The organism is Pigmentiphaga sp. NML080357, assembly GCF_002188465.1.
Lineage (GTDB): Bacteria > Pseudomonadota > Gammaproteobacteria > Burkholderiales > Burkholderiaceae_B > Pigmentiphaga.
This window is the reverse complement of sequence record NZ_NINW01000032.1, coordinates 1-111,949: the sequence shown is the minus strand read 5'-3', so window position 1 is coordinate 111,949 and position 111,949 is coordinate 1. Positions and strand designations below refer to the sequence as shown.

109 protein-coding genes, 3 tRNA genes and 1 pseudogene (1 of these 113 cut by a window edge) are annotated in these 111,949 nt (G+C 67.3%); 50 read left to right on the top strand and 63 right to left on the bottom strand.

Features of this window, described 5'->3' with window-relative positions; genetic code table 11:
• Positions 1-26, top strand: the 3' portion of a protein-coding gene (locus tag CDO44_RS14310) for a histidine phosphatase family protein (protein ID WP_087780882.1). 427 nt of this gene lie to the left of the window's left edge; 26 of the gene's 453 nt are visible here — the last part of the coding sequence; its start codon lies beyond the left edge, outside the window; it ends in the stop codon at positions 24-26.
• A 128-nt stretch (positions 27-154) separates the two neighbouring features.
• Positions 155-958: a GNAT family N-acetyltransferase gene (locus CDO44_RS14305; RefSeq protein ID WP_087780881.1), complete on the top strand. Its 804-nt coding sequence runs from the start codon at positions 155-157 to the stop codon at positions 956-958.
• A 124-nt stretch (positions 959-1,082) separates the two neighbouring features.
• On the opposite strand, the gene ppx is transcribed toward CDO44_RS14305, so the two are convergent.
• Positions 1,083-2,573 (bottom strand): exopolyphosphatase, encoded by a 1,491-nt coding sequence (gene ppx / locus CDO44_RS14300; RefSeq protein ID WP_087780880.1) that lies wholly within the window; start codon positions 2,571-2,573, stop codon positions 1,083-1,085.
• Between the two features lie 139 nt (positions 2,574-2,712).
• On the opposite strand from ppx, the gene ppk1 reads away from it, so the two are divergent.
• On the top strand, positions 2,713-4,806 hold the full coding sequence (ppk1, locus tag CDO44_RS14295) for a polyphosphate kinase 1 (RefSeq protein ID WP_087780879.1): 2,094 nt from the start codon (positions 2,713-2,715) through the stop codon (positions 4,804-4,806).
• A 7-nt stretch (positions 4,807-4,813) separates the two neighbouring features.
• Here the strand turns inward: ppk1 and CDO44_RS14290 are convergent, their stop codons facing one another.
• The 5 genes from CDO44_RS14290 to CDO44_RS14270 all read right to left on the bottom strand — a co-directional run bounded on the left by CDO44_RS14290 (position 4,814) and on the right by CDO44_RS14270 (position 11,351).
• A complete protein-coding gene (locus CDO44_RS14290; RefSeq protein ID WP_369824666.1) occupies positions 4,814-6,016 on the bottom strand; it encodes a RhtX/FptX family siderophore transporter in 1,203 nt (400 codons plus the stop codon).
• 61 nt (positions 6,017-6,077) lie between these two features.
• A complete protein-coding gene (locus CDO44_RS27625) occupies positions 6,078-6,521 on the bottom strand; it encodes a cupin domain-containing protein (protein ID WP_087780877.1) in 444 nt (147 codons plus the stop codon).
• Entirely contained in the window at positions 6,518-8,194 is a 1,677-nt protein-coding gene (locus tag CDO44_RS14280) for a PepSY domain-containing protein (protein ID WP_087780876.1), read from the bottom strand. The genes CDO44_RS27625 and CDO44_RS14280 overlap by 4 nt, the downstream gene beginning before the upstream one ends.
• 1 nt (position 8,195) lies before the next feature.
• Positions 8,196-10,352: a TonB-dependent siderophore receptor gene (locus CDO44_RS14275; RefSeq protein WP_369824663.1), complete on the bottom strand. Its 2,157-nt coding sequence runs from the start codon at positions 10,350-10,352 to the stop codon at positions 8,196-8,198.
• 126 nt (positions 10,353-10,478) lie between these two features.
• Entirely contained in the window at positions 10,479-11,351 is an 873-nt protein-coding gene (locus CDO44_RS14270) for an AraC family transcriptional regulator (RefSeq protein WP_087780875.1), read from the bottom strand.
• Between the two features lie 153 nt (positions 11,352-11,504).
• Here CDO44_RS14270 and pstS point away from each other — a divergent pair, with 153 nt between their 5' ends.
• The 6 genes from pstS (at position 11,505) to pgaD (ending at position 16,413) form a co-directional block, all read left to right on the top strand.
• Complete coding sequence (gene pstS / locus CDO44_RS14265; RefSeq protein WP_087780874.1) at positions 11,505-12,545, top strand: phosphate ABC transporter substrate-binding protein PstS; 1,041 nt, start codon at positions 11,505-11,507, stop codon at positions 12,543-12,545.
• A 106-nt stretch (positions 12,546-12,651) separates the two neighbouring features.
• Complete coding sequence (pstC, locus tag CDO44_RS14260) at positions 12,652-13,677, top strand: phosphate ABC transporter permease subunit PstC (protein WP_087780873.1); 1,026 nt, start codon at positions 12,652-12,654, stop codon at positions 13,675-13,677.
• 9 nt (positions 13,678-13,686) lie between these two features.
• Entirely contained in the window at positions 13,687-14,544 is an 858-nt protein-coding gene (gene pstA / locus CDO44_RS14255) for a phosphate ABC transporter permease PstA (protein WP_233146182.1), read from the top strand.
• 34 nt (positions 14,545-14,578) lie between these two features.
• Complete coding sequence (gene pstB, locus CDO44_RS14250) at positions 14,579-15,355, top strand: phosphate ABC transporter ATP-binding protein PstB (RefSeq protein ID WP_087780872.1); 777 nt, start codon at positions 14,579-14,581, stop codon at positions 15,353-15,355.
• Between the two features lie 132 nt (positions 15,356-15,487).
• Positions 15,488-15,904: a hypothetical protein gene (locus tag CDO44_RS14245; protein WP_198951364.1), complete on the top strand. Its 417-nt coding sequence runs from the start codon at positions 15,488-15,490 to the stop codon at positions 15,902-15,904.
• Entirely contained in the window at positions 15,901-16,413 is a 513-nt protein-coding gene (gene pgaD, locus CDO44_RS14240) for a poly-beta-1,6-N-acetyl-D-glucosamine biosynthesis protein PgaD (RefSeq protein ID WP_087780871.1), read from the top strand. The genes CDO44_RS14245 and pgaD overlap by 4 nt, the downstream gene beginning before the upstream one ends.
• On the opposite strand, the gene CDO44_RS14235 is transcribed toward pgaD, so the two are convergent.
• The 4 genes from CDO44_RS14235 to CDO44_RS14220 all read right to left on the bottom strand — a co-directional run bounded on the left by CDO44_RS14235 (position 16,343) and on the right by CDO44_RS14220 (position 21,064).
• Positions 16,343-17,905, bottom strand: a complete 1,563-nt coding sequence (locus CDO44_RS14235; RefSeq protein ID WP_087780870.1) for a PepSY domain-containing protein — start codon at positions 17,903-17,905, stop codon at positions 16,343-16,345. The genes pgaD and CDO44_RS14235 overlap by 71 nt on opposite strands.
• 8 nt (positions 17,906-17,913) lie before the next feature.
• Positions 17,914-20,064, bottom strand: coding sequence for a TonB-dependent siderophore receptor (locus CDO44_RS14230; RefSeq protein ID WP_087780869.1), 2,151 nt, complete (start codon positions 20,062-20,064; stop codon positions 17,914-17,916).
• Between the two features lie 62 nt (positions 20,065-20,126).
• On the bottom strand, positions 20,127-20,552 hold the full coding sequence (locus CDO44_RS14225) for a DUF2946 domain-containing protein (RefSeq protein ID WP_144389525.1): 426 nt from the start codon (positions 20,550-20,552) through the stop codon (positions 20,127-20,129).
• 107 nt (positions 20,553-20,659) lie between these two features.
• The gene (locus tag CDO44_RS14220; RefSeq protein WP_158213290.1) at positions 20,660-21,064 is read right to left on the bottom strand and encodes a DUF2946 domain-containing protein; all 405 of its coding nucleotides are present in this window, start codon (positions 21,062-21,064) and stop codon (positions 20,660-20,662) included.
• Between the two features lie 192 nt (positions 21,065-21,256).
• Between CDO44_RS14220 and CDO44_RS14215 the strand changes: the two genes are divergently transcribed.
• A tRNA-Pro gene (locus tag CDO44_RS14215) sits at positions 21,257-21,333 on the top strand.
• Between the two features lie 101 nt (positions 21,334-21,434).
• Here the strand turns inward: CDO44_RS14215 and CDO44_RS14210 are convergent.
• The 7 genes from CDO44_RS14210 to CDO44_RS14180 form a co-directional block, all read right to left on the bottom strand.
• Entirely contained in the window at positions 21,435-22,388 is a 954-nt protein-coding gene (locus CDO44_RS14210) for an AraC family transcriptional regulator (protein ID WP_087780866.1), read from the bottom strand.
• A 62-nt stretch (positions 22,389-22,450) separates the two neighbouring features.
• Complete coding sequence (locus tag CDO44_RS14205) at positions 22,451-23,143, bottom strand: glutathione S-transferase N-terminal domain-containing protein (protein WP_087780865.1); 693 nt, start codon at positions 23,141-23,143, stop codon at positions 22,451-22,453.
• 55 nt (positions 23,144-23,198) lie between these two features.
• Entirely contained in the window at positions 23,199-23,744 is a 546-nt protein-coding gene (locus tag CDO44_RS14200; RefSeq protein WP_087780864.1) for a carboxymuconolactone decarboxylase family protein, read from the bottom strand.
• Positions 23,745-23,786: 42 nt separating this feature from the next.
• Positions 23,787-24,404, bottom strand: a complete 618-nt coding sequence (locus CDO44_RS14195) for a nitroreductase family protein (RefSeq protein ID WP_087780863.1) — start codon at positions 24,402-24,404, stop codon at positions 23,787-23,789.
• 172 nt (positions 24,405-24,576) lie between these two features.
• Complete coding sequence (locus tag CDO44_RS14190) at positions 24,577-25,992, bottom strand: FAD-dependent oxidoreductase (protein ID WP_087780862.1); 1,416 nt, start codon at positions 25,990-25,992, stop codon at positions 24,577-24,579.
• Between the two features lies 1 nt (position 25,993).
• A complete protein-coding gene (locus tag CDO44_RS14185; protein WP_087780861.1) occupies positions 25,994-27,136 on the bottom strand; it encodes a polysaccharide pyruvyl transferase family protein in 1,143 nt (380 codons plus the stop codon).
• Between the two features lie 329 nt (positions 27,137-27,465).
• Positions 27,466-27,648 carry a hypothetical protein gene (locus CDO44_RS14180; protein ID WP_087780860.1) on the bottom strand — a complete coding sequence of 61 codons (183 nt, stop codon included), beginning with the start codon at positions 27,646-27,648 and terminating at the stop codon, positions 27,466-27,468.
• 214 nt (positions 27,649-27,862) lie between these two features.
• Between CDO44_RS14180 and CDO44_RS14175 the strand changes: the two genes are divergently transcribed.
• The gene (locus CDO44_RS14175) at positions 27,863-29,368 is read left to right on the top strand and encodes an aldehyde dehydrogenase family protein (RefSeq protein WP_087780859.1); all 1,506 of its coding nucleotides are present in this window, start codon (positions 27,863-27,865) and stop codon (positions 29,366-29,368) included.
• A 27-nt stretch (positions 29,369-29,395) separates the two neighbouring features.
• Here CDO44_RS14175 and CDO44_RS14170 read toward each other — a convergent pair whose 3' ends face one another.
• Positions 29,396-29,602, bottom strand: a complete 207-nt coding sequence (locus tag CDO44_RS14170; protein ID WP_087780858.1) for a hypothetical protein — start codon at positions 29,600-29,602, stop codon at positions 29,396-29,398.
• Between the two features lie 123 nt (positions 29,603-29,725).
• Between CDO44_RS14170 and CDO44_RS14165 the strand changes: the two genes are divergently transcribed.
• Positions 29,726-30,610 (top strand): DMT family transporter, encoded by an 885-nt coding sequence (locus CDO44_RS14165; protein WP_198951363.1) that lies wholly within the window; start codon positions 29,726-29,728, stop codon positions 30,608-30,610.
• An 8-nt stretch (positions 30,611-30,618) separates the two neighbouring features.
• Here CDO44_RS14165 and CDO44_RS14160 read toward each other — a convergent pair whose 3' ends face one another.
• Positions 30,619-31,557 (bottom strand): SMP-30/gluconolactonase/LRE family protein, encoded by a 939-nt coding sequence (locus CDO44_RS14160; protein ID WP_087780856.1) that lies wholly within the window; start codon positions 31,555-31,557, stop codon positions 30,619-30,621.
• 207 nt (positions 31,558-31,764) lie between these two features.
• On the opposite strand from CDO44_RS14160, the gene CDO44_RS14155 reads away from it, so the two are divergent.
• Positions 31,765-32,838 carry a DNA topoisomerase IB gene (locus CDO44_RS14155; protein WP_087780905.1) on the top strand — a complete coding sequence of 358 codons (1,074 nt, stop codon included), beginning with the start codon at positions 31,765-31,767 and terminating at the stop codon, positions 32,836-32,838.
• 9 nt (positions 32,839-32,847) lie between these two features.
• On the opposite strand, the pseudogene CDO44_RS14150 reads toward CDO44_RS14155, so the two are convergent.
• Positions 32,848-33,275, bottom strand: a pseudogene (locus tag CDO44_RS14150) (branched-chain amino acid ABC transporter permease); the annotation flags it as partial.
• A gap of 38 nt (positions 33,276-33,313) precedes the next feature.
• Here CDO44_RS14150 and CDO44_RS14145 point away from each other — a divergent pair.
• Together CDO44_RS14145 and CDO44_RS14140 are read left to right on the top strand one after the other, a co-directional pair.
• Positions 33,314-33,390: transfer RNA gene (locus tag CDO44_RS14145), tRNA-Arg, on the top strand.
• Positions 33,391-33,563: 173 nt separating this feature from the next.
• On the top strand, positions 33,564-34,058 hold the full coding sequence (locus CDO44_RS14140) for a DUF421 domain-containing protein (RefSeq protein WP_087780855.1): 495 nt from the start codon (positions 33,564-33,566) through the stop codon (positions 34,056-34,058).
• A 16-nt stretch (positions 34,059-34,074) separates the two neighbouring features.
• Here the strand turns inward: CDO44_RS14140 and CDO44_RS14135 are convergent, their stop codons facing one another.
• The 3 genes from CDO44_RS14135 to CDO44_RS14125 are packed head-to-tail and all read right to left on the bottom strand — an operon-like array spanning position 34,075 to position 37,637.
• Positions 34,075-34,449 carry a sensory rhodopsin transducer gene (locus CDO44_RS14135; protein ID WP_087780854.1) on the bottom strand — a complete coding sequence of 125 codons (375 nt, stop codon included), beginning with the start codon at positions 34,447-34,449 and terminating at the stop codon, positions 34,075-34,077.
• 24 nt (positions 34,450-34,473) lie between these two features.
• Positions 34,474-36,096, bottom strand: a complete 1,623-nt coding sequence (locus CDO44_RS14130; protein WP_087780853.1) for an alpha-amylase family protein — start codon at positions 36,094-36,096, stop codon at positions 34,474-34,476.
• A 2-nt stretch (positions 36,097-36,098) separates the two neighbouring features.
• Positions 36,099-37,637 (bottom strand): alpha-amylase family glycosyl hydrolase, encoded by a 1,539-nt coding sequence (locus tag CDO44_RS14125; RefSeq protein ID WP_087780852.1) that lies wholly within the window; start codon positions 37,635-37,637, stop codon positions 36,099-36,101.
• Positions 37,638-37,803: 166 nt separating this feature from the next.
• Between CDO44_RS14125 and CDO44_RS14120 the strand changes: the two genes are divergently transcribed.
• Positions 37,804-38,064, top strand: a complete 261-nt coding sequence (locus CDO44_RS14120; RefSeq protein WP_087780851.1) for a hypothetical protein — start codon at positions 37,804-37,806, stop codon at positions 38,062-38,064.
• A gap of 150 nt (positions 38,065-38,214) precedes the next feature.
• Here the strand turns inward: CDO44_RS14120 and CDO44_RS14115 are convergent, their stop codons facing one another.
• A complete protein-coding gene (locus tag CDO44_RS14115; RefSeq protein ID WP_087780850.1) occupies positions 38,215-38,424 on the bottom strand; it encodes a hypothetical protein in 210 nt (69 codons plus the stop codon).
• A 613-nt stretch (positions 38,425-39,037) separates the two neighbouring features.
• Here CDO44_RS14115 and CDO44_RS14110 point away from each other — a divergent pair.
• Complete coding sequence (locus CDO44_RS14110) at positions 39,038-39,241, top strand: cold-shock protein (RefSeq protein WP_087780849.1); 204 nt, start codon at positions 39,038-39,040, stop codon at positions 39,239-39,241.
• A 63-nt stretch (positions 39,242-39,304) separates the two neighbouring features.
• Here CDO44_RS14110 and CDO44_RS14105 read toward each other — a convergent pair whose 3' ends face one another.
• From CDO44_RS14105 to CDO44_RS14095, 3 genes are all read right to left on the bottom strand, one after another.
• Positions 39,305-40,345, bottom strand: a complete 1,041-nt coding sequence (locus CDO44_RS14105) for an endonuclease/exonuclease/phosphatase family protein (RefSeq protein ID WP_087780848.1) — start codon at positions 40,343-40,345, stop codon at positions 39,305-39,307.
• A gap of 142 nt (positions 40,346-40,487) precedes the next feature.
• Positions 40,488-40,563, bottom strand: a tRNA-His gene (locus CDO44_RS14100).
• Between the two features lie 118 nt (positions 40,564-40,681).
• Positions 40,682-40,969: a hypothetical protein gene (locus CDO44_RS14095; protein WP_087780847.1), complete on the bottom strand. Its 288-nt coding sequence runs from the start codon at positions 40,967-40,969 to the stop codon at positions 40,682-40,684.
• A 181-nt stretch (positions 40,970-41,150) separates the two neighbouring features.
• Here CDO44_RS14095 and CDO44_RS14090 point away from each other — a divergent pair, with 181 nt between their 5' ends.
• On the top strand, positions 41,151-41,582 hold the full coding sequence (locus CDO44_RS14090) for a CBS domain-containing protein (RefSeq protein ID WP_087780846.1): 432 nt from the start codon (positions 41,151-41,153) through the stop codon (positions 41,580-41,582).
• Between the two features lie 56 nt (positions 41,583-41,638).
• On the opposite strand, the gene CDO44_RS28385 is transcribed toward CDO44_RS14090, so the two are convergent.
• Positions 41,639-41,896, bottom strand: a complete 258-nt coding sequence (locus tag CDO44_RS28385; protein WP_369824660.1) for a KGG domain-containing protein — start codon at positions 41,894-41,896, stop codon at positions 41,639-41,641.
• Between the two features lie 236 nt (positions 41,897-42,132).
• Here CDO44_RS28385 and CDO44_RS14080 point away from each other — a divergent pair, with 236 nt between their 5' ends.
• The gene (locus CDO44_RS14080; RefSeq protein ID WP_087780844.1) at positions 42,133-42,621 is read left to right on the top strand and encodes a CinA family protein; all 489 of its coding nucleotides are present in this window, start codon (positions 42,133-42,135) and stop codon (positions 42,619-42,621) included.
• A gap of 22 nt (positions 42,622-42,643) precedes the next feature.
• Here the strand turns inward: CDO44_RS14080 and CDO44_RS14075 are convergent, their stop codons facing one another.
• On the bottom strand, positions 42,644-42,907 hold the full coding sequence (locus CDO44_RS14075; protein WP_087780843.1) for a hypothetical protein: 264 nt from the start codon (positions 42,905-42,907) through the stop codon (positions 42,644-42,646).
• A gap of 169 nt (positions 42,908-43,076) precedes the next feature.
• Here CDO44_RS14075 and CDO44_RS14070 point away from each other — a divergent pair, with 169 nt between their 5' ends.
• On the top strand, positions 43,077-43,388 hold the full coding sequence (locus CDO44_RS14070) for a hypothetical protein (RefSeq protein WP_144389524.1): 312 nt from the start codon (positions 43,077-43,079) through the stop codon (positions 43,386-43,388).
• Positions 43,389-43,395: 7 nt separating this feature from the next.
• On the opposite strand, the gene CDO44_RS14065 is transcribed toward CDO44_RS14070, so the two are convergent.
• From CDO44_RS14065 to CDO44_RS14055, 3 genes are all read right to left on the bottom strand, one after another.
• Positions 43,396-43,899, bottom strand: a complete 504-nt coding sequence (locus tag CDO44_RS14065) for a DUF6496 domain-containing protein (RefSeq protein ID WP_087780841.1) — start codon at positions 43,897-43,899, stop codon at positions 43,396-43,398.
• Between the two features lie 59 nt (positions 43,900-43,958).
• The gene (locus CDO44_RS14060) at positions 43,959-44,435 is read right to left on the bottom strand and encodes a hypothetical protein (protein WP_087780840.1); all 477 of its coding nucleotides are present in this window, start codon (positions 44,433-44,435) and stop codon (positions 43,959-43,961) included.
• Positions 44,436-44,529: 94 nt separating this feature from the next.
• Positions 44,530-44,982 carry a hypothetical protein gene (locus tag CDO44_RS14055; protein WP_087780839.1) on the bottom strand — a complete coding sequence of 151 codons (453 nt, stop codon included), beginning with the start codon at positions 44,980-44,982 and terminating at the stop codon, positions 44,530-44,532.
• A 77-nt stretch (positions 44,983-45,059) separates the two neighbouring features.
• On the opposite strand from CDO44_RS14055, the gene CDO44_RS14050 reads away from it, so the two are divergent.
• The 4 genes from CDO44_RS14050 to CDO44_RS14035 all read left to right on the top strand — a co-directional run bounded on the left by CDO44_RS14050 (position 45,060) and on the right by CDO44_RS14035 (position 48,571).
• Positions 45,060-46,052 carry a GGDEF domain-containing protein gene (locus CDO44_RS14050; RefSeq protein WP_087780838.1) on the top strand — a complete coding sequence of 331 codons (993 nt, stop codon included), beginning with the start codon at positions 45,060-45,062 and terminating at the stop codon, positions 46,050-46,052.
• A 116-nt stretch (positions 46,053-46,168) separates the two neighbouring features.
• The gene (locus tag CDO44_RS14045; protein ID WP_087780837.1) at positions 46,169-47,044 is read left to right on the top strand and encodes a dienelactone hydrolase family protein; all 876 of its coding nucleotides are present in this window, start codon (positions 46,169-46,171) and stop codon (positions 47,042-47,044) included.
• A gap of 11 nt (positions 47,045-47,055) precedes the next feature.
• Positions 47,056-47,670, top strand: a complete 615-nt coding sequence (locus CDO44_RS14040; protein ID WP_255407802.1) for a PIN domain-containing protein — start codon at positions 47,056-47,058, stop codon at positions 47,668-47,670.
• 55 nt (positions 47,671-47,725) lie between these two features.
• On the top strand, positions 47,726-48,571 hold the full coding sequence (locus tag CDO44_RS14035; protein ID WP_087780836.1) for a ZIP family metal transporter: 846 nt from the start codon (positions 47,726-47,728) through the stop codon (positions 48,569-48,571).
• Positions 48,572-48,582: 11 nt separating this feature from the next.
• Here the strand turns inward: CDO44_RS14035 and CDO44_RS14030 are convergent, their stop codons facing one another.
• The 5 genes from CDO44_RS14030 to CDO44_RS14010 all read right to left on the bottom strand — a co-directional run bounded on the left by CDO44_RS14030 (position 48,583) and on the right by CDO44_RS14010 (position 54,248).
• On the bottom strand, positions 48,583-50,268 hold the full coding sequence (locus tag CDO44_RS14030) for a Na/Pi cotransporter family protein (protein WP_087780835.1): 1,686 nt from the start codon (positions 50,266-50,268) through the stop codon (positions 48,583-48,585).
• Positions 50,265-51,443: a DUF3734 domain-containing protein gene (locus CDO44_RS14025; protein ID WP_087780834.1), complete on the bottom strand. Its 1,179-nt coding sequence runs from the start codon at positions 51,441-51,443 to the stop codon at positions 50,265-50,267. The genes CDO44_RS14030 and CDO44_RS14025 overlap by 4 nt, the downstream gene beginning before the upstream one ends.
• 5 nt (positions 51,444-51,448) lie before the next feature.
• On the bottom strand, positions 51,449-52,231 hold the full coding sequence (locus tag CDO44_RS14020; RefSeq protein ID WP_087780833.1) for a 3-hydroxybutyrate dehydrogenase: 783 nt from the start codon (positions 52,229-52,231) through the stop codon (positions 51,449-51,451).
• Positions 52,232-52,262: 31 nt separating this feature from the next.
• Complete coding sequence (locus tag CDO44_RS14015) at positions 52,263-53,264, bottom strand: LLM class flavin-dependent oxidoreductase (RefSeq protein ID WP_087780832.1); 1,002 nt, start codon at positions 53,262-53,264, stop codon at positions 52,263-52,265.
• A 129-nt stretch (positions 53,265-53,393) separates the two neighbouring features.
• Positions 53,394-54,248, bottom strand: coding sequence for a DMT family transporter (locus tag CDO44_RS14010; RefSeq protein WP_087780831.1), 855 nt, complete (start codon positions 54,246-54,248; stop codon positions 53,394-53,396).
• A gap of 264 nt (positions 54,249-54,512) precedes the next feature.
• On the opposite strand from CDO44_RS14010, the gene htpX reads away from it, so the two are divergent.
• Positions 54,513-55,397, top strand: a complete 885-nt coding sequence (htpX, locus tag CDO44_RS14005; RefSeq protein ID WP_087780830.1) for a protease HtpX — start codon at positions 54,513-54,515, stop codon at positions 55,395-55,397.
• A 169-nt stretch (positions 55,398-55,566) separates the two neighbouring features.
• Here htpX and CDO44_RS14000 read toward each other — a convergent pair whose 3' ends face one another.
• The 3 genes from CDO44_RS14000 to CDO44_RS13990 all read right to left on the bottom strand — a co-directional run bounded on the left by CDO44_RS14000 (position 55,567) and on the right by CDO44_RS13990 (position 57,457).
• Positions 55,567-55,881, bottom strand: coding sequence for a BON domain-containing protein (locus tag CDO44_RS14000; RefSeq protein WP_087780829.1), 315 nt, complete (start codon positions 55,879-55,881; stop codon positions 55,567-55,569).
• A 22-nt stretch (positions 55,882-55,903) separates the two neighbouring features.
• Complete coding sequence (locus CDO44_RS13995; protein ID WP_087780828.1) at positions 55,904-56,065, bottom strand: DUF1328 domain-containing protein; 162 nt, start codon at positions 56,063-56,065, stop codon at positions 55,904-55,906.
• Positions 56,066-56,290: 225 nt separating this feature from the next.
• Complete coding sequence (locus CDO44_RS13990) at positions 56,291-57,457, bottom strand: aromatic ring-hydroxylating dioxygenase subunit alpha (RefSeq protein ID WP_087780827.1); 1,167 nt, start codon at positions 57,455-57,457, stop codon at positions 56,291-56,293.
• Between the two features lie 263 nt (positions 57,458-57,720).
• On the opposite strand from CDO44_RS13990, the gene CDO44_RS13985 reads away from it, so the two are divergent.
• The 4 genes from CDO44_RS13985 (at position 57,721) to CDO44_RS13970 (ending at position 61,219) form a co-directional block, all read left to right on the top strand.
• Positions 57,721-57,978 (top strand): exodeoxyribonuclease VII small subunit, encoded by a 258-nt coding sequence (locus tag CDO44_RS13985; protein ID WP_087780903.1) that lies wholly within the window; start codon positions 57,721-57,723, stop codon positions 57,976-57,978.
• Between the two features lie 4 nt (positions 57,979-57,982).
• Positions 57,983-58,888 carry a polyprenyl synthetase family protein gene (locus tag CDO44_RS13980; RefSeq protein ID WP_087780826.1) on the top strand — a complete coding sequence of 302 codons (906 nt, stop codon included), beginning with the start codon at positions 57,983-57,985 and terminating at the stop codon, positions 58,886-58,888.
• A gap of 16 nt (positions 58,889-58,904) precedes the next feature.
• On the top strand, positions 58,905-60,791 hold the full coding sequence (dxs, locus tag CDO44_RS13975) for a 1-deoxy-D-xylulose-5-phosphate synthase (RefSeq protein ID WP_087780825.1): 1,887 nt from the start codon (positions 58,905-58,907) through the stop codon (positions 60,789-60,791).
• A gap of 209 nt (positions 60,792-61,000) precedes the next feature.
• Positions 61,001-61,219, top strand: coding sequence for a helix-turn-helix domain-containing protein (locus tag CDO44_RS13970; RefSeq protein WP_233146180.1), 219 nt, complete (start codon positions 61,001-61,003; stop codon positions 61,217-61,219).
• A gap of 119 nt (positions 61,220-61,338) precedes the next feature.
• Here the strand turns inward: CDO44_RS13970 and CDO44_RS13965 are convergent, their stop codons facing one another.
• Positions 61,339-61,824: a YajQ family cyclic di-GMP-binding protein gene (locus CDO44_RS13965; protein WP_087780823.1), complete on the bottom strand. Its 486-nt coding sequence runs from the start codon at positions 61,822-61,824 to the stop codon at positions 61,339-61,341.
• Positions 61,825-61,947: 123 nt separating this feature from the next.
• Here CDO44_RS13965 and murB point away from each other — a divergent pair, with 123 nt between their 5' ends.
• A complete protein-coding gene (gene murB, locus CDO44_RS13960) occupies positions 61,948-63,003 on the top strand; it encodes a UDP-N-acetylmuramate dehydrogenase (protein WP_087780902.1) in 1,056 nt (351 codons plus the stop codon).
• 34 nt (positions 63,004-63,037) lie between these two features.
• Here the strand turns inward: murB and CDO44_RS13955 are convergent, their stop codons facing one another.
• The 3 genes from CDO44_RS13955 to argF form a co-directional block, all read right to left on the bottom strand.
• Positions 63,038-63,781 carry a glutamine amidotransferase gene (locus CDO44_RS13955; RefSeq protein WP_087780822.1) on the bottom strand — a complete coding sequence of 248 codons (744 nt, stop codon included), beginning with the start codon at positions 63,779-63,781 and terminating at the stop codon, positions 63,038-63,040.
• 113 nt (positions 63,782-63,894) lie between these two features.
• Positions 63,895-65,121, bottom strand: coding sequence for an argininosuccinate synthase (locus tag CDO44_RS13950; protein WP_087780821.1), 1,227 nt, complete (start codon positions 65,119-65,121; stop codon positions 63,895-63,897).
• Between the two features lie 424 nt (positions 65,122-65,545).
• Positions 65,546-66,499, bottom strand: a complete 954-nt coding sequence (gene argF / locus CDO44_RS13945) for an ornithine carbamoyltransferase (protein ID WP_087780820.1) — start codon at positions 66,497-66,499, stop codon at positions 65,546-65,548.
• Between the two features lie 382 nt (positions 66,500-66,881).
• Here argF and CDO44_RS13940 point away from each other — a divergent pair, with 382 nt between their 5' ends.
• Positions 66,882-67,214: a DUF3579 domain-containing protein gene (locus tag CDO44_RS13940; RefSeq protein WP_087780819.1), complete on the top strand. Its 333-nt coding sequence runs from the start codon at positions 66,882-66,884 to the stop codon at positions 67,212-67,214.
• A gap of 139 nt (positions 67,215-67,353) precedes the next feature.
• Here the strand turns inward: CDO44_RS13940 and rpsT are convergent, their stop codons facing one another.
• Entirely contained in the window at positions 67,354-67,617 is a 264-nt protein-coding gene (gene rpsT, locus CDO44_RS13935) for a 30S ribosomal protein S20 (RefSeq protein ID WP_087780818.1), read from the bottom strand.
• Positions 67,618-67,815: 198 nt separating this feature from the next.
• On the opposite strand from rpsT, the gene murJ reads away from it, so the two are divergent.
• The 5 genes from murJ (at position 67,816) to CDO44_RS13910 (ending at position 73,564) form a co-directional block, all read left to right on the top strand.
• Positions 67,816-69,384, top strand: a complete 1,569-nt coding sequence (gene murJ, locus CDO44_RS13930; RefSeq protein ID WP_087780817.1) for a murein biosynthesis integral membrane protein MurJ — start codon at positions 67,816-67,818, stop codon at positions 69,382-69,384.
• Between the two features lie 14 nt (positions 69,385-69,398).
• Positions 69,399-70,331 carry an AraC family transcriptional regulator gene (locus CDO44_RS13925; RefSeq protein ID WP_087780816.1) on the top strand — a complete coding sequence of 311 codons (933 nt, stop codon included), beginning with the start codon at positions 69,399-69,401 and terminating at the stop codon, positions 70,329-70,331.
• A 113-nt stretch (positions 70,332-70,444) separates the two neighbouring features.
• Positions 70,445-71,425 carry a tripartite tricarboxylate transporter substrate binding protein gene (locus CDO44_RS13920; RefSeq protein WP_087780815.1) on the top strand — a complete coding sequence of 327 codons (981 nt, stop codon included), beginning with the start codon at positions 70,445-70,447 and terminating at the stop codon, positions 71,423-71,425.
• A gap of 2 nt (positions 71,426-71,427) precedes the next feature.
• The gene (locus tag CDO44_RS13915; RefSeq protein ID WP_087780814.1) at positions 71,428-72,597 is read left to right on the top strand and encodes an enolase C-terminal domain-like protein; all 1,170 of its coding nucleotides are present in this window, start codon (positions 71,428-71,430) and stop codon (positions 72,595-72,597) included.
• A 64-nt stretch (positions 72,598-72,661) separates the two neighbouring features.
• Positions 72,662-73,564 (top strand): fumarylacetoacetate hydrolase family protein, encoded by a 903-nt coding sequence (locus CDO44_RS13910; protein WP_144389523.1) that lies wholly within the window; start codon positions 72,662-72,664, stop codon positions 73,562-73,564.
• A 52-nt stretch (positions 73,565-73,616) separates the two neighbouring features.
• On the opposite strand, the gene CDO44_RS13905 is transcribed toward CDO44_RS13910, so the two are convergent.
• The 7 genes from CDO44_RS13905 to CDO44_RS13875 form a co-directional block, all read right to left on the bottom strand.
• The gene (locus CDO44_RS13905; protein WP_087780812.1) at positions 73,617-75,692 is read right to left on the bottom strand and encodes a sodium-translocating pyrophosphatase; all 2,076 of its coding nucleotides are present in this window, start codon (positions 75,690-75,692) and stop codon (positions 73,617-73,619) included.
• Between the two features lie 123 nt (positions 75,693-75,815).
• Complete coding sequence (adk, locus tag CDO44_RS13900; protein ID WP_087780811.1) at positions 75,816-76,469, bottom strand: adenylate kinase; 654 nt, start codon at positions 76,467-76,469, stop codon at positions 75,816-75,818.
• Between the two features lie 222 nt (positions 76,470-76,691).
• Entirely contained in the window at positions 76,692-77,456 is a 765-nt protein-coding gene (gene kdsB, locus CDO44_RS13895; RefSeq protein ID WP_087780901.1) for a 3-deoxy-manno-octulosonate cytidylyltransferase, read from the bottom strand.
• Between the two features lie 4 nt (positions 77,457-77,460).
• The gene (locus tag CDO44_RS13890) at positions 77,461-77,664 is read right to left on the bottom strand and encodes a Trm112 family protein (protein ID WP_087780810.1); all 204 of its coding nucleotides are present in this window, start codon (positions 77,662-77,664) and stop codon (positions 77,461-77,463) included.
• Positions 77,645-78,688 (bottom strand): tetraacyldisaccharide 4'-kinase, encoded by a 1,044-nt coding sequence (lpxK, locus tag CDO44_RS13885; protein ID WP_087780809.1) that lies wholly within the window; start codon positions 78,686-78,688, stop codon positions 77,645-77,647. Before lpxK ends, CDO44_RS13890 begins: the two co-directional genes overlap by 20 nt.
• Positions 78,685-79,110, bottom strand: a complete 426-nt coding sequence (locus CDO44_RS13880) for a biopolymer transporter ExbD (protein WP_087780808.1) — start codon at positions 79,108-79,110, stop codon at positions 78,685-78,687. Before CDO44_RS13880 ends, lpxK begins: the two co-directional genes overlap by 4 nt.
• Before the next feature lie 241 nt (positions 79,111-79,351).
• Entirely contained in the window at positions 79,352-79,954 is a 603-nt protein-coding gene (locus CDO44_RS13875; RefSeq protein ID WP_087780807.1) for a MotA/TolQ/ExbB proton channel family protein, read from the bottom strand.
• 291 nt (positions 79,955-80,245) lie between these two features.
• Between CDO44_RS13875 and xseA the strand changes: the two genes are divergently transcribed.
• From xseA to pcaF, 9 genes are all read left to right on the top strand, one after another.
• Positions 80,246-81,613 (top strand): exodeoxyribonuclease VII large subunit, encoded by a 1,368-nt coding sequence (gene xseA, locus CDO44_RS13870; RefSeq protein ID WP_087780806.1) that lies wholly within the window; start codon positions 80,246-80,248, stop codon positions 81,611-81,613.
• 111 nt (positions 81,614-81,724) lie between these two features.
• Positions 81,725-82,300, top strand: a complete 576-nt coding sequence (locus CDO44_RS13865) for a superoxide dismutase (RefSeq protein ID WP_087780805.1) — start codon at positions 81,725-81,727, stop codon at positions 82,298-82,300.
• A gap of 116 nt (positions 82,301-82,416) precedes the next feature.
• On the top strand, positions 82,417-83,784 hold the full coding sequence (locus CDO44_RS13860; RefSeq protein ID WP_087780804.1) for a chloride channel protein: 1,368 nt from the start codon (positions 82,417-82,419) through the stop codon (positions 83,782-83,784).
• Positions 83,785-83,872: 88 nt separating this feature from the next.
• Positions 83,873-88,999 (top strand): alpha-2-macroglobulin, encoded by a 5,127-nt coding sequence (locus CDO44_RS13855; protein ID WP_087780803.1) that lies wholly within the window; start codon positions 83,873-83,875, stop codon positions 88,997-88,999.
• A gap of 66 nt (positions 89,000-89,065) precedes the next feature.
• Positions 89,066-91,408, top strand: a complete 2,343-nt coding sequence (gene pbpC, locus CDO44_RS13850; protein WP_087780802.1) for a penicillin-binding protein 1C — start codon at positions 89,066-89,068, stop codon at positions 91,406-91,408.
• A gap of 173 nt (positions 91,409-91,581) precedes the next feature.
• Positions 91,582-92,286 carry a 3-oxoacid CoA-transferase subunit A gene (locus tag CDO44_RS13845; RefSeq protein WP_087780801.1) on the top strand — a complete coding sequence of 235 codons (705 nt, stop codon included), beginning with the start codon at positions 91,582-91,584 and terminating at the stop codon, positions 92,284-92,286.
• A 10-nt stretch (positions 92,287-92,296) separates the two neighbouring features.
• Positions 92,297-92,935, top strand: coding sequence for a 3-oxoacid CoA-transferase subunit B (locus CDO44_RS13840; RefSeq protein ID WP_087780800.1), 639 nt, complete (start codon positions 92,297-92,299; stop codon positions 92,933-92,935).
• A gap of 4 nt (positions 92,936-92,939) precedes the next feature.
• Positions 92,940-94,064, top strand: a complete 1,125-nt coding sequence (locus CDO44_RS13835) for a maleylacetate reductase (protein WP_087780799.1) — start codon at positions 92,940-92,942, stop codon at positions 94,062-94,064.
• Between the two features lie 46 nt (positions 94,065-94,110).
• Positions 94,111-95,316 (top strand): 3-oxoadipyl-CoA thiolase, encoded by a 1,206-nt coding sequence (gene pcaF / locus CDO44_RS13830; protein ID WP_087780798.1) that lies wholly within the window; start codon positions 94,111-94,113, stop codon positions 95,314-95,316.
• 126 nt (positions 95,317-95,442) lie between these two features.
• On the opposite strand, the gene CDO44_RS13825 is transcribed toward pcaF, so the two are convergent.
• From CDO44_RS13825 to coxB, 3 genes are all read right to left on the bottom strand, one after another.
• Positions 95,443-96,039, bottom strand: coding sequence for a DUF4893 domain-containing protein (locus tag CDO44_RS13825; RefSeq protein ID WP_087780797.1), 597 nt, complete (start codon positions 96,037-96,039; stop codon positions 95,443-95,445).
• A 64-nt stretch (positions 96,040-96,103) separates the two neighbouring features.
• Positions 96,104-98,626, bottom strand: coding sequence for a cytochrome c oxidase subunit I (ctaD, locus tag CDO44_RS13820; RefSeq protein WP_087780796.1), 2,523 nt, complete (start codon positions 98,624-98,626; stop codon positions 96,104-96,106).
• Positions 98,623-99,351 (bottom strand): cytochrome c oxidase subunit II, encoded by a 729-nt coding sequence (gene coxB, locus CDO44_RS13815; protein WP_158213289.1) that lies wholly within the window; start codon positions 99,349-99,351, stop codon positions 98,623-98,625. The genes ctaD and coxB overlap by 4 nt, the downstream gene beginning before the upstream one ends.
• On the opposite strand from coxB, the gene CDO44_RS13810 reads away from it, so the two are divergent.
• Positions 99,350-99,916: a DUF2231 domain-containing protein gene (locus CDO44_RS13810; RefSeq protein WP_233146179.1), complete on the top strand. Its 567-nt coding sequence runs from the start codon at positions 99,350-99,352 to the stop codon at positions 99,914-99,916. The genes coxB and CDO44_RS13810 overlap by 2 nt on opposite strands.
• Position 99,917: 1 nt before the next feature.
• Here the strand turns inward: CDO44_RS13810 and CDO44_RS13805 are convergent, their stop codons facing one another.
• The 3 genes from CDO44_RS13805 to CDO44_RS13795 form a co-directional block, all read right to left on the bottom strand.
• Complete coding sequence (locus CDO44_RS13805) at positions 99,918-100,349, bottom strand: CopD family protein (RefSeq protein ID WP_158213288.1); 432 nt, start codon at positions 100,347-100,349, stop codon at positions 99,918-99,920.
• Positions 100,350-100,445: 96 nt separating this feature from the next.
• Entirely contained in the window at positions 100,446-101,264 is an 819-nt protein-coding gene (locus CDO44_RS13800) for an intradiol ring-cleavage dioxygenase (RefSeq protein WP_198951362.1), read from the bottom strand.
• Between the two features lie 131 nt (positions 101,265-101,395).
• A complete protein-coding gene (locus CDO44_RS13795) occupies positions 101,396-102,310 on the bottom strand; it encodes a LysR family transcriptional regulator (protein ID WP_087780794.1) in 915 nt (304 codons plus the stop codon).
• Positions 102,311-102,442: 132 nt separating this feature from the next.
• Between CDO44_RS13795 and CDO44_RS13790 the strand changes: the two genes are divergently transcribed.
• The gene (locus tag CDO44_RS13790; protein WP_087780793.1) at positions 102,443-103,030 is read left to right on the top strand and encodes a malonic semialdehyde reductase; all 588 of its coding nucleotides are present in this window, start codon (positions 102,443-102,445) and stop codon (positions 103,028-103,030) included.
• 9 nt (positions 103,031-103,039) lie between these two features.
• Here CDO44_RS13790 and CDO44_RS13785 read toward each other — a convergent pair whose 3' ends face one another.
• The 5 genes from CDO44_RS13785 to CDO44_RS13765 all read right to left on the bottom strand — a co-directional run bounded on the left by CDO44_RS13785 (position 103,040) and on the right by CDO44_RS13765 (position 106,641).
• Positions 103,040-104,017, bottom strand: a complete 978-nt coding sequence (locus CDO44_RS13785; protein ID WP_087780792.1) for a tripartite tricarboxylate transporter substrate binding protein — start codon at positions 104,015-104,017, stop codon at positions 103,040-103,042.
• A 54-nt stretch (positions 104,018-104,071) separates the two neighbouring features.
• A complete protein-coding gene (locus CDO44_RS13780; RefSeq protein WP_087780791.1) occupies positions 104,072-104,668 on the bottom strand; it encodes a nuclear transport factor 2 family protein in 597 nt (198 codons plus the stop codon).
• 40 nt (positions 104,669-104,708) lie between these two features.
• Positions 104,709-105,572 carry an intradiol ring-cleavage dioxygenase gene (locus tag CDO44_RS13775; protein ID WP_087780790.1) on the bottom strand — a complete coding sequence of 288 codons (864 nt, stop codon included), beginning with the start codon at positions 105,570-105,572 and terminating at the stop codon, positions 104,709-104,711.
• A gap of 192 nt (positions 105,573-105,764) precedes the next feature.
• Complete coding sequence (locus CDO44_RS13770) at positions 105,765-106,229, bottom strand: DUF192 domain-containing protein (protein ID WP_087780789.1); 465 nt, start codon at positions 106,227-106,229, stop codon at positions 105,765-105,767.
• Between the two features lie 178 nt (positions 106,230-106,407).
• Entirely contained in the window at positions 106,408-106,641 is a 234-nt protein-coding gene (locus CDO44_RS13765) for a cold-shock protein (protein ID WP_087780788.1), read from the bottom strand.
• A 316-nt stretch (positions 106,642-106,957) separates the two neighbouring features.
• Between CDO44_RS13765 and clpS the strand changes: the two genes are divergently transcribed.
• The 3 genes from clpS to CDO44_RS13750 all read left to right on the top strand — a co-directional run bounded on the left by clpS (position 106,958) and on the right by CDO44_RS13750 (position 111,671).
• The gene (gene clpS / locus CDO44_RS13760) at positions 106,958-107,200 is read left to right on the top strand and encodes an ATP-dependent Clp protease adapter ClpS (protein ID WP_369824665.1); all 243 of its coding nucleotides are present in this window, start codon (positions 106,958-106,960) and stop codon (positions 107,198-107,200) included.
• Complete coding sequence (gene clpA / locus CDO44_RS13755) at positions 107,197-109,488, top strand: ATP-dependent Clp protease ATP-binding subunit ClpA (protein WP_087780786.1); 2,292 nt, start codon at positions 107,197-107,199, stop codon at positions 109,486-109,488. The genes clpS and clpA overlap by 4 nt, the downstream gene beginning before the upstream one ends.
• Before the next feature lie 584 nt (positions 109,489-110,072).
• On the top strand, positions 110,073-111,671 hold the full coding sequence (locus CDO44_RS13750) for a DEAD/DEAH box helicase (RefSeq protein ID WP_087780785.1): 1,599 nt from the start codon (positions 110,073-110,075) through the stop codon (positions 111,669-111,671).
• Positions 111,672-111,949: the final 278 nt, after the last annotated feature.

The window sequence follows — 111,949 nt, the reverse complement described above, 5'->3', positions numbered from 1 at the left end:
CCGTGGTCAATCCGGAGTTCGTGTAGCCTTTTCGTAAGCAGGCGTTTCCGGCTGGGCGGTGGTATTGTGTTGGAGTCATGGTACCGTCATTATTCTGTCAATGACGTGAAACGCACAGCACCGACACTCGACTCACCTGTCAAGGAGTGTGCATATGCTCGAATTCACCCGCATCGAAGCGCGTCGAGGCCTTGCCGACGAGCTTCATGACGGTGTCCAGATCCCCGCCCTGGCCGTAGGATTGGCGCGTTCCTGGGAAGAAGTCCGACAAGCCCAGCGGTTGCGCTACGAAGTCTTCACCGAAGACATGGGCGCCGTGTTCCCGACGGCCGTCGACGGCATCGACGAGGACCGGTTCGATCCCTGGTGCGAGCACTTGATCGTGCGCGAACTGGAGACCGACCGCGTGGTCGGCACCTATCGCATCCTGGGACCCGAGCAGGCTCGCCACGCCGGAGGGTACTACTCCGAGTCCGAATTCGATCTTTCGGGCCTGAACGCCATACGCAGCGAGCTGGTCGAGTTCGGCCGCTCGTGCACGCACCGCGACTACCGCAGCGGCGCGGTCATCATGCTGCTGTGGTCCGGGCTGGCCGAGTTCCTGCGCCGCTCGGGCCATCGCTACGTGTTCGGCTGCGCCAGCGTCAGCCTGCGCGACGACGGCGCAACCGCCGCGGGCGTCTATCGCTCGGTGGCTTCGCATATCGAAGAGGCGCGCGAGCTGCGCGTGCAGCCGCTGCACCGGCTGCCCGTCGAGCGCCTGGACTGCAACCTTCCCACGCGCGTGCCGCCGCTGATCAAGGGCTACCTGAAGGTCGGCGCCCGCGTCTGCGGCGAACCCGCCTGGGACGCCGATTTCAACACGGCCGATTTTCCGATGCTGTTGTCCATCGACGCGCTGGATGACCGCTATCGGCGGCACTTCGGGCTCGAGTCGCAGGCATCGAGGCGGTCGTGAACGCCGGCGAGCCGTCTGGCCGGCCGCGCCTGCGCGACCGGCCCGTCGCCGGCGCTTGCGGTCCGCACGGCGGCTCAGGCGGATAGGCGTGAGGCTATTGCGGCGGCTTACCCGCCGCATCCGTTCAGAGCTCAAGCAGCTCGAACGTGAATCCCACCTTGCGCCATTCTGATTCTTCGGCGCGCAGCGTGAAATCGGTCAGGGGGTGGGCTCCCATCCAACCGGCGTCGGTCTTGACGATGATGGACGATCCCTTGACGGACACCGAGATCGGCGGGCTGTCGATATCCTCGCGGCGCCGATAGAGGATGGCCGCCAGGCGCAGGCACAGGATTGCGATCCATTGCTCTTCGTGATTCACGAGTTCCTGGAGCTTGGCGAGCTTGCCTTGGTGACCCAGCGCCAGCAGCGCCAGCAGGGTCTGGTCCTGGCGGGAAAAGCCCGGCATGTCCGCATGCTGCAGGATGTAGGCCGAATGCTTGTGATACGTGTTGTGGGCGATGGACAGGCCGATTTCATGCAGATCGGCGGCCCAGCCCAGGATCCGGGTCAATTCCTCGTGTTCCGCCGCGGGCGTCGGCACCAGCTGCTGGAACAGCCCCAGCGCCATCTGCCGGACCCGGGCGGCCTGGGCCTTGTCCACCTTGTAGCGGTTCATGAACTGCCGCACGGTATCGTCGCGCTTGTCGAGCGCGGCGTCGCGGCCGGCCAGGTCGTACAGGACGCCCACACGCAAGGCGCCGTCGGCCGGGCGCATGAGGTCGATGCCGAGCTCGTCGAAGATCGCGCTCATGATGGCCAGCCCCCCGGGCAGGACGGATACGCGATCGGGCTTGATGCCGGCCAGTTGCGCCCGTTCGACCGTGCCTGCCTTGATCAGCCTGTCCTTGAGCTTGTCCATGCCGCGCCGGGTGATGCCGTACTCCGAGAAGCCCGACTCCGTCAGGATGGCGCCCAGCGCCTTGCTCGTGCCGGAGGAGCCGTAGGCCTCCTGCCAGCCGGCCTTGCGGTATTGGCGCGCGATGACTTCGATCTCGCGCCGGGCCGCCATTTCGGCCTGCTTCATCGCATGCGCGTCGACGATGCCGTCCGGGAAGTAGGCGCGGCTGAAGCTGACGCAGCCCATGTACAGCGATTCCATCAACTCCGGCTCGAACCGCCGGCCGACGATGAACTCGGTCGAACCGCCACCGATGTCGACCACCAGGCGCTTGGCGGAAGAGGGGGGCAGCGAGTGCGAGACGCCGGAGAAGATCAGGCGGGCCTCTTCGCGGCCGGCGATGACTTCGATCGGAAAGCCCAGGGCTTCCTCGGCCTGGGGCAGGAACTCCGTGACGTTGCGCGCGACCCGGAACGTATTGGTCGCGACGGCCCGCACCCGCTCCGGGTGAAAGCTGCGCAGGCGCTCGCCGAAACGGCGCAGCACCTCCAGCGCGAATTCCTTGGTGGGGGCGTCGAGCGTCTTGTCGGACCGCAGGCCCGCGGCCAGCCGGACGGTTTCCTTGAGCCGGTCCACGGGGTAGATCTGGATCGTTCCCCCTTCGTCGACGACCCGGCCGATCACCAGCCGGAAACTATTGGAGCCGAGGTCTACGGCGGCGAGCAACTGGGTCATGAGGGGCGGCGGAAAAAGAATGCGAGCTGGAAGAATAAGGCGCTTGGATGACAGAATGGTTGCACTGTCATAATTTAGTCATCATTTTGACGCAAAAATAGCATCCCACCAGATATGCATTGATCGCTGCGGATACCCCATGGTTGCCAGATTGCCTGCCCGAGAACTGTTCCTGAATCGAGAGCTCGCCTTGCTCAAATTCAACGAACGGGTCCTGGCGCTGGCCGAAGACGAGCATACTCCCTTGCTCGAACGGCTGCGTTTCCTGTGCATCGTCGCCTCCAACCTGGATGAGTTCTTCGAGATCCGCGTCGCCAGCCTGCACGAGCAGGTGCGCCAGAATCCACGCGCCAAGGGCCTGGACGGATTGACTCCCGAGGAGGTCGTGCAGCGGGTCTCGGCCGCCGCCCGCGCGCTGGTGCAGCGCCAGTACGATTTGCTGAATCGCGAGATCCTGCCGCGTCTGCAGGCCGAAGGCATCGTCCTGCACATGGCGCAGAGCTGGACGCCCGCCCAACGGGCCTGGGCGCACGAGGTCTTCCGGATGGACGTCATGCCGCTCCTGACGCCTATCGGCCTGGATCCCGCCCATCCCTTTCCCCGCGTGTTCAACAAGAGCCTGAACTTCGCCGTCGAGTTGTCGGGCCGCGACGCGTTCGGCCGCAACGTCGCCATCGCCATCGTGCAGGCGCCGCGCGCCTTGCCCCGGTTGACCCAGATGCCGCCGGAGCTCTCGGGGCATCCGCATGGCTACGTCATGCTGACCTCGTTCATGCAGGCGTTCGTCGGCGACCTGTTCCCGGGCATGACCGTGGACGGCTGCTATCAGTGGCGGCTGACCCGCAACAGCGACCTGTTCGTCGACGACGAAGAAATCACCAATCTGCGCCAGGCATTGCAGGGCGAGCTGACCCAGCGGCACTTCGGCGACGGCGTACGGCTGGAGCTGGCCGATTCCAGTCCCCGGGAACTGGAGAACTTCCTGCTCAAGGAGTTTTCGCTGACGCCGGCCGACGCCTATCGCGTGGACGGCCCGGTCAACCTGGCGCGGCTGATGCAATTGGTGAACGGCATCAATCGGCCCGATCTCAAATTCCCGCCGTTCCGGGCGCCGATCCCGGCGCCCTTCGAGCAACGCAACCTGACCCCCGACGCGCTCTTCAAGGCCATCGCCGAGCAGGACCGGCTGCTGCACCATCCCTACCAGTCATTCCAGCCGGTCATCGATTTCCTGACCGCGGCGGCTGCCGATCCCAACGTGGTTGCCATCAAGCAGACCATCTATCGCACCGGCGAGGATTCCGAACTGATGCAGCTGCTGCTGGCGGCGGCACGTTCGGGCAAGGAAGTGACGGTGGTGGTCGAACTCATGGCGCGTTTCGACGAGCAGACCAACATCAATTGGGCCGCCCGGCTGGAAGAGGTGGGCGCGCACGTGGTCTATGGCGTGGTGGGACACAAGACGCACGCGAAGATGGCGCTCGTGCTGCGCCACGAGCGTGGCCGGATACGCCGCTATGGACATCTGGGCACCGGCAACTACCATCCCAGCACGGCGCGCCTTTATACCGACTTCGGCCTGTTCACCGCCGATCCGCGGCTGTGCGAGGACATGGACCAGATCTTCTCGCAGCTGACCGGACTGGGAGCGAGGCGCCATCTCAAGTGCCTGCTGCAGGCCCCGTTCTCGCTGCACGAAACCATGGTCGCCCTGATCCGCCGCGAGGCGCGCCACGCCCGCGCGGGCAAGCCTGCGCGGATCATGGCCAAGATGAACTCGCTGCTGGAGCCCTCCATCATCGAAGAGCTCTACAAGGCGAGCCGGGCCGGCGTGCGCATCGACCTGATCGTGCGCGGCGTGTGCACCCTGCGCGCTGGCGTGCCGGGCCTGTCCGAGCACATCACCGTGCGATCCATCGTCGGCCGCTTCCTTGAACATTCGCGTGTGTTCTATTTCCTCAACGACGGCCAGGAGGTCGTCTACCTGGCTTCGGCCGACTGGATGGACCGGAATTTCTTCCGCCGCATCGAGGTGGCCTTCCCCGTCCTGGACAAGGCCCTGAAGAAGCGGGTCATCGACGAGGCGTTCACCTTCGCCTTGCGCGACAACCAGCTGGCGTGGCAGCAGCAGCCTTCGGGCGATTATGTACGGGTGCGCTCGCGGCGCCGGCCGTTCAACCTCCATGCGCACCTGATGAAGACGCTGGGGGGCTTCGACGAAGCCTCGGAGTAGCACCCGCCTATCGCGAGCCGTTTCGGGGCGCGGCCGGACGCTGCCGCAGCAAGGCCGGCGTGAAGAGGAGCGTGGCCAGGGCCAGGCCCAGGCCGACCATGAAGCCGCCGCTGTAGCCCACCATGGCGGCCAGCGCCATCAGCGAGGAGGAGGCCGCCATTTCGCCCAGGTCGCGCATGCTTTGCACGGCGGTCATGTCGGTGCCGGCCTGATCGCGGCTATGGGCGAAGCGCATGGCCGCGGTCATCATCGCAACCGATGCGCTGCCGGCGCCGAAGCTGGCCAGCAGGGTCGCCAGCCACACTGCGTAGACGGGCAGTGCGGGCGAGACCCAGGCCAAGGCGGTCCACAGCGCGGCCGCGATGCCGGCGGCGGCGATGCCGGCGAAGAACACCGGCCAGGTTCCCAGGCGCGACACCAGCCAGGCGCCGCCTCCGCAGCCCAGCGTAATGGTGATCGCGCCGCCCGCCATGCCGACCTGGCCGATTTTTTCCAGCGGCCATCCCGCATCGACCAGCAGCAGCCGGGAGAGTCCATGGCACGCGACCACCGTCACGGCGGACAGGAAGGCCGCGGCGATGAGTGCCCACGCATGCCGGCCCGATTCCAGGAAACGCCACAGGCTGGCCTGGCGGGGAAGCGCCAGCGGGGTGGGCGATGGCGCCGGTTCGCGCCACCAGGCGGCCAGTGCCAGGCTGACCGCGATGGGCAGCGCCAAGAGCAGCAGGGCGGCCGGCGCGCCGGACCGGGCATAGGCCATGAGGAATACCGGGCCGCCATAGAAAAAGCCGACCATGGTGCCGGCCACCTGCACCGCATTGGCTGTACCCAGCGTCCGGCTGTCGAATTGTTCGGCGACCAGGCCGTCGGTGGCGATGTCCTGCGTGGCGCTGGCGAGCGAGGCCGCGACCGAGAGCGCCAGCAGATAGGGCAGCGTCGCCTGGGTGAAGCCCACCGCCATGACCGCGAGCAAGATGGCGAGAACCAGCGCCTGCATGGGCAGTATCCAGCTGCGCCGGCGTCCCAGGCGCGGCGACCAGCGGTTGTCCACGAGCGGTGCCCAGCCGCATTTCAGGACCCAGGGCAGGCTCACGAGGGGAAGATAGGCGAGGGCGGACAGGCTGGCTCCCTGGCCTCGCAGGATGGCGGGCAGCGCTTCCATCGCGAGCCCGAAGGGAATGCCCTGCGAGGCGTACAGGCAGGCGATCATCGGCCATTGCAGGCGCGAAGGACCGCGCCGCGCCGGCGTTGAGGAGTAGAAGGCAGTCATGTCAGTCCGCAGCTCCATCGAGAGGCCTGTGCAAGCGGTGCTCGCTGTCGGTGGCGGGCGTCACGAACATCAACCTGCCCGGCTGCCGCACTTCGAGCCGGTGCCACCATCCCTGGGGAACGACGAGGGATTCGCCCGCGGCGACCTGCAGTTCGTGTTCGCCCCGCGAATCGGCGCTCAGCACGACGCGCAGCGATCCCTCCAGTAGCGTGAGGATCTCGTCGCCGCGGGGGTGCCGTTCCCAATGATTGCCATGGACCGAAGCGGTATCGGAAATGGACTTGATGCCGATGAGCCAGCCGCCCGTGGGCAGGCTGCGTTGATGGAAAGGCATGAGCGCGACGGCGGCGTCGGGCTGCAGGACCGCAAGGGAGTCCGACAGGGAGAACAACCGGGGCAGGCGCGCGGGATTGCCGGACCGGGAGGGAAGTATGGGCTGGGTCATGATGGGTGATGCCGGGTGAGTCGAGCAAGGCGCCAGAGCATGGCGCCCGCCAGGATGAGAACGAGGTCGAAGGCCAGCACCGGCAATCCGGCGCCAAGCGGGTGATCGAGCGGATGGCGCAGGCTGGCGATCGCCGCTACGCACAGCAGCGCGCCGGCCAGCCGCAGGACAGGCATGGCGCGTCCTTTCCCGCGCCCGGGCCAGAGGAAGTACGCGGCCGCGCCGAGCCAGGATGACCAGAAGGTCCAGGCTTGCAGCTCGGGCCGGGCGGGCAGCGTGTCGGGCGTCAGGCCGGTAACCGCCATCAGCGCGCTGCATGACAGCCCCAGCCCCAGGCACACGGCCTGTGCCAGCCGGGCGGGCCAGGAGGCGTGCTGCGGGCCCGTGCGCCGCTGCAGCCAGAGCCATGCGCCGGAAGCCGCCAGCAGTGCCGCGGCGAGTCCGGCAACGGCATGCAGCCAGCGGCTGGCGTAGCCGCCATACTGGGCGAAGTGCAGGGGCTGGATGGCGATGAAGCCCTGGGTCCAGGCGCCGCGCCGGGCCGCGCTGTCGTGGCGCAGCAAGCTGCCGTCGCGCAGGCTGTAATGGAAACGCTCGAATACCGCGGTGCTCAATTGCCAGGCGCCGTGGCCACGCAGCGTGGCATAAGCCTGCGCGTCGCCCCAGTGATGGACGGTGACGCTTTGCACGCGGAAGCCGGGATGCGTCCGCTCGTGGCGTTCCACCAGCGCGTCGAGACTCTGCATGGGTGCGGGGTGTCCGGCTGCCGGGATGTCCTCGTTGGCCATCAACGCCTGCATGGCCTGGCGTGGATCGGCGGGAAACGCATGGGGCGCCAGGGAAACGGTGGCCAGCGCGCCCAGGCCCGAAAAAATACCGGTCACCGCAATGAGCAACAGCAGGGGCGAGAGCCAGAGCCCAAGCAGTCTGTGACCGTCATGGGCCAGCGCGCGCAAGCCCGCGCGGCTGCGCAGGCGCAGCAGCCCTGGCGTGCGGCGCGGGTGATTCACCACTCCGCCGACGACCAGGAACGCCAGCGCGAAGCCGAACAGGCTCACGACGATCCGGCCGGGAAACCCCGCGTGCAAGGTGTTGTGCAATGTCGTCAGCAGCTCCGCCGCGCCTCCGTAGGCGGCCGGCATGGGGTTGGGGTCGCCGGCGCGCAGGGCCAGCGCGTCGGCGACAGGGGCCGGCCTCGCGCCGGCGGGAGCCACCGTCGCATGGCGGCGCAGGCCTTCCGGCACCTGGATCAGCAGCCGGTCGGCATCGCCGAACCGTGTCATGCCCGCCTGCAGCAGCGCGTCCAGGTCCTGCCGCTCGGCCGGCGCCAGCCTTTCGGATGGCATTTCCCAGTAACGGACCTCCTGCTTGAGCGCAGCGAAGGCGCCGGTCAGGCAGATGACGAACAGCATCAGGCCCACGCCCATTCCCGCCCATGCATGAGTGACGGCGACGGCCCGGCGGGTGGGTACGATCCGGCCGATGCCGAGGAACAGGCTGGCGCCGAGCATCAGCAACTGCGCCAGCACGCCGATGAACATGCCGGCGTAGAGGCGGTCCAGTCCGTCCTCCCACGGCCCCCAGCGGGCGATGGCTATCGCCAGCGCCGCACCGGCCGCCGGAGCGGCCAGCACGGCCGAGCCCGTACGCAGAAGCCACCGCGGCCCGGGCACGCTAATACTCCATGCGCAGCGTCAGCGCCACGCTGCGAGGTTCGCCGTAGCGATTGTTCCAGCTGGGGCCGGCCAGGCTCTGGTAATAGCGCCGGTCGAACAGATTGTTGACGTGCAGCGCCGCGCTCAGGCGCTTGTCGATGCGGTATCCCACCCGCAGGCTGGCGAGCGCATAGCCGCCCTGGCGCAGCGTGACACCGCCCGACTGCACCGTGTAAGCGCTTTGGGCCTGGATGCCGAATCCCGCGCTGAGCCGGCCGTCGTTACCGGGAAGAACGTAATTGGCCCAGAGCCTGAAAATGTGCCTGGGCGTGAAGCGCGCGAAGGGCTGGCCCTGGGATTGGGCGTCCTTCAGGTATTCCGAGGCGTTGTAGGTGTAGCCCAGCGACAGGTCCAGTCCTTGCACGATCCGTCCGCGCATTTCGGCCTCGACCCCTCGGCTTTCGACTTCGCCGCCCGCGATGTAGTAGCAGACCGCTCCCACGCAAGGGTGCGCAGGATCCGCCTGGGCGCGGTTGCGCTGACGGATGTCGAAGAACGCCAGGCTGGTGTCCAGCCGCCCGTCCAGCAGCTCGCCCTTGATGCCGGCCTCCCGGTTGCTGCCCTGCACCGGATCCAGCATGCCGCCTTCCCAGGTGGTCTGCGTCTGCGGCTGGAACACCTGCGCGTAGCTGGCGTAGACGGACCACTGTGGAGCGACGTCCACCACCAGTCCGCCATAAGGGGTGAATTCGCTGCTGATGCGCGAACTGGCGGTGGAGGTGGTCTGCTTCCACCGGCTCAGGCGGCCGCCGACGATGAGCTTGACCGGATCGGCCAGCGAGAACCGGCCCATTGCATATATGCCGGATTGCGCCATGCGGGTGGGGCCGCGCGACGCGAAGGGGCCGACCGCAGGCTCGGGCACGCTGTGCGGATCCCAGTTCCAGACGTCCACGGGCACGTTGATCGGGCTCAGGAAATTGGCCGAGAATTGCTCGATGCTGGTCCTCTGGTAGTTGGCCCCGATCAGCGCCTCGTGCCGGCGGCCGAACAGCATGAAGGGGCCGTCGAGATAGCCGTCGGCGCTGGTCTGGCGGTTCTCGAATTCATAGGCGCCGCCGGTCAGGCGCGGGCCGGTTCCCGCGGCGGGGTCGACCGCCCCGTTGGCGCCGGCATACTTCATATTGGATTCCCCGCTCAGGTGGTTGACGTTGAGCTTGGCCGTCCAGCCGCTGTCGAACGCATGCTCCAGCCCCGCGAACACCCGCGTGTTGTCCCAGTTGAAGCGATCCCAGCCGACGTCCAGGTAAGTGGAGCGGGGCAGGCCGACGTCGCGGCCGTCGCTGTAAAAAGGCACCCCGGCCATGTTGGTGATCGAGCGGATGCGCTGGTGCTGCAAGCCAACGGAAAGAACGGTGCCGGGGCTCAGATCCAGCTCGGCCGTGCCATACAAATTCATGGATTTCTGGTCGGCTACGTCGTAGAAGAAGCCGCGGTCTTCGTGGCTGGCGACCATCCGTGCCCGCAGGCTGCCGCTTTCATCAAGGGGGCCGCCCACGTCTGCTTCGGCCCGGTAGCGGTTCCAGCTGCCGGCGGTCAAGGCGCCCGCGGCGCCGAACCGCCTCGGTGCCCGCTTGGGCACGAGGTTGACGGTGGCCGCCGGATTCCCCGTGCCCTGGAGCAGGCCGTTGGCGCCGCGCAGGATCTCCACCCGTTCGTACATGCCCATGTCTTCGGGGGCGCCGGCCATCTGGCCCATGAGGACGGGGACGCCGTCCTGCTGGAAGGAATCGATCTTGAAACCCCGGGAGTAATAGCCCGTGGTCAGCTGCTGGTAGGGCTGGACGGTGATGCCGGGCGCCTGCTGCAGCACTTCCTCCAGCGTCTGGAGGTTTTGCTGTGTCATGCGTTCGCGGTCGATGATGGTGACCGACTGCGGCGTCTCCCGCAGGGACTGGGAGGTCTTGAGCAGCGTCGGCGAGTTGTCGGCGCTTTCCGTTACCGTTACCGTCGGCAAGGTGCTGACTGTGGGTTCCGACGCGGTCTGCGCATAGGCACCGGCGCTCGCGAGCATGACCGCGGAGGCGAGGGCGGTGCGCGGCAGGCTGGGGGAAGGCGCTTCCTTGTGCGACCTTGCCGCCCGGCGGCTGAAACGAAATGGCTTGCTGGCGTCCACGAGAGCCCTCTTTCATCGAATTGAGAATCAGTCTCATCGATTCTAGGGAGGGACTCGATCGCGAATTGGCGATTGCCGGTATCAGTCTGGCGATCGCCGGTATGCCCGGTCTGGCGCCAACAGGCCCTAGCGGCGCAGCGTGCGCGGCGCGATGCCGAAGCGCTTCTGGAATGCCTTGGAAAAGTGCGAATCGCTATAGCCGCTGGCGGACGCGGCCTGGGCCACGGTGCAGGCGCCCGCCGCCAGCATGCGGTAGGCGAGTTCCAGGCGCTGGTCGCGTACGAAGTGGTAGACGCTGCAGCCGAACAATTCCCGGAAGCCGCGCGTGAGCGTCGTGACGTTCAGGCCGACCTGGCGCGCGAGCGCCGCGAGCCCGGGCGGGGAGGAGAGCTGGTCGAGTAGCAGCGCGCGGGCCTGGTGCAGGGATTCGAGCTGGCGTGGCGACAGCGCCAGCACGCCGGCCCGGGCGCCGCCGCCGGGGGCGAGCTCGAGTCCCGCCAGCACGGTCGAGGTCAGCTCAAGCGCCTTGCCGGCCACGTAGAGCTTGCGCAGACTTCCCTGCAGGGGGCAGAGCAGCAGTTGCCGGCCCAGGGTCTGCAGGATCTTGTTCGCTTGCCGGTCGAGAAAGAAGGGGGTATCGGCGGAGACTCCCGCGCGCCTGCCGAGCAGGCCGAGGTCGATGTCCAGTTCGTCGTGGAGCGCCGCCTCGGGCATGCGGACGGCGACATATCGCAAGGGCGAGGCGGCGTGGAAACAGTGGCTGACCATGAATGGGCTGCGGCTCAGGCTCAGGTGCACCGCGGGGCCGGCTATGCCTACCTGGCGGTGTCTTTGCATCGAATATCGCAGCGCCCCGCCAAGGAGCAGGACCAGCTTGAGCCCGGCCTCGTTCTGCTCCATGACGGCCTCGTCCCGCGTGGTGTGCAGCACGCCGCCGCTGATGGACAGCGAAGCGGTCACGGTGGAAAGGTGCCATTGCTCGGACGGCGGAACGGTCATGGCCGAGGTTTTTTAAATGAGAATCGTTCCCAATTCTACATCCATGGCGAGGGCAAAGCCATCAGGCCGGATAACTGTCATGGTCATGTCATATTTGCTACGTAATCTGTCGGCGTTGTGAGTTTCCCTCCCACAAAAGCAGAGGATCTGCAAATGTTCAAACTCGTATTCAAGCAAGTTTCGGTAGGCGTCGTGCTGGGCGTTGCTGCGTTGTCCGCGCACGCCGCCGACATTACCGGAGCGGGCGCTTCTTTCCCGTATCCCATCTACGCCAAGTGGGCCTCCGACTACAAGGCGGCTACCGGCAACACCGTGAACTACCAATCCATCGGTTCGGGCGGCGGGCAGAAGCAGATTATCGCCAAGACCGTGGACTTCGGCGCCTCGGACGATCCCATGAGCGGCGACGACCTGGCCAAGAACGGCCTGGTGCAGTTCCCGGCCGTGATCGGCGGCATCGTGCCCGTGGTGAACCTGCAGGGCATCCAGCCGGGTCAGCTCAAGTTTACCGGCCCGTTGCTGGCCGACATCTACCTGGGCAAGGTCAAGAAGTGGAACGACGAGGCCATCGCCAAGCTCAACCCCGGCGTGACGCTGCCTTCGGCCGACATCATCGTGGTCCATCGCTCGGACGGTTCGGGCACGACCTTCGGCTGGACCAACTACCTGTCCAAGGTTTCCCCCGAGTGGAAGTCGTCCGTGGGTGAAGGCAAGGCCGTGAAGTGGCCCACCGGCCAGGGCGGCAAGGGCAACGAAGGCGTGGCCAACTACGTCAAGCAGTTCTCGGGCGCCATTGGCTACGTCGAGTACGCCTACGCCAAGCAGAACAAGCTCTCGCACGGCCAGGTCCAGAACAAGGACGGCAAGTTCGTCCAGCCCGAAGAAGCCGCCTTCGCCGCGGCCGCCGCGAACGCCGACTGGAAGAGCGCGCCGGGCATGGGCGTGATCCTGAACAACGAGCCGGGCGACAAGAGCTGGCCCATCACCAGCGCGACCTTCATCCTGATGCACAAGGTGCAGGACAAGCCGACCCAAGGCGCCGAAGTTCTGAAGTTCTTCGACTGGGCGTTCAAGAACGGCAAGAAGTCGGCCTCCGAGCTGGACTACGTCGCGCTGCCCGACGCGGTGACGACGCAGATCCGTGCGCTGTGGAAGTCTGACATCAAGGACGCCAGCGGCAAGGCGCTCTACTAAGCACCGAGGCGCCATCGGCGGAAACGGGGCCGGGCCGAGTCGTCCGCCCCGTTTTTCGCGTCTCCAGGCCTCCGGTCCGACCAGTCCTTCTCATCCGGAAATACCCATGAGCGCGGTACTTGATAACATTTCGGGCGTGATCCGAGGAAATTCGTCCTCCGAACCAGACATTACCGGGAATACGCCCCCGATGAAGAAAAACCGTAACGCGGCCATGGACGCGTTGTTCAAGAACCTGACCCGGTTCTTTGCCTTTGCCGTGCTGAGCCTGCTGGCGGCGATCCTGGTCTCGCTCGTGGTGGGCAGCCAGATCACCCTCGAGAAATACGGCATTTCCTTCCTCTGGTCCTCGGAATGGGACCCCGTCAACAACGAATACGGCGCGTTGGTGCCCATCGTCGGCACGTTGGTCACGTCTGCGATCGCGCTGTTGATCGCCGTGCCGGTGTCGTTCGGCATCGCGCTGTTCCTGACGGAGCTCGCGCCGGCGTGGCTGCGCCGGCCCCTGGGCACCGCCATCGAAATGCTGGCGGCGATTCCCTCCATCATCTACGGCATGTGGGGCCTGTTCATCTTCGCCCCGCTGTTCAAGCAGTACGTGCAGCCCTTCCTGATCGCCACGCTGGGCAACATTCCCGGCGCCGGCATCCTGTTCCAGGGTCCGGCCTTCGGCATAGGCGTGTTCACCGCCGGCATCATCCTGGCGGTGATGATCATTCCCTTCATCACCGCCGTGATGCGCGATGTGTTCGAGCTCGTTCCCGCCATGCTGAAGGAGTCGGCCTACGGACTGGGCGCGACCACCTGGGAAGTCGTCTCGCGCGTGGTGCTGCCGTTCACCAAGGTCGGCGTGGTGGGCGGCATCATGCTGGGTCTGGGCCGCGCGCTGGGCGAGACCATGGCGGTCACCTTCGTAATTGGCAACGCCTACCGGCTCTCCAGCTCGCTGTTCGCTCCCGGCAACTCGATCGCCTCGTCGCTGGCCAACGAATTCGCCGAGGCCTCGGACGACGTGCACTTGTCGGCGCTGATCGAACTGGGCCTGATCCTCTTCCTCATTACCACCATCGTGCTCGCCTGCTCGAAGCTGTTGCTGCTGCGCCTGGCGAAGAGCGAAGGCGCCCGGACCTAAGGAGCCGCGATGTCCGTCATCACCATGCAGAACACCGTCTACCGCCGGCGCCGGCTGACCAACAAGGTCATGCTGACCTTGTCCGCGATCGCCCTGGTGTTCGGCCTCTTCTGGCTGTTCTGGATCATCCTGACGCTGCTGTCCAAGGGCGCCGCGGCCATGTCGCCCACGCTCTTCACGCAGATCACGCCGCCGCCCGGCCAGGACGGCGGTTTGCTCAACGCGCTGCTGGGCAGCGTCATGATGGCCGGCATGGGCACGCTCATCGGCACGCCCGTCGGCATCCTGGCCGGCACCTACCTGGCCGAGTACGGCCAGCGCGGCTGGCTCGCGCCCGCCACCCGCTTCATCAACGACGTGCTGCTGTCGGCGCCGTCGATCGTGATCGGCCTGTTCATCTACACCGTGTTCGTCGCCCGCATCCAGCATTTCTCGGGCTGGGCGGGCACGCTTGCGCTGGCGGTGATCGTGATACCAGTCGTGGTGCGCACGACCGACGACATGCTCAAGCTCGTGCCCAACAGCCTGCGCGAGGCTTGCATCGCGCTGGGGTGCCCGCACTGGAAGATGATCACCATGGTGTGCTATCGCGCCGCGCGCTCGGGCATCATCACGGGCATCCTCCTGGCCATCGCCCGCATCGCCGGCGAAACGGCTCCGCTGCTGTTCACCGCGCTGAACAACCAGTTCCTGTCGTTCAACATGAACGCGCCCATGGCCAACCTGCCCGTCACGATCTTCCAGTTCGCGATGAGCCCGTTCGGCGACTGGCAGCGCCTGGCGTGGGCCGGCGCGACGCTGATCACGCTGCTCGTACTGGCCATCAACATCATCGCCCGCATCATGTTCCGCAAGCAGGCCGTCTGACGCCCGGACACGACGCGACATTACCGGACACGCCATGGAAAACACCGTCAACATCTCGAACCCCAAGCTGGAAGTCAAGGACCTGAACTTCTACTACGGCAAGTTCCACGCCCTGCGCAACGTCAACATGCGGATCCCGGAGAAGCAGGTCACTGCCTTCATCGGACCCTCGGGCTGCGGCAAGTCGACGCTGCTGCGCACCTTCAACCGCATGTTCGAGCTCTATCCCGAACAGCGGGCCGAAGGGCAGATCAACATGGACGGCGAGAACCTGCTCACGTCCAAGATGGACATCTCGCTCATACGCGCCAAGGTGGGCATGGTATTCCAGAAGCCCACGCCGTTCCCGATGAGCATCTACGACAACATTGCGTTCGGCGTGCGCCTGTTCGAGAATCTGAGCAAGGGCGAGATGGACGAGCGCGTGGAATGGGCGCTGACCAAGGCCGCGCTGTGGGAAGAGGTCAAGACCAAGCTGCACCAGAGCGGCCACAGCCTCTCGGGCGGGCAGCAGCAGCGCCTGTGCATCGCGCGCGGCATTGCGATCAAGCCCGAGGTGCTGCTGCTGGACGAGCCCTGCTCGGCCCTGGACCCGATCTCGACCGCGAAGATCGAAGAGCTGATCGCCGAATTGAAGAATGACTACACCGTGGTCATCGTCACGCACAACATGCAGCAGGCGGCGCGCTGTTCGGACTACACCGCCTACATGTACCTGGGCGAACTGGTCGAGTTCGGCGTGACCGACCAGATCTTCATCAAGCCGACCAAGAAGGCGACGGAAGACTACATTACCGGCCGCTTCGGCTGAACCGCGAGCCGCGCCCGCGGCATCGCATCGTTTGCGCCCCTCCTCGCCGGGGGGCGCTTCCTTCCCTTGCCGGGGCCTCGTTCCCGCCGCCGAGTCATCTCCCCGGATCGGCGCCAGTCCCGACACACCTGCATGCACGCTTTGCGTGCACAACCATCAACAAGCCTATGGCCCCTGGTCGCCGAGTTCTGCCTGTCGACGTTCTGGGCCTTCGCCTTCGCGATGTCGATCCTGTTGTGGGCGCTGGGCAAGTTCGTGGAGCTGCCGCCGCATATCCACATCGAGACGCTGGTGCCGCCGGCGTTCACGGGCCTGGTGCTGGCCATGGCCTGCCTGCTGCAGTTCGCCCTCAGCATCTTCATCGACCGGCGCTATGAGTCGAAACTGGCCGGGGCGCTGTACTGGGTGGTGTGGTATCCGCTGGCCTACTGGATGCTGAGCCTGTTCACGTCGCTCGTCAGCTTCCCGAAGGTGATGCTCAAGCTCAGGCGGCGGCGCGCCCGCTGGGTCAGCCCCGACCGGGGCATCAAAGCACTGGAGAAATCATGAGTTCCGCCCGCGTCGCGGCGCGAGCGATGCCGCAAGAGGCTGGCATCGCGCCGCCCGCAAGAATCGATTCGTCCACCATGGTCATTGCCACCGAGCGTTCGCGGCTGCGCTATCTGCTCGACGTCGCGCTCACGGCGCTTGCGTGGCTGCTGTTCGCCTACCTGTTTGCCCGGGGAATGGTCGCCGTCGTGGAAGGGCGCATGGCCGGACTGGACGCGCCTTTCTGGCACGACGCCCTGCCCACGATGCAGACGCTGGCGACCTACGCCGTGCTGGCGGTTGTCAATGCGTTGGTCCTGTTTGCCTGGGCCTGGTTCAACTGGCGGCGGTTCCGTGGGCTGGACCGGCGCCAGCCGCCGCCTCCGCTCGAGCGGGAGCGGCTGGCGCGCAGCTTCGAGGTGCCCTCCGACCTGCTCGATCGGATGGAGCGTGCGCAGGTCATGATCGTGCATCATACGGAGGACGGCCGCATTGCCGCCGTGGACACCCGGTTCGCCGGCGCAGCGTGACCCGCAGCCGCGCATAGCCGATGACCACGCCGGTGCCGCAGAGCAGCAGGCCGCCGAGGCTGAGCAGTACCAGCAGCGCTTCGCGCAGACTGCCACTGTCCAGCATGGGCGGCAGATCCCAGCTGTGCAGGAAATTGAACAGCCAGCGGCCCAGGCGTTGCGAGCGGTCCTGGCTCAGCGCCAGGTCCCCCGTGCGCAGGTCCAGGTATGCCCAAGTCCGGCCTTTGTCCGCGTAGCGCACGCGCAGCACGGGCAGCCTGCGTTCCTGGGCGCCCATCATGGCTTCCGGTTCCCGGCCGTAGTAGTAGGCGTCGTAGCGGTCCAGCCGCCGGTAGTCGGCCACGGGTGCGGCCAGCAGGCGCGCGGCGGCCTCGCGCAGCCGGTCTTCCGGCCACTGCGCCAGGATCTCGGGCGTATCCGCGCCCACTACGACGAGCCGGACGCGATCGGCCCCGTCGCGGGCGACGAGGTAGGGCTCCCCGGCCAACACCCGCCATTCGATCTCGCTCGGTTCGAAGCCCTGCGCCCGCAGTTGCCGGATCGCCGCGGACGCGGGCAGGGGCAGCCGCGTCGTCCCCGGCGTGCCTCCGCGGTAGGCGGCCAAGTCGGGGCGGCTGCCTGAAGGATCGAACAGGCCGGCAGGATTCATCGACATCAGGCCGCTGAAGATCCAGGTGAAGGTTATCGCAGCGAACGCCAGGCCGACGACGTGATGCCAGCGTAGATAAGCGTCCCGGTACGGCGTGCGCGCTCCCGACTTGTACCGTCCCCGGAAGCGCCACCGCCAGATGCCGACCAGCGTGCCGGTCAGCGAGACCGCCACCCCGATCAGGGACAAGCCGATGACGATGCCATCCCATCCCGGATCGACGGGGCGATCGCGGAACATGTAGAGCCAGTGGAGCCACGCGCCGGCGTAGTTCCACAGGCGCTGGGCGCGGGGCGCGTCCATGACGACCTCGCCCGTGGACGAGGAGACGTAGAGCAGGGTGCGATCGGCATCCTCCATCTGGATCCGGTGCAGCGGGCGATGGGCGTTCAGGGCGCGCGAGTGCGTCCAGCGGTCCTCGGCCACCGTGCCCAGGTAGATGGCAGCGGTGCCCGGGACGTAGGAATGCGCGGCGTCCAGGGCCCGCCGCCGGTCCGCGGGCGGGTAGGGCAGGCCCGTCCCGGCATCGACGACGAGGTAGCCGCCATGCTTCTCCCGCAACCGGTAGACGGCATGACCTCCAATGGTGGTCAGCACGATCTCGCTCACGGCCTGCGGATCGGCGCTGGCCGCCAGCGCCGTTTCCACCGCCACGCAGCACTGCTCCGCGGGAAGGGCCGGCAGGCGGCCGAGCCGTTCCCATGGCGTCAGCTTCGGATAGCCGACGAACAGCATGACGATGCCGCTGACGAACCACAGGACCATCAGCAGGCAGGCGGCGATCCCGGTCCAGCGGTGGACCTGGTACACCAGGCGCTTGAGGCGCAGCCGGCGTTCTGTCATGGCGCCTCCTAGAACCGGTGAAGCACGGTCAGTTCCACGCGGCGATCGCTGCCGTACAGCCATTGCGTCGCGTTGTAGTAGGCCGTCGTCACATAGTGGCGGTCGAAGACGTTGAAGCCCCTCAGCGTTATGGTGGTGTCGCGCCGTGGCTGCCACTGCAGCGCCAGGTCCGTGATGGTGTATGAAGGCAGTTCGAGCGTGTTGGCGCGATCGGCAAATCGGCTGCCCACATATCGCACGCCGGCGCTGGCCGTCCAGTCCGGCAGGAATCGCCAGCTCAGCCAGACATTGGCTTGGCGCCTGGGAACGTTGGCAGGCACGTTCCCATCGCGCGAGACGGCCGTGTCCCCCACCGAATCGGTGAAGTCGTCGTACCGGGCGCGCAGCAGCGAGGCATTGGCATCCAGGCGCCAGCCCGGCGCGAAGGCGAGCCCCAGCGTTGCCTCGATGCCGCGGGAGGATTGCCGGCCCACCTGGACGCTGGCCGACGGGTTCGTCACGTCGGCCGTCACCAGGTTCTTCTTGACGATGTGATACCCCGCCAGCGTGAAGTCGCCCTTGCCGCCCCAGAACGTCTGCTTGACGCCAAGCTCGGCCTGCCTGCCCGTGGCCAGGTCGAACCGGCTGTTGGCGGGCGTGAGCATCAGAAGCGCGCCGACCGGGTCCGCCGCTCCGGCATACTGGCCATAGAGGGAAAGCCCGGGCGTGAGCGCGTAGACCGTACCCAGGCGCCAGCCCAGGTGGGAGAACGTCTTGTCGAAGGCGGGCTGGCCCTGGACGAGATCCCGCCGCGAGACCTCGGCATGGGTATAGCGCAGTCCCCCGACGAGGGACCACTTATCCGTCAACGACAACTGGTTCTCGGCGAAGACGGCGTACTGCGACGCCTTGTTCCGATAGCGCGGCACCGTGCCGGCGGCGTTGATGAACTGGCCGCGGTCGAAGTCGTAGGGATCGACCAGCGAGGTGCCGGAGTAGGGGGAATTGTTGGTGTGCTTGAAGGTGCTGCGGCTCAGGTTGAAACCCGCCGACACCTGGTTGCGCAGGCCCAGCAGGCGGCCCTTGAACGTGGCGTCGGTGGTGTTGCCGACCTCCGACTGGTCGTGCAGGATTTCCGTGTAGGAGGACCTCCGGACCCGCCCGCTGGCGGGCAGGTAGTCGTAGTACTCGGCATCGCGCCAATGGCGGTCACTGTCGATGTGGTAGAACCTGCTGCGCACTGCCGTCTCGGCGTTCGGTGTCCATTGCGCCGACAGCTCGGTCCACCTGTCGTTGTACCTGATCGCGGCATCGTCGACGTTGTAGTTCTTCTTGCGAAGAGCGTCGTCGAGCCTGCCGTCGACCAGGGGGCTGCCGAAGTAGCGCATCGGGCGCTGCCACCCCTGGGCATAGCTGAGCCTGGCGCGGAAATCGGGCGAGGCTTCCCATTGCAGCGCGCCGGACACCGCCAGGTTGCGCGAGTCGCCCATGTCCACCCAGTTGCCGGAGCGGCTGCCGCTGAGGTCGAAGCGATAGGACAGCCTGTCGTCGATGGATCCGCCGCTGCCGAATGCCAGGCGGCCCGTGTCCTGGGTGCCCACCGTCGCCTGGATCTCGTTTTCGACCGGACCGCGCATGGGTTTCTTGGGAATGACGTTGACCACGCCGCCTATCGCCCCTTCGCCATAGATCACGGACGCCGGGCCGCGCAGTACTTCGATGCGCTCCACGGACCAGGTGTCGAACGGAAAGGTCACGCCCAGGTTGCCGTATTGCCGGACGCCGTCGTAGAGCTGCATGACGGATGCCGCATCGGTGAAACCGCGCACCGACAGCGCCGAGCCGCCGTTGCCGGGATGCGCGATGTTGCTGAACCCGGGCGCGCGGGTAATGGCATCGATCAACCGGGCATCGCCGCGCTCATCCAGCTGATCGCGGGTGATGGTGTCCACGCTGGCGGGAGTCTCCCGCCGCGTCAGCCCGAGGTTGGAACCGGTGGACGGGACGTCCTCGAGAGGCGATGCGGCGCCGGGGCTGACCGTGATCGGCGCCAGCGTCGTGATGGGATCGGCGGCGCCGACGGGCTGCGCCAGCAAAAGCGCGGGCGGCAGGCATATCAATGGCAAGACGGCGGACAGCGGCCGCGCCCCGCGCGGCGTGCCGGTGGAAAGAGGGTACATGAGCGTTCCGATAGAAGATCGATGGGAAGCCGGGCGCTTGCAGCTCGGCCGCGTATGCGTCTTCAGGCGGAACGGGGAGGAGCCCGCGCGCCGACCGGCGCGCCGGCAGGAATGGCCGCCCGCTGCGAGACAGGCGGACGCGAGGGCAGCAGGTAGGCCAGACGGCTGTGGCCGGCCAGCGCGAGCGGGGGGCCGGGCGGCAGGCCCGGCGCGAAGGCCAGCGCGAAGGGACAGGCCACGTGCATGGCCTGTCCGTGTTTCGGCGCATCGCCGGCGCCGGGCTTGGAGGCCGGTATCTCGACGTGCCAGAACAGCGGGCCGTTCGCCGAGCACAGCACCACCAGCGCATCGCGGTTGGCCGCGTCCCCAGGCATGAAGCCCTGAGGGACGGCCGCCTTGAGGACGAACAGCGCCAGCGCCAGCCACCAGGCGGCGCCATGGCGATGCCGATGCGCGAATCGGCGCATCAACCCCAGGATACGATGCACTTTCCTCTCCCAAGCGAGCGGTGCCGGCCCGGCGGCGCCGTGGGCGCGCGGGACGGCTCATCAAGGCGGCGGCAGCAATGGCCGCGCCGCGGTCGGACCAGGACCGGTCAGGCGTGCGGGGGAGGAGCGCGAGGGACGTGCGCCCGCCATTGCGGGCGCGTGGAAGGCGGGGGAGCGGCGACGTCGGCGTATGCGAGGACGACGGGCGGCGCGCGCGGCACGCTCGCCGCGGAGGCCGCGGGGATGACGGGGACGTGGTGGGTCAGCGTGCAATAGGGACAGCTGGTGTCCCCTGCAGCAGGCGCCTGGGATTTCTCGCGCGCGGTCGAGATGGCGACCTGTTCGGATCCGGTTTCGCTGCACACCTGGACCCAGGCAACGCCCTGCGTGGCGGCCAGCCACTTCGACATCGCCGGCGCGACGGCGCCCAGGCACATGGCGCAAAGCGCCAGCCAGGCGATGTGTCTGCGTAGCCGCCGGAAAGTCTCCATGGCCTCGAGGTGTCGGTTCATGCCGGCGCTGCACGCACCGGGTTTGTGTGTCGTTGTCAGTGGCGACGGCAAGATGCGCCCCGGGCCACATGGGCCGATTATAGACACGCGGCTTCGCGGGAAGCCGTTTTCCGGGCGGAAGGATGCGTCAGGGGTACGCTCGAGCATAGGCCGCGCGGGGTAGGGCCGAACTCGGGTACAATCCTCGGCCATCGGGGCGTAGCGCAGCCTGGTAGCGCATCTGCTTTGGGAGCAGAGGGTCGCGAGTTCGAATCCCGCCGCCCCGACCAGTCAATTCGAGGCCTTTCGAGGGATCGCCCCCGAAAGGCCTTTTTCTCGTTCGGATATTCACCCGACCGAATGAAGCGACACCCTCCACCTGAACGAGCGGCTACCCTTCGCCCGGCAGCCGGCGCCACTGCCCCGGCGTCATCCCCATCTTGTCGGCGAATACCCGGCGGAATGCCGCCACGGATTGATACCCCACGGACTCGGCCACGGCCTCGGTGGTCCGACCCGGCTGCTTCAGCGCGTTGGCGGCCAGGCTCATCCGGATATCGGTCAGCAGTTCGATGGCTGAACGCCCCAGCTTGTCCTGAAAGTGCCGCATGAAGGTGGCGCGTGACATGCTGCACAAGCCGGCCAGTTCGGGCAGGGTCCAGGACCGCGCCGGGTCGGCGAACATGGCTGAAATGGCCGGAGCAAGGCGCGAATGGCCAGCCAGCGCCAGCAGGCCCGCCGGCGCTTGCTCGGATTCGCTCGCGGCACGCAGCACCAGTGTGAACAATGCCGAAGTCAGCGTATTGAGCATGGCGTATCCGCCGAGCCTGCCGCTGGCCGATTCCACACGCATCAGTCCCACGAGGCTGGCCAGGTGATTCGAGGCGGACTCGACGTCGTGTTCACCGCGGCCGCCCATCGTCTTCACCACCAGATTGGCGGGCAGGTAGTCGCGAATGAGCCGGTCATGCGGCGGCTCGATGGAAAATCGCCCGCACAGCATGTCCAGGCGCTCGCCCTGGCCATCATTTTCCTTGAGCATCCATCCCGCGGCGCCTTGGCGATCGCGGATACGCCCCGGTGGAAGTCCGCTGCCATCATGCAGCACGTGCGCCGAGCCGCTGGGCAATAGCACGATGTCGCCGTCCGTCAGCTCCCGGATCGTCTTTGTTCCCGGGTCCTCGATGATGGCCCGGCCCTTGAGCACGATGTGGTACGGGATCTCGTGCGCCTCGGACCGGGGCCAGGCCACGCGCCATGGCGCACCGTAGACGCAGCGGACCTCGAGCCGCCCCGTGACGGTGATGATTTTCAGAAGATGGCTCAGCCAGTCGACTTGGGACATAGGAACGCGCGCGCTTGAATGCTCCCGCATCGTATCGCAGTTGCGCATCGACCGGACGAGCCCTACGCCGCCACCTTCAGCCCGCGCTGGACACCCGGACGCGCGAGGCCTTGCTCAAGCCAACGCTGGACATGCTCGTACCGGTCGAAGCCGACAAGCTCCCGCGCTTCATAGAAGCCGATCAGGTTGCGCACCCAGCCGAGCAGCGAGATATCGGCGATGCTGTAGCCGTCGTCCACCACCCAGTCCCTGCCTGCCAGCCGGGAGTCGAGCACACCGAGCAGACGCGCCGACTCTCTCGCATATCGCTCCAGGGGCCGTTTGTCGGCATAGTCCTTGCCGGCGAATTTATTGAAGAACCCGACCTGGCCGAACATCGGCCCGACACCGCCCATCTGCCACATCAGCCACTGCATCGTCTCGTAGCGCACGGCGGGATCGGCCGAGAGGAACTGCCCTGTCTTGTCGGCGAGGTAGATCAGGATCGCTCCCGACTCGAACAAGGCCAGCGGCCGGCCGTCCGGCCCGTCGGGATCGTAGATGGCCGGAATCTTGCCGTTCGGATTGAGCGCGAGAAACGCCGGGTCGTGGCTCTCGTCCGCCGTGATATCGATGCGGTGCGGCTCATAGGCCAGACCGGTTTCTTCCAGCATGATGCCAATCTTCACGCCATTGGGCGTCGGCAGGGAAAAAAGCTGGAGCCGGTCGGGATGCCGCGCCGGCCAGCGCGAGAAAATCGGATGATCGAGCGACACTTGCCTGCTCCTGGATAAGCGACCGCGTCGCGCCGGCGACGCGGCCAGACAATCTTCAGATCGAGCCAGCCGGCGCGACGGCGGGAAAGTCCTTTTCGGGATCGAATACGTTATTGAAAAAGTTCGTCAGGGAATAAAGGGCCACCAGCGCGACAATCTCCATGACGTTTGCATCCGTGTAGCCAGCATCGCGGACGGCATCCAGATCGGCGTCGCTGACCTTGCCGCGGGTCTCGATGACTCTGCGGGCGAACTGGATGGCGGCATTCCGCTTTGGATCGTTGGCACGGCCCTTGCGCGCAAGCAGGACCTCGTCGGCCGGCAGCCTGGCCATGTTCTCGGCCGTATAGCTGTGGACTGCCAGGCAGTAATCGCAGCCGTTCACTTCGGAAACGGCCAGGCCGATGCTGTCGCGCGTCTTCACGTCGAGCGCCTTGCTCAAGGCGCCCAGCAGCGCGGCCCACGCATTGAACGCAATCGGGCTTTGCGCGAAGGCCGCCATCATGTTGGGGGTGAATCCCAGGTTCTTCGTGAATGCATCGAGAGTCTGCTTCGATTCGGCTGGCGCCTGTTCCGGCGTGAAAGCGGTCGTTCTGGTCATCGTATTTCTCCCTAGGGTTGTCGAGTCGGGGTGTGGGTGGGGTCAGACAAGGTCCAGCACTTCTGCCACGGGACGGCGCGGCTTCTGCGCCCAGTTGCCGGGGCGTTCCGCCCCGATGGACAACAGCATGACCGGTACTTCGTTCTCGGCCAGGCCGAACTCGCTGACCACCGCTTCGGCATCGAAACCGATCATCGGCGTCGATCCGAGGCCCAGCGAGCGGGCGGCATAGATCATTGCCGCCGCACCGAAGGTGCCCGTGCGCACGGCCTCGTCGCGTTGAAGCTGCGGGTTATCGGCATACAGGCCTCGCGCGGGGTTTTCCCATTCCGGCACCATCGCCGCCGGCATGACGCCCGCTTGCACCAGCGGTGCCAGGCGCTCGGGTATCACGCGGGAGTCGGCCAGCACGCCGCAGATGATGAAAGTCACTGCGGCATCGGTGATGGCGGGCTGATTCCAGGCGATCGGCAGCAGTCGGGCTTTGGCCTCGGGCGTGCGGACGGCGATGAACCGCCAGTTCTGCATGTGAAAAGAAGTCGGCGCGGTGGTGCCGATGCGTACCAGTTCGCGAATCTGGTCATCGCCTAAGACGGCGGCGGGGTCGTAGTACTTGGCCGCGCTGCGGCTCAGGATGCATTCAATGACGGCATTGGTCACGGTGGGTCCTATGGGCGGAGGTGATTAGGAGCCTCCACTGTAGGACAGCCGTTTGCGCATTTCGAGGCTTAATTTGCTCAATAAGATGCCAAAAAGGATCACTTTCGGCGTGCGAGCGCCCGAGCGACTCAAGCGTGCCGTGGTTCACGATGAACGTCCGCCTAGTGTCTCGTCAACCCCGCTCGAGATTCGCACCCTGACGCACCAGCTCCCGCTGCACCTCGTCCGCGAGCACCTTCCGCGGCACCATGCCGCCTTGCGCGGCAAGCGCGGCGCAGACGCCCGCCGCCTGGCCGGTCGCCATCGCGATCGGCATGACGCGATAGGACGAGTGCGCCTCGTGCGTGCCGGAAATGCAGCGGCCGGCGACCATGACCCGCTCGATGTCGCGGGGGACCAGCGCCCGCAGCGGAATGTCATAGGCGTCGTCGGCGGGAATGCGCCTGAGGACCGTGCCTTTGCCGGTGGGGTTGTGGATGTCGACCGGATACGACCCGCGGGCGACGGCGTCAGGGAATTTGCGGGCGCTCAGCAGGTCTTCGGCGGTGAGCTGGTAGTCGCCCAGGATGCGCCGCGTTTCCCGCACGCCGGTGTGGACGCCGCTCTGCACCGCATAGCTGCGCTCGAAGCCGGGGACGTATTTGCGCAGGAAACGCACCAGTTGTTCCAGCTGCCGCCGGCTTTCCCATTCCGCGCAGCTCCAGTCCCAGACGTCGGTGCCCAGCACTCGCGTGACCCGGGTGGAATTGACGCTCACCTCGCGCGCGTGGGGCGTGGCAAAGAACAGGATGTCTTCCCGAGCCAGGTCGAGTTCGCCCTTGGCGGTGGCCTGTTGCACCAGGTCCCACAGTCCGTGCACGCCGCGCCACTGGTCCGGGTGTTGCCGGGCATAGGCCTGGAAGGCGGCCTGCTCGAAGTCGGCCATCCGGAACATCAGTGTCATCGGCTGAACCAGTCCGTCCGATTCGCGCCCGATTTCGTAGGGCGCGCCGGCCAGGGCGGCAATGTCGCCGTCGCCGGTGCCGTCCACGATCGCCTTGGCCTTGATGGCGAGGGGGCCGCTCTTGGTCTCGAATACGACGCCTTCGATCTCGCCTTCCCCGAGCACGCCGCTGGCGAACGCGTGAAACAGGAAATGCACGCCCGCCTTGTCCAGCAGATCGAGCGTCGACCACTTGAACACTTCGGGATCGAAGGGAACCACGTACCCGGTTTCCAGCGACGGCGCGACCGCGCCGCCGCTACGCACCAGGTGCTCCAGCAGTTCCTTCAGCGCACCAGCGATGACCGGGTGTCCCGGACCGTGATCGTTGGGCAGCAGATTGCTCACGCCCAGCCGTTCGAAAGTGGGGCGCTGGGTATGGAAGGACATGAGCGGCATGACCAGGGCCGCAGTGGCGTTGCCGCCCAGGAAGCCGTAGCGTTCGACCAGGATCACGCTGGCGCCGGCGCGGGCGGCGCCCAGCGCGGCGCCGATGCCGGCGGGGCCGCCCCCCACGACCAGCACGTCGGTGTCGGCGGCGAGCCGGGCTCGCCGGGGAGGAAGCGTGAGTTCTTCGATGTGCTTGGGTTTCTCCAATACAGGCATGTCATTTCCCTTCGTCTTTGGCGCGGGGGCCCAACTGGGCGAGCAAGGACACGAGCAGTCGATTGTTCTCGCGGGCCCGCTCCTGCAAGGCGGGCAGGCGCTCCTGGATGCGGGCCTGGATATGGGCGCGGAAGTCCCAGGCGTGGTCGATCGTCGCCAGCAGCCGGCCGGGGTTGACGTCGTCCAGCGGCGGGGTATCCATCTCCAGGTCCTGCAGGAGGCCGGTCACCTTGGAGGCATAGGGCAGGGCGACGAACGGGATGCCTTGCAGCGCCGAAAAAATGAGGAAGTGCAGGCGCATGCCCACGCAGAACTCGAAGCCCGCGATGATGCTCATCATCTGGCCGGGGCTGTATTCCCCCTTGAGTACGGTCGCCCGCTGCGCGCATTGCATCTGCGCCACCACGGCATGGCTGTGCTGCAAGTCCTTGTGGCCGCGTTCCAGGGGGATGAATACCACGTCGGCGTCGAGCCGCCTCACCATGAAGTCCGCCGCATTGGCGAGCAGGTCGTGATAGTGATCGACGCTCATGCCCGGAGCAGCGGGCCCGGGCTCGCGCACCGAAAAGCCGATACGGCGCCGTGGCAGGTCCAGGCCCTCGCGCGTCAGCGCATCCTCGGGCAGAGGCTGGGCCTGCATCAGCAGCGCCGGGTCGGCCGTCACGTGGATGGCCCGCTGCAAGCCGACTTCCTCCAGCAGCCGGGCACCCTGGCGGTCCCGCACGGTGATCAGCGCGGCAGGCATCAGCGCCTGGCGGGTCAGTTCCCGGCTGGAGCGTTGCGCGAGCGGGCCGGCGCTAATGGCATAGATCATGACCGGAACGCCGAGCTCATTGGCGAGCAGGACTTCCCGCAGATAGATGTCGATTTCGCCGTCGTAGAGGAGGCCGCCGCCGCCCAGCACCAGCAGGTCGAACCGGGCCACCTCCTGCCTGGCCTCGTTGCGGGAGAGTTCCCGCACCGGCACCGCCCGGTCGACCTGGTGCCGTTGCTCGGTGTCCGCCGGGTTGCGGGAGAAAACCGTGATTTCGGCGGGCGTGCCGGCCCGAAGCTGCGTCACGATGCTTTCCAGGATCGCTTCGTCGCCGAGGTTCAGGCCGCCGTAGGAGCCGGAGATGCCGATACGGAAGGGACGTTTTTCCATGGTTGCCTTGTTGTCGCTATCTGCCCGGGAACCGCGCACATTCCCCGCGAACATGCCGGCCAGGCGTAAACGCGCCGGGCCGCAGGGGAGCGGGCGTGCGTGGTTCGTCGTACGTATCAATTTCCGCGCCAGCCAGCGGACGCGGGGAGGCCGGTGCGGGCATGGCCGGTATTCCACGGCCGGAGCAGGCAGCGGCGGGACGGCAGAATGCCGCCCCGCCGCGAGCGGCCGGTCCGTCACATCGGTTTACAGGCGGTGCGATGCGAAGGTGTAGGAACTACTGATCCATGGGCCGGCCCGCCACCGCGCAGGGTGTAAAGAATCCGTTCCTACTGCCCGCTAGGCCATTTCTTGAAGGCGAAGATCCAATAGGCCACCAGGTTCACCACAGGCAGGAGCAGCAGCAGTGCCCACCACCCGGAATGGCCCGTGCGCTTGAGGACTTGTCCTGCCGGTACGCAGATGATGACGGCATAGAGCAGGGCCACCACCACTTTCCAGATATCGTCCATGGGACTCCTTGCTGCCGGCTCGGCGCCGGGCGGATTCGGATGAGAGGCCGCGCGCCTTGGCCCGCGGTGCCGTGGGGACAATGATACGTCCTCGCGCGCCGCCGAGGGGCGGCGGACCGGAGGCCCGACGGGGGTAATATGATCCCGTACGGCCGCGCGTCCGGGCGCTTTGCGTCGCCCGCACCGGATGACACGCGCGGCCAAGGAGAGCTTCATGAATGAACAGGGCACCCTGGACCGCCTGGAACCGGGGATGATGATTCCGTACGGTGGAAATCGATACACACGCGTGGGGCAGGACCTCGCGCGCGACTTCCGGCCGGGCGACCGGTTGCTGGTGGTGCAGGAGACGGGCGCGCTGCTGCGCATTCCCGCCCAGGTGGACGATGTCGTCCGGGCCCGGGTGGGCGAGGCACGCCAGGCGTTCGACGCGCTGGCGCAAGCGCAGCCCGGTTCGGTGGACCGCTTCTACGAGCTGTTTGCCGACGCGCTGGCGCGCGACGAGGTATGGCAGCGGATCGCCGACGCGAACGACGAGGACGTGCGGCGCGCCGTTGCGCGCGGCCGTTCGACGACGCGGCTCAAGGTATCGGACAAGATGCGGGCCGACATGATAGAAGGCCTGCGCGTCTGGCCGGGCCACGCGGCGCAGGACCGGCGGGTGGCGGATCGCGTGGACCACGGCGATTGGCAGGTCGAGGTGGTGCGCGTGCCGCTGGGCGTGGTGGGGTTCGTGTTCGAGGGGCGCCCCAATGTGCTGGTCGATGCCTGCGGCGTGCTGTCCAGCGGCAATACGGCGGTGCTGCGCATAGGCAGCGACGCCTTGGGGACCGCCGCGGCGCTGCTGCAGTACGCGTTGCGGCCGGCGCTGGAGGCCTCCGGCCTGCCGGCCGGGGCGGTCAGCCTGGTAGAGGTCGAGGACCGCGCTGCCGGCTGGGCCATGTTCAGCGACAGCCGGCTGGCGTTGGCCGTCGCCCGTGGCTCGGGAACGGCGGTCATGCAACTGAGCAGCGTCGCCCGCCAGGCCGGCGTGCCGGTCAGCGCGCACGGCACGGGCGGCGCCTGGCTGATCGCCGACCCGAGCGCCGACGGCGAACGGTTCGAGCTTGCCGTGCGCCATTCGCTGGACCGCAAGGTCTGCAATACGTTGAATGTCTGCTGCATCGTGCGCAGCCGGGTCGAGGACCTGATGCCGCGTTTCCTGCGAGCCATCGACGAGGCCGGCGCCGCGTTGAGCGGGACGCCGCGCCTGCATGTCACGCCGTCGGCCCAGCCTTTCGTTCCGGCGGGGCTGTTCCAGCGCCGGACGACCGTGCGGCGCGCCACGGGCGACGTGGAAGAGCCCTATGCCAGCCTGCTGGCTGAAGAGCGCCTGGGCCAGGAATGGGAGTGGGAGGAGACGCCGGAGCTTACGCTGGCCGTGGTCGATTCGGTGGACCAGGCCATCGGCCTGTTCAATTGCTACAGCCCGCGTTTCGTCGCCAGTCTCATCGCGCAGGAGCCGCAAGCCCACGTCCATTTCCGGACGCGCATCGATGCGCCGTTCGTCGGCGACGGCTTCACGCGCTGGGTGGACGGCCAGTACGCGCTGGGCAAGCCCGAACTGGGGCTGTCCAACTGGGAGCATGGTCGCCTGCTCGGCCGAGGCGGGGTGCTCACCGGCGCCGATCTTGCCGCGGTCCGGCTGGTGGCCGCTACCGCTGCCGCGCAGCACCGCTAGCCTTGCGCCGGCCCCGCGGCGTGCGCGTCAGCCGCGGCGCGCCCCGGTCTTGTTCGGATCGCGCGCCTCGTCTTTCAGACGGTCGGCCCCCGGCGGCGGCGCGGGCGATTCGCCGGCGCCGGCCAGGCCAGGATTGCTGCGCTTTCCGGCCTCGTCCGGCGGGGGGCCGGGCGGCTCCCTGCCTTCCTCGGGATTGAGCATTTCGTCTGCGGGCGGAACGGTGCGAGGGCTCATGGACATCTCCTGCATGATGCGCGGGTTCGCCGCAAGTGCCGTGCCGCGGCGAGGCTGGCTCGCCACGGTCGAGGTATGCGACACTTTCCCGTTCCGATAACAACAACGATTCCGGATCCCGCCGTGTCCAAACGTTCCCTGGATGTTTCCGCCGTCGCGATGCTCGTGCTGCTTTGCGCGAGCTGGGGTGCGCAGCAAGTCTCCGTCAAGATCGCGCTGCCCGCGTTTCCTCCGTTCCTGCAAATGGGCATACGGTCGGCCGGTGCCAGCCTGCTGGTGCTGCTCTATTGCCTGGCGGCCAGGCGCGGCAAGCTCTTCGTTCGCGATGGCTCGCTCTGGCTGGGAATCTTTTCCGGCCTGCTGTTCTCCGGCGAATTCGTATTGATCTATCTCGGATTGCAGTGGACCGATGCCAGCAGGACGTCGCTGTTTCTTTATACGGCGCCGTTTTTCGTGGCCCTGGGCGCGACCTGGCTGCTCCCTTCCGAGCGCCTGCGCTGGCCGCAGTGGGCGGGCCTGGCCTTGTCGTTCTGCGGGACCGCCATCGTGATGGGCGTGCCGCACGCCGCGACTTCGCCGCACGCGCTGCTGGGCGACCTGATGATCATCGCCGCCGCGGTATTCTGGGCCGCGACGACGCTGGCGATCAAGGCGACCCGGCTGGCGGCGGTACCGCCCGAGAAGGTGCTGCTCTATCAGCTCGCGGTGTCGGCTGCGATCGGCCTGGGCGCCGCGGCCGCCACCGGCGAGTCGATGGGTACTCTCGGATTCGCGCCGGTGATGGCATTGACCTACCAGACCGTGTGGATCGCGGCGATCACCTTCCTGCTGTGGCTGCGCCTGCTCACGCTGTATCCGGCCAGCACGCTGCAGGCCGGGACGTCGATGTCGCCGCTGTTCGGCGTCGCCTTTGCCGCGCTGATCCTGCACGAGCCCCTTGGTCCGCTGTTCCTGCTGGCCGTGGCCTTGGTCGTGTCGGGGCTGATCCTGGTGAACCGGCGTGGATAGGCCTGCCGCTACCCGCCCGCCACGCCCTGCGTGTTGACGTAGAGCGCGTAGATGGACGTGCTGGCCGCCATGAACAGGCGGTTGCGGTGCCTCCCGCCGAAGCACAGGTTGGCGCAGCGCTCGGGCAAGGCGATGTGGCCGATGGCTTCGCCTTCGGGCGAGAAGACCCGGACGCCATCGAGGTCGTCGCTGCCCATGCCCCAGCCGCACCACAGATTGCCATCCACGTCCACCCGCAATCCGTCCGGCGTGCCCGGACCCGCGTCGATCGCGACGCGCCGGTTCGACAGGCGCGTCCCGCCCTCGGCAAGGTCGAACGCGAGGATGCGGCGCGGCTTGGACCGCGATTCCACCACGTAGAGTATCGATTCGTCCGGCGAGAAAGCCAGGCCGTTGGGGCTGGCGATATCGCCGGCGACGACGTCGGCCGTGCCCGTGGCCGGGTCCAGCCGGTACAGGTTGGCCGGCAGTTCCTGCTTGCCCGGCACCCCCTGGTAGTAGCCGGCGAGTCCGAAGGGCGGGTCGGAAAACCAGACCGTGCCATCGGACTTGACCACCACGTCATTGGGAGAGTTGAGCGGCTTGCCGTCGAAACGGTCCATCAGCACGGTCGTGCCCCCGTCGTATTCGGTGCGTACGACGCGGCGACCGCTGTGCTCGCAGGTGACGAGGCGGCCCTGGCGGTCCCGGGTCATGCCGTTGGCGTGCCCTGTCGGCGCCCGGAATACGCTGACCTGGCCCGTGATTTCATCCCATCGCATGACCCGGTCGTTGGGGATGTCGCTCCAGAGCAGGAAGCGGCCGTCACCGAACCAGACCGGGCCTTCGTTCCAGCGGCAGCCGGTCGCCAGGCGCTCGACCGCCGCGGAGGGCAGGCGGTACGCTTCGAACCGATGATGGAAAACGCGGACCGCGGGATCGGGATAGCGCTGCGATGCTTGCCACATGGCTCCTCCTGAATGCGTGGCGCCGACTGTCGAATGCGCCCCCACCGCGCATTGTCCGCGATCCCGGCGGCGCCTGCCAGCGCCGGACCGTAGCAGGTTCTTCGCAGGGCACAGGTAGATTTTGCATTTTCGGCGCATGGGCGGGGCGGACCCGGCGGGAGCGGCGGCAGGGGACGGCCCTTGGCACGAAGCATGCTCGGCTCGGGCATGGACTTCACGCCCGTTTCCGTTCCCGGCCTCGTTCGCGGATCCGCCGCGCCGGCTTTACGCACGCGCGGCGGCGACGGCGATGACGTGGCGCTGGTCTATGTCGACGATACGTCGCCAGGCTACAGCCGACGCTTGTGGCGGGGGCGGTTCGCCTATTTCGACGAGCGCGGCGAACGCATCCGCGATGCCGCCGAGATCGCCCGCATCAATGCGCTGGCCATTCCGCCCGCATATACCGACGTCTGGATCTGCCCCCACCCCGCGGGCCATATCCAGGCCACGGGGCGCGATGCCCGCGGCCGCAAGCAATACCGCTACCACCCGCACTGGCAGGTCGTGCGCGACGCGGACAAGTACGGCCAGCTCGCCGAGTTCGGCCGGGCGCTGCCTCGCATCCGGCGCCGTGTGGACCGCGCGCTCGCGCAGCCGGGGCTGGGCGAGGAGAAAGTCCTGGGGGCGGTGGTCCGCCTGCTCGAGACCACGCTGGTGCGCGTGGGCAACCGCGCCTACGCGAGGCAGAACCGGTCGTTCGGGTTGACGACGCTGCGGCGCCGCCATGCATCGATGTCGGGCACGCGCATCCGCCTGCGCTTTCGCGGCAAGAGCGGCGTCGAGCATGACGTCGCGATCGCCGACCGGCGCGTCGCGAGCGTGGTGCGCCGTTGCATGGAGATCCCCGGGCAGACCCTGTTCCACTACCTGGACGAGGCGGGCCAGCCGCACGGCATCGATTCCTCGGCCGTCAACGCGTACCTGCGCGAGGCCGGCCGGGGTGACTTTACCGCGAAGCACTACCGGACCTGGGCCGGATCGGTGATGGCCCTGGAATGGTTTCGGGCCATGCCGCGCGCCGGCGGGCAGGAAGCCCGGGCGGCGGTGGTCGAAGTGACCCGCGCGGTGGCGCAGCGGCTGGGCAATACGCCGGCGGTGTGCCGGGCCTGCTACATCCATCCGGCCATCATCGAGGCTTACCTGGAAGGAACGCTGCCGTCGACGTGGCCGGCCGGCGGACCGCGGGGGTTGAGCGCGGCCGAGCGGCGGCTGCTAGCGTTCCTCGCCGGCGGCGCCTGACGCACCGAGTCACGGCCGCGCCAAGGCCGGGCGGCGGCGGGCCAGCCATGCCGTCCACTCGCCCACGATTCCGCGCCGGAAGGCCAGCACGCAGACGACGAAAATCAGCCCGGTCACGATGGTGACCGATTCCCCCAGTCCTCCAAACCAGCCTATCCCGGTGGCATCGGCGAGCGCGGCGCCGACTTCGCCGATCTTGTTCTCCACCACCACGATGATGGGTGGCCCGGCATGGGGCCGGTCAGTGTGCCCATCCCCCCGACCAGCGTCATCAGTATGACCAGGCCCGACATCTGCCATACCACATCGCTCAGGATGGCCGACACGAACACCAGCGCCATCGTGGCTCCGGCCAGCCCCGTCAGCGCCGCCGACAGCACGAACGCCAGCAGCTTGTAGCGGTTGACGTCATAGCCCAGCGACGTGGCGCGCGCCTCCACGCCGGCAAGGGGCTGGTGGTAAACTTGCGCCCGCGGCGGCGGTAGCTCAACTGGATAGAGCACAGGCCTTCTAAGCCTGGGGTTACGGGTTCGATTCCTGTCCGCCGCGCCACATGCTGCCCGGGTCGCCACACCCGCTCGCGGCCTTCGGGCGAGTTCCGCCATCGCGCGCGTCCTGCCCCGCATGCCTCCCCCAGCCACCCGCCACCCCCCCTGGAACGACGTTCCGTACGGTCGGGCCTGCTTCTTGCGTCACTCCCGCCATCCTGACTCCGGGGGATCGCCTTGGATTGGCTGAACGTGGAATGGTCCGAGATTTTCGTTTTCTCCATACCGCCGGTCGAGACGCTGGTACGCGGCACCGCCATGTACTGGCTGTTGTTCCTGTTGTTCCGCTTCGTGGTCCGGCGCGACGTGGGATCGATGGGCATCGCCGACATCCTGCTGATCGTGATCGTGGCCGACGCCGCCCAGAACGGGATGGCGGGCGAGGGCAAGAGCGTGGCGGACGCGGCATTGCTCGTCTGTACATTGGTGGCCTGGAACATGTTCCTGGACCGGCTGGCGTTTCACTTCCCGCTCTTTCGCCGCTTCGTCGATCCGAAGAAGGTCATGCTTATACGAGACGGGAAGAAACTGCGCGAGAACATGCGCCGCCAGTCGATCACCGACGAGGAGCTGGAAGCCAAGTACCGCCAGCAAGGCGTGGAATCGATCGATCAGGTCAAGGCGCTTTACCTCGAGGCCGACGGCAACGTCAGCGTCATCAAGCGCGAGTAGCGCGAGGCACGGCGTCTCAATCGATGCCGTGGGCGATGGTGGTCATCAGCGCCAGCGCGGCCTGGCGGGAGTCGAGCCGGGTATGTTGCACCACGATGGGTACGTCCGACTCGATGACGCTGGCGTAGTCCGTGTCCGGCGGAATCGGCTCGGGGTCCCGCAGGTCGTTGAAGCGCAGGTGCAGCGTGCGGCGGGGCGCGACGGTGAATCGGTAGGGGCCGGCGGGTTCCCGGTCGGCGAAGAAGACCGTGAGGCTCACATGGGCCGGCGCATCGCCGGTATTGAGCATGCAGGCCGTCTCGTGGCTGACGGTCTGGCGGGCGTCGCCGGTGCTTGAAGGCGGCAGGTAGCCTTCGGCGATGACCCAGCGGCGTTTTCCCAGCGCTTGCATGGCGCGTCTCCAGAAGTGGCTTGATCAAAGGGTGGCCCGCGGACGCAGCCAGCGATAGCCGTAGCCGCGCAGGCGCATGCGCGCCGGATGACCGGCGGGCGGATCGTAGGGGCTGTCGGCCATGATGTCCGTCAGTTCCTGGCAGTCCTCGTCGTGGATCACGAATTCCACGTCCTTCGGACCCAGGTTGGCCAGTGTCAGCACTGCCACGCCGTCGAGTTCGTGGCGCAGCGCGAGGACCTGCGGGCAGTCGATGCGGGCGGCCCGGCAGCGCCCGCTGCCGACTTCCTGCAATCCCAGCCGCGCGCGGATCATCTTGCCGGTCTTGGCGAGCAGCGAATCGTCGCGCAGCGATTGCGCATAGACATTGACCTTCCGGTAGCCATAGGGGCCATCCCGGATCAGCGGCACCGCGAGCCGGTCCGGCCCGGCCGTCGAGAAACCGGCATTGGGTTCGTCCGACCATTGCATTGCCGTACGCACGGACAGCCGTTCGGGCAGTGAGAGATCGTCTCCCATGCCGATTTCCTCGCCATAGCGCAGGATGGGCGTGCCAGGCAGCGAGAAGAGCAGGGCGTGCACCAGGGCAAGCTTGCGCAGGTCGCCTCCCAGCATGGGTGGCAGGCGGCGGCGGATGCCGCGATGGTAGATGCGCATTTCCGGGTCGGGCGCGAAGCGCGCCATGACCTCTTCGCGCTCCGATTCGGAGAGGCGCTCCAGGTCGAGCTCGTCATGATTGCGCAGCCAGAGCGCGTACTGGGCGGTCATGGGCGGCACGGGCTGCTTGGCCAGCGCGCGTTCCAGCGGTTCGGCGACGCCGCGGGCCAGGGCCAGATAAAGATAGTTGTTGAGCCAGAAATTCAGCACCAGCGTGAGCCTGTCCCCGTTGCCGAAGTAATGGGCGTATTCGGCCGGCGGGACGTCCACTTCCCCGAGCAGGACGGCATCCGCGCGCCGTTGGGAGATGAAGCTGCGCATCTCGTTGAGCAGCCAGAATCCGCCGTCGCGCGGATCGCTCGCCTTGGCGCTTTCTATCATGTGCGAGGCCGCGTCGACGCGGAAGCCCGAGACGCCCAGCCGCAGCCAGAAGTCCATGATGCGTTCGATCTCGCGCCGCACGGCGGGATTGCCGAGATTCAGATCCGGTTCGTGTGAATAAAAGACGTGCCGGTAGTATTGGCCGGCCTTCTCGTCCCAGGACCACACGCTGTCTTCGACGGTCGGGAAGATAGGCTTGGCGTCGGTGGGCTCCGGAGAATCGGCCCAGATGAAATAGTCCCGGTAGGGCGAATGCCGGTCGTTGCGCGCCTCCAGGAACCAGGGATGGCGATCCGAGGTGTGCTGCACGACGAGGTCGATGATGACGCGCAGGCCCAGTTCCTCCGCCTTCTCCAGCAGGGCGACGATGTCGGGCAGGCCGCCGAAGCGGGGATCCACCGAGAGGTGATCCGTCACGTCGTAGCCGCCGTCGCGGAAGGGTGAGGCATAGAAGGGCATCAGCCACAGGCAGGTCACCCCCAGGCCCCGCAGGTATTCGAGGCGATCGGCGATCCCCTGCAGGTCGCCCCGTCCATCGCCGTTGGCGTCGCGGAACAGGCTGGGGTCGACCTGGTAGATGATGGCGTTTCGGTACCAGAGCGGCAGCATGGTCAGGCTTCCTCCGGTTCCAGTATCACGGCCTGCTCGCCTTCGACCCGGTCAGGGAAGAGCGTGCCGGCAGCCTGGCCTTCGCTGCACAGCGCGATGCGCCATCGGCCCGGCGGCTTGAATTGCAGCGTACGCTCGGCGAAGTTCACGCAGACCAGGCGCACGTCGTCGCCGCACCGGCGCCGGAACGCGAGGATTTCGGGCGGCGAGTCGAGTTCCTCCCAATCGCCCAGCCGCAGCGCGAGGCTGGCCTTGCGCACTTGCAGCGCGCGCCGGTAGAGATGCAGGATGGAACCGGGATCGGCCCACAGGCGTTCGGCCGAACGCTCCGCGGGTTGGGGCGGGAAGGGCAGCCAGGGACGGGCACCGTTCCATCCGTGCGGCGGCGCTTCGGTCCATGGCAACGGCGCCCGGCAGCCGTCGCGACCGCCCGGATCCACCTGGGTCTCGGGGTCGATGCGGGCGTCTTCCAGCCCCAGTTCCTCGCCTTGGAACAGGAAAGGCGTGCCACGCAGCGAGAGCAGCATGACCGCCGCCGCTCGCGCGCGGCGCAGCGAGCCGTCGTAGCGGGTGCGATGGCGTACGTTGTCGTGGTTCGACAGCACCCATGTCGGCCAGGCGTCGGCCGGCCGCAGGAGGGCATCGACTTCGCGTATGCAGGTGCGGAACACGATCGGATCCCACGGCGCGTCGAGCGGCGGAAAGTTGAACGACATGTGCAACTCGTCGCCGGCGCCGTAGTACTGGACTACGCTGGCTGTCGAACGGATGTTGACTTCGCCCACGAGGACGCGCTGCCCTGGGTAACTTTCCACCAGGCGCCGGATGCCGCGCAGCACTTCGTGGCTATAGGGCTGGTCATTGAAATCCGCCAGCGGCTCGCCGGCCAGGCACCGGGGATGATCGGCGAACGCCGGATCCTTGCCCGTGCAATGGGCGACGTCTATGCGAAAGCCGTCGATGCCGCGATCCAGCCAGAACCGCAGCACGCCGTGCATCGCCTCCACGACTTCGGGGTTGCGCCAGTTGAGGTCGGGCTGCTGGGGCAGGAAGAAGTGCAGGTAGTATTGCCCTGTCTTTTCGTCCCAGGTCCAGGCGCTTCCAGCCCCCAGCGCCGCCCGCCAGTCGTTGGGCTCGTCGCGCCAGATGTACCAGTCGCGCTTGGGGCTCGCCCGCGACGAGCGCGATTCGATGAACCAGGGGTGCCGGTCCGAGGTGTGATTGGGCACGAAGTCGAACAGCAGCCGCAGCCCCCGCGCATGGGCTTCGTCGATCAGCCGCTGCGCGTCGTCCAGGGTGCCGAAGATTGGATCGATGTCGCAGTAATCGCTGATGTCGTAGCCGGCATCGGCCATGGGCGAGCGAAAGACCGGCGATACCCAGATCGTGTCGATGCCCAGCCTGCAAAGATGGTCCAGGTGCGCCAGGATGCCGGGAATATCCCCGATGCCGTCGCCATTGGAGTCGGCGAACGAGCGGGGATAGATTTGGTACACCACCGCGCTTTTCCACCAGATTTCATCGGAGTACGTCGCATTCATGCAGATTGCCGGTTGTTTTTATCGGGCCGTCCGGTTCAGCAAGTGGTATTCCCAAGGGAAATTCCCAGGCCGGACAGGTACGCTGAGCGGCCGGAGAAACGAGAGCGGGTTGAACTTTCGGACCCGTCTTCTTGCCTCAAGAAGGTACTGTCTGCAGGAGATTCCTATGTCCGAAGGCGCAGGAGACCACTACAAGGGCTATTACATCCGCACGGTGGCGCGGCCCGTCAATCACCCCCGCGATGGCATGACGGTATTGTTCGAGGGAAGCGCCACCGTGTCGCTGGATCCGGCGTCACGCTTCCATCCGGTGCCCGCCGAACAGCACCTGGGCGACGACCAGGTCTTCGGCACGGAGTTCGAGGCTCACCGGTATGCCGAGAAAGTCGCCAAGCGCTATATCGACAAGCTCGAAAAGGGCAAGTGACGCCCGCCCCGGGCGGGACGAACGAGCCTGTCGCCAATCACCCCCGGGCGACGCACGTGCCCGGCGAGACTGCTTTCCACCGGCCTTCATAGGCCTTGCCCGGCGGCGTTGCCCAGGCGGCCGGGAAGGCCGCCGTGGACGACTGCGCTTTTATTGATCGGACTTCTGCGGCTGGCCCGTCTGGTGGCCGCGTTGTTGCTGCTGCTCCTGCTGGCGTTGGCCGGTGTTCGGCTGGTTGGGCTGGACTTGCGGACGCTGCGAGGGCGATCCTCGCTGGCCCTGCTGCTGCTGCGTACCGGGTTGCTGCTGTTGCTGCTCCTGGCTTTGCGAGCCCGGGGATTGGCGCTTCTGCTGATTCATAAACCTTCTCCTCGATTATGAATTCGCTCCGGCTTCACGACCCTCGGATCGGCCGGGCGCGGCCCGTTAACCGCTTTGTATTTCCCCGCAAACCCCGTGCCCCGCGCCGGCCATACTGGCGCGCGATTATGCGTGGCTGCGCATGTAATTATGGGATGGCGTGCTTGTAAATTTTTCTAGACCATTCCATTCGCGTCGGGAAATTTTTATAGGTATTTCCCTTATAAGGGAAAACGATAGGTTTTCGGAAAACACCCTGGCAAAACTACGTGTAAACCCTGGAAAAAATCGTTGATTCCGTCCACATTGTTGCCGATAGGCCGCGTTATTTCTTGCAACTTGCTGCCATGACGCCAGCCGGCACGTATTTAGATCCCGATATATGAGGATCGTGGATTCAAATACCGGTCGCTTCTCGGCAATATGGATGTATCCGTCGGAAACGGAAATGGGTTGACTAAGCGATCAATGCGCCGCATAGTCATTTTCAAGGTTTCAGGTCAGGGTTCTGTTCGGTTTGGTTGGCGTCGGCTCTCCATTTGGTCTCGGCCCGTTCTTGATTCCGGTTGGCGGTATTCGCGGCAAGTACATATATCAAAGAAGGAAATGCATCATGGCCACAGGCATTGTCAAATGGTTCAACGACGACAAGGGATACGGATTCATAATGCCGGATGACGGAGGAAAGGATTTGTTCGCCCATTTCTCGGAAATCCAGGCCGAAGGACGCAAGACGCTGTACGAGAACCAGAAGGTGAGCTTCGAAGCCGTCCAGGGCCCGAAGGGACCGCAGGCTTCCAAGATCCGCGTCTTGTAAAGAAGCTCGAAGGCCGAGAAAAAGCCCCTGTTCGCAGGGGCTTTTTGCTTTCCGGCGGCCCGCTCAGGCCGGCGAAGACGCGCTCGCCGGCCGGTACTTGAACGTGGCGCGGATGATGCCGTGGTCGTTGGTGCCCAAGCCCTTGTGGTCGGGGAAGTTCAAATGGTCGTTGTTGATCACGAGGCCGTCGAACATCCATAGCCGCTTGCGGCTGTTGTCGTAGAACTCCTGGCTTACCAGGATGTGGTCCAGCGATTCGCGGATATCCTGGTGCACGTGGGTGTAGTACACGTCCCGGGTATCGCGGTACTCCTGCAGCGTCTGCGCCGTGTAGAGCGCCACGTCGCCGCCGCCCTCCGAGTCGCCCACGAGGTAGCGCGGCTGGTCGGTCAGGATGTTGGCGGTGTTGCTGTGCTGGCCGTCGTTGATGTCGCCCAGCACGATTACGGGCGTGTCGTTGCCTTTCATCGATTCGGTAAGCAGGAAGCGCAGCGCCGCCGCTTCGGCCGTGCGGCGAATGGTGGAGATGGCCGCGCCCAGGTTCTTCGCGTGCCTGGCATAGGCACGCTTGTCGCCGAGGTACCAGTCCTCCCTGTACACCTGGGTCGGCGCCTTGGACTTGAAGTGGCATACATAGACGTGGACCAGCGGCCCATCCTCGCGCGGCTGTATCGTGAAATGCAGCACGGGCCGGGAAAAGCCCTGGATGTTCACGTCGATCTGCGGCGTTTGCGGATCGTCGCCCTCCGAGCGCAGTACGAAGGCTTCGGGAAAATCGCTGATCCACTCGGCCTCGCCGGCCAGCAGTCCCTGGCGGACGATGGCCGCGCAGACGATTTTCGTACCGTCGGCGTCCTCCGGGACCAGCATGTCGTAGCGCGCGCCCAGGCCGGATGCCTGCACGGCGCGTGCGAGCGAGTCGGCGTGCCACAGCTCCTGGAAGCCGAAGACGTCCGCCTCGAGCAGCTTGAGCTGGCTGGCGGTCCAATCGATCTTGAGCGCGTATTGTTCCTCGCTCCAACCTTCGCCCGTGTAGATCCGGCGGCCAGGTTCGTTGAGGTTGTACAGGTTGAAGGTAGCAATGCTGAGGCGGGTCAGTTTCATCGGCGACTCCCGGGGATGCCGAAGAAGCTAGCAATGCCGTGTGACCGCGGTATGGACGCTCGACGCGTGGACTCCGTACCGCGGAAAAGCGAAAAGGCCCCGAAGGGCCTTTCAATCAAGCATGGGGCTTGCGCGGAATCACTGGGGTGGCTGATGGGACTCGAACCCACGACAACCGGAATCACAATCCGGGACTCTACCAACTGAGCTACAGCCACCGCTGGAACACCACGGAACCGGCAGGGCCGATTCACGCGAGACCGCTATTCTAGCGAAATTCTGGCGAATGCGCGAATCGGCGAGATTTCCGGGCGCGAGCGGAGCCGAAGCCGGGCATTAGCGTTCGAGCCGCACTTCGAAATAGGCGGAATCGGTTTCGCCGAGCGAGGCGAATCCTTCCTGCGCCGCCCTCATGGCTGCGCGCTGCCAGCGCAAGGCCAGCGATCGTTCTTCTTCGGAGAGCTCGCCGAAGGATTCCTCGGCCCAGTTCCAGGCCTTGTAGGCGGCCGCGATGCCTTCGATGCCACCCAGGGTCTTTTCCAGGGTGCGCGCATAGCGGCGTTCGGCCTGGCGCCGGAGGTCGTCGGGAAGTTGAGGGTAGTCTTGCAGGGTGACGGTGTACATGGCTGCTCCATGCTTGATACTGTATGTATATACAGTATCCGACGGAACCAGGAAGAAAATCAAGCGGGGAACGCCTTCGCGCGTTGCCTGCCCGCTGCGCGGCGCCAAAACGCCATGGGCATACCGGTTGCTGCAACCGGCCCGCCGCCGCCGCGGCTTTTTTCTTTTCAAGGAGAGTCCCATGCAGATCGCAGAAATCATGACCCGCGATGTTGCCTACCTATCCGCCGACGAGTCGGTCCAGCGCGCCGCGCAACTGATGGCCGATCTGGACATCGGCGCCGTACCCGTCTGCGACGGCCGCCGCCTGGTGGGCGTGGTCACCGACCGCGACATCGCCGTGCGGTGCACGGCCGCGGGGGCGCCGGCCACCACCAGCGTGAGGGAGGCCATGACGCCGCACGTGAGCTGGTGCTACGAAGACGAGGAAGCGGATACGGTCAAGGCCAAGATGCGGGACGAGCAGATTCGCCGCCTTCCCATCTTGGGGAAGAATAATGAGCTGGTCGGGATGGTGTCGCTCGGTGACCTGGCCACCAAGACCGGCGGGACGGACGAAACCCTGGCGGGAATTTCGGAGCCGGCCCGCGCGTCGGGAGAGTTGTTCCGCTAGGACTGGGATGAACGGGAACGGATCCGGCCCGCCATGCGGGACGGATCCGCGCGGATTCACGAGCTTCCCGGGCTCGCCTGTACCGGTTCTTCCCGGGTGGAGTTCTGGGCCTGGGCTTGTTGCGCTTCGGCCGCGCGGCGCCGCCGGTGCGCGTGGCTGAGGGCGCCGGCGGCCCGGGCTTCTTCCGAGTTGAATTCGTGCGCATTGCCGGATTGGTGGGCGGCTCGGCCCCCCTCGGCGGAAATGGCGCGCTGTTTTTGCGGGTCCATGGCGGCAAAGCCTCGGGGGCGCTTCTGGCTCGTAGGCGTAGGCATGAGGGTCCTCCAAAAAGGATCGTTCGACAGGGGCCGGCCCATTCGCAAGCCTTGTGCCTCCCTGCGGCGCCCTCGTCCCGGGCGTGCCCCCTGCCATGGCGCCCGGTATCTCGTAGAAAGCGGCGCAGGATTTACATGGCGCCCTGGATATTTGCTCATCCTTGCGCAATCGAGCCTGTGCGCGGCACGGGTACGGTGCGTGCTGAAGCGGGCCATCCACACTACCGGAGCCTCGCGTGCAGACTGTCGAACACATTGCCCGCTACATGCATGAACGGGGGTTGCTGCTCACCACGGCCGAATCCTGCACAGCGGGCCTGATCGCCGCGATGCTGGCCGACGTCGCCGGCGCGGGGGCATTGCTCGATTGCGCCTTCGTGGCGTATTCCCCCGAGTCCAAGCTGCGCGGACTGGGGGTGCCGGGGCGGATACTGCGCGCCTACAATCTCACGAGCGAACCGGTGGCGTGCGCGATGGCGCGCGGCGCGCTTGCCCGCAGCCGCGCCAACGTGGCCATTGCCAATACCGGGGTCGCCGATGGCGGAGGGGAGGGCGTGGCCGCCGGCACGCAGTGCTTTGCGTGGGCCTTTCGCGACGGAAACGCCATCGACGTATACAGCGAAACCCGCCGATTCATGGGCGGGCGCAACCATATCCGGGAGCAAGCGGCGCGCTACGCATTGGCCCGCCTGCCGCACTATGCGGATCGCGCCGCAACGGCATGAGGCCCGCGTGCGGCGGCCTGGCTCAATGCTGCTCGTTCTTGTCGGGCGCCGCCTCGTCGTCGGTCTGGCACAGCGTGGCGATCACGTTCTGCCAGCCTTTCTTGAACGAGGGATGAGCCTCGTTGAGCGTCGGCTCCACCTGTTGCGCGATGGCTTGCATCACTTGACGCAACTGCTGCGCATTCGGGTGGGCCGAAATCAGCATGCTCACGACGTTCTGCAAGGCGGTGATTTGTCCCTTGAGGAATTCAGGGTCGGTCACGATGGCTCCTTCTATGGCTTTCATGGAATTGTCCGGGTCGGAACGAGTCTAACCAGCATCTTAACGGTTCCCCGGAAACGGCGTTTCTGCAAGGGTTTCCGCCAATCTCGGCATAGGTAGATTTCCCAGTGTGGCGGCGCTGACATCACGGCCCGATTGGTCTACGATGGGCGCACGCTGGAGGGCCGTATGTATGGTTATGGTGATTGATCGCAAGAAGCTGGTGTGTTTTGTCGTTGCCGCCAAAGACGCGGCCGGCGAACAGCGTTGGTGCGCACTCAACGAAGATCGCGAGTGGCTGGCCAACCTGGGGGCCGAGCCCGCCGCCGCGGCGGAGAAGGCCGGCGTCTACTGCTGCAACCCCAGCCCCGAAGTCCGGCGCGCCGCCGCCGAAGCCCTGGGTGTCGACCCCGGCACCGAATTCGTCGTCCACCGCCTTTTCCAGGCTTCGGACAGCGACGAATGCGCCGAGGTCATTGCCCGTAAAGTCGCGCTGGTCCACTGACCGCGCGTCACGCATGCCGGTTGGCCGCCCGGGTCCGGGCTGCCTTCTTGGCTGCGGCCGATCGCCCGGCGGCTCCCTTGGTCCGGGCAGCTTTCTTGGCGGCCGCGGAGCGGTCCGCTGCCGTGCGCCGCTTGGCCGCGGTCTTGGCGTGAGCCGCCAGCGCTTCCTTGGATGCGCCCTTCTTGCTTTCCCGCTTCAAGGCGGTCTTGGTGGCGCGAGAACGCGTGGCCGACTTCTTGTGCGACGCTTCATCGCCCTTGCTCAGATCCTGCTTGGCCTTGTCACGGGTCTTCTTGCTGCTGCGCCCTGCCTTGGGCGGCGGCAAATCCACGCCGCTACGGCGCGCCTCGGACAGGCCGATGGCAATCGCCTGCTTGCTGGATCGCACCCCGTGCTTGCCTTCGCGCACGTGGTGAATCTGTTCCTTGACGAATTCGCCCGCCTGGGTCGAAGCGGATTTGCCCTGGCGCTTGTCCTGCTTGGCTTTCTCGATGGTCTTGCGTTCAGGCATGATGGGTCTCCTTGCGGAAAACCCCGAGGCAGCAATCGCCATGCCCACGGGCGCCGTCTTCAGTGGAGTCGCCCGGGGCCGCCCGTCAGTACGCATCCGGCCACCGTGGGCGTGCCGCCCTCCATGTCGGCGCGGCTGCATTCGAGGTAGACCTTGAAGCCCCGCGGCAGCATGTCGAGCGCGACCTGCTCGGGGCAGCGGTGCCCGCCGTCGCAGGCGAGGTCGGACTTGAGCCAGGCGCGAACCGGATGCGCCGGATCGGAGGCCTTGAGGTCCAGCTGCAGCTCGCGCGTTCCCGTGGCATGGATCTTCTGCAGCCGTCCCGTAACGACGAAGGGCGCGCGCCGGTATTTCTCGATGGCCTCCGCATCTTGCGCGGCGAAATCCGCGTAGATGAGTTCGGCATCGTAGCGCGGCAATCCATGCAGCTGCGATCCCGGCGAGGGCGCGGCAGCGGTGGAGGGAGGCGCCGGCGGGTCGATGCAGGCGTAGAGGGCGGCCAGGACGAGGACGACGAGCGGCAGGCGACGGAACATGATAGGCTCCAGGCATCAAAGGGCGCGCGTTCCGGGCGGAGAGGGCGCGCCGCCGTGGTCGGAGGGGCGAGGCGGGCGGCTGCGGCGCCCGGCGTTACGGTGCGGCGTAAAGCGTGGTGCGTGCCGGCGGCTTGGCGGGCTGGCCCGCCGCCGACATGTCCGTCGGCGCCGAGCGCGGCGCGCCCTCGACGCGGGCCCTTCCGGCGGGCAGTACCGGCGCCACCTCGGGGCGGACTTCGGTCAGGTTGTTCTGCAGCATGTAGTCGTTCATCTCTTTCCAGCCGTTGAAGATGGCGGCCTTGGACATGTGCGGATTGAAGGTGTAGCAGTCTTCGAGCGCGCGCCCGGCTTGCCGGCAGGCGCTGCCGATCGCACGCCCCTCGGACTCTTTCCGGGCCTCGATCTGGGAGATGGGCTGCAGGCCGAGGTAATCGCAGCCGGCGGCCGCCAGCAGCGCGCCCGCGGCCAGGAGCCGGCACCCGGCGCGCAGCAGGCGGCGGGCCGGGTGGATTGCGGAAGGAGGTCGGGAGGCGATCTGGGTGCTCATGATCCGCTTATCGGACGCCTTGGGGCATAACTGTAGGGCGAACTCAATTTGCGCGGTGGCGTGCCGATAATCGGGGAATGACCGGCCACATTCCTTCCCACCTTCCCGTCGACGGGGCCCCCGGCGAGCTGACGGCTGACGACCTGGACGTCCTTGCCCGTTCCCTGCTGTTCGCCGGCTGCACGGACGAACAGCGCGACCAGGTGCGGGGGTTCGCGTTCGTCACCCACCTGCCGCACGGCGCGATCCTGCTCCAGCCCGGCGAACCGAACCACCACGTCTACGTGCTGGTCGAGGGCCAGTTGGCCGCATTCGTCGACCCCGATCTCCAGAAACGGGTGGCGCGCTTCGTCCCCGGCGACGGCCTGGGCGAGCACGCCCTGATCGGGCCCGAGGGGGGCACCGCCTACGTGGCGGCCCAATGGCCGTCCCGGCTGGTGGCGCTCGACGCCCGCCGGCTGCGCACCGTCATGGAAAACGTGCCGCGCATCGCGCTCAATGTCCTGGATATGCTCAGCGCCAGGCTGCGCGCCGCCAACCTGAGGCACGATCCCCGCGAATCGGCGGCGAGCATCGAATTCATGGCCAGCCACGATGCCGTGACGGGGCTGTACAACCGGCGCTGGATGGCATCGGCATATGCCGCCGAGATCGCCCGCTGCGCGCGCGACGGCGAACCCCTGTGCCTGGCGCTGATCGATATCGACCGCTTCGAGCGGCTGAACCAGGCATTGGGGCGCACCGCCGGCGATGCTATCCTGCGCCAGTTGGCCGATCTGACAAGAAATCTGCTGCCGTCCCTGGACATGCTGGCGCGCGTGACCGCAGACCGTTTCGCCCTGCTGATCCCCGCGCCGCTGGCCGATGCGCTCGCCATGTGCGAGCGCCTGCGGCTGCAGGTCTGCGGGCGCCAGTTCGCATTGCGCGGGCACATAGGCACGCAGATCACCCTGTCGATCGGGGTTGCTCAGGCCCAGGCAGACCTCGAGGCGACGCTCGCCAAGGCGCAGGCAGCGCTGGAGCGCGCCAAGGAACGAGGGCGGAATACCGTCGAGCCCCTGCCGGACTGAGCGTTTTTCATCGCCGGGCCGCCCCAAGATGAAAAGCGCCCCCTCGGGGGGCAGCGCCGCCGCGAAGTGGCAAGCGTGGGGGCGTTTTTCAAACGTCGTGCCGCTAGGAGTGCTTCATGGATAGCCCGGGTACCGAGTTCGACAGTCTCCTGCCGCCCCTCAGCCTGAACCGGCGCGGTTTTCTCACCACCTCGCTGGCCGGGGGCTTCGCCCTTGCCGCCGGCCCCGTCATGGCCCAGACCGCCATTCATACCGATACCAGCGGGCTGGTGGCGGGCGAGGTCAGGATTCCGGTGCGGGACGGCGAAATCCCCGCCTACCGGGCGGCGCCGGCCGGCAAGAAGAATGCGCCCGTGATCCTGGTGGTGCAGGAGATCTTCGGCGTGCACGAATATATCAAGGACATCTGCCGCCGCTGGGCCAAGGCCGGCTACATGGCGGTCGCCCCGGAACTGTACGCGCGCCAGGGCGATGCCTCGAAATACACCGAGATTGCCAAGCTGCAGGCCGAGGTGGTCGGCAAGGTGCCCGACGAGCAGGTCGTGGCCGACCTCGACGCCACCGCCCGCTGGGCCGGAACCAACGGCGGCAGCCGCACGCGCCTGGGCATCACGGGCTTTTGCTGGGGCGGGCGTATCGTGTGGCTCTACGCCGCTCACAATCCGGCGGTCAAGGCCGGCGTCGCCTGGTACGGGCGCCTGGTAGGCAATCCCACGCCGCTGCAGCCGCTCAATCCCGTCGACGTGGCGGCGGAGTTGAAGGCGCCGGTGCTCGGCCTGTACGGCGGCCAGGATGCCGGCATACCGCTGACTTCGGTCAACGCCATGAAGGACGCCCTGGCCAAGGGCGGCCGCGCGGCGCGCGAGTCCACCTTCGTGGTGTTCCGCGATGCGCCGCATGCCTTCCACGCCGACTACCGCCCGAGCTACCGCGAGGCCGATGCCAAGGAGGGCTGGCGACTGGCCCGGGACTGGTTCGCCCGGCATCTGTGAGCCCGGTGTCGGTGCCGGCAACCCCCGAGGCGGCCGCCCGGCCGCCTCTCTGGCTGGTCCTCGACGCCTGCGTGCTGATGTCGAGCATCCTGCGGCCCTTGCTGCTGGAAATGGCCCAGGCGGGGTGGTTCCGCCCGGTGTGGAGCGAACGCATAGGACTGGAATGGCGGCGCAATGCCGCGCGCATCTGGGGCGTGGCGCCGGAGGTCCTCGAGGCAGAATGGCAGGCCATGTGCCGGCGGTTTCCGCAGGCCGATGCCGGCGAAGTGTCGGCCTACGAGACCGGGCTCCACTACAGCGATCCCAAGGACCGGCACGTCATCGCGGCGGGCTTGGCCAGCCGTGCCCGGGCGGGATTGCAGATCGCGCCCCAAGTGCGGGTGCTGACCTGGAACCTCAAGGATTTCAATCGTTCGGAATTGCGGCGGCAGGACTTGACCGTCTGGGATCCGGACCGGCAACTGGCGGCCTGGGCGGCTCAGGACCGCCTGCGGATGCTCGCGTCTCTGGCAACGGTGCCGGCCCATGCCCGGGCCTTGGGGCGGGATGAACCCCTGAGCACCACCCTGCGGCGGGAACGCCTGTTCCGCACAGGCAGGCTGCTCGCCAGCGATCTCGATTCGTAAAACGCGGGAAGTTACGTATACTTCCGTTTCTGCAACTGAGTTTCACGAGCGTCCCGTGACCCTAACTTACATTCTGCTCGCCACGCTGGCGAGCGGAGTCCTGTCGGTAATCGTCGCCGGCTGGCTGGCTTTCCGTTATTTCGCGCGCTTCCTCCACCAGATGATCAGCTTTTCGGTGGGGATCATGCTGTCGGTGGCCTTGCTCCACACGCTGCCCGAGGCATTCGATTCGGAAGCCGATACGCGCGTCCTGTTCGCTTTGCTGCTGGTCGGCCTGCTCGGCTTTTTCGTGCTCGAGAAGCTGGCCGTGTTGCGTCACAACCACCATCACGAGCACGACGGGCACGGCCACCCGCCCGGGCATGACGCCCACGAGGCCGGGCGGGGCGGGCTGGCCGTGCTGCTGGGCGACGGATTGCACAACTTCTGCGACGGCATCGTCATCGCCGCGGCCTTCCTGGCCGACCCCATGCTGGGGCTGCTGACGACGCTGACCATCGCGGTGCACGAGATCCCGCAGGAACTGGGCGATTTCATCGTCCTGGTCAACGCCGGTTTCACGCGCAAGCGGGCCTTGTTGTTCAACGCGCTGTCCAGCCTGATGGCGATCGCGGGGGGGTTGGTGGGCTACTACCTGCTGGCCGGTTCGACGCAGTGGCTGCCCTATGTGCTGACATTGGCGGCCAGCAGTTTCCTCTACATCGCGGTGGCCGACCTGATGCCGCAGATGCAGCGGCGGACGACGCTGCGCGACAGCCTGCCGCAGTTCGCGCTGATCGCCGCGGGGGTGGTGACCATCTATGCGGTCAATTCCGCCTTTCACCATCACGCCCACGACGACGGGCACGCGCATGGCGCGCCCGCCGCGCTGGAAGAGGCGTCGCAGCATCCGGCCCGCTGAGCGGGCGTGAGCTACTCCGAGGTGGCGGCCGGCTCCGCCACGCCGGACGGTTCAAGCGAGCCGGGGGGCGATCCGTCGCGATTCTCCAGTGCGCCGTACGCCGCGGAGGCCACCAAGTGGCTGTTGATGCGGCGCAGGTCGCGCAGCACGTCCAGGTGCAGCGCGCTGGTCTCCGTGGTGTCGATGCGGCCGCTGCGCAGGCGTTCGAAATGCGCCTGGGTCGCCCGGGTCTCCAGGCCGCGGAAAGCCTCCTTCTCGGCCGCCAGCAGGCGCGCGGCGCGGGTATCCTCGGTCACGAACAGCGAAGCGGCCAGGCGCAGGTTGACCTCCAGCCGGCCGTGCATCTCGTCCAGTTCGCGCCGCCCTTCGGGCGAGAAGGTCAGCCCGCGCTTGTTGAGCTTGCTGATGTCGTTCAGGAGGTTCTTGTCGATGACGTCGCCCGCGTGCTCCAGATTGGTGATGAAGGTCAGGATCTCGTCGGCTCGGCGTCGGTCTTCGGCGGTCAACTCGTCCTGGTCCAGGCCGGCGACGTAGGTCTTGATGGCGCCGTTCAGGCGGTCCAGTACGTCGTCCAGCCGCCGGGCCTCGGCAATGCGCTTGCGGTCGGCGCCGGCCAGCGCCTCGCGCGAATGATGCAGCATGGTTTGCAGCGTGTCGGCCATGCGCAGGGCCTCCCGCGCGGCATTGCCCAGCGCCACCACCGGCATGCTTCGCGCCGCGCTGTCCAGGTACATGGGACGGCCCGGGTCGGCCTTGGCCGGGTTCGAGGGCAGCCAGCGGCGAAGCAGCGCGGCGTACGGCGTCAACAGCGGCAGGAACACGGCCGCAAGGGCGAGGTTGAAGACGGTGTGGAAGTTCGCCACGGCGCGGGCGTTGTCGCCGGCCAGGCCGGTCATCCACGGATGGATGTGGTGCAGCAGCGCCAAGCCGATGAGCACGCCGATGACGCGGTTGATGAAATTGCCGAGCGGCAGCCGGCGCGCCTGGGGGTCGTCCTTGGCCGAGCCCTCGAGCATGGGGTTGACCGCCGTGCCGAGATTGGCGCCCAGCACCAGGGCGAAGGCGACGTCGATGGGCAGCAGCCCCTGGGCCGAGAACGACATGACCAGCACCACCACGGCCACGCTCGAATGCGCCGCCCAGGCCAGTACCGCCGCCAGCAGGATGGCCAGGCCGGGCTGGCCGGACAGGGCTTCCAGGGCCGTGCGCAGCTCGGGCAGGTCGCGATAGGGTTCGAGCTGCGCCAGCAGCAGGTGCAGCGACAGCAGCAGCAGGCCGAGCCCGATGAAGACCCGCCCGAAGTCGCGCACGTGCGTGGCGTTGCCGCGCCGGAACATCACGACGCCGATCAGCACCAGGATGGGCGCGATGCGCGAGATGTCGAAGGACAGGACCTGGACGATGAGCGTGGTGCCGACGTTCGCGCCCAGCATGGCGCCGAGCGCCGGCACCAGCCCCACCAGGCCGTTGGCGGCGAAGCCGGCGACGATCAGGCCCGTGGCGGTACTGCTTTGCAGGATGGCCGTGACGCCCAGTCCGGCGAAGAAGGCATAGACGCGATTGCCCAGCGCCACGCCGAGCATGGTGCGCAGGCGCGGGCCGAAGGCGCGCTGGATGCCGGTCTGCACCATGTGCACGCCCCACAACAGGAGCGCGACAAAACCGGCGATGTCGAACAGCGTGAGGTAAGGGTTCATGGCGATCGACGCCCGTGCCCGGGGCGGTGCACGTCATGCGTGACGAACGGATGTTCGGCGCCGGGCACGTCGAGCCAGGACGGATGTTCAAGTGTACGGCGTATGTCGCTCAAGCCACCGGCCCATCGCTCTTCCATACCCAGCTGGCCGAACTCGTAGTCCTTGTAGGGAACTTCGCACTTGACGCCCCGGTAGATGAGATGGATCACGTTGATGCGGCGGTCGCTGGCCAGTTCCCGGGCCCTGCGCATCCAGGGCTCCCGCGCATGCCCCGGCGGCACGTGCTTGAGCAATTCGCGCAGCAGGCTTCGGTACTCTTCCACTTCGCGCATGTAGTCGGTCACCAGGCGGGTGCGGCTGGAGTACTGGATGTCCTTCTGGCGGATGGGCACTTCGCTGAGGTTGCCGGGCAGTTGGCCGTGCGCGCTCCAGAGGTCGACCTGGAAGACCAGCGAATAGCGGCGCGGGCTCGATTTCAGGACCTGGTAGAGCGGTGTGTTCGAGACGATCCCGCCGTCCCAGTAGTATTCGCCGTCGATCGCCACCGGCGCGAACCCCGGCGGCAGGGCGGCCGAGGCCATGATGTGGTCGGCGGTAAGCGCCTGCTCGGTATTGTCGAAATAGACGAAGTTGCCGCTTTGCACATTGACGGCTCCCACGGAGATCCGTGTGGCGCCCGTGTTGAGCAAGTCGAAATCGACGAATTCCTCCAGCGTGCGCTTGAGCGGCGTGCTGTCGTAGAAGCTGGCCGTTTCCGGGCTGTGCTGCAGCGGCCAGGACGGCGCCAGCCGCGGCACGAAAAAGCCGTTCTGGCCTTCCAGCACGGCGCGCCAGGCTTCCCAGGCGCCGAGCGCCGCGCCGGCGGGGGCGGGCAGGTGGGCCAGCGTGTCGCGCAGCGCATCGACCGGCGTAGGCGGCAGGAGCGGCGGCCGGCAGATATGGTCCCAGAATCGACGAAGCTGTTCGACGCGCCGTTGCGGCGGGTTGCCGGCGATGATGGCGGCGTGGATGGCGCCGATGGAAATGCCGGCGACCCAGTCGGGATGCAGGTCGGCTTCGGCAAGCCCCTCGTAGATGCCGCCCTGGTACGAACCCAGCGCGCCGCCGCCTTGCAGGACGAGGGCGACCGTGTCGTAGCCGCGCGAGGCGCGGCGCGGGCTGCGGGCGGCGGCCATGCGGGCTATTGCATGTACCAGCCGTGACTGACCACGAACGACTGACCGGTGAATGCGGCGGTGGGGAAGGTGGCCAGAAAGAGGACGGTTTGCGCGACGTCCTGCAGGGTGGTGAATTCGCCGTCCACGGTATTGCCCAGCATGACCTTCTTGATCACGTCCTCTTCGCTGATGCCGAGCTCGCGCGCCTGCTCGGGGATCTGCTTTTCCACCAGCGGCGTGCGCACGAAACCCGGGCAGACCACGTGCGAGCGCACGTTGTGCCTGGCGCCTTCCTTGGCCAGGACCTTGGCCAGGCCGAGCAGCCCGTGCTTGGCGGTGACGTAGGCCGATTTCAGCGGGGAAGCTTCGTGCGAATGCACCGAGCCGGTGTAGATGACGATGCCGCCGCGATTGTCGCGGTACATGTGCTTGAGGGCGGCCTTGGTGGTCAGGAACGCGCCGTCGACGTGGATGGCCATGACCTTCTTCCAGTCGGCGTAGGCGAACTGGTCGATAGGATTGACGACCTGAATGCCGGCGTTGGAAACCAGGATGTCCACGCTTCCCAGGGTGTCGACCACGAGCTGGGTGCCGTTCTCGACCGCCGCTTCGTCCGTCACGTCGAAGTCCACCGCCATGGCCTGGCAGCCCTTCAGCTTGAGCTCGTCGGCCACCGCCTGCGCCGCCTGCAGATTGATGTCGGCGATGGCGACGGCCGCGCCGGCGGCCGCCAGCGTATTGGCGATTTCCTTGCCGATGCCGCTGGCGGCACCGGTGACGAGGGCGACTTTCCCGTGAAGCTGCATGTCGGATCCTTGGTAGGCGCGTTGGTCGGAGTCAGGACATTAGGGCCGGCGCCAGCAACCGGTAGCTGCGGACCCGGTCCTCGTGGCGGTGGATCATGGTGTTGACCATGACCTCGTCGGCGTCGGTGGCGCGGGCCAGTTCGCCTATCGAGGCGGCGAGCGCGCCGGGCGTGCCGATGTGGATCCGGGTGCGGTTGTATTGCCGCAGCGCTTCCTCGTCGGGCTGGTAGGCATAGGCCAGCGCTTCTTCGACGCTGGGGAGCGGATAGCGCGTGCGGCCGCTGCGCGTGCGCATCATGCTGAGGTCGGCCGTGGCGGCCAGGCGTTCGGCTTCCTCGGCGGTCGGCGCGCAGATGGCCGAGACGGCGAGAATGGCGCGCGGTTCGTGGCCGAAGGGCGAGGCGCGGAATTCCTCGCGATAAAGCCGCATGGCCGCGTGCACGTTTTCCGGCACGATATGGTGGGCATAGGCGAACCCGAAGCCGTTCGCGGCGGCCACCCGTGCGCCGTACAGGCTCGAGCCCAGTATCCAGATGGGCGGGCAGGGCACGCCCACGGGCGTAGCCCGGACGCGGGCATGCGGATGGTCCGCCGGCATGGCGTCCTTGAGATAGCCGACGAGATCGGACAACTGGCGGGGGAAGTCGTCGGCATCGGCATGGCCGCGCCGCAGCGCGCTCGCGGTGACAGGGTCGGTGCCCGGCGCGCGTCCGAGCCCGAGGTCGATGCGCTGGGGGAACATCGCCTCCAGCACACGGAAGGTCTCGGCGACCTTGAGCGGGCTGTGGTTCGGCAGCATGATGCCTCCCGAGCCCACGCGCAGGCGCGACGTGGCGCCTGCGATTCGCGTGATCAGCAGTTCGGGCGCCGAGCACGCCAGCATGCCGGTGTTGTGGTGTTCGGCAAGCCAATAGCGATGGTAGCCGGCGGCTTCGGCCTGGCGCGCGAGATCCACGCTGTTCGCCAGGGCATCGGTGGGGGTGTGGCCGGAAGGAATGGGGCTCAGATCGAGCACGGACAGCTTGAGGGACATGGGCGGGAACGGCAACGTAATGCCTCCAAGTGTGAACCTGCCGGCGTTTTGCTGCAAGCCAGCACCGGCGGCCGCGCCTGCCGGCCCCTCCGAGGCGTCGTACAGGCGGCGCGTGCGGGCCGGGTCCGGCTAGGAACTGCGCCGGGCCGCCACCAGCGTGCGCCAGGTGGACACCAGCCCGGCGGCGGCGATCAGCAGCATGCCGAGCCAGGCCAGCGTATCCGGCCGGTCGTCCCAGAACAGGTAGCCGAGCAGGATGGAGAACGGAATGGTGCTGTATTGCAGCACCGAGGAGAGCGCCGCCGAGCCGCGGCTGAAGGCGCGCGTCATGGCGAATTGCCCCAGCAGGCCGCTCAGGCCGACGCCCAGCAGTGTGAACCAGCCGTAGAGCGAAGGATTTCTCCAGCCGGTGAGCACCGTCGCGATGCCCCCCGTCAGGCAGGACGACAGGGCGAAAAAAAGCACGATGCGCCACTCCGGTTCGCCGGCCTGGCCGAGCGACCGCACCTGCATGACGGCGATGGCCGTGAGGCTGCCCGCGGCCAGCCCCAGCAGCGCCGCCAGCCATTGGGAATGGTCCAGGGTAGGCCGCAGGATGGCGATTACGCCGATGAAGCCGATGACGACCGCCAGGGTGCGCAGCCTGTCGGTCAGGTCGTGCGCGCGCCAGGTCATCCAGCCGGCGATGAAGAGCGGCGACGTGTAGTTCAGGGTGATGGCGGTCGCCAGCGGCAGGCGTCCCATGGCGAAGAAAGACAGCCAGATCGACCCGACTCCCGCGACGTTGCGCATGACGTGCAGTCGCCAGGTGGGCGGGATGATCGTGCGATGCGTGGCGCAGGCCCACGCCAGGATGCCCAGCGCCGTGGGCAGGCCGCGGAACAGGATGATTTGCCCCAGGGACGCCTCGTTGGACGCGAATTTCACGAACATGGCCATGAGCGCGAACATCAGCGAGGCGAACAGCATCCAGAGAGCTTGCATGGGGGAGGGGCCGGGATGGGGGAGGCCCAGATTGTAGCCGCTGGGGTTAACCCCAGGATTGGCCTTGAAACCGTTGTCCCGGCTACCATATAGCCCTCACCGGGAAACGGGTATCGACCCTCTCGTCCGCGCTGCGGCGGCCGGAGGGAACTTCCGATGTCCGTTGCCGTCACATTCGGCGCCGCGCGGGGCGGTTCCCGGCAGGCCGAGGGGAAAATCCGCCCCCGGACAAAATATCAAAGGTATTCGGAGTTTCCAGCCCTCATGAAACGCATAGTGCTCTTTCTGGCGACCAACATCGCGGTCATGCTGGTATTGACCGCGACGTTGAGCATTCTCGGCGTCAACCGCTTCCTGACCGCCAACGGCCTCGACATCCCGACACTGGCGATCTTCTCGCTGATCGTCGGCTTCACCGGCTCCATCATCTCGCTGCTAATGAGCAAGCCGATGGCCAAATGGAGCACCGGCGCGCGGGTCATCGATCCGAACGCTCCCAACAGCGCCGAGGAGCAATGGCTGGTGGATACGGTCCATCAGCTTGCGGATCGCGCCGGCATCGGCCGCCCGGAGGTCGCCATCTACGAAGGCGAGCCCAACGCCTTCGCCACGGGCGCGTTCAAGAACGATTCGCTGGTCGCCGTATCGACGGGATTGCTGCGCGGTATGACCGAGGAAGAAATCAGCGCGGTGCTGGGGCACGAGGTGGCGCACATCGCCAATGGCGACATGGTGACGCTTACCCTGATCCAGGGCGTGGTCAACACCTTCGTCGTGTTCCTGGCCCGCGTCGTGGGATACGTGGTCGACCAGATGGTGCTCAAGAACGAGCGCACCGGCGGTATCGGCTACTTTGCCACCGTGATCGTCTGCGAACTGGTGTTCGGCATACTGGCGTCCATCATCGTGGCCTGGTTCTCGCGCCAGCGGGAGTTCCGCGCCGACGCGGGCTCGGCCTACCTGCTCGGTTCGCGCGAACCCATGATCCGCGCGCTGGCCAGGCTGGGCGGCATGGAGCCCGGCGAACTGCCCAAGAGCTTCGAAGCATCCGGCATCGCCGGCGGCAAGGGCCTGGGCGCGATGTTTGCCTCGCACCCGCCCATCGAAGACCGTATCCGCGCCTTGATGGCGGCGGGCGGGACGAAATAAGCAGGCAAGTACGCCCCGCCGCGCGGCGGACCGGCCCGCCGGATCCGCCGGCGCCCCGGAGCGGGGACGCTTTCGGGGATGTCCAATGGAAAATGGCCTCGCGGTAAAGCGAGGCCATTTTCATTTGGGGGCTACCGGGAGCGGTTCGCGCTCCCGGCGAGAACCGCCTTTAGCGGGTTTTCACCCGCAGGTCGTTCTTCACGCTTTGGACGCCTTCCACGCCCCGGGCGATTTCGACCGCCCGCGCCGCCTGCGCCTGCGAGTCGACGAAACCGGAAAGCTGGACGGTGTGGCGGAAGGTCTCCACGTTGACGTCGGCGGCGCTGACGTCCTTGGCCGCGACCAGGGCGGCCTTGACCTTGGCGGTAATGGCGGCGTCGCTGGCATATTCGCCCGCGGATTGCTGCGTGCGGGTCGAGGCGCAGCCGCCCATGACGGTGGCGGTGCCGATGATGCCGGCAATAAGCAGGGTACGGACGCTCATGATTTTTCTCCTTGCATGCTGGTTATTTTCGGAAAAGGCCGCTCAAGAGCGACAGGACGGCAAGCACGATAAAAATAAAGAACAATATCTTGGCGATAGAGGCCGCGCCGGCGGCTATGCCGCCAAACCCCAGGACCGCCGCGATAATGGCGATGACGAAAAATACGACTGCGTAGTGCAGCATTTTTTCTCCTGTCTTCTCTTTTTGCCGATGGCGAAACCTGGGTCAGCAAAAAAGAGACCCAGCGCCTGTTTGGGAAACTACGCGTTCGCCCCACGTTTTGACAAGGCGGCAGTGTGTGTATTTGTAATTCTTCTCAAGGCCCCTGATTCACCTTGTATTTATTGTCCAAAAGAAAAGCGCCCGCGAGGGGCGCTTGGAGATGGGGCAGTCAGACGCGTTACGACTTTACATATCTTCAGGCTCGTCCATCACTTTCCGATACCATTCATGGAAATGCTGCATGCCGTCTTCCATGGGAGATTGGTATGGGCCCGCCTCGTCGGCGCCGCGTTCCATTAATGCCCTGCGGCCTGCATCCATGCGCTCGGCGATTTCGTCGTCCTCGACGGCGGTTTCCATGTAGGCCGCCTGCTGGGCTTCGACAAAATCCCGCTCGAAATGGACGATTTCCTCGGGATAATAGAACTCGACGATATTGACGGTTTCCTGCGGACTCTTGGGATAGAGCGTCGACAATACCAGCGTGTGCGGATAGAGCTCGATCATGTGGGTCGGGAAGTGCGTGACCCAGATCGCGCCGAACTCCGGCGCACTGCCGTTGCGGTAGGCGAGCAGGGCGTCATGCCAGCGTTGGTACACCTCGGAACCCGGGTGCGCGAGCGCATTGTGTACGCCGACGCGCTGCAGGCTGTAGTAGTCGCCGAACTCCCAGCTCAGGTCGTCGCAGGTGACGAAGCGGCCCAGACCGGGATGGAAGGGGCCGACGTGGTAGTCCTCGAGGTAGACCTCGATGAAGGTCTTCCAGTTGTAATTGCACTGGTGCACCTCCACGCGATCCAGCACGTAGTCGCTGAAGTCGAATTCGGGCCTCCCCAGGAGGGATGCCAGTTCGGCGGCGGCGTTGCGGCTGCCGGCGCGGGGGGCCTCGAACAGCGAACCGTTCCATTCCTGGAGCGGGAAGCGCTGCAGATCGAGCCCGGGCGTTTCGCTGAACAGCGGGGCGCCGATGAGTTTGCCACGCGCATCGTACGTCCAGCGGTGCAGGGGGCAGACGATGTTGCCCGGACGGCCGAGGTTGCCGCTGCAATGGGCGGCCTGCTTTTCCTGGCCGAACGGGTGCTGTCCCAGCATGAGCGCCTGCCGGTGCCGGCACACGTTGGACAAAAGCTCGACGCCGCCCTGGTTGCGCACCAGTACGCGGCCGTCGTTTTCCTGTATCAGGGTCCGGTAGTCCCCGACCTCGGGGACGCTTTTCTGGTGCCCCACGTAGAGGGGGGCCTGGCCAAAGATGGTTTGCATTTCGCGCGCAAAGCGCGCTTTATCGAAATAGGCACTGACTGGGAGCTGCGCTCGGCTCGCCGTCACATGTGCCACGCGACCGATATCGGTCATGACTTCCCTCCGCGAGAGTTGTGAAGCCAGTACGCCACTGCGACACCGCCCCTTACGCGACCTGGAGCGGCATGGGAACTTCGCAGCTGGTACTGGCGCGAAGAAAATGATCTGCCCGATCAAGCCCTCTATTGTACCCCGGACGGGGGGATAAGTCCCCGCCCGGGCGACGGCTGAAGCAGGGGCCGGCCCCCGCGATCCCGTACAATTCCAGGTTCGATGCCGTCGTTGAGATCCAGGAGGCGTGATTGGCCGACAAGCAAGTGAATGTTCCCGAAGCCGGGGCGGGCGCAACCCCCCCGGAGGCCCTGCCTCAGGACTTCGAAGCCGCCCTGGGCGAACTCGAAGCGCTGGTCGCGATGATGGAGGACGGCTCCATGCCGCTCGAGACTTCGCTCGCCGCCTATCGCCGCGGCGTCGAGCTGGTGCGCGTATGCCAGGACCGGCTGGCGCGCGCCGAGCAGCAGGTCCGGGTTCTCGAGGGCGAGCTGCTGCGGCCCTTCGAAGAAGCCGGGGATTGAATCGATGACCGGCAGTCGCGACGGCTTTTCGTCCTGGATGTCGGCGTGCGGCGAGCGGGCCGAGTTCGCGTTGGCGCGCGCGCTGCCCCAAGAGGGTGTCTTGCCGCATACGCTGCACCGGGCCATGCGCTATGCCGTCCTGGGCGGCGGCAAGCGGGTGCGTCCGATGCTGACCTACGCCGCCGGCGAGGCCTGCAGCTCCGGTGGTGCCGGCGGCGACGCCGCGCTGGACGCGGCCGCCGCGGCCGTGGAACTCATCCACGCCTATTCGCTGGTCCATGACGACATGCCCTGCATGGACGACGACGTCCTGCGTCGCGGGCGGCCGACGGTGCACGTGGAATTCGGCGAAGCGACCGCGCTGCTGGTGGGCGACGCGCTGCAGGCGCTGGCGTTCGATGTGCTGGCGGCCATGCCGATCGCGCCCGGCTTGACGGTGCAGGCCGTGCAGGCCCTGGCCGCAGCCGCGGGGAGCCAGGGCATGGCGGGGGGCCAGGCCATCGATCTGGCCAGCGTCGGCAAGCCGCTCAGCCGCGAAGAACTCGAGGCCATGCACCGCCTGAAGACAGGGGCCCTGCTGCGCGCCAGCGCGGCCCTGGGCGGCATCGTCGTCGGCGCCAGTTCGGCGCAACGCGCCGCGCTCGACGGCTATGCGCAGGCCGTGGGACTGGCGTTCCAGGTGGTCGACGATATCCTCGACGTCACCGCCGATTCGGCGCGGCTCGGCAAGACGGCGGGCAAGGATGCCGCCGCCGAGAAGCCGACCTATGTATCCATCCTGGGCCTGGAGGAGGCCCGGGCCCTGGCGGAGCGCCTGCGCCTTGCCGCGCACGAGGCCATCGCGCCGCTGGGGGCGGGTGGCGCCCGCCTGGCCGCGCTGGCCGATTTCATCGTCCTGCGCGACCGCTGAACGGAGATTCCGCAACATGGCAACCGATTTGCTGGACCGCATAGACTCTCCGGCCGACCTGAAAAAACTGGACCGCTGCCAACTCCCGGCGCTGGCCGACGAACTGCGCGCCTTCGTGCTGGAGTCCGTCTCGCGCACGGGCGGCCACTTGTCGTCCAATCTCGGCACGGTCGAATTGACGCTGGCTCTGCACTACGTTTTCGATACGCCGCACGACCGCATCGTCTGGGACGTCGGGCACCAGACCTATCCGCACAAGATCCTGACCGGCCGGCGGGCCGGCATGGCGATGCTGCGCCAGATGGGAGGCATGTCGGGCTTTCCCCGCCGCAGCGAATCCGAGTACGACGCCTTCGGCACCGCGCATTCGTCGACCTCGATCTCCGCCGCCCTTGGCATGGCGGTGGCCGCGCGCAATGCCGGCATCCAGCGCAAGCACATCGCGGTCATCGGCGACGGCGCCATGTCGGCCGGCATGGCCTTCGAGGCGCTCAACAACGGCGGCGTCATGCCCGACGTGGATCTGCTGGTGATCCTGAACGACAACGACATGTCGATCTCGCCGCCGGTGGGCGCGCTGAACCGCTACCTGGCGCGCCTGATGTCGGGCCGGTTCTATGCCGCGGCCCGCAACGTGGGCAAGGCCGTCCTGTCGCACGTGCCGCCCGTGTTCGAACTGGCGCGCCGCATCGAAGAGCACGCCAAGGGCATGGTCACGCCCGCCACCATGTTCGAGGAACTCGGCTTCAATTACGTCGGGCCCATCGACGGCCATGACCTCGACTCGCTGATCCCGACGCTGCAGAACATGCGCAAGCTTTCCGGGCCGCGCTTCCTGCACGTGGTCACCCGCAAGGGCCAGGGCTACAAGCTGGCCGAGGCGGATCCGGTGCTCTATCACGGCCCCGGCAAGTTCGATCCGGCGGTGGGCATCAGCAAGCCTTCCACCCCGCCCAAGAAGACCTTCACCCAGGTGTTCGGCGACTGGCTGTGCGACATGGCGGCGGCCGATTCCCGGCTGGTCGGCATAACCCCGGCCATGCGCGAGGGCAGCGGGCTGGTGGAGTTCGAGCAGCGCTTCCCCGGCCGCTATTTCGACGTCGGCATCGCCGAGCAGCACGCGGTGACCTTCGCCGCCGGGCTGGCCTGCGAGGGGCTCAAGCCCGTGGTCGCCATCTATTCGACCTTTCTTCAGCGCGGCTACGACCAGTTGATCCACGACGTCGCTCTGCAGAATCTCGACGTGACCTTCGCGCTGGACCGCGCCGGCCTGGTGGGCGCCGACGGCGCCACGCACGCGGGCAATTACGACATTGCCTTCGTGCGTTGCGTTCCGAACATGGTGGTGGCCACGCCGTCGGACGAAGCCGAGTGCAGGTTGCTGCTCTCTACCTGTTATGCGCACCCCGGCCCGGCCACCGTGCGCTATCCGCGCGGGGCGGGCAGGGGAGCGGCGCCCGCCGCGGGCCTGGACACCGTGCCGCTGGGCAAGGGCGTCGTGCGGCGCGACAGCGGACGCACCGGAGACGGCGGCCCGTCCGGCATCGCCATCCTGGCGTTCGGTACCCTGGCCGTGCCCGCCTTGAAGGCCGGCGAGGCGCTGGATGCCACCGTGGTGGACATGCGTTTCGTCAAGCCCATCGACCGCGAACTCATTCTCGATCTGGCGAGCCGGCATGCGGCCCTGGTCACAGTGGAAGAGGGCAGCGTCATGGGCGGGGCCGGCAGCGCGGTATGCGAAACGCTCAACGATGCCGGCGTGACCCTGCCGGTGCTGCAACTGGGCCTGCCCGACCGCTTCATCGACCACGGCGACCAGGCCGCCCTGCTGGCGGGCCTGGGCCTCGACGCCGCGGGCATCGAACGGTCGATACGCGCACGTTTTCCCGACTGGGTGAGTTGAGCGCGAGGCGCGATTCGGGCGGCCGACCGAGGGTTAGCCCGGTATATCCCGCTTGCCCACAGGGGCACAATTACTTTTACTGAAGCGCTTTGCGAAGCGTTGCAATCGCGCTCGATAAAGTTGATGTAAAAGCGGTAGATGTAACCGGCCGTCGTGGGGAGTATGCGTCAATGCCCGCACCACTGAGATCCCCCAACCCATCAGCGTCCTTGACGACGCTGCGCGAGATTCTCGGCTACAACGTCCGAGCGTTTCGGGTCGCGCAGAAGATGTCGCAGGAGCAGCTCGGGTTCGCCGCCCATCTCGACCGGACCTTCGTCAGTCAGGTCGAAAGGGCGCGCGTCAACATTTCCGTCGACAACATCGAAAAGCTCGCCAAGGCGCTGGAACTCGACCCGGCGATGCTCTTCAAGCGCCCCGTGCTCTAACGCGCCCCAGAAAAAACGCCACCCCCCCCCGCGATCCAATCCAGGGCACCGCGGATCCGGCTCCGCCGGTCCGCCAGTGCCGCCCCCTGGGGGGCGCGTCAGCGCGTAGGGGGGAACCCCTACTCCCTGAAATTCTCGAACCCCAGCGGCAGGTCGGTCACTTCCTTCTTCAGTAGCGCAATGGTCGTTTGCAGGTCGTCGCGCTTGGCGCCCTGGACCCTGACCGTGTCGCCCTGGATGCTGGCCTGGACTTTCAACTTGCTGTTCTTGACCAGCGCGACGATTTTCTTGGCCGCGTCCTGCTGCACGCCGTTGCGCACCGTCAGCACCTGCTTGACCTTGTCGCCGCCGATCTTCTCTACCTTGCCCTGGTCCAGGAAGCGCACGTCCACGTTGCGCTTGGACATCTTGTTCAGCAGCACGTCGCGCACCTGGTTCAACTGGAAATCGCTGTCGGCGTAGGCGGTGAGTTCTTTCTCGCTCTGTTCGACACGCGCATCCGAACCCTTGAAGTCGAAGCGGGTGCCGATCTCCTTGTTGGTCTGCTCCACGGCATTGCGCAATTCAACCAGATTGGGTTTGCAGACGACGTCGAATGTAGGCATGGGTAGGCTCCCTGGCAGGCGGCCCGCGGGCCGGTCGATGGAATAGGAAGAATTGTAGTCAAGTAAGATGGCGGGGCCGCGGGAAAACCGTTCCCGCTTCGATAGCTTTTCCTGGTGATCCGATTGGTTGCTGCTCCCGATTACGGCGCCGCCCCGGCCCTCGTGCCCGGCGCCTGCGATCTCTCCACGCTCAATACCTTCGCGCTCGAGAGCGTGGCCCCGGCCTGCGTCATGCTGAGCCGCGCGCAGGACCTGCCCCGGTTGGCGGACTTGGCTCGGCGCTACGACGGGCTCCTGGTGCTCGGCGGGGGAAGCAATCTCGTCCTGCCGCCGACCGTACGGGGATTGGTCGCCCGGATGGGGCTGCGCGGCGTGCGCCTGCTGGAAGAGGACGAGCAGTCGCGCATCGTCGAAGCGGCGGCGGGCGAGTCTTGGCACGAATTCGTTACCCATTGTGTCGAGCGCGGATGGGGCGGCCTGGAGAACCTGGCATTGATCCCGGGCACCGTGGGCGCCGCGCCGGTGCAGAACATCGGCGCGTACGGCGTGGAGCTGTGCGACCGGTTCGCCGGGCTTCGCGCCTACGACCTGCGAGAGGGGCGCTGGGTAGACATGGACGCGGCCCGATGCGCCTTCGCCTACCGCGACAGTGTCTTCAAGCGGGAGCCCGGCCGCTGGGTCATCGCCTCGGTAAGGGTGCGGCTGCCCAGGCGCTGGCGGCCGGTGATGGATTACCCGGATCTGCAGCGCCACCCGCGCCTGGGAGGGGCTCCCACGGTGCGCGACATTTTCGACGCGGTTTGCGAGATCCGGCGCGCCAAGCTGCCCGATCCTGCCGTGCTGGGCAATGCCGGCAGCTTCTTCAAGAATCCCGTGGTGCCGGCCGACCGCTACGAGGCGTTGCGCGCCCGCTTTCCCGGCCTGGTGGGGTATCCGCAAGCCCCGGGGGGGTATAAGCTCGCCGCCGGGTGGCTGATCGACCAATGCGGTTGGAAAGGACGCCGCATGGGGCCGGTGGGCGTGCACGAGCGCCAGGCCCTGGTGCTGGTGAACCATGGCGGCGCGCGCGCCGCCGACGTGCTGGCCCTGGCCGAGGCCATCCGCCGCGACGTGGACAGCCGCTACGGCGTAACGCTGGAGGCCGAGCCGGTCGTGGTGCCGGGCATCGAGGATCGCTAGCACGCCGTCCGCAAGGCAGCGCGCCAGGGGTGGTTCAGGCCGCTTCCCGCCGGCGCACGTGCCGCTCGACGAAGCGCAGCAGGAGCTGCTGCGCTTCCGGCGTGGGGCGTAATTGCGCGTTCAGCGCGTCGACGTCGAAGCCTTCCTCGCCCAGCCGGGGGCCATAGTGCGCCAGGTACGTTCCCATGATGCCGGTGCAGAACTCGGGGTGGTACTGGCTCGAAATGACGTGGTCGTCGTACTGCACGATCTGGTGCGCGTCATGTTCCGAGCGGGCCAGTACGGTCGCGCCCGGCGGCAGCTCCATCACGCTCTGCTGGTGTATGAGCTGGGCCGGGAAGCGCGTCGGCAGACCGGCCAGCAGCGCGGCCTTGCCGGCGGTCTCCAGCAGTTCGACGGTCTGGGTACCCACTTCGCGGCCCCTGGGATGGTAATCGACCCTGCCGCCCAGGGCATGGGCCAGCAACTGGTGCCCATAGCAGATGCCGTAGATCGGCAGGCCCTCGTCCACCGCCTGCCGTATCCATGCGGCGGTCCGCTCGCTCCATTCGGCGCGGTCCGTCACCATGGCGGGCGAGCCGGTGATGATGGCGGCGCGATAGCTCGAAGGCGGCCGCAGCAGTGCCCCTTCGTGCACCGCGACGATCTCCACTTCGTGGGAATGCAGCGCAGCCGCCTGGCGGATCATGCAGCTGAAGGTGCCGTGCCGGCTGGACACCGGCGCGGGTGGTACCCCGGTCTGGACGATGACTAGAGGCGATACGGCATTCTCGGTCATGGCGGTCGGACGAGCGATGTGGCGAATGCGAAATCGGCGGCCAGGGGCCGCCGATCGTGGTCAATGCGCGCCCGTTGCCGGGCGGGTGCTGCAAAAGGGATAGGCAGCCGGACTCATCCGCGCTTGCGGCGGGCGTTCTCGGCGATGCGCATGCGCAGCGCGTTCAGCTTGATGAAGCCTCCCGCGTCGGCCTGGTCGTAGGCGCCGCCGTCGTCGTCGAAGGTCGCGATGGTCTGGTCGAACAGGGTGTTCTTGGAATCGCGCGCCACGGTGTACACGTTGCCCTTGTACAGCTTCAGGCGCACCCATCCGTTCACGGCCTGCTGGGTGTGGTCGATCAGCACCTGCAGGGCCTTGCGCTCGGGGCTCCACCAGTAGCCGTTGTAGATCAGGCTGGCGTAGCGCGGCATCAGGTCGTCCTTGAGATGAGCCACTTCGCGGTCGAGCGTGATGGATTCCATCGCCCGGTGGGCGCGCAGCATGATCGTGCCTCCGGGGGTTTCATAGCAGCCGCGCGACTTCATGCCCACGTAGCGGTTTTCCACCAGGTCCAGGCGTCCGATGCCGTGCTTGCCGCCGAGCTTGTTCAGCTCGGTCAGCACCTCGGCCGGCGTCATGCGCTTGCCGTTCAGGCCGACGATGTCGCCGCGCTCGAATTCGACGTCGAGGTATTCCGGGGCATCGGGAGCGGCCTCGGGGGCCACCGTCCAGCGCCACATCGATTCCTCCGCCTCGGCCTTGGGGTCTTCCAGGTGGCGGCCCTCGTAGCTGATGTGCAGCAGGTTGGCGTCCATCGAATACGGGGCGCCGCCCTGCTTGTGCTTCATCTCGATGGGGATGCCGGCCTTCTCGGCGTAGGCGAGCAGCTTCTCGCGCGAGAGCAGGTCCCATTCGCGCCACGGGGCGATGACCTTGATGCCCGGCTCGAGGGAGTAGTAGCCGAGCTCGAAGCGGACCTGGTCGTTGCCCTTGCCGGTGGCGCCGTGGGAAACGGCGTCGGCCTTGACCTCGCGGGCGATCTCGATCTGGCGCTTGGCGATCAGCGGCCGGGCGATGGAGGTGCCGAGCAGGTATTCGCCTTCGTAGATGGTGTTGGCGCGGAACATCGGGAAGACGAAGTCGCGGACGAATTCCTCGCGCAGGTCGTCGATGTAGATGTGTTCGGGCTTGATGCCGAACTTCAGGGCCTTGGTGCGCGCCGGCTCGAGCTCTTCACCCTGCCCGATGTCGGCGGTGAAGGTGACGATTTCGCACTGGTACGTATCCTGCAGCCACTTCAGGATGACGGATGTGTCAAGGCCGCCCGAGTAGGCAAGTACGACCTTCTTTACTTCGCTCATTGATGTTCCCAGGACATGGACGGCCCGCACTTGGCAGCGCGGCATTCTGGCCGGTCGAGGTCACCGGATATGGGGCGCACCCAAGGGCGCTCCGTGCCATATGCGCGGGATCGTGCAATCGCCCCCCGGCCTGACAAGGGCGATCTGGGATTGTACCACCCCCTACGCCCTGACGGGCGCCCCCCAGGGGGGGCGATGCGAGCGGACTGGCGGAGCCAGATCCGCCGAATCCTGGGTCTAGGACCGTTATCTTGGGTAGAGTGGCACCTATGCTTCGCTGGCTGCCAGCGGTAGCAACGGTGCCGCAACCCAAGAAAGCCGCACTAGACCCGGGGCGCCGCGGATCCGGCTTTGCCGGTCCGCCAGCGCCGCCCCCTTGAGGGGGAGCGGCCGTAGGCCGCAAGGGGGTGGGCTTCCCTAGGGGCTAATCCAGACGGCCCAGCAGGAGGAACTCCATCAAGGCCTTTTGCACGTGCATCCGGTTTTCCGCCTCGTCCCAGACCACGCTTTGCGGGCCGTCGATGACCTCAGCCGTGACTTCCTCGCCGCGGTGGGCGGGCAGGCAGTGCATGAAGACGGCGCCGGGGTCGGCCACGGCCATCATTTCGCCGTCGACGCACCAGTCGGCGAAGGCGGCGCGGCGCTCCTCGTTCTCGGCTTCGAAACCCATGCTGGTCCAGACGTCGGTCGTGACCAGGTGCGCGCCCTTGCAGGCTTCCATGGGGTCGGCGAACTGCTTGAGGCGTTCGGCGTCGACGACGCCGGCGCGTTCGGGTTCGAGCTCGTAGCCGGGCGGCGTGGATACGTGCAGGTTGAAGTCCAGCAGCTCGGCCGCCTGCAGCCAGGTGTTGCACATATTGTTGGAGTCGCCCACCCAGGCGACGGTCTTGCCCTGGATCGAGCCGCAATGCTCGATGTAGGTGAAGATGTCGGCCAGGATCTGGCAGGGGTGGAACTCGTTGGTCAGGCCATTGATGATCGGCACGCGCGAGTTGGCGGCAAAGCGCTCGATCTTGGTCTGCTCGAAGGTGCGGATCATGATCAGGTCGACCATCCGGGAGATGACCTGCGCGGAGTCTTCGACCGGCTCGGCGCGGCCCAGCTGGGAGTCGCCGGTGGTCAGGTGGATGACCGAGCCGCCCATCTGGTACATGCCCGCCTCGAACGAGACGCGGGTGCGGGTGCTGGCCTTCTCGAACACCATGGCGAGCGTGCGGTCGCTCAGGGTGAAGTGCGGCTCGTAGTTCTTGAACTTGCGCTTGATCAGCGCGGCGCGGGAAAACAGGTATTCGATTTCGTCGCGCGTGAAATCATTGAATTGCAGGAAATGCCGCAACGGCGGGGAAGTCTTGGAGTTTTGCTGGGGATTTGCGTTCATACGACGCCTCTGACAGAGAATTGCCGAATCAGCGTGCGGTGGCCGGCACCGCGCGGCTATCGACTCATCGGCTCGTTTCGCGGAAAAGAGCAATGATACCCGAGGCATTGTTGCAGGCTGCCGCACGGGGCCGTCCCTCGACTGGGGCCGAAGGGAGGGGCGAGCTTGCCGGGCCAAGGGAAGGGTGGAGGGAGAGTGGGCCGATAAGCTACAATGCTCAGCTGTCCTTTGCGGCGTTGCCCGCACCTCGTGCGCCTGCCATCGCTGCGTACGGGCGGTCCGATCGGCGTCTGCAGCACGGGTGTGCAACGGATCGGACCCAAGATCTACCGGGTTCACGAGACCTCTTCACCGCGGAGTTCCTTCCGCCCACACATCGACGATGGCTGAAAGCGTCAGGCAGTTCATTATCCAGGGTATTACTTCCGGCGGCAGCAAGTTTCGCCCCAGCGACTGGGCCGAGCGCCTGGCCGGCGTCATGTCGCCCTTTCGGCCCAAGGGGAGCGTGGCGAGCCCGTTCACGTATTCGCCTTACGTCGTGCCTACCTTCATCGATGGCGTCAAATGCGTGGTGGTCGACGAACGGCTGAGGGCGCTCGAGCCGCTGGCCTGGCAATTCGTGGTCGATTTCGCGCGGGACAACGATTTGCGCACCGTGGAAGCCTGCCTGATTCCCGACTCGCCGGACACGCCGGCCAAACCGCAACGGCCCTGAAGCGGTCCCCTGGAGGCATGGCATCTCGGGTCCGGGGGTTGTGATGATTATGGACGAACGAACGCCAGCCCGGCAGGAGGGGCTCCTGCCGGGCTGGCGTCTTGCTTGCGCGGCGCCGGGCCGCGCGACGGCGATCAGGTCAGGCCAGGGCCTTGACGGCGGCGGCCAGGCGGCTCTTGTGGCGGGCAGCCTTGTTCTTGTGGATGATCTTCTTGTCGGCGACGCGGTCGATGACGCTGGTGGCCTTTTGCAGCACTTCCGTGGCGGCGGCCTTGTCGCCGGCCTCGACAGCCTGGCGCACGCGCTTGATCGAGGTGCGCAGCATCGAACGCAGGCTGGAGTTGTGCTTGTTGCGGACCACTGCTTGGCGGGCGCGCTTGCGTGCTTGGGCGGTATTAGCCATGAAAATTCCGTATCGAGTAGGGCGAAGACACGTCTTGCACACGTTCGCGCTATACGTATACGCGGGGCAGGAGCTTCGCAAAGCCAGAGACTATAGCCTTAAATGGCCGTAAAATCAAATGCGATGTGGTTCAGCTGACCCAGCAGACCCCATGCAACGGCAACATACTCGCGCGGCGCGCCGCGTACAAGGGCATCCATGAATTTGCTGCGCGCCGCGGCCACCGTAAGCAGTTATACCCTGTTGTCCCGCATTACCGGCCTGGTGCGCGACGTCCTGATAGCCCGGGCCTTCGGCGCCGGCAACCTCACGGACGCCTTCTGGGTCGCGTTCCGCATTCCCAACCTCTTGCGGCGCCTGTTCGCGGAAGGGGCGTTTTCCCAGGCCTTCGTACCCATCCTTGGCGAGGCCAGGAGCCGTCATGCGCCGGAGGATACCCGCCGGCTGCTGGACCACGTCGCCTCGCTGCTGACGTTCGCCCTCATGGCGGTCACGGCGGTCGGCATCCTCGCCGCGCCCTGGGTGGTGAGCGCCGTGGGCAGCGGCCTGCGGGGAGCGGACCGCGCCGCCGATTTCCAGTCGGCGGTCTGGATGACCCGGATCATGTTCCCCTACATATTGTGCATGTCGCTGGTGGCCTTCGCCTCGGGCGTGCTCAATACCTGGCGCCATTTCGGCGTGCCGGCGTTCACGCCGGTGCTGCTGAACCTCTCCATGATCGCCGCCAGCCTCTGGCTGGCGCCGCATTTCGAGGTGCCCGTCTATGCCCTGGCGGTGGGGGTGGTGGCGGGGGGCGTGGCGCAATTGGCCGTGCAGTTCGCCGCCCTGGCGCGGCTCGGCCTGTGCCCGCGCCTCGGCACGGGGCTGCGCGCCGCCTGGGCCGATCCCTACGTGCGCCGCATCCTGCGGCAGATGCTGCCGGCCATCGTCGGCGTGTCGGTAGCCCAGGTGTCGCTGCTGATCAATACCAACATCGCCACCTGGCTGGCGCCGGGCAGTGTTACCTGGCTGTCGTTCGCCGACCGGTTGATGGAGTTTCCCACCGCGCTGCTGGGCATCGCGCTGAGCACCGTCCTGCTGCCCAATCTGTCGCAGGCGCACGCCGCCGGCCGGGCCGAGGAATACAGCGCCCTGCTCGACTGGGGGCTGCGCCTGACCCTGCTGCTGGGCCTGCCCGCCTGCCTGGGACTCGCGCTGATGTCCAAGGCCCTGGTCAGCACGCTGTTCCACTACGGCGCCTTCACCGCGGCCGACGTGGCGCAGACCCAGACCGCCGTGGTGGCCTACGCGGTCGGGCTGATCGGGCTCCTGTCGGTGAAAATTCTGGCGCCCGGTTTCTACGCCAGGCAGGATATCCGGACGCCGGTCAAGATCGCGCTGGCCGTGCTGGTGGCCACGCAATGCCTGAATCTCGTGTTTGTGCCATGGCTGCACCATGCAGGGCTGGCCCTGTCCATCGGCCTGGGCGCCTGTGTCAACGCGCTGGCCTTGCTGGTCGGGCTGCGCAGGCGCGGCGTCTACCGGCCGGCCGCCGGCTGGGCGGGTTTTCTCGCCCGGGTCGCGCTGGCGCTGGTGGCCATGGGCGCCGCGCTGTGGCTCGCCGAACAGCGGATAGACTGGCTGGGTCTGCAGGGCCAGGCCTGGCTGCGGGCCGTCCTGCTCCTGGCGACCGTCGCCGGGGCGGCCGTGGTGTATTTCGCCGTGTTGTTCATGCTGGGATTCCGGCCGGGCGATTTCAGGCGCCGGGCCACGATTCCCCGGGAATAGGGAGCGCCGATGCGATGCTTGCCGCGCCGATCAACCGAACCAGCGAATTCCTGCCGGACACTGCGTTCTGGATCCGTGATCAGGGAACGGCGATCGGCCAGCCGCCGCTGCATCGCCACGAGTACTTCCAGATCTATGTGAATCTGGCCGGCCGCACCGAGCATCGGCTGGGTGCGACGATGCGGCCCATCCGGCCCGGCACGCTGAGCTTCATCATGCCGCTGCGGGTCCATTGCATCCGCCACGTCGAGCATGCCGAGTTTTTCGTGATCAATTTCCGGCGCGATTTTCTGCGGCCGGAGTCGCGCATCGATCTGCTGGAGCTCGAAGACGTACCCATCGAGACCATGCCGGAGCTTGCGCCTTTTCTGTTCCAGGAGCACCTGGATTTCGAGCTCGGGGCCGAGGATCTGGAGGAAGTGCGGCAGCTTTGCAGGCGCATGCAGGCCGAGCATCGCGACGGCGGCTTTTTCGCGGCCGAGTTCATCCGCGCCGATCTATTCCGCCTGATCGGCCTGGTATGCCGGCGACATCTGGCCGATTTGCGGGCGCTGGCGCAGACGACGATGCTGCAGGGCAGCCGTCGCGCGTCGTTGGCGCGCGTGAGCCGGTACATACGGGAACACCTGGGCGAACCCATTACCCTGGCCGACGCGGCGGCCGCCGCGTTTCTGTCGACGCATTACCTGGCGCATCTGCTCAAGCGCGAGACCGGCAGGACCTTTACCGAGATACTGACCGACCAGCGCATGGATCTCGCGTGCCGCATGCTGGCAGGTTCCTCCCGGCCCATCGCGGAGATCGCCGCGAGCGTGGGATTCCAGGACGAGGCCTATTTCGCCCGGCGCTTCCGGCAGCTGCATGGCGTGACGCCCAGCGGCTATCGCAGCCGGAAAGCCGTGCGCGAAGGTGCTGTCGGCGGGAGCGAAGCGCCGGCCCGGACGTAATTGTCCAAATTGTCGCCAATCCAGTCCCTGTTTTCCGGTTTCCGCGCTCCCTATACTTTTCCCCGACTGCACGGGCTGGCGACCGTTCCGGCCCGCGAGCAAGGGGGATCACCATGTACCGACTGCTACGCCGCCTGGGCCTGGCCGCATGGCTCGCATCGTGCATCGCGCCGTCCGCCGTCGCCGCGGACGCCAACTATCCGAGTCGCCCCATTCGCATGGTGGTGCCCTATGTGGTCGGGGGCAGCACCGACTTGCTGGGCCGCCAGTTGGCCCAGCGCCTGGGCGCCGTGCTGGGACAGCAGGTGTTCGTGGAAAACCTGGGCGGCGCGGGCAGCACGATAGGCACCGCCGCGGTGGCGCGCGCCGCCGCCGACGGCTACACGATCGGCCTGCTGGACACGGCCTTCGCCATCAATCCCAGCCTGTATTCCAACCTGCCGTACGACAGCCTGAAGGATTTCGATTTCCTGTCGGTCGTGGCCACCGCCGACGGCGTATTGGTGGTCAATGCGAAACGGGTGAAGGCGCGAACCGTGGCCGAACTGGTGGACGAGGCGCGGGCCAGGCCCGACCAGCTCAGTTTCGCCTCCGCGGGGGCGGGCACGGTCGTGCATCTGCACGGCGAGACCTTCAAGACCGCCGCCGGCATCAAGCTGCTGCACGTTCCCTACAAAGGCGCGGGACCGGCCATCGCCGACCTGCTGGGCGGCCAGGTGGACATGATGTTCAACCTGCCGGCCCTGGTGGTCCAGCAGGCGCGCAGCGGCGTGCTGTTCCCCATCGCCGTGACCGGCGCCCGGCGTTCCCCGCTGTTTCCCGACACCCCGTCTTTCGCCGAGGCCGGATATCCCGGTGTAGACGCCGTATCGCTATGGGTGATTGCGGCGCCCAAGGGGCTGCCCGCCGCCGTCCATGACAAGCTGGTCGCCGCCATCGGGCAAGCCATGGCCGGTCCCGACATGGAAGCCAAGCTGGCCGAAAGCTCGTTCGAGCGCACCGTCGTGCCCTATCCGAAGAGCGTGGACTTCCTGCGGCAGCAGATGGCCAAGTTCGCCGCGGCCGTCAAGGCCTCTGGCGCGACGGTGAATTGACCATGCGCATCGTACGTATCGCGGAGCGGACCGCCGCGCTCAGGACGCCTCTTTCCAACGCCCGTTCGGATTTCAGCCAGATGACGGCAACCATCGTGGCCGTGGTGTCCGACGTCGTGCGGGGCGGCCGCCCGCTCGCCGGCTACGCCTTCAACTCCTTCGGGCGCTACGCCTGCGGCGAGCAGATCAGGGAGCGGATCGCCCCGCGCATCCTGGCCGCGGACCCGGATACGCTCGTGGACGCCACGGGACGCAACTTCGATCCCATCGCCATTCACGCCTGCGGCCAGCAGCGCGAACGGCGAGGCGGCTATGCGGAACGTTCCATTCCCATGGGGACGGTAGACGTGGCCGTCTGGGACCTGGTCGCCAAGATCGAGGACAAGCCCCTGCATGCCGTGCTTGCCGAACGGTACGGCGGCGGCATCGCGCGCACCCATGCACCGGTCTACGTGGGCGGCGGCTGGTATTTCCCCGGCCAGACGCTGGCGGACCTGAAGGCCGAGATGGCCCGCTATCGCGATGCCGGCTACGGCATGGTGAAGATGAAGGTGGGTGGCCCGTCGGCGGCGGAGGATTGCAAACGCATCGAGGCCGTGCTGAGCGTGATGGGCGAGGGCGATGCGCTTGCCGTCGATGCAAGCTGCGCGTTCGGCCACGAGGCGGCGCTGGCCTATGCCCGGGCCATTGCCCCCTATCGCCTGCGCTGGTATGAAGAGCCTTGCGATTTCCTGGAGTACGAGACCTACGCCGAACTGGCGCGGGTCTATGGCGGGGCGCTTGCCACCGGCGAGAACATGGCCTGCGCCAAGGAGCTCGATCATTTCCTGGCATACGGCGGCTTTCGGCCGGACCGCGACATCATTCAGGTCGATCCACCGCTGGCCTTCGGGATTACCGAATACCTGAAAGTACTGGCCGTGGCCGGCAAGCACGGGTTTTCGCGCGCGGCCATGTATCCCCACGGCGGCAACCTGATGTGCCTTCATGTCGTGGGCGGGCTGGGGCTGGGCGGATGCGAATCGTACCCGGATACGTTCGGCATCTTCAGCGGTTTCGGCGAGGAGGTCGCCATCGCCGGCGGCCAGGCCAGCCTGCCGCAATCGCCTGGCATCGGCTTCGAGCGCCAGCCCGCGCTTTACGCCGCGATGCGGGACCTGGCCGGCATCTGAGCCTGTCGCAGAATGGCCGGGGCCCGTGATACGCGACATTCGATCCATGGGGAAAGGAGTGAAGATGAGAATCGGACGGATGGCCACCGTGGCCGGACCGCACGTGTGCGCGATCGAGGACGATCGGGTCGTCGATCTGGCGCTTGCCGCCTGCGCCGCGGGGCAGGACTGGATCGCCCCGCTGTTTCGGGACATGCGGCTATTCCTGGCCGCGGGCGAGGCGGCGCGGGAGGCGGCCTGGCAACTGGCGCGCACCGGGCCGGGCGCACCGCTGGAGGCGGTGCGGCTGCTGGCCCCGATCGAGGCCGGGTCCAAGATACTCGCGCACGTGGTGAACTACGCTGACCATGGCGCCGAAGGCAAGCTGACGCCACCCGAGCAGCCGTTCTTTTTCACCAAGCTGCCCGGCACGGTGGTCGCGCCGGGCGACCCCATCTGCGGTCACCAGGCATCGCGCAAAATGGACTACGAGGCGGAGCTGGCGATCGTCATCGGCCGGCAGGGGCGGGACATCGCCGAGGACGATGCCTATGCCTATGTGGCCGGATACACCGTCTGCAATGACGTGAGCTATCGCGAACTGCAGGCCAACGAAGCCGCGCCGTCTTTGACCGGCCGCTACGGCCAGAACTGGATCCAGGGCAAGAGCCTGGACCGTTCCTGCCCGCTAGGGCCCGCCATCGCGCTGGCCACCGACATTCCCCGGCCCTATCCCTTGCGGATCTCGTGCCGGGTCAACGGCGAATTGCGCCAGGATGCCTCGACCGAGCAGATGATCTACAAGGTGCCGGCGCTGATCGCGCATATTTCGCGCGCCATGACGCTGCAGCCGGGAGACGTCATCGCTACCGGTACGCCTTCCGGTTGCGGGGTGGCCGACGGCCGCTACCTGCGGCCGGGCGATGTCGTGGAATGCGCAATCGAGCGCATCGGGACGCTGCGCAACACCGTCATGGCGGCCGTGTAGGCCAGTTCGCGCCGAATCGCCGCCCGGCGCGGCGCCCGGCCGCAGGCCGCTCTTACAGCAGCGGCACCAACAGCAATGCCACGATATTGACGATCTTGATGAGCGGATTCACGGCCGGTCCCGCCGTATCCTTGTAGGGATCGCCCACGGTGTCTCCCGTGACCGCGGCCTTGTGCGCCTCGGATCCCTTGCCGCCGTGGTTGCCTTCTTCGATGTACTTCTTCGCGTTGTCCCAGGCGCCGCCGCCCGTGCACATGGAAATGGCGACGAACAGGCCCGTGACGATGGCGCCCATCAGCATGCCGCCCACCGCCATGCGAGCCGACTCGCCGCCCATCAGGAGGCCGATGACCAGGGCCAGCACGATGGGCACCACCACCGGCAGCGCCGAGGGAATCATCATTTCCTTGATCGCGGCCTTGGTCAGCATGTCCACGGCCTTGCCGTACTCGGGCTTGCCGGTGCCTTCCATGATGCCAGGGATCTCCTTGAACTGGCGCCGCACCTCGACCACCACGGAACCCGCCGCACGGCCCACTGCTTCCATCGCCATGGCGGCGAAGAGGAAGGGAATGAGGCCGCCGATGAAGAGCCCGATGATGACGGCCGGTTCGGCCAGCGAGAAGTCGACGTTCTTGCCCAGGTGGTCGAGTGCATGGGTGAAGTCGGCGAACAGCACCAGGGCGGCGAGGCCGGCCGAGCCGATGGCATAGCCCTTGGTGACGGCCTTGGTCGTGTTGCCCACGGCGTCCAGCGGGTCGGTGATGTTGCGCACCGATTCGGGCATCTGGGCCATTTCGGCGATGCCGCCGGCGTTGTCCGTGATGGGGCCGTAGGCGTCCAGTGCGACGATGATGCCGGCCATCGACAGCATGGAGGTGGCCGCGACGGCGATGCCGTACAGGCCGGCCAGCGTATAGGCGGCGTAGATGGCCAGGCAGACCAGGATCACGGGCGCGGCGGTGGATTTCATCGAGACCGCCAGGCCGGCGATGATGTTGGTGCCGTGCCCCGTGGTCGAGGCCTGCGCCACGTAGCGCACCGGCTTGTACTCCGTGCCGGTGTAGTACTCGGTGATCCAGACGATGAGGCCCGTCAGCACCAGGCCCACCACCGTGCAGCCGTAGAGGCGGCCCAGGCTGTTGCCGTCGTCGAGCGGGGTGCCGGCGAAGACCCAGGCCGTCAGCGGATAGAACAGCACGAGCGCCAGGATGCCCGCCACCGCCAGGCCGCGGTACAGCGCGCTCATGATGCGCTTGCCGGGGCTGGCCTTGACCGCCATGCAGCCCAGGATGGACGCGATGATGGAGAAGCCGCCCAGGACCAGCGGATAGATGACCGCCTGCAGCGGCGCCACCTCGATCACCAGTGATCCCAGCAGCATGGTGGCGACGATGGTGACGGCATAGGTCTCGAACAGGTCCGCCGCCATGCCGGCGCAGTCGCCCACGTTGTCGCCGACGTTGTCGGCGATGACGGCGGGGTTGCGCGGATCGTCTTCGGGGATGCCGGCCTCGACCTTGCCTACCAGGTCCGCGCCCACGTCGGCGCCCTTGGTGAAGATGCCGCCGCCCAGGCGCGCGAAGATGGAAATCAGCGAGGAGCCGAAGGCCAGGCCGATCAGCGGCTGCAACTGTTCGTGCAGTCCGGCCCCCGCGGCGCCCGACAGGTTGGTGCCCAGCAATACCCACAGCAGCACGGTGATGCCGGTCAGCCCCAGGCCCACCACCAGCATGCCGGTGATGGCGCCGCCGCGGAAGGCGACGGTCAGGGCTTCGTTCAAGCCCCGGGTGGCGGCCTGTGCGGTGCGCACGTTGGCGCGCACCGAGACGTTCATGCCTATGAAGCCCGCCGCGCCGGACAGGATGGCGCCGACCGCGAAGCCCAGCGCGCACGGCCAGCCCAGACCGGGCACGAGGCCGATGACGATGAACAGCACGACGCCGACGATGGCGATCGTCGAGTACTGCCGGGCGAGATAGGCTTGCGCCCCTTGCTGCACGGCCGACGCGATTTCCACCATGCGGGTATTGCCGCTTTCCTGCTTGAGGATCCAGAAGGTGGAAAGCGCGCCGAACGCCACGGCCAGGAGGCCGCATACGAGCGCAAATAACAGACCGGTTGCCATGCAACTCCTCCTTTTTTGTTCAACTGCGAAACCGTGACGACTACGGAGCAAACAAAAACGATTGAGCGCAGGCGATGTATCCGTCTGCGGTGGCGGCGCGCGGGCGCGCGCCGCCCGGCGCGGTCACTTGACCGCGTCGAACAGTCTGGTCTTGATTTCTTCCACGGTGCCGACGCCCGAGATCTTGCGGTAGCGCGGCGCCTTGGCGTCGCCGGAGGCGGCCCATTGCGAGTAGTAGTCGACCAGCGGACGGGTCTGCTGGCGATAGACCTCCAGGCGCTTGCGCACCGTCTCTTCCTTGTCGTCGTCGCGCTGGACCAGCGGCTCGCCGGTGACGTCGTCGACCCCGTCGTTCTTGGGCGGATTGAAGCGCAGGTGGTAGGTGCGTCCGCTGGGCAGGTGCACGCGGCGGCCGCTCATCCGCTCGATGATTTCCTCTTCCGGGACGTCGACTTCGACGACGAAGTCGATCGCCACGCCGGCCGCGCGCATGGCCTCGGCCTGCGGAATGGTGCGGGGAAAGCCGTCGAACAGGTAGCCGTTGGCGCAGTCGGGATCCTTGAGGCGATCCTTGACCAGCCCGATGATGATGTCGTCGGAGACCAGCCCGCCGGCGTCCATGACCTTCTTGGCTTCGATGCCCAGCGGGGTGCCGGCCTTGACGGCGGCGCGCAGCATGTCGCCGGTGGAGATTTGGGGAATGCCGTAGCGTTCCTTGAGGAACGCGGCCTGAGTGCCTTTGCCGGCGCCGGGCGCTCCGAGCAAGATTAGACGCATTGATGCTTCCTGATTGAGTTGGTGTTCTTGGCCTGCGGCACTATCGGCGCATACACGGCAGGCTCCGGTCCCCATCAGGGTCCGGGCTGCGGTGCCGCCGGTGTGATGATGAAGGCCGATGCGCTGCGGCATGCGGTCGATGTCGGTGGTGCCGACCCCCCTTGGCCGCGTGTTTCAGGCACGAGTGCCCAAAATTACCTCATGCGCGCGGGAACGGTCAAATCAGCTTTTCGCGGCAACGAGCCGGCGCACGAATTCGAGATCGGCCGGGGTATCGACCCCGGGCGCCGGTGCCTGCGGCGTGACGTGCACCTGGATCGCGTAACCGTGTTCGAGCGCCCGCAGCTGCTCGAGCGACTCCCACTGCTCCAGCCGGCCCTGGGGCAGGGTGGGGAAGCGGCGCAGGAAGCCGACGCGATAGGCATACAGGCCGATATGGCGCAGCGCCGGCAGGCCCGGCGCGAAAACGCGCTCGCCTCCGGCCAGCGCATCCCGCGCCCAGGGAATGGGTGCGCGCGAGAAATACAGCGCATGGCCATCGGCGCCGCACACCACCTTGACGAAATTGGGATTGAACAATTCCTCGGCGGTGTCGATGGGATGGGCGGCGGTGGCGATGGCCGCGGCGGCGTGGCGGTCGAGCGCATGGGCCACGTGGGCGATCAGCGCCGGATCGATCAGCGGTTCGTCGCCCTGGACGTTGACCACCAGTTGCGTATCGTCGAGCTCGAGCGCATCGCAGGCCTCGGCCAGGCGGTCCGTGCCGGTGGGGTGGTCGGCTCGCGTCAGCAGGCTCTCGAAGCCGTGGGCGCGGACCGCCTTCTGGATGGCGGCGTCGTCGGTGGCGACCAGGACTCGCGCCGCGCCGCTGGCCTGCGCCTGCCGGGCGACGCGCACGACCATGGGCATGCCGCCGATGTCGGCCAGCATCTTGCCCGGCAGCCGGGTGGAGGAGGCCCGGGCCGGGATGATGGCGGTGAAATCCACCTGGTCAGCCACGGGGCGCCTCGGCAGCCGGGGCTTCGGCCTCGTCCTGCCACGGCAGGGCCTCGGACTCGAGCATGACCGGAATGCCGTCGCGGATGGGAAAGCTCAGCCGGTCGGCGCGGCAGCTCAGCAGCTTTGCCGCGCGGTCGTGGCGCAGCGGCCCCTTGCAGAGCGGACAGACGAGGATGTCAAGCAGGCGTACGTCCATGAAGTCGGGTTTCCAGCCAATCGAAGAAGGTGGGGTCGGACAAGTGCGCCGAAACGCTGACGGCCCACACGCGCGGGTCGTCCGGAGCCGGACATTTTACGGCGTCCTTGTCGGTGACGAGTATGAGGTCGGCTTCGATGGCGGCGAACGGCGAGTGCGCGTAGTCGTAGTGGTCGGGCAGTCCCACCGTGGCGTCCAGCCGGATGCCGGCCCGGCGCAGGGTGGCGAAAAAGCGCGCGGGGTTGCCGATGCCCGCCACGGCAGCGATGCGGCGGGCCGCGGGCAGCGCGGGGAGCGGCCGGCGTTCGCCGTCGGCCAGACGCCAGACGCTGTCGATGACCAGGTCCATGTCCACCGCGCGCACTCCCGCCGGGGGCGTGGGCAGCGTGCCGTCCCGTCCGCCGCTGCGATTGGTGACCACCGCGTCGACGCCGCGCAGGCGCGAGGCCGGTTCGCGCAGCGGACCGGCGGGCAGAAGCAGGCCATTGCCGATGCCGCGCTCGTCCTGCACCACGATCTCCACGTCGCGTGCCAGCGCCAGGTGCTGCAGTCCGTCGTCGGACAGGATGACGTCGACGTCCGGATGCTGGTGCAACAGCGTCCTGGCTGCCTCGGCGCGGCGGGGATGCACCGCCACGGGCACGCCGGCCTGGCGCGCGATCAGCGCCGGTTCGTCGCCGAAGACGGCGGGGTCGAGCGTGCCGCAGCCCACGCGCGGCACCGGGCCGATCGCCGCTCCGTAGCCGCGGCTGACGATGCCGGGACGGTGCCCGCGCTCACGCAGCGCATGCGCCGCGGCCACGATGAACGGCGTCTTGCCCGTGCCGCCCACATAGAGATTGCCAACCACCACCACCGGCACGCCGACGCGCTCGGCACGCCGCCAGCCGGCGCGATAGGCCAGCCGCTTGGCCGCGACGGCAGCGGCCGCCAGCAGGGAAAACGGGAACAACAGCCACGACAGCCAGCCGCCTTCCTGCCACTGGCGCTGCAGTGCAGTGCGCATGGCGGCCGATGCCTTCATCGGGCCGATCCCGCCGTGGCCTGGGTGGTGAAGCCTATGCGCGAAATGCCGGCGCGCCCGGCCGCCTCCATGGCGCGCACCACGGCCTGGTGGGTGGCCGAGGCGTCGGCATCGATCACCAGCGTCGGATCGTCCCGACCCGCCGCCGCCTTGCGCAGTGCTTCGGCCAGCTGCGCGGCCTCCGAGGCCGGCAGCGCCCTGCCGTTGAGCGCGTAGCGCCCGTCGGCGGCCACCGTGACCGTGAGGTTCGACCCCTGTTCGGACGCTTGCGCCGAGGCGTCGGGCAGCCTGACCGACAACTGGCTGAAACGCGAGAAGGACGTGCTGGCGGCCAGGAAGATCAGGATCACCAGCAGCACGTCGATCAGCGGGATCAGGTTGATGTCGGGTTCGTCGTTCCCGAGATGCCGACGAAAATTCATATCCGGTTCTCCATTGCCTGCCGCGAGAAAGCACGCAGGTCATCCATCCAGTCCTTCCCCGATCCAGGGCACCGCGGATCCGGCTCCGCCGGCCGGCCTGCCGCTTCGACAAGAGCCCCCGCAAGAACGCCGTTCGCCGCCGGCCTGTTGGTGCCCCAGGATGCGGTGGATCCGGCTTCGCCGGTCCACCCGCATCGCCCCCTCGAGGGGGAGCGGCCAAAGGCCGCCAGGGGGGGCTTCCCTAACCGGGGTCATTCACCGCGTCGACCAGCCGCGCGGCGGCCCGTTCGAGATCGTGCAGACTGTCGTTGATTCGGGCGCGGAAATAGCGGTAGAAGATCATGGCCGGGATGGCGATGAAAATGCCCAGTCCGGTGTTGTAAAGGGCGACGGAAATGCCATGGGCAAGTTGGGCGGGATCGCTGCCGGCCGGGGCATAGGAGCCGAAAATCTCTATCATGCCGACCACCGTGCCGAACAGGCCCATCAGCGGGGCGACGGCGGCGATGGTGCCGATCGCTCCGACGTAGCGGTTCAGGCCATGGGCGACGGTTTCTCCGGCTTGTTCCACGGCGTCCTTGAGCGCGGCCCGGGAGCGGTGCATATTGCGCAGCCCGGCGGCCAGGACCCGTCCGAGCGGGGAGTCGGCCTCGAGCCGCGCCACGATCTCGGGGGTGATGCGCCGCTTCTGCACCAGGGCCAGCACGTCCTCCAGCAGGCGGGGAGGGGCGATGCGGCTCTTGCGCAGCGCGAGCAGGCGTTCGACGATGAGCGTCAGCGCGATGAACGAAGTGGCGATCAGCGGCCAGATGGGCCAGCCGGCCTCGCGGACGATGGCGAGCAAGAAACCTCTCCTTTTCAGTGAAGGCGAGAATGTACGAGCGCGGACGGTCCAGGGCAAGTCGGCAAACAGAAGGTATCCACAGAATCTGTGGATAATTATGTGTGTAACTTGTCCCGAGCCCACGAAATATGCGGCTCTCGGTAGGATGCCCGGTTTTGATTCAGCGCTTGGGGAAGCAAAAAGTTCAATGAAATCAATCCCTTATAAGAAAATAATGCCATCTGTGACAGAGAAATTACTTGACAAGCACAGTTTTAGAGCCTGTGGAAAGCTCCTTGCCCGGAAAGCCTTATGAATGCTGGTTTTGCGTCCGCACATGACGATTTTTCGCGGGGAATCCTGACGATTTCCCAGCTAAACCGCGCTGTGGCGGCCTTGTTGGAGCGCAACATTCCCTTGGTATGGGTGCGCGGCGAGGTCTCCAATTTCACCGCGGCCGCCTCGGGACACTGGTACTTCACGCTCAAGGACGGCGGCGCGGCGGCGCGCGGAGTCATGTTCCGCGGCCGGGCCATGCTCGTGGGCTTCACGCCGCGCGAAGGCGACCGTATCGAGGTCCGGGCCCGGGTATCGCTGTATGAACCGCGCGGGGACTACCAGCTGCAGGTGGAGTCCATGCGCCGCGCCGGCCAGGGCGACCTGTTCGAGGCGTTCCTGCGGCTGAAGGAAAAGCTGGCGGCCGAAGGGCTGTTCGACGCCGGGCGCAAGCGCACGCCGCCAGCGGTGCCGCGTGCCGTGGGCATCGTCACTTCGCTGCAGGCGGCGGCGCTGCGCGACGTGCTGACGGCGCTTGCGCGGCGCGCGCCGCACGTCGCCGTGGTGATCTATCCGGCCCCGGTGCAGGGCGAAGATGCCGGGCTGAGGCTGGCGCAGGCCATCGCGCTGGCCAACCGGCGTGCCGAAGTCGACACCTTGCTGCTGGTCCGGGGCGGCGGCAGCATCGAGGATCTGTGGGGCTTCAATCACGAAGAGCTGGCGCGGGCCATCGTCGCCAGCGCGATTCCGGTCATCAGCGGCGTGGGCCACGAGACCGATTTCACCATTGCCGATTTCGCCGCCGACGTGCGGGCGCCCACACCCACGGCCGCCGCCGAGCTGGCGAGCCTTCCGCGCGCGCAATGGCTGGCCCGGATGGCGCAGGCCGCGCAAGGCTTGCGGCGGGCGCAGCGCCGGCGCCTCGAACAGGCCGGGCAGCGGCTGGACCGCGCCGCCGCGCAACTGATTTCGCCGCGCGAACGGCTCTCGCGGCAGCAGGATCGCCTGGCCGGCCTGGCGCGTGGCCTGGGCGCGGCCTGGTCCGCGGCGCAGCGCGACCGCGCCGCCGAAGTCGGGCTGCTGCGCCAGCGGTTGATCGCGCAGCTCCCCGACCCGGCGCGCATGGCCGTGCGCGTGGACGACCTCGCCCGCCGCCTGCGCCAGTGCCAGGCGTACCAGCTCGCCGGGCTGAAGCAGCGGCTGGCCTCGCATGCCGCGCATCTGCGGGCCCTGGGGCCGGAGCAGACCCTGGCCCGCGGCTACGCCATCGTGCGGGACGAGCACGGCGGCATCGTGCGGCAGGCCCGGACGCTGCATGCAGGCGAGCGGCTCGAACTGAATTTCGCAGAGGGGACGGCCCAGGCGGCGGTGACGGCGATCGAGCCCGATCGCGGGCTGCTGTGAGCCGGTCATGCAGGCGCGTTAACCTTTCGTCACGCGGGGGCATCCCGGCCAACAGGTATTCTTGCCGATAAAATGCATCCGCAAACCTCCCAACCAGAAGCAGGAGCTCAGATGGAACACACTCTTCCGCAATTGCCGTATCCCCAGGACGCCTTGGCTCCCACGATTTCCAAGGAAACCCTGGAATACCACCACGGCAAGCACCACCAGACCTACGTCACCAATCTGAACAACCTCATCAAGGGCACCGAATTCGAGAACGCCTCGCTCGAGGACATCGTCAAGAAGTCGTCCGGCGGCATCTACAACAACGCGGCCCAGCACTGGAACCACTCCTTCTACTGGAACTGCCTGACGCCCAAGAGCACGCCGCCCGCCGGCAAGCTGGCCGACGCCATCAACGCCAAGTGGGGCAGCTTCGACGCGTTCAAGGACGCCTTCAACAAACTCGCCGCCGCCAATTTCGGTTCGGGCTGGACCTGGCTGGTCAAGAAGGCCGACGGTTCCATCGACATCGTCAACACCGGCGCCGCGGGCAACCCGCTGACCACCGGCGACACGCCGCTCCTGACCTGTGACGTGTGGGAACACGCCTACTACATCGACTACCGCAATGCCCGCGTGAAGTACCTCGAGAACTTCTGGGGCATCGTCAACTGGGAATTCGTGGCCAAGAACCTCGGCTGATTCCCGGCGCGCCGCCTGGCGGCGCATGCATGCGGCCTTCCGGGCCGCGACCCGTCGCGCGCTTTTCGCAAGCCTCGCCTTGAACGAACAGCGCGCGTTTTCATTGGCTCGCTTCCTTGAAAATTCGACGTCTCGTTCCCTGGCGCGACCAGGCTTCGTTCACCGTCCGCCGCAAAGGGCGGCAAGTGGCGCGCGTATCGCGCAAGACTTTCCGCTACGCGCTCGTGCTGTGCGGCGCGGCGGGCGTGGCCCTGCTGTCGCTGCTGTTCGCCTGGCTGGCCGAGATCGCGCTGGAGTGGAACAAGCGCTGGACCACCGCCGCACCCTGGGCCGCGCTGGTCGTCATCCCCTTGGCCATGGCGGGCCTGCGCTGGCTTACGCTGAGGCTGGCCCCCATGGCGCGGGGCAGCGGCATTCCCCAGGTCATCGCGGCGACCTCGGTCCCGGTGCCGGTGGCGGCGGGCGGCCTGGTGTCACTGCGGCAGGCGCTATGGAAGATTCCGCTGACCGCCGCCGCGCTGCTGGCCGGCGCCTCGGTCGGACGGGAGGGGCCGTCGGTGCAGGTCGGCGCCGCGGCCATGCTGGCCTGGGGGCGCTTGTGGCAGGAGCGGGCCGGCATCAGGTTGGGCTTCCGCGCCAACGAGCTGGTCGCGGCCGGCGCCGCGGGCGGGTTGGCGGCCGCCTTCAATACGCCGCTGGCCGGCGTCGTGTTCGCCATCGAAGAGCTGGGCAGGAGTGCCGCGGTGCGCTGGAACCGCCTGGCCCTGTCCGGCGTGCTGGCATCCGGTTTCATCGCATTGGCCATTGCCGGCAACAATCCGTACTTCCATGCCGCGGCGGCGGCTGGCTTTGCGCAGGGGTCGTGGGGGTGGACGCTTGCGAGCGCGGTACTGAACGGCGCGCTGGGCGGCTTGTTCGCCGCGACGCTGCTACGCGGGGTAAACGGTCTGGCACCCGCGCGCTGGCGTCCATGGCTCGACGCGCATCCGATACGGGTGGCGTTTTTCTGCGGCCTCGTCGTGGCGGGGCTGGGCCTGCTGACGGGCGGCGCCACCTACGGCACGGGCTATGACCAGACCGCCGCGCTGCTCAATGGCCAACCGGTGGAAAGCGCCTGGTTCGGCGTGGCCAAGTGGATATCCACGGTCGTTTCGTATGTCTGCGGCATTCCCGGCGGCATCTTCACGCCTTCGCTCGCCATAGGCGCCGGCATGGGCGAGCACATCGTGCAGCTGGCCGGACCGTCCGCCGACCCGCGCACGCTGGCGCTGGTATCGATGGCGGCCTTCCTGGCGGCGGCCACGCAGGCGCCGATCACGGCCAGCGTCATCGTCATGGAAATGACGCGCAGCCAGGACCTGATGTTCCACCTGCTGATGGCCACGCTGGTGGCGTCGCTGGTGTCGCGGCAATTCTGCCCCCGGCCTTTCTATCATGCGACGGCGCTGCGTTTCCAGCAGGAGGCGAGCCGAAGACAAATGTAATTTTTTGACGTCTATGCTTCACAACAACCGTTCTCTGCCCCTTTAATAGCGCCTACGGCGCGCGTGCGCGACCGCGTTGGGGGAATTCATGGCTAACAAGAAGAGAGCGGCTGCCTGGGCGGCCGCGGGCGTGGTGCTGCTGGCCGCCGTGGCCGGTGGCGCGTGGTGGGCGGGCAAACAGGCGGGCGGGCCGGGCGGAGAGCCTTCCGCGACCGAACTGGCCGGTACCGCGGATCCGTTTGCGCTGCTGGAGTGCAAGACGCGGCTGTTCGATGAATCGCTGGCGCTGGCCGTCACGTTCTCGCAGCCGCTCGATCGGCGCCAGTCGCTGGGCAAGCTGCTGCAGGTGGTAGACCTGGGCGCGGCCGAAGCCGACGGAGAGGGCGACAAGACCACCGGCCGGCCGCAACCCGGGGGGGCGATGCCCGAAGGGACGGCGGTGCGGGGCGATTGGACGATAGGCGACAACCCGCGCGTTGCGTACTTCCCGTACATCCAACCCAATCGCCGATACGCCGTGGGCATTGCCGCCGAGGTGAAAGGTGCGGGCGGCCAGGCGCTGCCAGAGGGATATCGCTGCGAGGTCGCCAGCGATGCCATGCCGCCTTCGTTCTATTTCGCCAGCCGGGGCGTGGTGCTGCCCGCCGGCCAGAACGGCGGGCTGCCGGTGGTCACCGTCAACACTCCCGAGGTCGACGTGCAGTTCCTGCGCATCGATCCGGCGCAGTTTCCGCGCTTTTTCGAACAGGTGCTGGGCGTGCGCAAGCCTGCCGCCGCGCGCGATGACGAGGACGAAGGCAGCGAGGACGAAGACGACTGGCGCTATAGCAGCAATCGCAGCCTCAAGGGCACGGTGGGCAGCTGGGACCTGGACCGCCTGAAGGACCTGACCCAAAGCGTCTATGCCGGCCGCTTCCTGACCGACGACAAGCCCAACAGGCGGCATGTCACCTTCCTGCCGGTCGAAGGCATCAAGGAACTCAAGGAGCCCGGGATCTACGTCGCGGTCATGAGCCAGCCCGGCCGCTTCCGCGACGAATACCAGGTCACCTATTTCTATGTGAGCGACATCGGCCTGCATGCGAGGCTGTATGCGAACCAGCTCGAGGCCTTCGCCACCTCGCTCAAGAGCGGCAAGGCCATCGGCGATGTCGAGTTCGAGCTGCTGGACGGGAATGCGAAGTCGCTGGGCCGAGCCAAGGCGGACGGCCAGGGGCATGCCTCTTTCGCCGGCAACTTCGACGCGGCGCGCGTGCTGCTTGCCCGCCGTGGGTCCGAGCTGTCCATGGTGGCGCTGGCCGAGCCGGCGCTGGACCTGTCCGAGTTCGACGTGGGCGGCTATCCGTCCCGCGACAACAAGCTGTTCGTCTATGCCGGGCGCGATCTCTACCGGCCCGGCGAGCAGTTCGACGTCTCCCTGCTGGTGCGCGATGCCGACGGGCACGCCGTGCAGGCCGCGCCGGTGACGGCCGTCCTCAAGCGGCCGGACGGCCGCACTGTCCGCACCGCGTTATGGCGGCCCGACGGACAGGCGCCGGGCTACATCCGCCAGCGCATCGAACTACCCGCCGACGCGCAGACCGGTACCTGGATGCTGGAAGCGCGGCTGGATCCGGCCGCGCGCGTGGCGGACGCCTCGTGGAAGTTCCAGGTGGAGGAGTTCCTGCCGGAACGCATGAAGCTGGACTTGAAAGCGCGCGAAGGCGTGCTCGCACCGGGCCGACCGCTGAACGTGCAGGTGCGGGGGGACTACCTGTACGGAGCGCCGGCCGCCGGCAACCGACTGCTGGGTACGGTATCGATCGAGCGCGACCGCTTTGCGCTGCCGGTGCAGTGGCCCGGCTTCCTGTTCGGCGATTTCGCCGACGACGACCGCAAGCAGCGGCGCGATCTCGAGGAAACCGAGCTGGACGACAAGGGCGCGGCGGCGGTCGCGGTACCGGTCGACGTGACGGGTACTGCCTCGCCGATGAAGGTCAAGGCAAGTTTCAGCCTGCTGGAGTCCGGCGGCCGGCCGGTCGTGCGTTCGATCGAACGCAGTGTATGGCCGGCTCCGGCGCTGATCGCGGTGCGGCCGCTGTTCGACCGCGACGTCGCGCGCGAGGGCGCGATGGCCGAGTTCGAGGCGGTCAGGGTGGATCCGAGCGGCAAGGTGGTGCCGCTCAAAGAGGCGCAGCTTCGTCTTTATCGCGAGGAGCGCGTCTACTATTGGCGCTTTGACGACCAGCGCGGCTGGAACAGCGGCTTTACGGAAACCGAGGAACTGGTCGAGTCCCGCATGCTGGCGCTGCCCGACCGCGCCAGGTTCGGCGTGCCGGTCAAATGGGGCCGCTATCGGCTCGAACTGCGCGATCCCGAACATGGCGATACGCTGCGCTACCGCTTCTATGCAGGGTGGGGTGCGCAGGATGCCGAGGAAATGGGCAACCGGCCGGACCGGGTCCAGCTCAAGCTCGATCACGCGCCGGTGCGCGAGGGCGACACCGTCAAGCTTTCGATCACGCCTCCGCACGACGGCGAGGCGCTGATCGCGGTCGAAGGCGGCAAGCTGCTGTGGAGCCAGCGCACGAGCGTGAAGGCCTCGGGCTCCACCGTGGAGATTCCGGTCGGCAAGGATTGGAGCAGGCATGACCTCTATGTGTCGGTGACGGTATTCAGGCCCGGAAGCCAGGGCGACCGGGTGACGCCCGCCCGCGCGCTGGGTCTGGCCTACCTGCCGCTGGCGCGAGACGACCGCAAGCTTGCCGTGGCCATTTCCGCGCCGCCCAAAGTGCTGCCCGAAAAGCGAAGCATGGTGAAGATCAAGGTCGACAACGCCGGTCAAGGGCAGCAGGCCTATGTGACGCTGTCGGCGGTCGACGTGGGCATCCTCAACATCACCCGCTATGCCACGCCGGATCCCTTTGATTTCTTCTTCGGCAAGCATCGCTATGCTCCCGAGCTGCTGGATCTCTACGGCAAGCTGATCGAGAAGATGGACGGCACGCAAGGCAGGCTGAAGTGGGGCGGGGACGCCGCCATGCGAGATACCCGCAGCATGCCCGTGAAGGTGAGGCTGGTGGACTTGTTCAGCGGACCGGTGAAGTTGGATGCCGAGGGCGAAGCCCAGATCCCTCTCGACTTGCCCGATTTCAACGGCACCCTGCGGCTGATGGCCGCCGCCTTCACGCCCGACCGGTTCGGCAGCGCCCAGGCGGACATGGTGGTAGCCGCGCCGGTGGTGGCCGAACTGTCCACGCCGCGTTTCATCAGCCCGGGCGACGAGGCCGCCATCGCGCTGGACGTGACCAATCTCAGCGGCGCGCCGCAAACGCTCACGGTGAACCTGGAGGGGCTCGACCCCGTACGGATACGCGGCGGCTCGCACAGCGTTCGCCTCGCCAACCAGCAGCGCACCACCTTGCGCTTTGCCGCCGAGGCGACCGGGGCCTATGGGCTGGGGCGCCTGCGCCTGACGGTTGCCGGCGATGGCGGCGCCGAGCCCATACGCATCGTGCGCGAGTCGCTGCTGCAGGTCCAGCCGCCCGTGGCTGCCACCCGCGACGTGCGGCGGGTGCGGCTGGGGCAGGGCGAGAGCCTGAAGCTCGACTCGGGCTGGATCGCCAAGCTGTACCCGGATTCGGCCAGCGCCAGCGTGGCCATGTCCAACCGGCCCCCATTCAACGTGAAGCGGCTGGTCCAGGGGCTGCTGGACTATCCCTATGGGTGCCTCGAGCAGACGGCCAGCGCGGCGTATCCCAACGTCTTCATCGACGAGGACGAGGCGCGGGCGTGGGGCCTGACGCCGCGCACGCGCGCCGAGCGCGAGCGCATGATCGAGGGCGCCATCGGCCGCATCGCCGGCATGCAGAAGGCGGGCGGCGGCTTCGCCCTCTGGGGCGACGGCGCACAGGAGATCTGGCTGTCCGCGTATGTCGCGGGCTTCCTGCAGGACGCCCGCACGGCCGGCTTCAATGTGCCCGACCTCGTGGCCCGTCGTGCCATGGACTGGCTGCTGAGCCAGTTGCAGCAGGCCTCCTCCAACTTCCCCAGCCTGCCGCAGAACCTGCTGGCGCAATTGGCTTCGGGACAGGGGCAGCGGCTGCGCGAGAACGACTACAGCCTCCTGCGCGACAGCCACCGGCGTTTTGCGGAACTGGCCCATGCCGCGTATGTCCTCGCTCGCGAGCAGAAGGCGCCCCTGTCCACGCTGCGCGTGCTGCACGACAACTATCGTGACCGGGCGCGTTCGCCGCTGCCGCTGGTGCACCTGGGCATCGCGCTCAAGCTGATGGGCGACGAGTCGCGCGCGCAGGTCGCGTTCGACGAGGCCATGAAGCGTGGCTACGGCATCGATGCCAACCGCCATGGCGGCTATGGAGAATGGCTGGGCGATTACGGTTCGGCCCTGCGCGATTACGCGCTGTCCTATGCGCTCATGATGCAGCAGCGCATCGAGCACCCGCGCCGCGAAGCCTTGCTGAACGACGTGGCGGGCCGCCTGGGCAGCCGCACCTACCTGTCTACCCAGGAGCAGTTGGCGTTGTTCCTGGCGGCGCGCGCCGCGGGCGGCGGGTCGGGCGAAGCATGGGCGGCGACGCTGCGTACCGCCGAGGGCCAGCAGCAGCTGAGCTCGCGCGATACCGAGGCGCGCAGCTTCACGGCGGCGCAACTGGCCGGCGGTGTCGAGATCGTCAACACCCGGGCCGAGCCGCTGTTCGTCGAGGTCGACGTGCAAGGCTATCCGCGCCAGGCGGAGGCGCCGCAGGCTGCGGGCGTCACGATCGCCCGCAGCTGGTTCGAGGCGGATGGCCGGCCCTGGAACGGCCGGCCGCTGCGCACGGGCGAAGTGCTGATCGTCAAGCTCGATGCCGCCTCCGACCGCCGGATCGAGGACGCGCTCATCGTGGACCGGGTGCCGGCCGGCCTGGAAGTGGAGAACATGAACCTGAGCCAGGGAGCCGACATGGCGGACTGGTCGATCGGCGGCGTGAAGGTGTCCGAGGCGCTGAACGATTCGCGCATCAAGCACCGCGAGTACCGCGACGACCGTTATGTCGCGGCAGTCGGCATACAAGGCCCCGTCACGGTCTTCTATCGCGCGCGCGTCGTCACGCCGGGCCGGTTCGTGGTGCCGGCGCCGGTCGTGGAAGACATGTACCGGCCGGAGATCCGTGCCGTCGGCGCATCGGCCGGGACGTTGGTGATCAATGACCCGCGCGGGGAAGCCCGCTAGGGCCGTGCCGGAGAGAACGCACCCTCGCAAGCGCTCTCGCGCCGGCCATGGCGCGGGGGCCCGGCCATGAACCGGCGCTGGCTGGCGGCGGCTGTCCTGGCCGCGGTGCCGCTCGCCGCGCTGTGGCTGGCGGACCGGCTGTATCCGCTGCCGGACCAGGCCTTGCGGCCGGCCGACGGCGGGCTGGTGGTGACCGCGACCGACGGCAGCCCGCTGCGCGCCTATCCCAGCGAGGACGGCGTATGGCGCTATCCGGTTTCGCCGGACGAGGTTTCTCCGCTCTACCTCGAGGCGCTGCTGACCTACGAAGATCGCTGGTTTGCCTGGCACCTGGGCGTCAATCCCTATGCCATGGCGCGCGCGGCGTGGCAATGGGCCACGTCGGGCCGCATTGTCTCCGGGGGCTCGACCCTGACCATGCAGGTGGCGCGCATGGTCGATCCGGCGCTGCGGGGCGCGCCGCGCAGCATCGCCACCAAGCTGCGCCAGATGGCGCGCGCCGTCCAGCTGGAGTGGCATCTGTCCAAGCGTGACATCCTCACCCTGTATCTGAATCACGCGCCCATGGGCGGCATCGTGGAAGGGGTGGAGATGGCCAGCCGCGCCTACCTCGGCAAGCCGGCGAAGGCGCTCAGCCACGCCGAGGCCGCGCTGCTGACGGCCTTGCCCCAGGCGCCGTCGCGGCTGCGCCCCGACCGCGCCCCGGCGGCCGCCCAAGCCGCGCGTGACAAGGTGCTCGACCGCATGGTCGCGCGCGGCAAATGGAGCGCGGAGACTGCCGCCGACGCCCGCATCGAGCGTGTCATCGCGCAACCGCCGCGAGGCCATTGGCTGGCACCGCTCGCCGCCGAGCGGCTGCGGCAGAGGCAGGCCTCCGGCACGCAGCGGCGGGTGGTGCGCTCCACGCTGGATGCCGAGTGGCAGGCCATTGTCGAGAACATGCTGCTCGATCGGGTGGACACCTTGCCGCCCAAGGTCTCGATGGCGGTCCTGGTCATGGACAATGACACGCTGGAAGCGCGCGTCTACGCGGGTTCCGCCGATTTTTCCGATCCCCGCCGCGCCGCGCACGTGGACATGGTGCGGGGCGTGCGTTCGCCGGGCTCCACGCTCAAGCCCTTCCTCTACGCCATGGCGCTGGACGAAGGCATGATTCATTCCGAAAGCCTGCTCGTGGACGCGCCGCAGACCTTCGCCGGATACCGGCCCGGCAATTTCCAGGCGGCTTTCTCCGGCGCGGTCAGCGTTTCCGAGGCCTTGCAGCGGTCGCTCAACGTTCCCGCGGTCGACTTGCTCGAGCGCATCGGGCCGGCGCATTTCGCCTCGGCCCTGCGCGCCGGCGGGCTGCGCCTGCGCATTCCGGCCGCCGCCGCGCCCAACCTCAGCCTGATCCTGGGCGGGGCGGGCACCACGCTCGAAGAACTGGTGGGTGCCTATCGCGCGCTGGCGCGCGGCGGCGTGGCGGGACGCGTGCGCCTCACCGCGGACGAACCGCGCATCGAATCGCGCATCATGAGCGAAGGCGCGGCCTTCATCGTGCGCGACATCCTGGAAAGCGGCGGCCGTCCAGGCCGGCCCTTCTACGCAGGCGGGCGCGGGCTGGCGTGGAAGACCGGCACCAGCTTCGGCTTTCGCGATGCGTGGGCGGTGGGAGTGACCGATGCGTGGACGCTGGGCGTCTGGGTCGGCCGCCCCGACGGCACGCCCAACCCCGGGTTCTTCGGCGCCAACGTGGCCGCGCCCCTGCTGCACGATCTAGTGGCGGCGCTGCCCGCCGCGCCGCCCGCGCCGCGCCGGCCACCGCCATCCGTGCACGCGCTCGCCATCTGTTGGCCCTTGGGCCTGCGCGCCGACAGCACACCTGACGGGCTGTGCCTGCAACAACGCCAGGCATGGGTGCTGGAGGACGCCGCGCCGCCCACGCTGCCCGATCGCGGCGCACCCGGAGGGCAAGTGGAAACGATCTGGATCGAGCCGCGCTCGGGCCTGCGCACCGATCCGGACTGCACCGTCCGGGGCGAGCCGGTGCAGGTGGCGCGCTGGCCCCTGGCCTTGCAGCCCTGGGTGGAGGCCGGCATGCTGCGTGGCGCGGGTCGCCCGCGCTGGCATCCGTCATGTGCAGGAACGGCAGGCAAGGGGCGAGCCGGCGTGCGGCTGGAAGGCCTGGATGCCGGCGCGATCCTGCGGCCGGTGCCGGGCCGGGACCGGATCGAGGTGGAGTTGCGGGCATTGGGCGCGGACGGTGCGCTGTGGTGGATGCGGGACGGCCGGCCCGCTCGCCGGGCCGACGATGCGCGTGCGGTATCCATGACCTTTACCGAGAATGGCCCGCACACCGTGACCGTAATGGACGAGGCGGGCCGCTACGATACCGTGCGCTTCACGGTGCGCGGGCTGCCGGCGCGCTAGCGGGCAGCTATTCTTGTCCTTGCGATTCCCACTTATGATGGACCTGGACTTGCCCTGGGGCGGGAATGGATGTTTAATATTCGAACAATAGTTCGCGTATAGAACTTTTCCGTTTTGCAATCAGGTACGCCACCTGCATCCTTCCGGATGGCAGGCATCGTGCGGAGACATACATGATCAACAAAATCGTGGCTTCGGTTGCCGAAGCGCTGGCCGGCGTCAAGGACGGCTCCACCATACTGATAGGCGGCTTCGGCACGGCCGGCTTGCCCAACGCCCTCATCGACGGGCTGATCGAACAGGGCGCGAAGGACCTCGTCGTGGTCAACAACAACGCCGGCAATGGCTATACCGGCCTGGCCGCGCTGCTGCAGACCGGGCGGGTGCGCAAGGTCATCTGCTCGTTCCCGCGCCAGACCGATTCCTACGTGTTCGACGAACTGTATCGCGCCAAGAAGATCGAGCTCGAGCTCGTTCCGCAGGGCAACCTGGCCGAGCGCATCCGCGCCGCCGGCGCCGGGGTCGGCGCCTTCTATACGCCCACCGGCTACGGCACGCTGCTGGCCGAAGGCAAGGAGACGCGCCACATCAACGGCCGCGACTACGTGCTCGAATACCCTATCCATGGCGACGTGGCGCTGATCTCGGCCTACAAGGGCGACCGCTGGGGCAACCTGGTCTATCGCAAGACCGCGCGCAACTTCGGACCCATCATGGCGACCGCTGCCAAGATGACCATCGCGCAAGTGCATGAAACCGTGGAGCTGGGCGAGCTCGATCCGGAAGCGGTCGTCACCCCCGGCATTTTCGTCAAGCGCGTGGTGGCCGTCGGTGCCCAGGGCAACGTGCAAGCCAACGCCGCCCAACACGCAGCCTGAGGAACGAGCAATGAACAAGATGAACCGAGATCAAATGGCCCAGCGCGTGGCGCGCGACATTCCCGAGGGCGCGTACGTGAACCTGGGCATCGGACTGCCCACGCTGGTGGCCAACCACCTTCCCGCCGACCGCGAAGTGCTGCTGCACACCGAGAACGGCCTCCTGGGCATGGGCCCCGCGCCGGCGAAGGGCGAGGAAGACTGGGACCTGATCAACGCCGGCAAACAGCCCGTCACGGCGCTGCCGGGCGCGGCCTATTTCCATCATGCCGATTCGTTCGCGATGATGCGCGGCGGCCACCTCGACATCTGCGTGCTGGGCGCGTTCCAGGTGTCGGTCAAGGGCGACCTCGCCAACTGGCACACCGGCGCGCCCGACGCCATACCGGCCGTGGGCGGCGCGATGGACCTCGCGATCGGCGCCAAGCAGGTATTCGTGATGATGGAGCTGCTCACCAAGACCGGATCCAGCAAGCTGGTGGAGACCTGCTCGTATCCGCTGACCGGTGTGGGCTGCGTGAGCCGGGTCTATACCGACATGGCCGTGTTCGACATCAAGAAGGACGGCGTGTATGTCGCCGACGTGGTCGACGGCCTGCCGTTCGACGAACTTCAGCGCCTGTGCGGCGTGCCGCTGCGCAGAGGTTGATCCGATGACGCCCCCGCGCTCGGCAGGTTCGGCGCCCCCTGAGGGACTCGAGACGGCCCGCGAGGCCTGGGACGCCTTCGTCTACAACGCCAACGCCGCGCGCGTGGTGTTCGGCGCAGGCAGCTTGCAGCACCTGGAGCGTGAGATCGAGCTGCTGGGCGCGCGCCGGGCGCTGGTATTGTCCACGCCGGGCCAGCGCGGGCAGGCCGAGCGCGTCGCGCAGCGCCTGGGGTCGAAGGCCGCGGGGATCTTCGACGGCGCCGTCATGCACGTGCCCATCGAAGTGGCGCGCCAGGCGCGCGAACAGGCGCGCAGGATGGATGCGGACTGCGCCATCGCCATCGGCGGCGGCTCGACCGTCGGGCTCGGCAAGGCCATCGCGCTCGAATCGGGGCTGCCCATTCTTGCGATCCCGACCACCTATGCCGGCTCCGAGATGACGCCCATCTACGGCATCACCGAGGGCGGCTTGAAGAAGACCGGCAAGGATCCCAAGGTGTTGCCGCGCACCGTCATCTACGATCCCGAGCTGTCGTCGGGATTGCCCGTGGGCTTGTCGGTGACCAGCGGCATGAACGCGATGGCGCACGCGGCCGAAGGCCTGTATGCGCAAGACCGCAATCCCGTCATGTCGCTGATGGCCGAGGAAGGCCTCGCCGCCATTGCGCGCGCGTTGCCCGGCATCGTCCGCGCGCCGCAGGACATCGAAGCGCGCTCGCAGGCGCTCTATGGCGCGTGGCTGTGCGGCACCGTGCTCGGCAACGTCGGCATGGCCTTGCATCACAAGCTCTGCCACACCCTGGGCGGAAGCTTCAACCTGCCGCATGCGGAATGCCACACCATCGTGCTGCCGCATGCGATGGCCTACAACGCCCCCGCCGTGCCGCAGGCCATGGCGCGTATCGCGCGCGCCATCGGCGCACAGGATGCGGCCGGCGGCCTCTACGATCTTGCCCGCGACAACGGCGCCCCCGTTGCCTTGCGGGATCTCGGCATGCCGGAGGCCGATCTCGATCGCGCCGCCGACATCGCGGCCTCCAATCCCTATTGGAATCCGCGCCCCATCGAGCGCACGGCCATCCGTGCCTTGCTGCAGAACGCCTGGGCGGGCGTACGCCCCGGTGATTAACGTCAGTCGCAACCCCTAGAACAGTTTTCCCCATCCGAGACAGACCATGACTACACATGCCTTCATCTGCGACGCGATCCGTACTCCCATCGGCCGCTACGGCGGCGCACTGGCTTCGGTGCGCACCGACGATCTCGCCGCCATCCCGCTCAAGGCCCTGATGGCCCGCAATCCCCGCCTGGACTGGGCGGCGGTCACGGACGTGATCTTCGGTTGCGCCAACCAGGCCGGCGAGGACAACCGCAACGTCGCCCACATGGCGACGCTGCTGGCCGGCCTGCCGGTGGAACTGCCCGGCTCGACCATCAACCGCCTGTGCGGCTCGGGCCTGGATGCGGTGGGCACCGCCGCGCGCGCGATCAAGTCGGGCGAGGCCGGGCTGATGCTGGCCGGCGGCGTGGAAAGCATGAGCCGCGCGCCCTTCGTCATGGGCAAGGCCGAGACGGCTTATTCGCGCAACGCGCAGATCTACGACACCACGATCGGCTGGCGTTTCGTCAACAAGCTGATGAAGCAGCAATACGGCGTCGACTCCATGCCCGAGACCGCCGAAAACGTCGCCACCGATTTCAAGATCGATCGCGAGTCCCAGGACCGCATGGCGCTGGCCAGCCAGGCCAAGGCCGCCGCTGCGCAGAAGTCGGGCTTCTTCGATGCCGAGATCACGCCGGTCACCATCCCGCAGAAGAAGGGCGACCCCGTGGTGGTCTCGAAGGACGAGCATCCGCGCGAGACCAGCATGGAAGCGCTGGGGCGCCTGAAGGGCGTGGTCCGTCCCGACGGCACGGTGACGGCCGGCAACGCTTCGGGCGTGAACGACGGCGCATGCGCGCTCTTGCTGGCCAGCGAGGCCGAGGCGGGCCGCCACGGCCTGACGCCGCGCGCGCGCGTGGTCGGCATGGCGACCGCGGGCGTGCCGCCGCGCATCATGGGCATGGGGCCGGCCCCGGCGACTCGCAAGGTGCTGGCCCTGACGGGCCTGACCCTGGACCAGATGGACGTGATCGAGCTGAACGAAGCCTTTGCCGCCCAAGGCCTGGCCGTGCTGCGCGATCTGGGCCTGGCCGACGACGATGCCCGCGTGAATCCCAACGGCGGCGCCATTGCGCTGGGCCATCCGCTGGGCGCGAGCGGCGCTCGCCTGGCCACCACGGCGATCAACCAATTGCATCGCACCGGCGGCCGCTATGCGCTGTGCACGATGTGCATCGGCGTGGGCCAAGGTATCGCGGTCATCCTCGAGCGCGTGTGATCCCCCGGGGCGACGCCGGCAGTCGCCCGGGCGCCTTGCCTGACGTACCGACCGACGCCCCGCGGCCAGCGCCCGGGGCGTCGCCGCATGGGAACGGCGGCCTGCGTGGCGTGCCGGCCGGCACGTTCACCGGACCAGTTCGAGGATGTCGAAGCGCGATTCGCGCGCCGGCGAGGGGATTTCCAGGCGCAAGTGGTTCGGTCCCGTCTGGTACAGGTAGCCGACGTCGTTGCGGGACGCGTCGTCGCCGTACCGGCGGGGGGCTTCGCCGGCCAGCGCGGTGGCGCCCGCATAGCCCAGGCGAGCTTCGGGCACGTCGTAGAACGTGCCGGCCGTGCGTTGCGATCCCGTCAGCTTGCGCAGGCGCAGCCCGCCGACGTCTTCGGTGATGCGGCAGCGAAACCATCCATACACCGTCAACGGGCGCAGCCCGCCGAGCTTGAATGTCCTGCAGCGCCATTCGCCCGCGATGCGCTCGGGCCGGGCGGCATTGCCGGCCAGCGCCTGGTCCAATTGCGCGATATCGGCCGCGCTGCCCTTGGCCCGGGCTTCGGCGACGGCCGCTTCGCGCACGGTGTCGTATTGCTGCAGCCGGCGCTGGTCGGCCTCGGCCAGGCCGGTCGGGAACGTGCCCGTGGCATGGGCGGCCGTGCCGGCGCACAGCGCCGCCGCGGTCGCCGCCAGACGGGCGATGGACAGGCAGGAGCGGATGGGAGGCGTCATCGGCGTGGTCTCGTCGTCAAGGGAGCGCCCAGCATAGCAAGCACGGGCAGTCCCGCAGCCTTCCTCAGGCCAGTGTGTGCGCCGTGCCATAGAGCAGGCCAAGGGCCAGCAGGCCCGTCCCCAGGACGTATGCCCACCAGAGAGCCGGGACGCGTACATCCAGGCAGCGGGCGGGGGAGACATAGCCGGCGAGGCAGCGCAGCGCGGCGTGGCTCGAGATGACGACGCCCGCCGCCGCATGGACGGCGACATAGCAGATCATCGCCGCCGAGATCGCGGCGTAGGCATGGCTCGTGGGAGAAGGAAGGGCGTACAGGGCGATCCGGCACAGTGCCCAGATGGCCGCCAGCCCCGCCAGCGCCGCGCCGGCCTGCCAGGCGCAGCAGGCCTTCGGGCTTTGCAGCGCCCGTCGCGTCCGGGCCATCGCGGCCGAGGCGGTGGCGGCGACCAGCGCCGCCACGGACGACAGCGGGGCTGGCGCATCGCTGGTTACGCACGCCGGGGGCGGCCACAGCGGCGAGACCACCCATAAGTATCCATAGCCGAACAGCAGCGAGCCGAACAGCGCTCCATCGGCGACCAGCATCAACTGGGTTCCGGTCCAGCCCGGCGCGTGGCGGGCCGCGGCATGCGGCAACAGCCGCAGGCCGTTGCCCGCATCCATAGGGAGCGGCTCCGTCCGCATGCCAGTGCGCCACGCCCAGCAGGCCAGCAGCGCCGCCGAGAGCGCGGCGGCGAGCGGTACGGCCGCATAGGCCTTGAAGAGCAGGGCAAGGAAGAACACGAGCAGCGCGCAGGCCGACGCAAGCGGGAGCCAGCTCGAACCCGGCAGGATGACCACGTGGGCCGGCCTGCCCGTGCGTACCTCCACGGCCAGGGTTTCGCGTTGGCCCCGGCCGGGGTCGGCGAGATAACCCTGGCCGCTCGCCAGGCGGGCGCCGAGGTCCCGCTGGTGCCAGAGCGGATCCGCGGCGCCGGAGGGCGGCATGGCGGCGAGGTCGGGAATCGCCGCGAAGTTGTAGCTCGTCGGCGGGGTGGGCATGGCCCACTCGAGGCCGCCCGATTCCCAAGGGTTGTGGCGGGAACGGCGGCCTGTCCGCACATGCAGGAAGACATCGAGCACGAACAGCCCGAACCCCGCGGCCTGCAGGAAGCCGCCGACGGACGAGGCGAGATTGAGCCACTCCCAGCCGCTGTCCGCCGGATAGGCATGGACCCGGCGCGGCATGCCCAGCATGCCCGTGAGGTGCATGGGCAGGAAGGTGAGGTTGAAGCCGGCGAAAATCAGCCAGAACGCCCAGCGGCCCAGCAGCGCCGAAGGCATGCGCCCGCTCACGTGGGGCATCCAGTAATAGGCGGCCGCGAGCAGCGGGAAGACCATGCCGCCTATGAGCACGTAATGCAGGTGCGCGACGACGAAGTGGGTATCGTGCGCCTGCCAGTTGAAAGGCAGGAGCGCCAGCATGACGCCGGTCATCCCTCCCAGCACGAAGATGGCGAGAAAGCCCGCCAGGTACAGCATGGGCAGGCGCAGTACCGGCCGTCCGGCGTAGAGGGTGGCGAGCCAGGAGAAGAACTGCACCGCGGTGGGCACGGCCACCAGCATGCTGGCCACAGAGAAGAACATGGCCGCGTGGCCCGAAATGCCGGCCGTGGACATGTGGTGCCCCCACAGGGCGAAGCTGACGATGCCCATGCCGACCACGCTGGCTACGATCCAGGGATAGCCCACCACCGGGCGGCGCGCGAAGGCGGGAAGCATGGCCGAGACGAGGCCGGCCGCGGGCAGGAAGATAATGTAGACCTCGGGATGGCCGAACATCCAGAAAAGGTGTTGCCACAACAGCGGATCGCCGCCGCGCGCCACGTCGAAGAAAGGCCAGCCGAATGCGCGTTCCACTTCCAGCAGGATGCTGCCCAGGATCAGCGGCGGGAAACCGACCAGTATCATTGCCGAGGTCACCAGCATGTACCACGCGAACAGCGGCATGCGCGACAGGCGCATGCCGGCGGCCCGCAGCCTCAGTATCGAGACCGCCAGCTCCACGCCGCCGCAGAGGGCGGAGATCTCGGAGAAGGTGACGCCGATCAGCCAGACGTCGGCATTGATGCCCGGGCTGTAGGTGCTGCCCGACAGCGGGGTGTACATGAACCAGCCGCTGCGCGGCGCCACGCCGGCGGCCAGTCCGCCGAGCAGGATGAGGCCGCCGAACAGGTAGCACCAGTAGGCGAAGGCGCCGAGCCGGGGGTAGGCCAGGTCGCGGGTGCCCAGCATCTTGGGCAGGAGGTAGATGGCGAAGCCTTCGAGCATCGGGATGGCAAAGAGGAACATCATCACCGTGCCGTGCATGGTGAAGATCTGGTTGTAGGTCTCGCTGTCGAGAAACCCGCTGCCCCCCGCGGCCAGTTGCGCGCGCATCATCATCGCCAGCACGCCGCCCACCAGGAAGAAGGCGAGGGCGGTCAGGATGAACCGCAGGCCGATGGTCGTGTGGTTGACCGCGGCCAGCCGTCCCCAGCCGGGCGGGCTGCGCCAGATTTCCTCGAATGCCCGGTGACGGGCGATGGCCGACGGCGCTCCGGTCATCGTCCACTCCTCTGGCCCGGTTGCGCTTGCGCGCCGTCTTCGGGCAAGGCCGCCAGCACGTCCGGCAGCCGCGCGGCGTCGTGGGCATGGACGTCGAGCATCATCTGCGCATGGCCCGCGCCGCAGAATTCGGCGCACAGCCCGCGATAAATCCCCGGCCTGTCGGCTTGCAGCCGGATGACGTTGATGCGGCCCGGTACCGCATCGACCTTGCCGCCAAGGCGCGGCACCCAGAAGCTATGAATGACGTCCGGCGTCGACACCCGGAATTCCACCGGCATCGCGGCCGGGATGTGGACGACGTTCACCGAGCGCGCCTGCGGCCGGTCGGTTTCCGGATAGCGCGCCTCCCAGTACCACTGACGCGCCTGCACCTGCACCACGAAGGGAGGCGGCGCCAGGCGGGCGGCCATGACCCAGCCTGCATAGGCACCGCCGCCCAGGAGCGCCAGCAGAACCACCGAGGGAAAGAGGATCCCGCCGCCCAGGAGCCATTTGCGCGCATCGAGCGCGGCGGGGCGGGACGGATGCACGGCGCAGTACAGCGCGAGCGCGATCATTCCCAGCGTGATGGCCACGCTGGCCCCGGCCATGATCCACCACAGCCGCGCGATGATCCGCGCCACCGGGCCGGCCGGGTCCAGCGTCGAGAAAGGCGACGCGGCGCCGGCCGATGCGGCCGGCAGGCTCGCCAGAAGTCCCGCGCGGTACGAAACTTGCGCCATGCCGGCTCGTGCGGCGCCCGCGCGCGCCGCGGTGCGCGCTCCGGCGCGCCTGGCTGCCGCGCATGCCGCGGCAAGGATGGACACCATGGAAAAATTCGGCCTGCCGCTGCCCCTGGATACGCCTACCCGCGTAGCCGTCGCCCGCCATCCCGTCCATCCGATGCTGGTTACCTTTCCCATCGCCTTCTTCCTGGGCGCGCTCGCCTGCGACGGCGCCTTCGTGCTGCTGGACGACGCTTTCTGGTCGCGCGCGGCGCTGTGGCTGGTCGGGGCCGGCCTGGCAATGGGGATGCTGGCGGCGATCGCCGGCACCATCGAGCTGCTCGCGGTCGGGGGCATCCGGCGGCGCGCGGCCAGCTGGAACCACTTCGTGGTCGCCGTGCTGTTGCTGGCTGTGCAGGCCGTCAATTGGCTGCAGCGGCTGCAGGGGGCGGAAGAGGCGGTGGTTCCTTTCGGCATGTTCCTCTCTTTGCTGGGCGCCTTGTTGGTGGCAGTGGCGGGATGGCTGGGAGGCAAGCTGGTGTTCGAACATCAAGTGGGCGTCGGCGGCGACGCGGAAGATTGATTCACTCCGCCGGGAACCAGAGCGCGGGCTTGGCCAGCGCCAGCCACAACACTGCCGTCATCAGACATGCGGGTACGGCGAGCTGCAGGGCCAGACGCGAAGGCGAGGCGATCGCGAGGCGGGCGCCGAGCCGGGCAACCTGGCTGCCGCAATACAGATGGAAGAACACCATCAGCGTTACAAGCAATAATTTCCACATCAGCCATTCGCCCTGCGCCATGCGCACGAATACCAGCGCGGTGCCCGATACCACGGCCAGGATGGCGGCGGGCGAGGCTACCACGGCGAAGGTGAAGCGGGTCATGACCCGCACGCGGTGATATTGGCTGCGCGTGGCGGCATGGGCGTGCATCAGGAACAGGCCCGGCAGATAGAGCAGCGAGCCGCACCAGACCAGCAAGGAAACGAAGTGCAGTGCCTTGAGCCATAGCATGCGGACTCCCCGGGTCGCACGACCGCCGCGCAGGTAGTTGTCCGCCATGGTCCAGCAAGGAATATGCCCGGGCGGCGAGCCCGGCGCGTACACCTCCTAGTAGTCGAGCAGGCCGATGACCGCGTGTCCCGCGTAGCCCTTTTCGGGATCGCCCTGCAGGCGTAGCGTCTGCGCCGCCCGCTCGGCCGGAGAACTGTCGGCAAAGATGCCGTCCCGTTCCAGCGATGTCCGGGCATACGCCTTCAGGCTGGCTTCGTAGCCGCGCACCTCGCCGTAGACGGCGCCGCAGGCGTCACTGGGCAGGGCCAGTTGCGAAGTCAGCAGCTTGTGGCCGAGCCGCTCCAGGTCTTGATAGACCTCGATGTGCAGATGCGGATAGCGCCCTGGATAGCAGCCGGGGAAGATCGTCTGGAAGGTGACTTCGCCATTGGCGTCCGCCACCTGAACGCCGCGCAGAAAATTCTCCTCGCGCAGGCCGGGGGTATAGAGCGAATAGCCGCCGTCCTGGGTGCAGTGCCACAAGTAGACCGCGCGGCCCGGCAGCGCGATGCAGTCGTTGCGGGCATCGGCCAGCTTGAGCGTGAGGCGCAAGGGCGCGCCGCCAGCCACGCCGGTCGGCCCGCCGACGCTGGCGCGCAGGTCGTTGCGCACGATGCCCGGCAGCGACAGGACATTGGGCGCATCGGCCGGTCCCGCGCCGTTCGCCGGATAGGGGCCGGCCGTTTCCTCGGGAAGCGCAACGCAGGCGTCCGCGCCCTGGACCGCGCGGGCCAGGCCCGGTAGTCCCAGCGCGGCCGCCCCGGCTCCCAGCAGACGGGCGAGCGCCTGGCGCCGTGCCGGCACGCGGGCCATGCGCGAGAACTCGCGCCGCAGCGCCGAGGGGTTGCGCGGCGACGCCGGTTGCCAATCTTCCATGGTGCTTTCCGTGGCGGATCGCCCGTGTCGCGGGCGCGAAGGTGGTGGAGGCCGCGGGGCGGCTGCCCGCCGTTATGGTACTTCGCGGCGCCGCCGCGTGGCGGTGCCGTTTCGCAAGCAGTCGCAACCGCCTATTGCGCCCACTTGCGCTCGAAGTCCATTTTGCGGAAGTGTTCCACCATGAAGTCGATGAACGTGCGCGTCTTGGCGGGCAGGTATTGCCGGTGCGGATAGACCAGATTGATGGTGAGCCGGGGCAGGTCCCAGTCGTCCAGGACCGGCACCAGCCGGCCGGCGACGATGTCGTCGTAGATGATGTACTTGGGCTGGACCAGGATCCCCAGCCCCTCGCGCGCGGCCGCGCACAGCACCTGGCCGTCGTTGGCTTCGAGCACGCCCTTTACCGGCAGCACCTGGACCTCGCCCCCGCGCGAAAAGCGCAATTCGTCGTAGCGGTTGGAATAGGTGTAGAGAAGCAGCTTGTGCCGCGCCAGGTCGTCGATGCCGCGGGGCGTCCCGTGGCGGTGCAGGTAGCCGGGCGAGGCCGCCAGGATGCGCCGCGTCTCGGCCAGGCGGCGGATGGTGAGGTTGGAATCCGATTCGTACTCGCGCGTACGCACCGCCAGGTCGATGCCGTTGTCGATGAGATCGTAGTACCGGTTGGCGGTGGTGACGTGGACGTTGACGTTGGGATAGCGGCGGTTGTATTCGGGCAGGAGCGGCGCGATGTGGCGCATGGCGAACGAGAGCGACGAGGTGATGTGCAGGTCGCCCACCGGGTTGAGCACCGTGGCGTTGACCGCCGACTCGGCTTCCTGCATTTCGCCCAGGATGTTCTTGCAGCGCCGGTAGAACTCCTGGCCGACCTCGGTCAGGTACAGGCGGCGGGTATTGCGCTCGACCAGCCGCGCCGACAAGCGCTGTTCCAGCGTGGCGAGATGCCGGCTCGCCGCCGCGGTCGACAGTCCGGCGGCTTCGGCCGCACGGGTCAGGCTTCCCAGTTCGGCGATGTGGACGAACAATTCCAGCTCGCGCCAGCGGTCCATATACCCCTCTCGATTATTACCAGAACTGCAAAAGTGATTTCCGCTGCGGGACGATTTGCGGCCCTTCGCGGCGCAAGGCGCATCTTATAATTGCCAGCCTCACGACTACCGCCACCCGCGCTGGAGCTCTTCATGGCCATCCTTTCGCAAGAAGCCCTCGACCAACTGTTCATGACCGCCCGCACCCAGAACGGCTGGCTGGACAAGCCCGTTTCGGACGAGCAGCTCAGGCAAGTCTACGACATTGCGAAAATGGGCCCGACCTCCATGAACTGCCAGCCCATGCGCGTGGTGTTCCTGCGTACGCCCGAGGCCAAGGCCAGGCTGGTGCCGGCCCTGAGCCCGGGCAACGTCGACAAGGTGAAGGCGGCGCCGGTGACGGCCATCATCGCGACCGACACGCGCTTCTACGAATACATGCCGCAGATCTGGTTCCGCGAAGGCGCCAAGGAAATGTTCGAGGGCAATCCCGCGCTGGCCGCCGCGACCGCCACGCGCAACGGCACGCTCCAGGGCGCCTATTTCATCATTGCGGCCCGTGCGATCGGCCTGGACTGCGGCCCCATGAGCGGGTTCGACATCGCCAAGGTCAATGCCGAATTCTTCCCCGACGGCCGGCTGACGGCCAATTTCATCTGCTCGCTGGGCTACGGCGATACGTCCAAGCTGTTCGATCGCCAGACGCGCCTGTCGTTCGAGCAGGTCGCCACGCTGCTCTGACAGGTCCCGCTATTGCTGGGCAATGCCCGCTTTCTGCATGACGCCGCGCCAGCGCTCGATTTCGGCGCCGACGTGGCGGCCGAACGCCTCCGGCGTGGAGGCCTCGGGCAGGCATGCCGCGGCCAGGGCCTGCTTGCGCAAGGCATCATCGGCGAGCGCCTGGCGCACCGCCTGGTTCATCCTCTCGACGATGGTCGCGGGCGTGCCGGCCGGGAAGGCCAATCCGTACCAGGTCGTGACGTCGTAGCCGGCCACGCCCGACTCCAGCGCCGTGGGCGTCTGCGGCAGGCCCGCGTACCGTTGGGGCGAGGTGACCGCCAGCGGCTTGAGTTCGCCGGCCCGTATGTGGCCCAGCAGGGGCGAGGCCACGTCCACCAGCAAGTCCACCTCGCCGCTCAGGACCGCCGCCACCGCGTTGGGCGTGCCCTTGTAGGGCACGTGCACGATGTCGATGCCGCTGACTTGCCGCAGCAGTTCGCCGGCGAAGTGCTGGGTGCTGCCGATGCCGACGCTGGCGTAGTTGAGCTTGCCCGGCTGCGCCTTGGCGCGCGCGATCAGGCCTGCGATGCCGTCCGCAGGAAACTGCTTGCCTGCCGCCACCACCAGGGGCTGGGCGCATAGCGAGGATACCGGCGCGAAGTCCTTGACCGAATCGAAGGGCAGCTTCTGGTAGACGACGGCCGAGACGGCATGGCCGTTGTTCATCACGAAGATCGTGTGCCCGTCCGGCGCCGCACGGGCCACCGCATTCGCTGCCAGCGTGCCGCCGGCGCCCGGCTTGTTCTCGACGACGATGGGCTGGCCCAGGATGGCTGCCAGCGGCTGGGCCACCATGCGCGCGATGATGTCGGTGCCGCCGCCGGGCGCGAAGCCCACCATCATGCGTATCGGCCGGCTGGGCCATTCCTGGGCGGAAGCGGGAAGGGCGGCGGACAGGGCGAGCGCGCACAGCAGTGCGCCCCGCCGTTTCGGGGCGGTATGGAACATGGTTGTCTCCTCGGTGGTGCTTCTTATGTGTTATGCATCGTCCGCCGCTGCGCTTCAGGGGCGGGCGGACCCCGCCAGCCACGCTTTGCCGCGCGCGTAGAGCGCCTGCACCTCGCTGCCGTGCAGGCCCGGCATGGTGGTCTTGACGTCCATGCCGATCTTGACCTGCAGGTAGGCCAGGTGCCGGTAGCCCTCCGGAAAGCGGCCCAGCACCGCTGGGTCCAGCTCCAGGCGGGCGGCCGGGTCCACGGGGTCCAGGCGATCCTTCTCGTAGATCGGCTGGCGCTCCACCATGCCCCAGCGGCCGCCGCGCTTTTCCAGGAAATCGTAGAAACGGCCGGTGCACACCACGTCGCACAGCACGCCGTCCACCGTCGCCCGCTGGGAAATGGTCATCTTGGTCTGAGCCACGGCGCGGTCTCCCTCGCGGTCGATGGTGCTGCCGCCCAGGAAATGAAGGATGTTGACGCCGCGCTCCATGCCCGCGCGGCTCTGCCGGATGAATTCGGCGGCCGAGGCCTGGCACCAGGTGGCGTTCATGCGGCCGTCCTCGTGCCAGACGGTGGCAAAGCGCTCCCAGTCTCCGGCGTCGCGCCACAGCGCCCAGTTTTCCACCAGTTCGCGGATGGCCAGTTTTTCTTGGTCGTACATGGAATTCCTCCCGTCGGTGATGCTGGCATGCGGAACGGGCCTAGGCGGCCGGGTTCAGCACGAAATCGAAATCCAGGGTGTAGAAGGGCTGGTCGCTCCTGCCCCCGTCGGGCGTGGGGCCGGGCTCATGCCGGACCCATTGCGCGATCAGCGACGAGCGCACGCCGAAGACGGCGTCCGAATCCAGGTACCGGTCGCCGTCGCGGAAGACATGGGTCACCAGGGTCTCGTACCCCTCGGCGCTTATCATGAAATGGAGGTGGGCCGGACGCCAGGGATGGCGGCCGAGGGCGGACAGCATGCGCCCGACCGGCCCGTCGTGGGGAATCGGATAGGCCTCGGCCAGGATGGAGCGGAAGTGGAAGCTGCCGTCGGGCGCGGAGCGGATCCGTCCCCGTCCGCGATGCTCGGGCTCCCCGGCGTACTGCACGTCATAGTAGCCCTCGGCATCGGCTTGCCAGACTTCCATGACGGCGCCGCCGATCGGGGTGCCGTCCACGCCCCGGACCGTGCCGCGCACGAAACAGGGATCGCCTTTCGCGCCGTTGGCGATGTCGTCGCCCAGCGCGTAGTCGGGCGCGCCCTCGACGAAAAAGGGGCCGAAAACCGTCGCTTCGGTGCAGGCGGGCGGCTTGCGGTGGTTCATCGCCGTCACGAGAGTGGACAACCCCAGCGTATCGGATAGAAGGATGAATTCCTGGCGCTTGTCGTCGGTGATGTGGCCGGTGGCCGTGAGGAATTCGATGCCCGCCGCCCATTCGGCTTCGGTCAGCTTCACCTCCCGGGCGAATTCGTGCAGGTGCTGCACGAGGCTGGTCATGATTTCCTTCAGGCGGGCGTCCGGAGCCTGGGCGTGCCGGGCGAGCACGGCCTGGGTGATCGTGTCTTCGTTCAAGTTGCGCAAGGCGTGGTCTCCTCGGTGGGGCTCGCGCCGCCGGCTGCCGGGAGCGGGCAGCGCGGCGCGGCGCAGCCGCTTTCCGGTGCGTAATGTAGACGCGGCAGTGGGGGAATAAAACGGAAAAATCGGAAAAGAGTTTTACGCACCGCGAAAGACTGGGGATCGCCGCGCCGCGCGAGCGGCCCTCAGCGGCGTGCGTCAGCGCGCCCCCGGTATGCCGTCGATCCGCGAGCCGGCCTTCAGGCCGCGCTTGGCGAACCAGCCGCGTTCCATTTCCAGCGCGTAGCGCACCGGCCGGACGGCGCAGTGGCTGTCTTCGGTTTTTGGCGCCATGTCTTCGATATTCGCGATCGTGCCGTCATCGGCGATGAAGGCGACCGACAGGGGGACCAGCGTGTTGCGCATCCACATGCATTGGGTGCCGGGGACCTCGAAGATGAAGAGCATTCCCTGGTTGGCCCCCAACTGCTCCCGGAACATCAGGCCCTTTTCCCGGGTCTGGGGCGTGCTGGCGACCTCGGCGTGGATGAGGTGCATGCCGGCGCGCAGCGTTTGCATGGGCAGGGAGGCCTGGGCCGAAACCGCGCCGGCCAGGCACCAGGCGGCGATGCCGGCGCCCGCGCAAGTGGCGAGACGCGGCAGTCTGGAGAAGAAGCGAGTCATGACGTCGGAGGCTAGGTCGGAAAGAGGATATAACCAGCCACCGCGGGGTGATGTTTCCGCGGCAACCACGCCGAGCGTAGCATGACCCGGCCCACGGCAAGGTTAAACGCGCCATGGGCGGGGCGCGAAGCGGACCGGGCCGCCTCGCGCAAGCGGGAAGACCGCTTCGGTGGAAGGGTCAGACCGCTTCGCTGATGTTGAGCGCCTGCTTGCCCTTGGGGCCCTGGGCGGCCTCGAAGGTGACCTTCTGGCCTTCTTTCAGGGTCTTGAAGCCGTTCATCTGGATGGAGGAGAAATGGGCGAACAGGTCGTCGCCGCCGTCGTCGGGCGTGATGAATCCGAAGCCCTTGGCGTCGTTGAACCATTTGACGGTGCCGGTACCCCTCTTGCCTTGGCTGATATCGCTGGACATGACGTAATGCCTTCTTGTAGTCGGTTACAACATATGCGAGGCGCGCTCCCCCGGGTGCCGTTGGCAGACGATTGCGCGCGTCGCAGGCGCTAGTATTACGATTCCGGGGCTTGATAAATCAAGCCCCGGGCTTCAAATAATGGGAAAGATGCACCGCTGCGTCAAGCTCGGGATGGCCCGGGCATATAGGAGTATGCTGATGGCTTGCGGGGCACTTTCAAGTGGATAGAATAGGCGCATGGGCACCGGGTTCGATTCTCAACCGGATCAGACAACGCTGCTTGAGCGGGAACCGTCGAAGACCAAACCACCTCCAATGTACACGGTGGTGTTGTTGAACGACGATTACACGCCGATGGAGTTCGTTGTGCTGGTATTGGAGAAGTTTTTCAGCAAGGGGCGAGAGCAGGCCACCCAAATCATGCTCAAGGTGCATCACGAGGGCCGGGGGGTGTGCGGGGTCTATCCGCGCGACATCGCCAGGACCAAAATCGACCAGGTAAGCCGTTTCGCTCGGCAGAACCAGCATCCGCTTCAGTGCATCATGGAGGAAGCGTGATTTCTCAAGAATTGGAAGTTAGCCTTCACATGGCTTTCGTCGAGGCCCGCCAGGCCCGGCACGAATTCATCACGGTAGAGCATTTGCTGCTCTCGCTGCTCGACAATCCGTCGGCGGCCGAGGTGCTGCGCGCCTGCGCCGCCAATCTGGACGACCTGCGCCGCAACCTGCGCAATTTCGTCAACGACAACACGCCCGTCATTCCCGGCACGGAAGAGGCCGATACCCAGCCGACGCTGGGTTTTCAGCGCGTCATCCAGCGCGCGATCATGCACGTGCAGTCGACCGGCAACGGCAAGAAGGAGGTGGCCGGCTCCAACGTGCTGGTCGCCATCTTCGGCGAAAAAGACTCCCACGCCGTCTACTACCTGCACCAGCAGGGAATCACGCGGCTGGACGTGGTCAATTTCATGTCCCACGGCATCACCAAGCAACCCCAGCTCGAATCCTCCAGCACTCCCAAGGAGCCGGAGGCCGAGGCCGAAGGGGAGGCCAAGCAGTCGCCGCTGGACCAGTACACCCAGAACCTGAACCTGGCCGCCAAGGCGGGCAAGATCGATCCCCTCATCGGTCGCGACAGCGAGGTCGAGCGGGTCATCCAGGTGCTGTGCCGCCGCCGCAAGAACAATCCGCTGCTCGTGGGCGAGGCCGGCGTGGGCAAGACCGCCATCGCCGAGGGCCTTGCCTGGCGCATCACCGAGGGCGCGGTGCCCGACGTGCTCGCCGACGCCTGCGTCTATTCGCTCGACATGGGAGCGCTGCTGGCCGGCACCAAGTACCGGGGCGATTTCGAGCAGCGCCTGAAGGCCGTCCTCAAGCAATTGAAGGAAAGCCCCAAGGCGGTGCTGTTCATCGACGAGATCCACACGCTCATCGGCGCCGGCGCGGCGTCGGGCGGGACGCTGGACGCCTCCAACCTGCTCAAGCCGGCCCTGTCCTCGGGCCAGCTGAAGTGCATAGGCGCGACCACGTATACCGAGTACCGCGGCATCTTCGAGAAGGACCACGCGTTGTCGCGGCGCTTCCAGAAGATCGACGTCAACGAGCCCAGCGTCGAGCAGACCGTGCAGATCCTGCGCGGGCTCAAGCAGCGCTTCGAAGACCACCACAGCGTCAAGTACTCGTCCGCGGCGCTGTCGGCGGCGGCCGAACTGTCGGCCAAGTTCATCAACGACCGGCACCTGCCCGACAAGGCCATCGACGTCATCGACGAGGCCGGCGCGGCGCAGCGCATCCTGCCCAAGTCGCGGCAGAAGAAGGTCATCGGCAAGGCCGAGATCGAGGACATCGTCTCCAAGATCGCCCGGATCCCGCCGCAGGCCGTCTCCAGCGACGACCGCAGCAAGCTGGCCACGCTCGAGCGCGACCTGAAGGCCGTGGTGTTCGGCCAGGACGCCGCCATCGACGCGCTGTCCGCGTCCATCAAGATGGCGCGCTCGGGCCTGGGCAAGCCCGACAAGCCCATCGGCGCCTTCCTGTTCTCGGGCCCCACCGGCGTCGGCAAGACCGAGGTCGCCAAGCAGTTGGCGTTCATTCTCGGGATCGAGCTGCTGCGCTTCGACATGTCCGAGTACATGGAGCGCCACGCCGTGTCCCGCCTGATCGGCGCGCCTCCCGGGTACGTCGGCTTCGACCAGGGCGGCCTGCTTACCGAGGCCATCACCAAGAAGCCGCATTGCGTGCTGCTGCTGGACGAGATCGAGAAGGCCCACCCCGAGGTCTTCAACATCCTTCTGCAGGTCATGGACCACGGAACGCTGACCGACAACAACGGCCGGAAGGCGGATTTCCGCAACGTCATCATCATCATGACGACCAACGCCGGCGCCGAGACCCTGCAGAAGAACGTGATCGGCTTTGCCGGCGCGCGCGAGCAGGGCGACGAAATGGCGGAAATCAAGCGGATGTTCACGCCCGAGTTCCGCAACCGCCTGGATTCCATCATTTCGTTCAAGTCGCTGAACGAGGAGATCATCCTGCGCGTGGTCGACAAGTTCCTGATGCAGCTCGAAGAGCAACTGCACGAGAAGCGCGTCGAGGTCATCTTCACCGATGCCTTGCGGGCCTACCTCGGCAAGAAGGGCTTCGATCCGCTGATGGGCGCGCGTCCGATGCAGCGCCTGATCCAGGACACCATCCGCCGGGCGCTGGCCGACGAACTGCTGTTCGGCAAGCTGGTCAACGGCGGCCGGGTGACGGTCGACGTCGTGGGCGACGAAATCAAGCTCAGCTTCGACGACTCGCCTCCGAAGGCGGCGCCGCAGCCGGAGGTTGAACTGGCGGATTGACGGGTCCCTCCCGTACGCGCTGACGCGCGCCTCCGGGGGGCGGCACTGGTGGACCGGCGGAGCCGGATCCACTGTGCCTGGCTGGGCTCGTTGTCTGGTGTCGGTTTCGGCGGTTTGGCGCATTCCCAGATGCGTAAGTTCACTGCGGTTTAGCCGGCTTGAGTGTTTCATTGTTGCCACAGCGGGGCGGGATTTGTTCGCCCCACAGGTGATTAGGGCTTTCGGTGCGTATTGGGGCTATCCCTGCCTCTATTTCTCAGGTATCATTGCTGTACTGCACAAATCACGTCACCGTCCTCTCGGACACCGGCGTGGCCTCCATGCAGACGATCGGTAGCCAGTGGTTGACCGAAAACTGCATCGTCTCTGACCTCGTTTTTCCCTTCGCTTGCGCGCACGGTGATATCGGTCGGCGCCGATGATCCGTCCGGAGCGGCACATCCGTCTCCGCAGCGTAGCGCCAGCTTTCCAGGCTTGCTTGATGAAACCGACCCAGAATGGGTCATGGTCCCGTGTGCCCCTGCGCACCCGGCGCGTTCGACTGGAACGCTTGCGTTGCGCATTACGCAACGTAAGGAATAGGTATGTCTTTTTCTGATCTCGGTCTTGCCCCCGCCCTCGTGAGCGCGCTGACCGATGCCGGGTTCTCCGAACCCACGCCGGTGCAGGCCCGCGCGATTCCCCTGGCCCTGGAGGGCCACGACCTCATGGTGTCGTCGCAGACCGGCAGCGGCAAGACGGCGGCATTCATGCTGCCCGCGCTGCACAAGCAGGTCCAGGCTTCGCCGCTGCGCACGCCCGGCGTGCGGGTGCTGGTGCTCACGCCCACCCGCGAACTGGCCCAGCAGGTGACCGATGCCACCCGCACGTACGGCAAGGCGCTGAACTGGCTGCGCACCGCCACGGTGGTGGGCGGCATGCCCTATGGCGCGCAGTTGAAGGCCTTGTCGCGCCGGGTCGATGTGCTGGTCGCCACGCCTGGCCGCCTGCTGGATCATGTCCAGTCGCGCAAGGTCGATTTGTCCGAGGTCGAGGTACTGGTGCTGGACGAAGCGGACCGCATGCTGGACATGGGATTCATCGACGACATCGAGGCCATCGTCGCACGCACGCCGCAGAGCCGGCAGACGCTGCTGTTCTCGGCTACCCTCGACGGTTCCGTGGCGCGCATGGCGGCCAAGATGATGCGCGATCCGCAGCGCATCGAAATCGCCTCGCAGAAGGAAAAGCACGTCAACATCACCCAGTCGCTGCTGTATGCGGACGACATGGGCCACAAGATGCGCCTCCTGGACCATCTGCTGCGCGACGTCAACATCCAGCAAGCCATTGTCTTCACCTCGACCAAGCGTGCCGCCGATGACCTGGCGGATACGCTTGCCGACCAGGGCTTTGCCGCCGCGGCGCTGCATGGCGACATGAACCAGCGCCAGCGCACCCGTACGCTGGGGCAGATGCAGCGCGGCCAGGTGCAGATCCTGGTTGCCACCGACGTCGCCGCACGCGGCATCGACGTGCAGGGCATCAGCCACGTGGTCAATTTCGACCTGCCGATGCAGGCCGAGGACTATGTCCACCGCATCGGCCGAACCGGCCGCGCGGGCCGGGACGGGCTGGCCTTCACGCTGGCGGTGCATGGCGAGCGCCACAAGATCCGCAACATCGAGCGCTATACCGACCAGAGCATCCCGGTGCAGGTCGTGCCTGGGCTCGAACCGCAGCGCGCCCCGCGTCCCGGCGCGGACCGGCCGCGGCGCGGCGGGCCGGGGAGCAAGCCGGGTTGGCGCCCGGGCGGCCGCGGCGGCTACCAGAGCCGCGACAGCGGCAACCGCCCCGAAGGCCGCGGCCGTTTCGAGCGCGATCCTGACAGCCGACCCGTCTTTGGCGATCGTCCGCGCGGCGAGCGCCAGTATGGCGACCGCACCCAGGGCGAGCGGTCCTACCAGGACCGCGCTCCGCGCGAGCGCGCCTACGGCGCCGGCGACAGGAGCGACCGCGCGCGTACGGACCGTCCCTACGCCGAACGGCCCTGGGGCGATCGCCCTCGTGCCGCCCAAGGCGACGCCGAGCGCCGCGAACGGCCGACCCAGGCCTGGAACGAACGACCCAGGACGGGCCGCGCCGAAGGCGAACGCCGCGATGCGCCCGTACGCCGCTTCGACTCGCGCCGCCGCGCGGCCTGAGGCCGCCTCGACCGCTCCGACCATGGGCCGCGCCGCACTCCTGGCCGGCTCCTGTCGACGGGGCTGCCACCGCGTCCCGTGTTGCGCCGATGGCATGCTTGCCACCGGTAGCCAGTTGTGCGACAACGTGTCCATGACGCCGCTATCGGTTTGACCTGCTCGGATTTTTCACACCACTGGGATTTGGAATCTAGCTTCGGTTGGTAATCTTGATGCAGCGACCTGGGCGGCCTGCTGCGGTGTCAAATAGCCTAGACTGGAGTGCGGCCTGACGGTGT

Coding starts and splice junctions, on each gene's coding strand:
- CDO44_RS13805 (WP_158213288.1), bottom strand. CDS start 100,349: ATGCTATGGCTCAAGGCACTGCACTTCGTTTCCTTGCTGGTCTGGTGC.
- CDO44_RS13925 (WP_087780816.1), top strand. CDS start 69,399: ATGCTTGCCGCGCCGATCAACCGAACCAGCGAATTCCTGCCGGACACT.
- CDO44_RS13880 (WP_087780808.1), bottom strand. CDS start 79,110: ATGAATTTTCGTCGGCATCTCGGGAACGACGAACCCGACATCAACCTG.
- CDO44_RS14075 (WP_087780843.1), bottom strand. CDS start 42,907: ATGAAAGCCATAGAAGGAGCCATCGTGACCGACCCTGAATTCCTCAAG.
- CDO44_RS13995 (WP_087780828.1), bottom strand. CDS start 56,065: ATGCTGCACTACGCAGTCGTATTTTTCGTCATCGCCATTATCGCGGCG.
- CDO44_RS14065 (WP_087780841.1), bottom strand. CDS start 43,899: ATGCCTGAACGCAAGACCATCGAGAAAGCCAAGCAGGACAAGCGCCAG.
- CDO44_RS14130 (WP_087780853.1), bottom strand. CDS start 36,096: ATGCTGCCGCTCTGGTACCGAAACGCCATCATCTACCAGGTCGACCCC.
- CDO44_RS13780 (WP_087780791.1), bottom strand. CDS start 104,668: ATGTACGACCAAGAAAAACTGGCCATCCGCGAACTGGTGGAAAACTGG.
- CDO44_RS13800 (WP_198951362.1), bottom strand. CDS start 101,264: ATGGAAGATTGGCAACCGGCGTCGCCGCGCAACCCCTCGGCGCTGCGG.
- CDO44_RS14160 (WP_087780856.1), bottom strand. CDS start 31,557: ATGTGGCAAGCATCGCAGCGCTATCCCGATCCCGCGGTCCGCGTTTTC.
- CDO44_RS14180 (WP_087780860.1), bottom strand. CDS start 27,648: ATGGACGATATCTGGAAAGTGGTGGTGGCCCTGCTCTATGCCGTCATC.
- CDO44_RS13855 (WP_087780803.1), top strand. CDS start 83,873: ATGGCTAACAAGAAGAGAGCGGCTGCCTGGGCGGCCGCGGGCGTGGTG.
- CDO44_RS13965 (WP_087780823.1), bottom strand. CDS start 61,824: ATGCCTACATTCGACGTCGTCTGCAAACCCAATCTGGTTGAATTGCGC.
- pstS (WP_087780874.1), top strand. CDS start 11,505: ATGTTCAAACTCGTATTCAAGCAAGTTTCGGTAGGCGTCGTGCTGGGC.
- CDO44_RS14105 (WP_087780848.1), bottom strand. CDS start 40,345: ATGAAACTGACCCGCCTCAGCATTGCTACCTTCAACCTGTACAACCTC.
- CDO44_RS14015 (WP_087780832.1), bottom strand. CDS start 53,264: ATGTCCCTCAAGCTGTCCGTGCTCGATCTGAGCCCCATTCCTTCCGGC.
- CDO44_RS13980 (WP_087780826.1), top strand. CDS start 57,983: ATGACCGGCAGTCGCGACGGCTTTTCGTCCTGGATGTCGGCGTGCGGC.
- CDO44_RS14090 (WP_087780846.1), top strand. CDS start 41,151: ATGCAGATCGCAGAAATCATGACCCGCGATGTTGCCTACCTATCCGCC.
- CDO44_RS14220 (WP_158213290.1), bottom strand. CDS start 21,064: ATGAACCGACACCTCGAGGCCATGGAGACTTTCCGGCGGCTACGCAGA.
- ppk1 (WP_087780879.1), top strand. CDS start 2,713: ATGGTTGCCAGATTGCCTGCCCGAGAACTGTTCCTGAATCGAGAGCTC.
- CDO44_RS14050 (WP_087780838.1), top strand. CDS start 45,060: ATGACCGGCCACATTCCTTCCCACCTTCCCGTCGACGGGGCCCCCGGC.
- CDO44_RS28385 (WP_369824660.1), bottom strand. CDS start 41,896: ATGCCTACGCCTACGAGCCAGAAGCGCCCCCGAGGCTTTGCCGCCATG.
- CDO44_RS13790 (WP_087780793.1), top strand. CDS start 102,443: ATGGCCATCCTTTCGCAAGAAGCCCTCGACCAACTGTTCATGACCGCC.
- CDO44_RS14060 (WP_087780840.1), bottom strand. CDS start 44,435: ATGTTCCGTCGCCTGCCGCTCGTCGTCCTCGTCCTGGCCGCCCTCTAC.
- coxB (WP_158213289.1), bottom strand. CDS start 99,351: ATGGCGCAAGTTTCGTACCGCGCGGGACTTCTGGCGAGCCTGCCGGCC.
- pcaF (WP_087780798.1), top strand. CDS start 94,111: ATGACTACACATGCCTTCATCTGCGACGCGATCCGTACTCCCATCGGC.
- lpxK (WP_087780809.1), bottom strand. CDS start 78,688: ATGAAGGCATCGGCCGCCATGCGCACTGCACTGCAGCGCCAGTGGCAG.
- CDO44_RS14210 (WP_087780866.1), bottom strand. CDS start 22,388: ATGTCCCAAGTCGACTGGCTGAGCCATCTTCTGAAAATCATCACCGTC.
- CDO44_RS14055 (WP_087780839.1), bottom strand. CDS start 44,982: ATGAGCACCCAGATCGCCTCCCGACCTCCTTCCGCAATCCACCCGGCC.
- CDO44_RS14200 (WP_087780864.1), bottom strand. CDS start 23,744: ATGACCAGAACGACCGCTTTCACGCCGGAACAGGCGCCAGCCGAATCG.
- CDO44_RS13770 (WP_087780789.1), bottom strand. CDS start 106,229: ATGACTCGCTTCTTCTCCAGACTGCCGCGTCTCGCCACTTGCGCGGGC.
- pstB (WP_087780872.1), top strand. CDS start 14,579: ATGGAAAACACCGTCAACATCTCGAACCCCAAGCTGGAAGTCAAGGAC.
- htpX (WP_087780830.1), top strand. CDS start 54,513: ATGAAACGCATAGTGCTCTTTCTGGCGACCAACATCGCGGTCATGCTG.
- CDO44_RS14245 (WP_198951364.1), top strand. CDS start 15,488: ATGCACGCTTTGCGTGCACAACCATCAACAAGCCTATGGCCCCTGGTC.
- CDO44_RS14155 (WP_087780905.1), top strand. CDS start 31,765: ATGGACTTCACGCCCGTTTCCGTTCCCGGCCTCGTTCGCGGATCCGCC.
- CDO44_RS14020 (WP_087780833.1), bottom strand. CDS start 52,231: ATGCAGCTTCACGGGAAAGTCGCCCTCGTCACCGGTGCCGCCAGCGGC.
- CDO44_RS13810 (WP_233146179.1), top strand. CDS start 99,350: ATGCCGGCTCGTGCGGCGCCCGCGCGCGCCGCGGTGCGCGCTCCGGCG.
- CDO44_RS14125 (WP_087780852.1), bottom strand. CDS start 37,637: ATGAATGCGACGTACTCCGATGAAATCTGGTGGAAAAGCGCGGTGGTG.
- CDO44_RS14135 (WP_087780854.1), bottom strand. CDS start 34,449: ATGCAAGCGCTGGGAAAACGCCGCTGGGTCATCGCCGAAGGCTACCTG.
- CDO44_RS14230 (WP_087780869.1), bottom strand. CDS start 20,064: ATGTACCCTCTTTCCACCGGCACGCCGCGCGGGGCGCGGCCGCTGTCC.
- adk (WP_087780811.1), bottom strand. CDS start 76,469: ATGCGTCTAATCTTGCTCGGAGCGCCCGGCGCCGGCAAAGGCACTCAG.
- CDO44_RS13955 (WP_087780822.1), bottom strand. CDS start 63,781: ATGACCGAGAATGCCGTATCGCCTCTAGTCATCGTCCAGACCGGGGTA.
- xseA (WP_087780806.1), top strand. CDS start 80,246: ATGAATGCTGGTTTTGCGTCCGCACATGACGATTTTTCGCGGGGAATC.
- CDO44_RS13915 (WP_087780814.1), top strand. CDS start 71,428: ATGCGCATCGTACGTATCGCGGAGCGGACCGCCGCGCTCAGGACGCCT.
- murJ (WP_087780817.1), top strand. CDS start 67,816: ATGAATTTGCTGCGCGCCGCGGCCACCGTAAGCAGTTATACCCTGTTG.
- CDO44_RS13840 (WP_087780800.1), top strand. CDS start 92,297: ATGAACAAGATGAACCGAGATCAAATGGCCCAGCGCGTGGCGCGCGAC.
- CDO44_RS13765 (WP_087780788.1), bottom strand. CDS start 106,641: ATGTCCAGCGATATCAGCCAAGGCAAGAGGGGTACCGGCACCGTCAAA.
- CDO44_RS14270 (WP_087780875.1), bottom strand. CDS start 11,351: ATGACCGTTCCGCCGTCCGAGCAATGGCACCTTTCCACCGTGACCGCT.
- CDO44_RS13890 (WP_087780810.1), bottom strand. CDS start 77,664: ATGGACGTACGCCTGCTTGACATCCTCGTCTGTCCGCTCTGCAAGGGG.
- CDO44_RS14095 (WP_087780847.1), bottom strand. CDS start 40,969: ATGTACACCGTCACCCTGCAAGACTACCCTCAACTTCCCGACGACCTC.
- pbpC (WP_087780802.1), top strand. CDS start 89,066: ATGAACCGGCGCTGGCTGGCGGCGGCTGTCCTGGCCGCGGTGCCGCTC.
- CDO44_RS14030 (WP_087780835.1), bottom strand. CDS start 50,268: ATGAACCCTTACCTCACGCTGTTCGACATCGCCGGTTTTGTCGCGCTC.
- CDO44_RS13920 (WP_087780815.1), top strand. CDS start 70,445: ATGTACCGACTGCTACGCCGCCTGGGCCTGGCCGCATGGCTCGCATCG.
- CDO44_RS14110 (WP_087780849.1), top strand. CDS start 39,038: ATGGCCACAGGCATTGTCAAATGGTTCAACGACGACAAGGGATACGGA.
- ctaD (WP_087780796.1), bottom strand. CDS start 98,626: ATGACCGGAGCGCCGTCGGCCATCGCCCGTCACCGGGCATTCGAGGAA.
- rpsT (WP_087780818.1), bottom strand. CDS start 67,617: ATGGCTAATACCGCCCAAGCACGCAAGCGCGCCCGCCAAGCAGTGGTC.
- clpS (WP_369824665.1), top strand. CDS start 106,958: ATGTACACGGTGGTGTTGTTGAACGACGATTACACGCCGATGGAGTTC.
- CDO44_RS13845 (WP_087780801.1), top strand. CDS start 91,582: ATGATCAACAAAATCGTGGCTTCGGTTGCCGAAGCGCTGGCCGGCGTC.
- CDO44_RS14175 (WP_087780859.1), top strand. CDS start 27,863: ATGAATGAACAGGGCACCCTGGACCGCCTGGAACCGGGGATGATGATT.
- CDO44_RS13910 (WP_144389523.1), top strand. CDS start 72,662: ATGAGAATCGGACGGATGGCCACCGTGGCCGGACCGCACGTGTGCGCG.
- CDO44_RS13795 (WP_087780794.1), bottom strand. CDS start 102,310: ATGGACCGCTGGCGCGAGCTGGAATTGTTCGTCCACATCGCCGAACTG.
- CDO44_RS13940 (WP_087780819.1), top strand. CDS start 66,882: ATGGCTGAAAGCGTCAGGCAGTTCATTATCCAGGGTATTACTTCCGGC.
- CDO44_RS13905 (WP_087780812.1), bottom strand. CDS start 75,692: ATGGCAACCGGTCTGTTATTTGCGCTCGTATGCGGCCTCCTGGCCGTG.
- dxs (WP_087780825.1), top strand. CDS start 58,905: ATGGCAACCGATTTGCTGGACCGCATAGACTCTCCGGCCGACCTGAAA.
- CDO44_RS14190 (WP_087780862.1), bottom strand. CDS start 25,992: ATGCCTGTATTGGAGAAACCCAAGCACATCGAAGAACTCACGCTTCCT.
- CDO44_RS14045 (WP_087780837.1), top strand. CDS start 46,169: ATGGATAGCCCGGGTACCGAGTTCGACAGTCTCCTGCCGCCCCTCAGC.
- CDO44_RS14010 (WP_087780831.1), bottom strand. CDS start 54,248: ATGCAAGCTCTCTGGATGCTGTTCGCCTCGCTGATGTTCGCGCTCATG.
- CDO44_RS14025 (WP_087780834.1), bottom strand. CDS start 51,443: ATGGCCGCCGCCCGCAGCCCGCGCCGCGCCTCGCGCGGCTACGACACG.
- CDO44_RS13835 (WP_087780799.1), top strand. CDS start 92,940: ATGACGCCCCCGCGCTCGGCAGGTTCGGCGCCCCCTGAGGGACTCGAG.
- argF (WP_087780820.1), bottom strand. CDS start 66,499: ATGAACGCAAATCCCCAGCAAAACTCCAAGACTTCCCCGCCGTTGCGG.
- CDO44_RS13950 (WP_087780821.1), bottom strand. CDS start 65,121: ATGAGCGAAGTAAAGAAGGTCGTACTTGCCTACTCGGGCGGCCTTGAC.
- CDO44_RS14235 (WP_087780870.1), bottom strand. CDS start 17,905: ATGACAGAACGCCGGCTGCGCCTCAAGCGCCTGGTGTACCAGGTCCAC.
- pstC (WP_087780873.1), top strand. CDS start 12,652: ATGAGCGCGGTACTTGATAACATTTCGGGCGTGATCCGAGGAAATTCG.
- CDO44_RS14120 (WP_087780851.1), top strand. CDS start 37,804: ATGTCCGAAGGCGCAGGAGACCACTACAAGGGCTATTACATCCGCACG.
- CDO44_RS13990 (WP_087780827.1), bottom strand. CDS start 57,457: ATGACCGATATCGGTCGCGTGGCACATGTGACGGCGAGCCGAGCGCAG.
- CDO44_RS14000 (WP_087780829.1), bottom strand. CDS start 55,881: ATGAGCGTCCGTACCCTGCTTATTGCCGGCATCATCGGCACCGCCACC.
- CDO44_RS27625 (WP_087780877.1), bottom strand. CDS start 6,521: ATGACCCAGCCCATACTTCCCTCCCGGTCCGGCAATCCCGCGCGCCTG.
- CDO44_RS13750 (WP_087780785.1), top strand. CDS start 110,073: ATGTCTTTTTCTGATCTCGGTCTTGCCCCCGCCCTCGTGAGCGCGCTG.
- CDO44_RS13865 (WP_087780805.1), top strand. CDS start 81,725: ATGGAACACACTCTTCCGCAATTGCCGTATCCCCAGGACGCCTTGGCT.
- CDO44_RS13785 (WP_087780792.1), bottom strand. CDS start 104,017: ATGTTCCATACCGCCCCGAAACGGCGGGGCGCACTGCTGTGCGCGCTC.
- CDO44_RS14185 (WP_087780861.1), bottom strand. CDS start 27,136: ATGGAAAAACGTCCCTTCCGTATCGGCATCTCCGGCTCCTACGGCGGC.
- CDO44_RS14070 (WP_144389524.1), top strand. CDS start 43,077: ATGGTTATGGTGATTGATCGCAAGAAGCTGGTGTGTTTTGTCGTTGCC.
- CDO44_RS14115 (WP_087780850.1), bottom strand. CDS start 38,424: ATGAATCAGCAGAAGCGCCAATCCCCGGGCTCGCAAAGCCAGGAGCAG.
- CDO44_RS14170 (WP_087780858.1), bottom strand. CDS start 29,602: ATGAGCCCTCGCACCGTTCCGCCCGCAGACGAAATGCTCAATCCCGAG.
- CDO44_RS14290 (WP_369824666.1), bottom strand. CDS start 6,016: ATGATCGCCTGCCTGTACGCCTCGCAGGGCATTCCCTTCGGGCTCGCG.
- CDO44_RS14305 (WP_087780881.1), top strand. CDS start 155: ATGCTCGAATTCACCCGCATCGAAGCGCGTCGAGGCCTTGCCGACGAG.
- pstA (WP_233146182.1), top strand. CDS start 13,687: ATGTCCGTCATCACCATGCAGAACACCGTCTACCGCCGGCGCCGGCTG.
- ppx (WP_087780880.1), bottom strand. CDS start 2,573: ATGACCCAGTTGCTCGCCGCCGTAGACCTCGGCTCCAATAGTTTCCGG.
- CDO44_RS13825 (WP_087780797.1), bottom strand. CDS start 96,039: ATGACGCCTCCCATCCGCTCCTGCCTGTCCATCGCCCGTCTGGCGGCG.
- pgaD (WP_087780871.1), top strand. CDS start 15,901: ATGAGTTCCGCCCGCGTCGCGGCGCGAGCGATGCCGCAAGAGGCTGGC.